Annotated in this window: 97 protein-coding genes and 3 pseudogenes (2 of these 100 cut by a window edge); 55 read left to right on the top strand and 45 right to left on the bottom strand. The window is 70.4% G+C overall.

Translation table 11 applies throughout. From position 1 onward, the window contains the following. The 3 genes from ACGFNK_RS17855 to ACGFNK_RS17845 form a co-directional block, all read left to right on the top strand. Nucleotides 1-448, top strand: the 3' portion of a protein-coding gene (locus ACGFNK_RS17855) for a DUF305 domain-containing protein (protein ID WP_393416819.1). It extends 203 nt beyond the left edge of the window; 448 of the gene's 651 nt are visible here — the last part of the coding sequence; its start codon lies off the left edge, out of view; its stop codon occupies nucleotides 446-448. A 206-nt stretch (nucleotides 449-654) separates the two neighbouring features. Continuing rightward, nucleotides 655-2,010, top strand: a complete 1,356-nt coding sequence (locus ACGFNK_RS17850) for an FAD-dependent oxidoreductase (protein ID WP_393416817.1) — start codon at nucleotides 655-657, stop codon at nucleotides 2,008-2,010. Nucleotides 2,011-2,118: 108 nt separating this feature from the next. Then, nucleotides 2,119-3,516 (top strand): nucleobase:cation symporter-2 family protein, encoded by a 1,398-nt coding sequence (locus ACGFNK_RS17845; RefSeq protein WP_393416815.1) that lies wholly within the window; start codon nucleotides 2,119-2,121, stop codon nucleotides 3,514-3,516. On the opposite strand, the gene ACGFNK_RS17840 is transcribed toward ACGFNK_RS17845, so the two are convergent. Beyond that, nucleotides 3,436-3,795, bottom strand: coding sequence for an ArsR/SmtB family transcription factor (locus tag ACGFNK_RS17840; RefSeq protein ID WP_393416813.1), 360 nt, complete (start codon nucleotides 3,793-3,795; stop codon nucleotides 3,436-3,438). The two genes, ACGFNK_RS17845 and ACGFNK_RS17840, sit on opposite strands and share 81 nt — an antisense overlap. 191 nt (nucleotides 3,796-3,986) lie before the next feature. On the opposite strand from ACGFNK_RS17840, the gene ACGFNK_RS17835 reads away from it, so the two are divergent. Continuing rightward, nucleotides 3,987-5,066, top strand: a complete 1,080-nt coding sequence (locus tag ACGFNK_RS17835; RefSeq protein ID WP_393416811.1) for an NADH:flavin oxidoreductase/NADH oxidase — start codon at nucleotides 3,987-3,989, stop codon at nucleotides 5,064-5,066. A gap of 99 nt (nucleotides 5,067-5,165) precedes the next feature. Here the strand turns inward: ACGFNK_RS17835 and ACGFNK_RS17830 are convergent, their stop codons facing one another. Then, a complete protein-coding gene (locus ACGFNK_RS17830) occupies nucleotides 5,166-5,744 on the bottom strand; it encodes a hypothetical protein (protein WP_393416809.1) in 579 nt (192 codons plus the stop codon). A 211-nt stretch (nucleotides 5,745-5,955) separates the two neighbouring features. Here ACGFNK_RS17830 and ACGFNK_RS17825 point away from each other — a divergent pair, with 211 nt between their 5' ends. From ACGFNK_RS17825 to ACGFNK_RS17810, 4 genes are all read left to right on the top strand, one after another. Then, on the top strand, nucleotides 5,956-7,041 hold the full coding sequence (locus tag ACGFNK_RS17825; RefSeq protein WP_386336505.1) for a WD40/YVTN/BNR-like repeat-containing protein: 1,086 nt from the start codon (nucleotides 5,956-5,958) through the stop codon (nucleotides 7,039-7,041). A gap of 152 nt (nucleotides 7,042-7,193) precedes the next feature. After that, a complete protein-coding gene (locus tag ACGFNK_RS17820; RefSeq protein ID WP_393416807.1) occupies nucleotides 7,194-7,871 on the top strand; it encodes a uracil-DNA glycosylase in 678 nt (225 codons plus the stop codon). A 14-nt stretch (nucleotides 7,872-7,885) separates the two neighbouring features. Next, the gene (locus ACGFNK_RS17815; RefSeq protein WP_393416999.1) at nucleotides 7,886-8,911 is read left to right on the top strand and encodes an N-acetylglucosamine kinase; all 1,026 of its coding nucleotides are present in this window, start codon (nucleotides 7,886-7,888) and stop codon (nucleotides 8,909-8,911) included. A gap of 119 nt (nucleotides 8,912-9,030) precedes the next feature. Then, on the top strand, nucleotides 9,031-9,954 hold the full coding sequence (locus ACGFNK_RS17810; RefSeq protein ID WP_344388492.1) for a hypothetical protein: 924 nt from the start codon (nucleotides 9,031-9,033) through the stop codon (nucleotides 9,952-9,954). 90 nt (nucleotides 9,955-10,044) lie between these two features. On the opposite strand, the gene ACGFNK_RS17805 is transcribed toward ACGFNK_RS17810, so the two are convergent. Continuing rightward, nucleotides 10,045-11,085, bottom strand: coding sequence for a lactonase family protein (locus ACGFNK_RS17805; RefSeq protein WP_393416805.1), 1,041 nt, complete (start codon nucleotides 11,083-11,085; stop codon nucleotides 10,045-10,047). Nucleotides 11,086-11,185: 100 nt separating this feature from the next. Next, nucleotides 11,186-12,835 carry an FUSC family protein gene (locus ACGFNK_RS17800; protein WP_393416997.1) on the bottom strand — a complete coding sequence of 550 codons (1,650 nt, stop codon included), beginning with the start codon at nucleotides 12,833-12,835 and terminating at the stop codon, nucleotides 11,186-11,188. A gap of 220 nt (nucleotides 12,836-13,055) precedes the next feature. Here ACGFNK_RS17800 and ACGFNK_RS17795 point away from each other — a divergent pair, with 220 nt between their 5' ends. Continuing rightward, entirely contained in the window at nucleotides 13,056-13,532 is a 477-nt protein-coding gene (locus ACGFNK_RS17795) for an Lrp/AsnC family transcriptional regulator (RefSeq protein WP_393416803.1), read from the top strand. Between the two features lie 74 nt (nucleotides 13,533-13,606). Further along, nucleotides 13,607-14,302 (top strand): HAD family hydrolase, encoded by a 696-nt coding sequence (locus ACGFNK_RS17790; RefSeq protein ID WP_393416801.1) that lies wholly within the window; start codon nucleotides 13,607-13,609, stop codon nucleotides 14,300-14,302. A 36-nt stretch (nucleotides 14,303-14,338) separates the two neighbouring features. On the opposite strand, the gene ACGFNK_RS17785 is transcribed toward ACGFNK_RS17790, so the two are convergent. Both ACGFNK_RS17785 and ACGFNK_RS17780 read right to left on the bottom strand, forming a co-directional pair. Next, the gene (locus tag ACGFNK_RS17785; protein ID WP_393416799.1) at nucleotides 14,339-15,529 is read right to left on the bottom strand and encodes a zinc-dependent alcohol dehydrogenase; all 1,191 of its coding nucleotides are present in this window, start codon (nucleotides 15,527-15,529) and stop codon (nucleotides 14,339-14,341) included. A 113-nt stretch (nucleotides 15,530-15,642) separates the two neighbouring features. After that, nucleotides 15,643-16,671 carry an NAD-dependent epimerase/dehydratase family protein gene (locus tag ACGFNK_RS17780; RefSeq protein ID WP_393416797.1) on the bottom strand — a complete coding sequence of 343 codons (1,029 nt, stop codon included), beginning with the start codon at nucleotides 16,669-16,671 and terminating at the stop codon, nucleotides 15,643-15,645. A gap of 199 nt (nucleotides 16,672-16,870) precedes the next feature. Here ACGFNK_RS17780 and ACGFNK_RS17775 point away from each other — a divergent pair, with 199 nt between their 5' ends. Then, the gene (locus tag ACGFNK_RS17775) at nucleotides 16,871-17,296 is read left to right on the top strand and encodes a PPOX class F420-dependent oxidoreductase (protein WP_393416795.1); all 426 of its coding nucleotides are present in this window, start codon (nucleotides 16,871-16,873) and stop codon (nucleotides 17,294-17,296) included. Between the two features lie 24 nt (nucleotides 17,297-17,320). Here the strand turns inward: ACGFNK_RS17775 and ACGFNK_RS17770 are convergent. Next, nucleotides 17,321-17,464: pseudogene (locus ACGFNK_RS17770) on the bottom strand (TetR/AcrR family transcriptional regulator); the annotation flags it as partial. Between the two features lie 240 nt (nucleotides 17,465-17,704). On the opposite strand from ACGFNK_RS17770, the gene ACGFNK_RS17765 reads away from it, so the two are divergent. The 4 genes from ACGFNK_RS17765 to ACGFNK_RS17750 are packed head-to-tail and all read left to right on the top strand — an operon-like array spanning nucleotide 17,705 to nucleotide 22,674. Then, nucleotides 17,705-18,268: a (2Fe-2S)-binding protein gene (locus ACGFNK_RS17765; protein WP_393416793.1), complete on the top strand. Its 564-nt coding sequence runs from the start codon at nucleotides 17,705-17,707 to the stop codon at nucleotides 18,266-18,268. Beyond that, nucleotides 18,265-19,257 carry an FAD binding domain-containing protein gene (locus ACGFNK_RS17760; RefSeq protein ID WP_393416791.1) on the top strand — a complete coding sequence of 331 codons (993 nt, stop codon included), beginning with the start codon at nucleotides 18,265-18,267 and terminating at the stop codon, nucleotides 19,255-19,257. Before ACGFNK_RS17765 ends, ACGFNK_RS17760 begins: the two co-directional genes overlap by 4 nt. Next, nucleotides 19,254-21,395: a xanthine dehydrogenase family protein molybdopterin-binding subunit gene (locus ACGFNK_RS17755; protein WP_393416789.1), complete on the top strand. Its 2,142-nt coding sequence runs from the start codon at nucleotides 19,254-19,256 to the stop codon at nucleotides 21,393-21,395. The genes ACGFNK_RS17760 and ACGFNK_RS17755 overlap by 4 nt, the downstream gene beginning before the upstream one ends. Further along, nucleotides 21,388-22,674: an XdhC family protein gene (locus ACGFNK_RS17750; protein WP_393416787.1), complete on the top strand. Its 1,287-nt coding sequence runs from the start codon at nucleotides 21,388-21,390 to the stop codon at nucleotides 22,672-22,674. The genes ACGFNK_RS17755 and ACGFNK_RS17750 overlap by 8 nt, the downstream gene beginning before the upstream one ends. On the opposite strand, the gene ACGFNK_RS17745 is transcribed toward ACGFNK_RS17750, so the two are convergent. Together ACGFNK_RS17745 and ACGFNK_RS17740 are read right to left on the bottom strand one after the other, a co-directional pair. Then, nucleotides 22,626-23,507, bottom strand: a complete 882-nt coding sequence (locus ACGFNK_RS17745) for a fructosamine kinase family protein (RefSeq protein ID WP_393416785.1) — start codon at nucleotides 23,505-23,507, stop codon at nucleotides 22,626-22,628. The genes ACGFNK_RS17750 and ACGFNK_RS17745 overlap by 49 nt on opposite strands. A 531-nt stretch (nucleotides 23,508-24,038) precedes the next feature. Then, entirely contained in the window at nucleotides 24,039-24,782 is a 744-nt protein-coding gene (locus ACGFNK_RS17740) for a LysR family substrate-binding domain-containing protein (RefSeq protein ID WP_393416783.1), read from the bottom strand. 174 nt (nucleotides 24,783-24,956) lie between these two features. On the opposite strand from ACGFNK_RS17740, the gene ACGFNK_RS17735 reads away from it, so the two are divergent. The 3 genes from ACGFNK_RS17735 to ACGFNK_RS17725 all read left to right on the top strand — a co-directional run bounded on the left by ACGFNK_RS17735 (nucleotide 24,957) and on the right by ACGFNK_RS17725 (nucleotide 28,160). Further along, the gene (locus tag ACGFNK_RS17735; RefSeq protein ID WP_393416781.1) at nucleotides 24,957-25,862 is read left to right on the top strand and encodes a glycoside hydrolase family 16 protein; all 906 of its coding nucleotides are present in this window, start codon (nucleotides 24,957-24,959) and stop codon (nucleotides 25,860-25,862) included. A 91-nt stretch (nucleotides 25,863-25,953) separates the two neighbouring features. Further along, entirely contained in the window at nucleotides 25,954-27,021 is a 1,068-nt protein-coding gene (locus tag ACGFNK_RS17730) for a Rieske 2Fe-2S domain-containing protein (protein ID WP_393416779.1), read from the top strand. Between the two features lie 119 nt (nucleotides 27,022-27,140). After that, a complete protein-coding gene (locus ACGFNK_RS17725; protein WP_393416777.1) occupies nucleotides 27,141-28,160 on the top strand; it encodes a glycoside hydrolase family 5 protein in 1,020 nt (339 codons plus the stop codon). A gap of 59 nt (nucleotides 28,161-28,219) precedes the next feature. On the opposite strand, the gene ACGFNK_RS17720 is transcribed toward ACGFNK_RS17725, so the two are convergent. The 3 genes and pseudogenes from ACGFNK_RS17720 to ACGFNK_RS17710 all read right to left on the bottom strand — a co-directional run bounded on the left by ACGFNK_RS17720 (nucleotide 28,220) and on the right by ACGFNK_RS17710 (nucleotide 30,066). Further along, nucleotides 28,220-28,345, bottom strand: coding sequence for a BBE domain-containing protein (locus tag ACGFNK_RS17720; protein WP_393416995.1), 126 nt, complete (start codon nucleotides 28,343-28,345; stop codon nucleotides 28,220-28,222). Nucleotides 28,346-28,645: 300 nt separating this feature from the next. Then, nucleotides 28,646-28,842: pseudogene (locus ACGFNK_RS17715) on the bottom strand (MFS transporter); the annotation flags it as partial. A gap of 78 nt (nucleotides 28,843-28,920) precedes the next feature. Then, nucleotides 28,921-30,066: a hypothetical protein gene (locus tag ACGFNK_RS17710; protein WP_393416775.1), complete on the bottom strand. Its 1,146-nt coding sequence runs from the start codon at nucleotides 30,064-30,066 to the stop codon at nucleotides 28,921-28,923. Nucleotides 30,067-30,532: 466 nt separating this feature from the next. Here ACGFNK_RS17710 and ACGFNK_RS17705 point away from each other — a divergent pair, with 466 nt between their 5' ends. Genes ACGFNK_RS17705 through ACGFNK_RS17675 form a run of 7 tightly spaced genes read left to right on the top strand, consistent with a single transcriptional unit; the run spans nucleotide 30,533 to nucleotide 38,281 of the window. Further along, nucleotides 30,533-31,642, top strand: coding sequence for an amino acid ABC transporter substrate-binding protein (locus tag ACGFNK_RS17705; protein WP_393416773.1), 1,110 nt, complete (start codon nucleotides 30,533-30,535; stop codon nucleotides 31,640-31,642). 7 nt (nucleotides 31,643-31,649) lie between these two features. Then, entirely contained in the window at nucleotides 31,650-32,537 is an 888-nt protein-coding gene (locus tag ACGFNK_RS17700) for a branched-chain amino acid ABC transporter permease (protein WP_189322697.1), read from the top strand. 22 nt (nucleotides 32,538-32,559) lie between these two features. Further along, nucleotides 32,560-33,654 (top strand): branched-chain amino acid ABC transporter permease, encoded by a 1,095-nt coding sequence (locus ACGFNK_RS17695; protein WP_393416771.1) that lies wholly within the window; start codon nucleotides 32,560-32,562, stop codon nucleotides 33,652-33,654. After that, on the top strand, nucleotides 33,629-34,396 hold the full coding sequence (locus ACGFNK_RS17690) for an ABC transporter ATP-binding protein (protein ID WP_393416769.1): 768 nt from the start codon (nucleotides 33,629-33,631) through the stop codon (nucleotides 34,394-34,396). Before ACGFNK_RS17695 ends, ACGFNK_RS17690 begins: the two co-directional genes overlap by 26 nt. Then, entirely contained in the window at nucleotides 34,386-35,165 is a 780-nt protein-coding gene (locus tag ACGFNK_RS17685; RefSeq protein ID WP_393416767.1) for an ABC transporter ATP-binding protein, read from the top strand. Before ACGFNK_RS17690 ends, ACGFNK_RS17685 begins: the two co-directional genes overlap by 11 nt. Nucleotides 35,166-35,202: 37 nt before the next feature. After that, a complete protein-coding gene (locus ACGFNK_RS17680) occupies nucleotides 35,203-36,165 on the top strand; it encodes a hypothetical protein (protein ID WP_393416765.1) in 963 nt (320 codons plus the stop codon). Between the two features lie 22 nt (nucleotides 36,166-36,187). Beyond that, complete coding sequence (locus ACGFNK_RS17675; protein WP_393416763.1) at nucleotides 36,188-38,281, top strand: PQQ-dependent sugar dehydrogenase; 2,094 nt, start codon at nucleotides 36,188-36,190, stop codon at nucleotides 38,279-38,281. A 64-nt stretch (nucleotides 38,282-38,345) separates the two neighbouring features. On the opposite strand, the gene ACGFNK_RS17670 is transcribed toward ACGFNK_RS17675, so the two are convergent. The 5 genes from ACGFNK_RS17670 to ACGFNK_RS17650 all read right to left on the bottom strand — a co-directional run bounded on the left by ACGFNK_RS17670 (nucleotide 38,346) and on the right by ACGFNK_RS17650 (nucleotide 42,142). After that, nucleotides 38,346-39,896 (bottom strand): MFS transporter, encoded by a 1,551-nt coding sequence (locus ACGFNK_RS17670; protein WP_393416761.1) that lies wholly within the window; start codon nucleotides 39,894-39,896, stop codon nucleotides 38,346-38,348. A gap of 366 nt (nucleotides 39,897-40,262) precedes the next feature. Then, entirely contained in the window at nucleotides 40,263-40,646 is a 384-nt protein-coding gene (locus ACGFNK_RS17665; protein WP_393416759.1) for a hypothetical protein, read from the bottom strand. Beyond that, the gene (locus ACGFNK_RS17660) at nucleotides 40,634-40,915 is read right to left on the bottom strand and encodes a hypothetical protein (protein ID WP_393416757.1); all 282 of its coding nucleotides are present in this window, start codon (nucleotides 40,913-40,915) and stop codon (nucleotides 40,634-40,636) included. The genes ACGFNK_RS17665 and ACGFNK_RS17660 overlap by 13 nt, the downstream gene beginning before the upstream one ends. A 111-nt stretch (nucleotides 40,916-41,026) precedes the next feature. Beyond that, the gene (locus tag ACGFNK_RS17655) at nucleotides 41,027-41,773 is read right to left on the bottom strand and encodes a PP2C family protein-serine/threonine phosphatase (RefSeq protein WP_393416755.1); all 747 of its coding nucleotides are present in this window, start codon (nucleotides 41,771-41,773) and stop codon (nucleotides 41,027-41,029) included. Nucleotides 41,774-41,821: 48 nt separating this feature from the next. Continuing rightward, nucleotides 41,822-42,142, bottom strand: coding sequence for a GYD domain-containing protein (locus ACGFNK_RS17650; RefSeq protein WP_386336451.1), 321 nt, complete (start codon nucleotides 42,140-42,142; stop codon nucleotides 41,822-41,824). Between the two features lie 172 nt (nucleotides 42,143-42,314). Between ACGFNK_RS17650 and ACGFNK_RS17645 the strand changes: the two genes are divergently transcribed. Continuing rightward, nucleotides 42,315-43,637 carry a hypothetical protein gene (locus ACGFNK_RS17645; protein ID WP_393416753.1) on the top strand — a complete coding sequence of 441 codons (1,323 nt, stop codon included), beginning with the start codon at nucleotides 42,315-42,317 and terminating at the stop codon, nucleotides 43,635-43,637. A 76-nt stretch (nucleotides 43,638-43,713) separates the two neighbouring features. On the opposite strand, the gene ACGFNK_RS17640 is transcribed toward ACGFNK_RS17645, so the two are convergent. Continuing rightward, entirely contained in the window at nucleotides 43,714-44,148 is a 435-nt protein-coding gene (locus tag ACGFNK_RS17640; protein ID WP_393416751.1) for a VOC family protein, read from the bottom strand. Nucleotides 44,149-44,532: 384 nt separating this feature from the next. On the opposite strand from ACGFNK_RS17640, the gene ACGFNK_RS17635 reads away from it, so the two are divergent. From ACGFNK_RS17635 to ACGFNK_RS17610, 6 genes are all read left to right on the top strand, one after another. Beyond that, on the top strand, nucleotides 44,533-45,696 hold the full coding sequence (locus ACGFNK_RS17635) for an alkaline phosphatase PhoX (protein WP_393416749.1): 1,164 nt from the start codon (nucleotides 44,533-44,535) through the stop codon (nucleotides 45,694-45,696). Nucleotides 45,697-46,247: 551 nt separating this feature from the next. Then, on the top strand, nucleotides 46,248-49,136 hold the full coding sequence (locus ACGFNK_RS17630) for a BTAD domain-containing putative transcriptional regulator (protein ID WP_393416748.1): 2,889 nt from the start codon (nucleotides 46,248-46,250) through the stop codon (nucleotides 49,134-49,136). Then, the gene (locus ACGFNK_RS17625) at nucleotides 49,133-51,178 is read left to right on the top strand and encodes a BTAD domain-containing putative transcriptional regulator (protein WP_393416746.1); all 2,046 of its coding nucleotides are present in this window, start codon (nucleotides 49,133-49,135) and stop codon (nucleotides 51,176-51,178) included. The genes ACGFNK_RS17630 and ACGFNK_RS17625 overlap by 4 nt, the downstream gene beginning before the upstream one ends. 136 nt (nucleotides 51,179-51,314) lie before the next feature. Then, nucleotides 51,315-52,295 (top strand): helix-turn-helix domain-containing protein, encoded by a 981-nt coding sequence (locus ACGFNK_RS17620; RefSeq protein WP_393416744.1) that lies wholly within the window; start codon nucleotides 51,315-51,317, stop codon nucleotides 52,293-52,295. A gap of 182 nt (nucleotides 52,296-52,477) precedes the next feature. Beyond that, on the top strand, nucleotides 52,478-53,449 hold the full coding sequence (locus tag ACGFNK_RS17615; RefSeq protein ID WP_393416742.1) for an alpha/beta hydrolase: 972 nt from the start codon (nucleotides 52,478-52,480) through the stop codon (nucleotides 53,447-53,449). 44 nt (nucleotides 53,450-53,493) lie between these two features. Continuing rightward, the gene (locus ACGFNK_RS17610) at nucleotides 53,494-54,213 is read left to right on the top strand and encodes an alpha/beta fold hydrolase (protein WP_393416740.1); all 720 of its coding nucleotides are present in this window, start codon (nucleotides 53,494-53,496) and stop codon (nucleotides 54,211-54,213) included. Between the two features lie 199 nt (nucleotides 54,214-54,412). Here ACGFNK_RS17610 and ACGFNK_RS17605 read toward each other — a convergent pair whose 3' ends face one another. After that, nucleotides 54,413-54,841 (bottom strand): pyridoxamine 5'-phosphate oxidase family protein, encoded by a 429-nt coding sequence (locus ACGFNK_RS17605; protein WP_393416738.1) that lies wholly within the window; start codon nucleotides 54,839-54,841, stop codon nucleotides 54,413-54,415. A 116-nt stretch (nucleotides 54,842-54,957) separates the two neighbouring features. Between ACGFNK_RS17605 and ACGFNK_RS17600 the strand changes: the two genes are divergently transcribed. Beyond that, nucleotides 54,958-56,007, top strand: coding sequence for an AraC family transcriptional regulator (locus ACGFNK_RS17600; protein WP_393416736.1), 1,050 nt, complete (start codon nucleotides 54,958-54,960; stop codon nucleotides 56,005-56,007). Between the two features lie 477 nt (nucleotides 56,008-56,484). Further along, a complete protein-coding gene (locus ACGFNK_RS17595) occupies nucleotides 56,485-57,828 on the top strand; it encodes an ABC transporter ATP-binding protein (protein WP_393416734.1) in 1,344 nt (447 codons plus the stop codon). 68 nt (nucleotides 57,829-57,896) lie between these two features. Here ACGFNK_RS17595 and ACGFNK_RS17590 read toward each other — a convergent pair whose 3' ends face one another. From ACGFNK_RS17590 to ACGFNK_RS17515, 16 genes are all read right to left on the bottom strand, one after another. Beyond that, nucleotides 57,897-58,937, bottom strand: a complete 1,041-nt coding sequence (locus ACGFNK_RS17590; RefSeq protein WP_393416732.1) for an MBL fold metallo-hydrolase — start codon at nucleotides 58,935-58,937, stop codon at nucleotides 57,897-57,899. Nucleotides 58,938-59,015: 78 nt separating this feature from the next. Next, complete coding sequence (locus ACGFNK_RS17585; RefSeq protein WP_393416730.1) at nucleotides 59,016-60,524, bottom strand: class I adenylate-forming enzyme family protein; 1,509 nt, start codon at nucleotides 60,522-60,524, stop codon at nucleotides 59,016-59,018. Between the two features lie 91 nt (nucleotides 60,525-60,615). Further along, nucleotides 60,616-60,936: an EthD domain-containing protein gene (locus tag ACGFNK_RS17580; RefSeq protein ID WP_393416728.1), complete on the bottom strand. Its 321-nt coding sequence runs from the start codon at nucleotides 60,934-60,936 to the stop codon at nucleotides 60,616-60,618. Between the two features lie 37 nt (nucleotides 60,937-60,973). Then, nucleotides 60,974-61,351, bottom strand: a complete 378-nt coding sequence (locus tag ACGFNK_RS17575) for a hypothetical protein (protein ID WP_393416726.1) — start codon at nucleotides 61,349-61,351, stop codon at nucleotides 60,974-60,976. Next, nucleotides 61,348-61,728: a nuclear transport factor 2 family protein gene (locus tag ACGFNK_RS17570; RefSeq protein ID WP_189322683.1), complete on the bottom strand. Its 381-nt coding sequence runs from the start codon at nucleotides 61,726-61,728 to the stop codon at nucleotides 61,348-61,350. The genes ACGFNK_RS17575 and ACGFNK_RS17570 overlap by 4 nt, the downstream gene beginning before the upstream one ends. A 203-nt stretch (nucleotides 61,729-61,931) precedes the next feature. After that, a complete protein-coding gene (locus tag ACGFNK_RS17565; RefSeq protein ID WP_165338442.1) occupies nucleotides 61,932-62,555 on the bottom strand; it encodes a TetR/AcrR family transcriptional regulator in 624 nt (207 codons plus the stop codon). 84 nt (nucleotides 62,556-62,639) lie between these two features. Further along, the gene (locus tag ACGFNK_RS17560; RefSeq protein WP_189322682.1) at nucleotides 62,640-63,788 is read right to left on the bottom strand and encodes an acetyl-CoA C-acetyltransferase; all 1,149 of its coding nucleotides are present in this window, start codon (nucleotides 63,786-63,788) and stop codon (nucleotides 62,640-62,642) included. Nucleotides 63,789-63,818: 30 nt separating this feature from the next. Continuing rightward, on the bottom strand, nucleotides 63,819-64,628 hold the full coding sequence (locus ACGFNK_RS17555) for an enoyl-CoA hydratase/isomerase family protein (protein WP_393416724.1): 810 nt from the start codon (nucleotides 64,626-64,628) through the stop codon (nucleotides 63,819-63,821). After that, nucleotides 64,625-65,398 carry an SDR family NAD(P)-dependent oxidoreductase gene (locus tag ACGFNK_RS17550; protein ID WP_393416722.1) on the bottom strand — a complete coding sequence of 258 codons (774 nt, stop codon included), beginning with the start codon at nucleotides 65,396-65,398 and terminating at the stop codon, nucleotides 64,625-64,627. The genes ACGFNK_RS17555 and ACGFNK_RS17550 overlap by 4 nt, the downstream gene beginning before the upstream one ends. Next, a complete protein-coding gene (locus tag ACGFNK_RS17545) occupies nucleotides 65,395-66,171 on the bottom strand; it encodes an SDR family oxidoreductase (RefSeq protein ID WP_386336429.1) in 777 nt (258 codons plus the stop codon). The genes ACGFNK_RS17550 and ACGFNK_RS17545 overlap by 4 nt, the downstream gene beginning before the upstream one ends. Then, entirely contained in the window at nucleotides 66,168-67,424 is a 1,257-nt protein-coding gene (locus ACGFNK_RS17540; protein ID WP_393416720.1) for an acyl-CoA dehydrogenase family protein, read from the bottom strand. The genes ACGFNK_RS17545 and ACGFNK_RS17540 overlap by 4 nt, the downstream gene beginning before the upstream one ends. A gap of 60 nt (nucleotides 67,425-67,484) precedes the next feature. Beyond that, nucleotides 67,485-68,465 (bottom strand): phosphotransferase family protein, encoded by a 981-nt coding sequence (locus ACGFNK_RS17535; RefSeq protein ID WP_393416718.1) that lies wholly within the window; start codon nucleotides 68,463-68,465, stop codon nucleotides 67,485-67,487. A gap of 16 nt (nucleotides 68,466-68,481) precedes the next feature. After that, nucleotides 68,482-69,702 (bottom strand): acyl-CoA dehydrogenase family protein, encoded by a 1,221-nt coding sequence (locus tag ACGFNK_RS17530; protein WP_393416716.1) that lies wholly within the window; start codon nucleotides 69,700-69,702, stop codon nucleotides 68,482-68,484. A gap of 47 nt (nucleotides 69,703-69,749) precedes the next feature. Beyond that, a complete protein-coding gene (locus ACGFNK_RS17525) occupies nucleotides 69,750-70,904 on the bottom strand; it encodes a thiolase family protein (protein ID WP_393416714.1) in 1,155 nt (384 codons plus the stop codon). Further along, entirely contained in the window at nucleotides 70,901-71,287 is a 387-nt protein-coding gene (locus tag ACGFNK_RS17520) for a Zn-ribbon domain-containing OB-fold protein (protein WP_189322675.1), read from the bottom strand. Before ACGFNK_RS17520 ends, ACGFNK_RS17525 begins: the two co-directional genes overlap by 4 nt. Nucleotides 71,288-71,292: 5 nt before the next feature. Beyond that, nucleotides 71,293-72,081: an enoyl-CoA hydratase/isomerase family protein gene (locus ACGFNK_RS17515; RefSeq protein ID WP_165338451.1), complete on the bottom strand. Its 789-nt coding sequence runs from the start codon at nucleotides 72,079-72,081 to the stop codon at nucleotides 71,293-71,295. Between the two features lie 257 nt (nucleotides 72,082-72,338). Between ACGFNK_RS17515 and ACGFNK_RS17510 the strand changes: the two genes are divergently transcribed. Continuing rightward, nucleotides 72,339-73,193 carry a 3-hydroxybutyryl-CoA dehydrogenase gene (locus ACGFNK_RS17510; protein WP_393416712.1) on the top strand — a complete coding sequence of 285 codons (855 nt, stop codon included), beginning with the start codon at nucleotides 72,339-72,341 and terminating at the stop codon, nucleotides 73,191-73,193. Nucleotides 73,194-73,386: 193 nt separating this feature from the next. Here ACGFNK_RS17510 and ACGFNK_RS17505 read toward each other — a convergent pair whose 3' ends face one another. The 5 genes from ACGFNK_RS17505 to ACGFNK_RS17485 all read right to left on the bottom strand — a co-directional run bounded on the left by ACGFNK_RS17505 (nucleotide 73,387) and on the right by ACGFNK_RS17485 (nucleotide 81,227). Beyond that, entirely contained in the window at nucleotides 73,387-74,916 is a 1,530-nt protein-coding gene (locus ACGFNK_RS17505) for a GMC family oxidoreductase (protein ID WP_393416710.1), read from the bottom strand. Between the two features lie 135 nt (nucleotides 74,917-75,051). Continuing rightward, nucleotides 75,052-76,509 (bottom strand): aldehyde dehydrogenase, encoded by a 1,458-nt coding sequence (locus ACGFNK_RS17500; protein WP_386336417.1) that lies wholly within the window; start codon nucleotides 76,507-76,509, stop codon nucleotides 75,052-75,054. A 490-nt stretch (nucleotides 76,510-76,999) separates the two neighbouring features. Further along, nucleotides 77,000-78,961, bottom strand: coding sequence for an FAD-dependent oxidoreductase (locus ACGFNK_RS17495; RefSeq protein WP_393416708.1), 1,962 nt, complete (start codon nucleotides 78,959-78,961; stop codon nucleotides 77,000-77,002). A 123-nt stretch (nucleotides 78,962-79,084) separates the two neighbouring features. Then, nucleotides 79,085-80,239 carry an acyl-CoA dehydrogenase family protein gene (locus ACGFNK_RS17490; protein WP_393416706.1) on the bottom strand — a complete coding sequence of 385 codons (1,155 nt, stop codon included), beginning with the start codon at nucleotides 80,237-80,239 and terminating at the stop codon, nucleotides 79,085-79,087. Nucleotides 80,240-80,423: 184 nt separating this feature from the next. After that, nucleotides 80,424-81,227 carry an SDR family NAD(P)-dependent oxidoreductase gene (locus ACGFNK_RS17485; protein WP_393416704.1) on the bottom strand — a complete coding sequence of 268 codons (804 nt, stop codon included), beginning with the start codon at nucleotides 81,225-81,227 and terminating at the stop codon, nucleotides 80,424-80,426. 97 nt (nucleotides 81,228-81,324) lie between these two features. On the opposite strand from ACGFNK_RS17485, the gene ACGFNK_RS17480 reads away from it, so the two are divergent. The 10 genes from ACGFNK_RS17480 to ACGFNK_RS17435 all read left to right on the top strand — a co-directional run bounded on the left by ACGFNK_RS17480 (nucleotide 81,325) and on the right by ACGFNK_RS17435 (nucleotide 93,248). After that, nucleotides 81,325-82,365, top strand: a complete 1,041-nt coding sequence (locus tag ACGFNK_RS17480; protein WP_393416702.1) for an NAD(P)-dependent alcohol dehydrogenase — start codon at nucleotides 81,325-81,327, stop codon at nucleotides 82,363-82,365. Between the two features lie 36 nt (nucleotides 82,366-82,401). Next, the gene (locus ACGFNK_RS17475) at nucleotides 82,402-83,763 is read left to right on the top strand and encodes an FAD-binding protein (RefSeq protein WP_393416700.1); all 1,362 of its coding nucleotides are present in this window, start codon (nucleotides 82,402-82,404) and stop codon (nucleotides 83,761-83,763) included. 1 nt (nucleotide 83,764) lies between these two features. Then, nucleotides 83,765-84,886 carry an NADP-dependent oxidoreductase gene (locus ACGFNK_RS17470; RefSeq protein WP_393416698.1) on the top strand — a complete coding sequence of 374 codons (1,122 nt, stop codon included), beginning with the start codon at nucleotides 83,765-83,767 and terminating at the stop codon, nucleotides 84,884-84,886. Between the two features lie 373 nt (nucleotides 84,887-85,259). Continuing rightward, nucleotides 85,260-86,324, top strand: a complete 1,065-nt coding sequence (locus tag ACGFNK_RS17465) for an ABC transporter substrate-binding protein (protein WP_393416696.1) — start codon at nucleotides 85,260-85,262, stop codon at nucleotides 86,322-86,324. Nucleotides 86,325-86,421: 97 nt separating this feature from the next. Further along, the gene (locus ACGFNK_RS17460) at nucleotides 86,422-87,597 is read left to right on the top strand and encodes an ABC transporter ATP-binding protein (RefSeq protein ID WP_393416694.1); all 1,176 of its coding nucleotides are present in this window, start codon (nucleotides 86,422-86,424) and stop codon (nucleotides 87,595-87,597) included. A 4-nt stretch (nucleotides 87,598-87,601) separates the two neighbouring features. Continuing rightward, a complete protein-coding gene (locus tag ACGFNK_RS17455) occupies nucleotides 87,602-89,341 on the top strand; it encodes an ABC transporter permease (protein ID WP_393416692.1) in 1,740 nt (579 codons plus the stop codon). A 20-nt stretch (nucleotides 89,342-89,361) separates the two neighbouring features. Continuing rightward, nucleotides 89,362-90,171: an SDR family NAD(P)-dependent oxidoreductase gene (locus ACGFNK_RS17450; protein ID WP_393416690.1), complete on the top strand. Its 810-nt coding sequence runs from the start codon at nucleotides 89,362-89,364 to the stop codon at nucleotides 90,169-90,171. 38 nt (nucleotides 90,172-90,209) lie between these two features. Then, on the top strand, nucleotides 90,210-91,412 hold the full coding sequence (locus ACGFNK_RS17445) for an acyl-CoA dehydrogenase family protein (protein WP_393416688.1): 1,203 nt from the start codon (nucleotides 90,210-90,212) through the stop codon (nucleotides 91,410-91,412). After that, entirely contained in the window at nucleotides 91,409-92,461 is a 1,053-nt protein-coding gene (locus tag ACGFNK_RS17440; protein WP_393416686.1) for a phosphotransferase family protein, read from the top strand. The genes ACGFNK_RS17445 and ACGFNK_RS17440 overlap by 4 nt, the downstream gene beginning before the upstream one ends. Nucleotides 92,462-92,495: 34 nt before the next feature. Beyond that, nucleotides 92,496-93,248, top strand: coding sequence for an SDR family NAD(P)-dependent oxidoreductase (locus ACGFNK_RS17435; protein WP_393416992.1), 753 nt, complete (start codon nucleotides 92,496-92,498; stop codon nucleotides 93,246-93,248). A gap of 100 nt (nucleotides 93,249-93,348) precedes the next feature. Here ACGFNK_RS17435 and ACGFNK_RS17430 read toward each other — a convergent pair whose 3' ends face one another. The 3 genes from ACGFNK_RS17430 to ACGFNK_RS17420 form a co-directional block, all read right to left on the bottom strand. After that, the gene (locus ACGFNK_RS17430; protein WP_393416684.1) at nucleotides 93,349-94,650 is read right to left on the bottom strand and encodes an MFS transporter; all 1,302 of its coding nucleotides are present in this window, start codon (nucleotides 94,648-94,650) and stop codon (nucleotides 93,349-93,351) included. 322 nt (nucleotides 94,651-94,972) lie between these two features. Then, nucleotides 94,973-97,036 carry a SpoIIE family protein phosphatase gene (locus ACGFNK_RS17425; protein ID WP_393416682.1) on the bottom strand — a complete coding sequence of 688 codons (2,064 nt, stop codon included), beginning with the start codon at nucleotides 97,034-97,036 and terminating at the stop codon, nucleotides 94,973-94,975. 320 nt (nucleotides 97,037-97,356) lie between these two features. Then, entirely contained in the window at nucleotides 97,357-98,160 is an 804-nt protein-coding gene (locus ACGFNK_RS17420; RefSeq protein ID WP_393416680.1) for a hypothetical protein, read from the bottom strand. A gap of 315 nt (nucleotides 98,161-98,475) precedes the next feature. Here ACGFNK_RS17420 and ACGFNK_RS17415 point away from each other — a divergent pair, with 315 nt between their 5' ends. Beyond that, the gene (locus ACGFNK_RS17415) at nucleotides 98,476-101,601 is read left to right on the top strand and encodes an amidohydrolase family protein (protein ID WP_393416678.1); all 3,126 of its coding nucleotides are present in this window, start codon (nucleotides 98,476-98,478) and stop codon (nucleotides 101,599-101,601) included. 112 nt (nucleotides 101,602-101,713) lie between these two features. On the opposite strand, the gene ACGFNK_RS17410 is transcribed toward ACGFNK_RS17415, so the two are convergent. Continuing rightward, nucleotides 101,714-102,307, bottom strand: a complete 594-nt coding sequence (locus ACGFNK_RS17410) for an NADAR family protein (RefSeq protein ID WP_393416676.1) — start codon at nucleotides 102,305-102,307, stop codon at nucleotides 101,714-101,716. A 692-nt stretch (nucleotides 102,308-102,999) separates the two neighbouring features. Here ACGFNK_RS17410 and ACGFNK_RS17405 point away from each other — a divergent pair. The 7 genes from ACGFNK_RS17405 (at nucleotide 103,000) to ACGFNK_RS17375 (ending at nucleotide 111,410) form a co-directional block, all read left to right on the top strand. Continuing rightward, on the top strand, nucleotides 103,000-103,881 hold the full coding sequence (locus ACGFNK_RS17405; protein ID WP_393416674.1) for a transketolase: 882 nt from the start codon (nucleotides 103,000-103,002) through the stop codon (nucleotides 103,879-103,881). Continuing rightward, nucleotides 103,878-104,867 (top strand): transketolase family protein, encoded by a 990-nt coding sequence (locus tag ACGFNK_RS17400; protein WP_393416672.1) that lies wholly within the window; start codon nucleotides 103,878-103,880, stop codon nucleotides 104,865-104,867. The genes ACGFNK_RS17405 and ACGFNK_RS17400 overlap by 4 nt, the downstream gene beginning before the upstream one ends. 114 nt (nucleotides 104,868-104,981) lie before the next feature. Beyond that, a complete protein-coding gene (locus tag ACGFNK_RS17395; RefSeq protein WP_393416670.1) occupies nucleotides 104,982-105,785 on the top strand; it encodes a glucose 1-dehydrogenase in 804 nt (267 codons plus the stop codon). Nucleotides 105,786-105,879: 94 nt separating this feature from the next. Continuing rightward, entirely contained in the window at nucleotides 105,880-106,893 is a 1,014-nt protein-coding gene (locus ACGFNK_RS17390) for an ABC transporter permease (RefSeq protein WP_393416668.1), read from the top strand. Nucleotides 106,894-107,083: 190 nt separating this feature from the next. Continuing rightward, a complete protein-coding gene (locus ACGFNK_RS17385) occupies nucleotides 107,084-108,049 on the top strand; it encodes a sugar ABC transporter substrate-binding protein (RefSeq protein ID WP_393416666.1) in 966 nt (321 codons plus the stop codon). A 20-nt stretch (nucleotides 108,050-108,069) separates the two neighbouring features. Continuing rightward, entirely contained in the window at nucleotides 108,070-109,575 is a 1,506-nt protein-coding gene (locus tag ACGFNK_RS17380) for a sugar ABC transporter ATP-binding protein (RefSeq protein ID WP_393416664.1), read from the top strand. 137 nt (nucleotides 109,576-109,712) lie between these two features. Beyond that, on the top strand, nucleotides 109,713-111,410 hold the full coding sequence (locus tag ACGFNK_RS17375; RefSeq protein WP_393416662.1) for an acyltransferase: 1,698 nt from the start codon (nucleotides 109,713-109,715) through the stop codon (nucleotides 111,408-111,410). 99 nt (nucleotides 111,411-111,509) lie between these two features. Here ACGFNK_RS17375 and ACGFNK_RS17370 read toward each other — a convergent pair. After that, nucleotides 111,510-111,980, bottom strand: a pseudogene (locus tag ACGFNK_RS17370) (transaldolase family protein); the annotation flags it as partial. A 240-nt stretch (nucleotides 111,981-112,220) separates the two neighbouring features. Here ACGFNK_RS17370 and ACGFNK_RS17365 point away from each other — a divergent pair. Together ACGFNK_RS17365 and ACGFNK_RS17360 are read left to right on the top strand one after the other, a co-directional pair. Further along, nucleotides 112,221-113,114: a transketolase gene (locus ACGFNK_RS17365; protein WP_393416660.1), complete on the top strand. Its 894-nt coding sequence runs from the start codon at nucleotides 112,221-112,223 to the stop codon at nucleotides 113,112-113,114. Next, nucleotides 113,111-113,890, top strand: partial view of a transketolase family protein gene (locus tag ACGFNK_RS17360; RefSeq protein ID WP_393416658.1) — the 5' portion only. 228 nt of this gene lie beyond the right edge of the window; only the first 780 of its 1,008 coding nucleotides appear in the window; the start codon lies at nucleotides 113,111-113,113; its stop codon lies off the right edge, out of view. Before ACGFNK_RS17365 ends, ACGFNK_RS17360 begins: the two co-directional genes overlap by 4 nt.

Below are 113,890 nucleotides of genomic sequence, written 5' to 3'. Positions count from 1 at the left end.
CCCCAACTCGGCGGACTTCGCCTACGCGCGGATGATGATCGAGCATCACACCCAGGCCCTGGACATGACCGAACTCGCCCCGAAACGCGCCGAGTCGACCCAGGTGAAGCGCCTCGCCGAGCGGATCGCCGCCGCGCAGGGGCCGGAGATCGAGACCATGAAGGGCTGGCAGCAGGCTCACGGCGGCGAGAAGAAGAAGAGCCAGGGGCACGACCATGAGGCGATGCCGGGCATGGCGACCGAGGCCCAGCTCAAAAAGTTGCGCGCGGCGGAGGGCAAGGCCTTCGACGAACTGCTCCTCAAGCTGATGATCACCCATCACGACGGCGCCATCACCATGGCCACGGATGTGCTCGCGCAAGGCAACAACGTCCAGATCGGCGAAATGGCCGACGACGTGATCGCCCAGCAGACGACAGAGATCAACAAGATGAGGGACATGCCCTGACCCTGACGGCTCGGCCCGGCGTGGGCGGCGCCCGGCGGGTGGCGGGCGCCGGTGGCGCGCGGCTTCGGAGTGGGTCGTGCCGACCGCGCGGTGGTGCACTCCGGTGGCGTAGTGACGCGTTCCTGGCCCTCCCGTGGGGGGCGGGTCGGTGCGATTCTGGAAGGAGCAGCGATCTCCTCGTTCTCCTGCCGGGAAGGAGTTCCGCCGTGCTGCACGTCGCCGTGATCGGTTCGGGGCCGAGTGGGGTCTACGCCGCGCAGAGTCTCGTCCAGCAGAGCCAGGTGCCCGGGGTCCGCGTGGACGTCCTGGACCGGCTGCCGTGCCCGTACGGACTGGTGCGGTACGGCGTGGCGCCAGACCACGAGAAGATCAAGTCGCTGCAGAACAATTTGCGTACGGTCCTGGAGCACGAGCAGGTGCGGTTCCTGGGCGGCATCGAGGTCGGCCCGCACGGGCTGCCGGCCGCCCGGCTGCGGGAGCTGTACCACGCGGTCGTGTACTGCGTCGGTGCCGCCGCCGACCGGCGCCTCGGAGTGCCGGGCGAGGAGCTGCCGGGCAGCTGGTCGGCGACCGAGTTCGTGTCCTGGTACAGCGCGCATCCGGATGCCATCGCCGACGGCTTTGTGCTCGGCGCGCGTGCGGCCGTCGTCATCGGCGTGGGCAACGTGGCGGTGGACGTGACCCGGATACTGGCCCGCGGCGCCGCGGAGCTGAACCCCACCGACATGCCACAGGGAGCTCTCGCTGCGCTGGCCCACAGTCAGGTGCAGGACATCCAGATGGTGGGGCGGCGCGGCCCGTCGCAGGCCCGATTCACCACCAAGGAGCTACGGGAGCTGGGCGCACTGCCCGACACCGAAGTGATCGTGGACCCCGAGGAGTTGGCGCTCGATCCGGCGTACGCAGACCCCTCCGCGCTCCCCGCCGCCCAGCGCCGCAACGTGGAGGTGCTGCGCGGCTGGGCCACACAGCCACCGCGTGGCGGTTCCCGGCGGATCCGGCTGCGCTTCTTCCTGCGCCCTGTCGAGTTGCTCCCCGATGGGGGACGCGTGGGCGCGGTGCGCTTCGAGCGGACGGCGCCGGACGGGCACGGCGGCGTGGCGGGCACAGGGCAGTACGAGGACGTCGAGGCGCAGCTGGTCCTGCGCTCGGTCGGCTATCGCGGAGTGCCGCTGGAGGGCCTGCCGTTCGACGCGGAGCACGGCACGGTGCCGCATCTCGCGGGACGGGTCCTGCGCGAGGGCTCGGTGGCGCCGGGCGAGTACGTGGCCGGGTGGATCAAGCGGGGCCCGACGGGCGTCATCGGCACCAACCGTCCCTGCGCGAAGGAGACGGTGACCTCACTGCTGGAGGACGCCCCCGAACTCGTACAGCGTGAGGTGCCGGACGATCCGCTGGCGGTACTGCGCGCGGAGGGCCTGCGGCCGGTCGAGTGGTCGGGCTGGCTGGCCATCGAGCGGGCAGAGGCGGAGCTGGGTGCCTCGCTCGGCCGGAGCGTGGTGAAGCTGCCCGACTGGCAGTCACTGATGGAAGCGGCCCGATCGGTTCAACAGAGTCACTGACTCTCTCCTGGGCATGACACCTGGTGGCAACAGGCAGGAAATCAACAAACTGTTTAAGCCCTCTACGGTCGCGAACAGTCCCCGCTCCCCGCCGCTCCTGGAGTACCCATGCCAACCTCCACCCCCGCACGCCCAGTGCACCCCGTGGACGAGGTCCCACCCGTCCGCCAACTCGCCGCCTTCGGACTGCAACACGTGCTCGCGATGTATGCCGGCGCCGTGGCCGTCCCGCTGATCGTGGGCAGTGCGATGAAGCTGTCGCCCGCGGACATGGCATACCTGATCACGGCCGACCTGCTGCTGTGCGGTGTCGCGACGCTCATCCAGTGCGTCGGCTTCTGGCGCTTCGGGGTGCGGCTGCCGATCATGCAGGGCTGCACCTTCGCGGCCGTGTCGCCGATGGTGCTGATCGGTACGGGCGGCGGCGGACTGCCCGCGATCTACGGGTCGGTGATCGTCGCCGGACTCGCGATCATTCTGCTGGCGCCCGTCTTCGGAAAACTGCTGCGATTCTTCCCGCCGCTGGTCACCGGCACGGTGATCCTGATCATCGGACTCTCACTACTGCCGGTGGCGGGCAACTGGGCGGCCGGCGGCGTGGGCGCGGAGGACTTCGGCGAGCCTAAGAACGTGGCGCTGGCGGCCTTCGTGCTCGCGGTGGTGCTCGCCGTGCAGCGGTTCGCCCCGGTGTTCCTGCGCCGCATCGCGGTACTGATCGGCATCGCCGTGGGCCTCGCCGTCGCGGTGCCCTTCGGTTTCACGGACTTCGGCGGGGTCGGGGACGCGGACTGGCTGGGAATCAGCACGCCGTTCCACTTCGGCGCCCCCACCTTCGAGGCGTCGGCGATCGCGTCGATGCTGGTCGTAGCTCTGGTGACCATGACGGAGACTACGGGTGACTTCATCGCTGTCGGCGAGATGACCGGGCGGAAGGTCGAGCCTCGCCCGCTCGCCGACGGCCTGCGCGCCGACGGCCTGTCCACGGTGCTCGGCGGTGTCTTCAACACCTTCCCGTACACGGCGTACGCGCAGAATGTCGGCCTCGTCGGCATGACGCGGGTCCGTAGCCGCTGGGTCGTGGCGGCGGCCGGCGGCATGCTCGTTCTGCTCGGCCTGCTGCCCAAGCTGGGTGCGGTGGTCGCGGCGATCCCGGCGCCGGTACTCGGCGGCGCGGGCCTGGTGATGTTCGGGACGGTCGCCGCGAGCGGGCTGCGGACGCTGGCGCAGGTGGAGTTCAAGGGCAACGACAACCTGACCGTCGTGGCCGTCTCGGTCGCCGTGGGGATGTTGCCCGTCGGGGTGCCGACGGTCTACGAGAAGTTCCCGGACTGGTTCCAGACGGTGATGAACAGCGGGATCAGCGCGGGCTGCCTGACAGCGATCGTGCTGAACCTGCTCTTCAACCACCTTCCGTCGAAGGGCGGTTCAGCTGCCCACGAGGCGGACGGCCTGACGAGCGGCGGCGGTCAGGACGCTGTCGAGAAGTCCCGGGAAGAGATCGTCTAGGTCGTCCCGGCGCAGCCCGTTCATCTTGGCGGTGCCGCGGTAGACCTGCCGGATCACTCCGCTCTCGCGCAGCACCCGGAAGTGGTGCGTGGTCGTGGACTTGGTGACGGGCAGGTCGAAATGCGAACAGGAGAGCTCGTCGCCGTCGGTGGCGAGCTCTCGTACGACCTGGAGCCGCATCGGGTCGGAGAGCGCGTGCAGCACGGGTTCCAGCCGGATCTCCTCGCGTGTGGGGTGCGGGAGTTCACGGCTGCTGCTGCTCGGGGTGGCGGTCGTCACGGCGGCTCCAGTCCTTGTACTCAGAGTGCTCAGGCCTTCTGGTCCGGAGGTTCCGGCGGTCTCCGAGGCTTCTGGGGCTCCATCGCTCCGGAGGATTCCATTGTACGAGGACTCTCGTAGTTTGACATCTCCCGTACTACGATGCCTATCGTACGAGTCGTAACCCGGCCCCGTGACGATTGGAGTCCGCCGTGAGCGCGCTCTTCGAGCCCTACACCCTGCGCGATCTGACCATCCCGAACCGGGTCTGGATGCCCCCGATGTGCCAGTACTCGGCAGCGCCCGACGGCCCGGGCATGGGCGCCCCGAACGACTGGCACTTCGCCCACTACGCGGCGCGCGCCACCGGCGGCACGGGCCTGATCGTCGTCGAGGCCACGGCCGTCAGCGCCGAGGGCCGGATCTCGCCGTACGACCTCGGCATCTGGAACGACACACAGACCGAGGCCTTCCGCCGGATCACGCGCTTCCTCAAGGGGCAGGGCACCGTTCCGGCCGTGCAGCTCGCGCACGCCGGCCGCAAGGCCTCGACCGACCGCCCCTGGAAGGGCGGTGCCCCGGTCGGTCCCGAGGCCCACGGCTGGCAGCCGCTCGGGCCCAGCCCGCTGGCCTTCGACGCGAACCACCCGGTGCCGACCGAGCTCACGGTCGAGGGGATCCAGGAGATCGTCGGCCAGTTCACGGACGCCGCACGCCGCGCTCTCGACGCCGGCTTCGAGATCGTCGAAGTCCACGGTGCGCACGGCTACTTGATCGGTGAGTTCCTCTCCCCGCACTCCAACCGGCGCACGGACGCGTACGGCGGCTCGTACGAGAACCGCACGCGCCTGGCCCTCGAAGTCGTCGACGCCGTACGGGCCGTATGGCCGGACGACAAGCCCCTGTTCTTCCGCATCTCGGCCACCGACTGGCTGGAACAGAACGGCTGGACGGCCGACGACACGGTCCGCTTCGCCGCCGAACTGACCACCCATGGCGTCGATCTCCTCGACGTCTCCAGCGGCGGCAACGCCTCCGGTGTGCGCATCCCCGTCGACCCGGGCTACCAGGTCCCCTTCGCCACCCGCGTGAAGAACGAGACGTCCATGCCCGTCGCCGCCGTCGGCCTCATCACCGATGTCGAGCAGGCCGAGAAGATCCTGGCCAATGGTGAGGCGGACGCGGTACTGCTGGGCCGGGAGCTGCTGCGCAACCCTTCATGGGCCCGGCACGCGGCGCGCGAACTCGGGAGCGAGGTGCACGTACCGGATCAGTACCACCGGTCTGTCTGACCACCGGTCTGTCTGATCACCTGCCGTACGGTCCGCAATGGCGCCGACCAACGGCCGTACGGCACCGAGCACCGAGCCGGTTCGGCGCGGCCCCTCGGCTCAGCCCGTCTTCCACCCCCACTGAGGGCCGAACTTCTCCCACTCCGCGTCCCACTGCTCCATACGCTGCCGGTCCAGACGCTTGCGCAACAGCCGTCCGCCGCCGAGGGGCACGGCGGCGGCGCTCGCCCCCACCAGCACCCCGGACAGTCCGGCCCGCAGTCCGGCCTGGTGCGCGCTGGCGGGCTTGGTGACGAGGCGGCCGTCGCGGTCCGTCCACACGACGACGGGGGTGCCGGCCGTGCTGCCGGGCTCGACTCGCGCCTGGCCGGTGTGCGGCGAACCGTCGGCCGCGGTCCAGCGCACCTCGGCCCAGATGCGTTCGTGGCTGGCCGCGGATGTGCTTGTGGCGGGCGTGTTCTCACTGGTCAGGGCGAGGACCGGATGCCACTCGGCGCGCTGCTGGGCGAGGCTGCTCTCGACCGCGTGTGTCGTCGCCAGTCCGGCGAGCAGACCGGTGACCAGCATCAGGGTCCAGGTGGCCAGCAGGAGCCAGGACTCCAGTTCGTCGCTGCGGCGCCGCAGCGGGTTGCGCCGCCATCGCCACAGCCACACCCTCTGACCACGGAATGCCGCCATCGAACGCCCCAATCTCCTCACCGACACACCAGCCCCCTCCCTCCCATACGCGAGCGATCGCCCCGGTGCTCACGAGGAGACGATCCCCACATCGCCGTTGGTCGCCGAAATGCCCTCTGAACTGCCGGGATGGCGCGTCCAGAGGTGATTGTCAGTGCCTGGGTGCAGACTGACCCGTGTCTGCTGACAACGACGTCCGGAGGTGGTCGGCATGGCCGACGTACTGCTCACCGTAGGCACGCGGAAAGGCCTGTTCATCGGGCGACGGCGCGGCGGCGCCTGGGAGTTCGACGACAGTCCGTACTTCAACGCGCAGGCCGTCTACTCGGTCGCCATCGACACCCGCGGTGATGTGCCGCGGCTTCTCGTCGGCGGGGACAGCGCGCACTGGGGCCCGTCCGTGTTCCACTCCGACGACCTGGGCCGCACCTGGACCGAGCCGGCCAAGCCCGCGGTCAAGTTCCCCGAGGACACGGGGGCTTCGCTGGAGCGGGTGTGGCAGCTGCATCCGGCGGCCGCCGAGCCGGATGTGGTGTACGCGGGCACGGAACCGGCCGCGCTGTACCGCTCCGAGGACCGCGGCGAGACCTTCGAACTCGTCCGCCCTCTATGGGAGCACCCGACGCGCTCGCAGTGGGTGCCCGGCGGCGGCGGAGAGGGCCTGCACACGGTCCTCACGGACGCGCGCGACCCGAGGGCGGTGACAGTCGCCGTCTCCACGGCCGGTGTCTTTCGTACGAAGGACGGCGGGGAGAGCTGGGCGCCCTCCAACTCCGGTGTCTCCGCGGTGTTCCTGCCTGATCCGAACCCGGAGTTCGGCCAGTGCGTCCACAAGATCGCACAGGACGCGGTGACGCCGGACCGGCTGTATCTGCAGAACCACTGGGGTGTCTACCGCAGCGACGACGCGGGCGCGCACTGGACGGACATCGGCGAGGGCCTGCCGTCCACGTTCGGCTTCGCCGCGGCCACCCACCCGCACCGCGGGGACACGGCGTACCTGTTCCCGATCAACGCCGACGCGGACCGGGTCCCGGCCGAGCGCCGATGCCGGGTCTTCCGCACGGCGGACGCGGGCAAGACCTGGGAGGCGCTCTCGGCGGGGCTGCCGCAGGAGGACCACTACGGCACGGTGCTGCGCGACGCGATGTGCACGGACGGCGAGGACCCGGCGGGCGTGTACTTCGGCAACCGCAACGGAGAGGTGTTCGCATCGGCCGACGACGGGGACAGCTGGCGGCAGTTGGCGTCGCATCTGCCGGATGTGCTGTGCGTGCGCGCGGCGGTGATCGATTGAGGCCCAGCACTCAGCAGTTAGCAGTTAGCAGTTAGCAGTTAGCAGTCACAGGGGGAGCCCTGCGCCCTCTCGCCGTCAACGGACGTATCACTCTTGGTCGTTCCTCGGCCACCGGTTGATCGCGCCCGTCCGCACGGCAGTAGGGTGACGCCGTGGCACCACGACCCTTGCATGAAATCGTCGAAGCGGGCTGGGCCAAGGCCCTGGAACCCGTGGCCGGACGGATCGCCGAGATGGGTGACTTCCTGCGCGCGGAAATCGCCGCGGGACGCACCTATCTCCCGGCCGGGCCGAATGTACTCCGCGCCTTCCAGCAGCCTTTCGACGACGTCCGCGTCCTCATCGTCGGCCAGGACCCGTATCCGACACCGGGACACGCGGTGGGGCTGTCGTTCTCGGTAGCGCCCGAAGTGCGGCCGCTGCCCGGCAGCCTCATCAACATCTACCGGGAGCTCGGCAGCGACTTGGGGCTGCCGCAGCCGTCCAACGGCGACCTGACGCCCTGGAGCGAGCAGGGCGTGCTGCTGCTCAACAGGGCGCTCACCACCGCCCCGCGCCGTCCCGCCGCGCACCGGGGCAAGGGCTGGGAAGAGGTCACGGAGCAGGCGATACGGGCGCTGGCAGGGCGCGGCCGGCCGCTGGTGTCGGTCCTGTGGGGACGCGACGCCCGTAACCTCCGGCCGCTGCTCGGTGACCTGCCGTCGGTGGAGTCGGCGCATCCCTCGCCGATGTCGGCGGACCGGGGCTTCTTCGGTTCGCGCCCGTTCAGCCGGGCCAACGACCTGCTGGTCCGTCAGGGCGGGGAACCCGTGGACTGGCGGCTGCCGTGACCGGTCCCGACGAGATGTCGGGCGTACTGGGTGTGGACTCCGGGGGTTCGGGACTGCGGGCCGTACTGGCGGTCAAGGGGGGCCAGGACGAAGACCGGGATACGGCTCCGCTGAAGTCCGGGGAGCCTGTGCGCACGGGCCCGCGCGGCATTGACGCCGGGCATCTGGTGGAGCAACTGGTGCCGATGGCCCGGCAGTTGATGGCGGACGCGGGGATCGCCGCGCTTCGCGCGGTCACCGTGGGGGCCGCGGGTTACACCTCGCTGGGTGACTCCTTGCGCGCCGATCTGCCGTCCGCGCTGGCCCGCGAACTCGGTGTGCGCAAGCTCGCGTTGGCCGCCGACGGGGTCACCGCGTATGTGGGCGCGCTGGGCCAGCGACCGGGGGCAGTGGTCGCGGCCGGCACCGGTCTGATCGCGATCGGCACGGATCTGACGAGCTGGCGCAGAGCGGACGGCTGGGGCCATCTGCTGGGCGACAACGGCAGCGGAGCGTGGATCGGGCGAGCCGGACTCGACGCGGCCCTGCGCGCGCACGACGGACGGTCCGGGGGCTCGGCCCCGCTCCTGGCGCGCGGCGAGGCGATGTTCGGCCCGGCCGGCACCTGGCCGGGGCAGCTCTACCCGCGCACCGACCGCCCCGCCATGCTGGCGTCCTTCGCACCCGAGGTGGCGGCCTGTGCCGACGGCGACCCGGTGGCCGCGGACATCCTGGCCGAGGCCGCCCGGCACATCGCCGGCGCGGCCCGCGCGGTCTGCCCCGCCGGCGGCGAGGTCTCCGGCGAGGCCCAAGTCGCCCTTACGGGTGGACTGTTCAAGATGGGCGACCCTCTGCTCGTACCCCTGCGCGCCGCGTTGGCGGACCGGCTGCCGTACGCGCGGCAGGTTCCGGCCGCGGGCGATCCGCTCGCCGGCGCCGTACGCATCGCCGTGGACCTGGCCGAGGACCGGCTGACGCTGCCGCGCGAGGAGGACATGCTGTACGTGATCGGGGAGCCCCCCGCGCTCGAGGCCAACGCGCCCGAGACCCCCGCACCTTGATCCGTACGTACGCAAAGAGATCAATCCGTACGCAACTCATCAGACAAAAGCGGACGTATACCGTTCACCTGCACCCTCCCCGAACAGGGGAGCCCAAGAAACCAGTAACATGCGGCGCCATGAGCTCCCCCACTGGGCCCGCGTCCGGCCTGCCAGTACGAATGCCGCGACCCCGCCAGCCCGGGCGGCACCGCCGTCCGGAGCCGCTGGCGGCTCCCGAGGGCGCGCCCGCGCTCGTCCTCGCGGTGCCCGGCACGCCCAGCGGTGCCGTGCGCAGCCTTGCCGACGAGGTCGTGAGCATCGCACGCTCCGAGCTGCCCGGCCTCGACGCCCGGATCGGGTACCTCGACGGTGACGACTCGGAGTTCCCCACGCTTCAGTCGGTGCTGGTGCACGCCGCCGAGGAGCGCACCGCCCGCTTCGAGCAGGCCCGCGCCGCCGGTGTCGACGTCAGGGAGCCGGAGGGCCCCGTCGCCGTCGTCGTGCCGCTGCTCGCCGGTCCGGACAACGCGCTGCTGCGCCGCATCCGCCAGGCCGTCATGGAGAGCCGTGTCGCGGCCGAGCTGACCGATGTGCTCGGCCCGCACCCGCTGCTCGCCGAGGCGCTGCATGTACGTCTGTCCGAGGCGGGTCTGGCGCGTGCCGACCGGGCCCGCCTGTTCACCGTGGCGACCGCCGCGGACGGCATCATCCTGGCGTCCGTGGGCGGCGAGGAGGCCGTGCAGGCGGCCGGGATCACCGGCATGCTGCTCGCCGCCCGCCTCGCCGTGCCGGTGATGGCGGCGGCGCTCGACGAGGAGGGCGCGATCGCCTCCACTGCCGAGCAGCTGCGTTCTTCGGGCTCCCAGCAACTGGCGCTCGCGCCGTACCTGATCGGCCCCGAGCTCGATTCGACGCTGCTCGACGCGGCCGCGAAGGAGGCGGGTTGCTCCGCCGCCGAGGGGCTGGGCGCGTACCCCGCGATCGGCAAGCTCGCGCTCTCCAAGTACACGACGGCACTGGGCATCGCCCCGCAGCAGCCGCAGGGCGCGCCGGTTCGCTGACGCCGGCACACATCCTCACGCACGAAGAAGGGCCTGCTCCTCTCACAGGAACGGGCCCTTCGTCGTGTCCGCCGTCGTATGGGCTGGTTGCTAGTCGAACACCACGCACGACGCCGCAGGCGCCTCGATCGAGCCGCCGCGGCGCGGGATGCCGGTGTCCGGGTCGAGCGCGAACCAGGTCACGTCGCCGGAGCGTTCGTTCGCCACGTACAGGAAACGCCCCGAGGGGTCGAGGGCGAGGGCGCGCGGCCAGTTGCCGCCGCAGGGCACCGTGATGACGGGGCGGAGCTCGTCCGCGTCGGCCGCGAGCACGGAGAGGACGTCCTGGCCCCGGGTGGCGGTCCACACGAAGCGTCCGTCGGGCGACACGACGATGCCCGAGGGATACGCGTCACCGTCCGGGGCGACCGGCAGCACCGGCGTCTCGCCGACCGGCCGCAGGGTGCCGTCTGCGGCGTCCCAGCGGCAGACGGTGACGGTGGGCGCGAGTTCGTTGACCACGTACGCGTGCTCGCCGTCCGGATGGAACGCGAGGTGGCGGGGCCCCGACCCGGGACGCAGCGCAATCTCGCGGTGCACCTCGAGCGTCCCGTCCCGCAGCACGCACACCCGTACGGAGTCCGTGCCCAAGTCGACGCTCACGGCCCACTGCCCGCTCGGGTCGGGCTGCACCTGGTGGGCGTGCGGGCCCTGCTGACGCTGGGTGTGCGGGCCCGAGCCGGAGTGCTGGAGCACGCCGGACGCGGCGCCCTCCAGGCTGCCGTCGGCGCGGAGGGGCACGGCACTGACGCTGCCGGAGCCGTAGTTGGCGGTCAGTACGTGTCCGGCGTGCACGCAGAGGTGGGTGGGTCCGCTGCCGTCGACCGGGACCGGCTGGCCCGCGAGTTCCGGCTTGTCACCTTTGACGCGGTACGCGGCCACCGCGCCCTCGGCCGTCTCGCTGACCGCGTAGAGCATGTCCCCGGCGGGCGACAACGCGAGGTACGAGGGGTCGGGGACGCTGTCCACGCTGCTCAGGACCGTCAGCGCGCCGCTGTCCTCGTCGCGGGCCGCGGTGAGCACACCGGGTCCTCCCGCTGCCGTGAACGAGCCGATGAACGCCCGCTGTTCCCGCCTGCCGCCGTCTGCCACTGCCGTCCCCTCTCGGTGCCGCGCTGTCGGGGCGACGGTAGCAGCAGGCGATCAAAGGTCTGGACCAAAACGGCCGCCTGTGCGACAGCGTGGTTCGTGTTCACGCCCTCGCCGTCGAGGAGTCCCCCAGTGGTGCGGCCAGCGCGGCGAGCGCCCGCTCCAGGCCATGGAGGTGGGCGAGCGCCTGCTCGGCTCCCGGGTCATGACCCGGCACACCAGTGCCCGGAGTCCCCGCGCCCGACACGCCCGCGGCCGACGGCACGGCACGCTCCGGCACCGCGCCGAGTCCGGCGAAGTCCGGTGCGGTTCGGCAGCGCCCCAAAGGGGTGCGGGGCTGTGACATACGCGGCTCAGCCGCGTGGACGCAACCAGCCACGACGGACCCGCAGGTGACGCACTGGCCATCCAGCGGAGCGCTCAGCACCTCGACAGCCGCCTCGACGCGTCCGCAGGCGGCGGTGAGGCGGGCGTCGTGCGAGGCGGCGGGGTCGGCGGCGACGGCCGCGAGACCGCGCAGCTCGCGGGCGCAGTCGTCGAGGAGCGCGAGCACCTGACGGGCCCTGGCCTTGCGAGCCCGCATCGGGTTGAGCGGGTGGACCAGCGGGGCGAGCGCGAACCGCACCCGTCCGAGCAGCGCCTCCAGCTCCGCGGCCGGCGGCGCGGGATCGGCGCCCGGGTCACCGGCAAGGCGCCGGGCCGCCGCCGACGTGCAGTCGTGTACGGCGTGCACGGCCCGGGCCACCCAGCGATCGGTCACCGCGTGCGTGGTGACCGGAAGGATCAGCGCGACGGCGAGCACGGCACCGAGCGCACCGGCAGTGGTCTCCGCGAGACGCAGTCCCAGCAGGCCCGGATGCAGCACGCCGAGGAGCCCGTACAGCAGACCCGCCATGACGGTGACGAAGAACATCATCCAGCTGTACGAGAGCGCCGCGGTGTAGAAGATGCCCCACACGCATACGGCGACGATCACTGCCGTGGGCGTCGGCGCGCCGTGCAGCGGTACGGCGATCAGCAGCCCGGCCGCGATTCCGGTGACCGTGCCGACGACGCGCCGGAAGCCGCGTACCAGCGTCTCTCCGCGCGAGGCCGTGTTGACGAAGATCCACCAGGCAGTGCCGACGGCCCAGTACCAGCGCTCGTGCGACAGGAACTGGCCCGCCGCCATCGCGAAGGCGCAGGCGGCCGTGGCCTGGAAGGCCTGCCGGGTGGTCGGCCGGCCGAGCCCGCGACCGCCGAGCGGGGCGGGAACCGCAGGCGGCGGAGTTTGTCGCTCGATGCACCACACGCCGAAGCGCACCGTCGAGGAGGCGGCCAGGGACAGCGCCACCGCGGCGTACAGCTGGGGCAGTTGACCGGGTACGGCGTGCAGGAACTGCGTGATGAAGAACGTCATGAACGCGAAGATGCCGAGCGCGTGCCCACGCGGCCCCCAGCGGCGGGCGTACACACCGCAGAACACCACGACGAGCCAGACCGCGTCACGCACGGTCGGCACCGGGTGGAGCACGGTCGCGAGGGCGAGCACGGGGAAGCCGACGACGGGCAGCAGAGCCGTGGTGGCGGCCTGGCCGCGCACGGTCGGGTCGCCGACCGTGAACAGCGCGAGAAGCGCGGCGAGCCCGCCCGTGATCGAGGCGGGCAGCGAGAGCCCGGCGAGTTCGCAGGCGGTCACCGCGAGGCTGACGCCGAGCACCGCCCGCAGCGAGACCCGCAGCCGTACCAGGCCCGGATCCGGAGCCATGAACATCTTCTTCACCGTCGGCAGCCCGCCCCCCGCTTCGCATCTGTTCACATGGGAATGGCGCCGCGGGTCCGGATCCGGCTTCCTTGCCGTCCGGCGCTTCGCGACGCCATGTATACCGTCAAGGTAAGCAGGAGGTGGGCACTGGCTCAACAGGCTCCCGATCGGCTGGGCCATTGGTACAGTCGGGAGCGACCAGCCAAGACCGCAGGGAGGCCAACGGACCATGGCCGTGGACGAACTCGACACCCGCATCCTGCGAATGCTCCTGGAGCAGCCCCGCACCAGCGTCCGCGAATACGCCCGCACCCTCGGTATCGCCCGCGGCACGCTCCAGGCCCGGCTCGACCGGATGGAACGGGACGGCGTGATCACCGGCACGGGCCCCTCGCTCTCACCCGCCGCGCTCGGCCACCCCGTGCTCGCCTTCGTGCACATCGAGGTCACGCAGGGACATCTCGACGAGGTGGGCGATGCCCTGGCCGCCGTACCGGAGATCGTCGAGGCGTTCTCGATCACCGGCGGCGGTGACCTTCTGACGCGGGTCGTCGCGCGCGACAACGCCCATCTGGAGGATCTGATCCAGGCGCTGATCAGCCTGCCGGGCGTCGTCCGCACGCGTACGGAGGTGGCGCTGCGCGAACGCGTGCCGCACCGGCTGCTGCCGCTCGTGGAGGCGGTCGGACGCGCGGCCCGGAACTGACCGGCGCAGAAAGACCGACTGACGGCCGAGAGCTGTTCAACGGCCGCTAACCGGTCCTTGGCATCCTGGAGGCCATGAGCTCTCTCGCAGGCACCGCGGTCATCTTCGATCTCGACGGCACGCTCGTGGACAGCGAGCCCAACTACTACGAGGCGGGACGGCAGACACTCGCAGGGCACGGCGTCACGGACTTCACCTGGACGGACTTCGAGCAATACGTCGGCATCAGCACCGCGGAGACGGTCGCTCACTGGAAGGAGCGGTACGCCATCGAGGCCCCGCGGGACGTGCTGCTCGCGGAGAAGAACCGGCGCTATCTGGCGCTGGCCCGCACCGCCACGCACGTCTTCCCGGAAATGCGGAAGTTCGTGGAGCTGCTGGCCGTCGAGGGCATACCCATGGCCGTGGCCTCTGGTTCCTCGCGGGAGGCCATCGAGGCGATCCTGGCGGGCACGGGCCTGGGCGCCTCGCTGCGCACCGTTGTCTCGGCCGAGGAGGTCGCCCGGGGCAAGCCCGCTCCGGACGTCTTCCTGGAGGCGGCACGCCGGCTGGGAGCGGCCCCGGCGGACTGCGTGGTCCTCGAGGACGCCGCTCCGGGCGCGGCGGCGGCGCACGCGGCCGGGATGCGCTGCATCGCCATCCCGTACCTGGCCGCGCAGGCCGACGACCCGGCGTTCGCCACGGCCGGGTTGCTGTTGCGCGACGGCCAGAGCGAGTTCACGGCGCGGGCCGCGTACGACTGGCTCGTACGCTCGGCTCCGGCGTCCTGATCCGCCGACCTGATCTGCCGACGCCGGCCCCGTGCTTCAGGGCTGGAAGAGGATCTTCACCGCTTCCTCTTGCTTGCGCTGGAAGATCTCGTATGCGTGCGGGGCCTCCTCCAGCGGGAGCCGGTGGGTGGCGAAGCCGTCGACTCCGAGGGGGTCCTCGTCGGTGAGCAGCGGCAGGATGTCGTCCACCCAGCGCCGTACGTTCGCCTGGCCCATTCGCAGCTGGATCTGCTTGTCGAACATCGTCATCAGCGGCAGCGGTGAGGCCATGCCGCCGTAGACACCGCTCAGCGAGATCGTGCCGCCACGCCGGACCAGCTCGATGGCGGTGAGGAGCGCGGCCAGCCGGTCGGTGCCCGCCCGTTCGGCGAGCCGGGCGGCCCAGGCCCGGGGCAGCATCGAGGACATCTGCTGGGCGGTCCGTCCGACGGGGCTTCCGTGGGCTTCCGTTCCCACGGCGTCGATCACGGCGTCGGGGCCACGGCCGTCGGTCCGGTCGCGGATCTCCTCGATGAGCTCCTTGCGCCCCTCGTACCGCCGCAGGTCGTACGTCTCCACGCCCCGCTCGCGCGCCCGCCGCAGCCGCTCGGACACCAGGTCGACGCCCATGACGACCTCGGCCCGCTGGAGCCGGGCGATCCTGCAGCACATGTCGCCGATCGGTCCGAGGCCGAGGACGGCGACGGATCCTCCGGGCGGGATGTCGGCGTACTGCACGGCCTGCCAAGCCGTCGGCAAGACGTCCGAGAGGTAGACGTAGCGGTCGTCCGGTGGCCCGTCCGGTACCTTGATCGGCCCGAACTGCGCCTGCGGGACCCTCAGATACTCGGCCTGGGCGCCCGGCACGCCGCCGTACAGCCTGGTGTAGCCGAACAGCGCCGCGCCCATGCCCGAGTCGTGCACCTGGGTGGTCTCACACTGCGTCGGCAGCCCGGCGCCGCACATCCAGCAGTGCCCGCACGCGATCTGGAAGGGCACGACGACCCGGTCGCCGGGCTTCAGCCCCGTCACCGCGGAGCCCACCTCCTCGACGACGCCGATGGGCTCGTGCCCGAGTATGTCCCCCGGTGTCATGAACGCGGTGAGCACTTCGTACAGATGCAGATCGGAACCGCAGAGCCCGCTGGAGGTGACGCGTACGATCGCGTCCGTCGGTTCCTCGATCTCCGGGGCGGGTACGGTCTCCACCCGCACCTCGCGCTTGCCCTGCCAGGTCACGGCCCTCATCGTGCGCTCCCTTCACCGCTGCTCGTCGCTGCCTCGGCCGTCGACTGCACGTCATCGAGGCGCTCGCCGAGTACCCGGGAGAGCGTCACTCACCCGCCGGCGGGCGGGGCTCCTCAGCCGACCTTCTGACCGGCCAGCGGGGCGGTCTCCTCGCCGGCGCCCTCGCGCATGCCCTGCAGGACTTCCTCGACCGCCTCGATCGCGGTGAACCGCGGCCGCCAGCCCAGTTCGTGGCGGGCCCGGGTGCAGTCCATGAGGGGCAGTCGCAACACCGCGTCGAACAGCTGCGGCGAAGCGGGCACCAGGTGCAGGCCCCAGGCCGCGGCAAGGGCGGAACGCGCCGCCTTGCGGGGCATCCGCACCAGCCGGGAATGGAACAGCTCGCCCAACACCTCGGCGTCCAGCGGCGGTTCGGCCGCCAGGTTGAACGCGCCACGGACGTCGCTCGTCACGGCGAGCCGGTACGCCTCCGCCGCGTCCTCGGTGTGCAGCGCCTGTACGCGCAGACCGCGGACGTCGGGCAGCACGGGAAGGAGCTCGGGCCGGGCCAGCGGGCCGGGCTTGAAGCGCCCGGCGAACAGACGGCGCTGCTGGCTCCCCGACTCCTCCTTGAAGAGAAAGGCGGGCCTCATACGGACGACCCGGGTCTCCGGCCGCTCATACTCGAAGGTGTCCAACACGCGCTCCACATAGGCCTTTTCACGGCAGTACGCCGCTTCCGGCCAGCCGTGCGTCGGCCAGGACTCGTCCACGGCACGCTCCTTCGGGCCCGGCGAGTAGGCGCCGACCGAGGAGGCGTACACCAGCGTCGGCACCTTGGCCGTGGCCGCCGCGTGGAACACCTTCACGCTGCCGAGCACGTTGGTGCGCCAGGTGACCGCCGGGTCCCGGGCGGGCTGGAGCTTCCAGGCCAGATGGACGACGGCGTCGGCTCCCTCGAAGTGCTTGGTCAGCTCGGACTCGGCCGTCAGATCCACCGCGGCCCACTCGGCCGAGGGCACCGGCGGCTCGTCGGGCAGCCTGCGCGCGATGCCGAGTACGGAGTCCACCTGCGGATCCTCGCTCAGAAGACGCATCACGCTGGTGCCCACGTTCCCGGTGGCACCGGTGACGACGACCCGCAGTCCGGTTGCGCTGCTCATGATCGGCTCCTCTCCTGAGCTCCGTCACCGTGACGCGTTCCCCCTGCGCGGGAGGCAAACGTGGGCGGCGGTCCGGGTGAGATCGAACCGGCTGCATACGGGCCGCAATGTGGCAACGTGGAGGCGCAGCCCGTGGATCAACACCACGCGACTGTGCGCCCCATGAGGAAAGCGAAGATCACGACTAGCAGGAGGACTTATGTCGAAGCCGCCGCTTCCCGAGGCCGCCGTCGTCATGCTGAAGAAGCCCAATCCGGCTGTCATCGCCACGGTGCGGTCCGACGGGCAGCCGGTGTCCACGGCCACCTGGTACCTCCGGGAAGACGACGGGCGGGTGCTGGTCAACATGGACGAGGGCCGCAAGCGGCTCGGCCACATGCGCAACGATCCCCGGATCACGCTGACGGTGCTCGACGAGGGCAACTGGTACACGCACCTCACGCTCATCGGCCGGGTGGTGGAGCTGCGCGACGACGAGGACCTGGCCGACATCGACCGGTTGTCCCGGCACTACGGCGGGCGCCCGTACCCGCAAAGGGACCGCGGCCGGGTCAGCGCCTGGATAGAGATCGACCGCTGGCACGGCTGGGGCGACCTCCGGGACAGCAGCCAGGCGGCCGGCTGAGGACTGCCCCTCGAAGGCGCCCGCTCAGCGCCCCGGAGCGCCGGCGCGCAGGCCGTCCATGACAAGGTCCATGAGTCGCCCTGCGCGCCCCTGCCAGTCGTCCCCGTGGGGATCTGTCTGCCAGAGCCAGGCGATGGCGAGCAGGAAGTCGTCGGAGGTCACCCCGGGTGCGCGTTCGAGCGCATGGGCGCGTCATTTCTGTCCTGCACTCGTCCTCCTTCCAGGAATCACGTCAGGGCCCGCCTTGTTGAGAGGCCAGCTGGCCGTTAGGCTCGCGATTATCGGACAACTGTCCGTTTAGGTCCGCATTAGCTGCGCATACTCCTGTGCGGACGGCCGGAATCGATCGCCGACCGCATTGACCCGTCCGGCTTCGACGCGCACCACCCACGCGAAGGAAGGCTGATCATGGCTCCAGCTCCCTCCACGTACAGTGCCATCACCCTCAACATCAACGGCGAGAAGTACACGCTGCCTGTCGACCACCGCACCACCCTTCTCGACGCATTGCGCGAGCATCTCGATCTGACAGGTACCAAGAAAGGCTGCGACCAAGGTCAGTGCGGTGCCTGCACGTTACTGATCGACGGACGCCGTGCCGTCTCCTGTCTCCAGCTCGCGGTGGCCGCCGAGGGGCGCGACATCACCACCATCGAAGGCGTCGCCGAAGGCGGGCAACTGCACCCCGTACAGCAGGCGTTCCTCGATCTCGACGGCTACCAGTGCGGCTACTGCACGCCAGGTCAGATCTGTTCGGCCCTCGGGGTGATCGAGGAACACGCGGCGGGCTGGCCGAGCGCCGTCACCGACGACGTACGGCCCGAAGCGGGACCCCCGCCGCTCAGCGCAGAGGAGATCCGGGAGCGGATGAGCGGCAATCTGTGTCGCTGCGGTGCGTACGTGTCCATCGTGCAGGCAGTCGCACAGGCGGCAGAGGTGCACACGGCCGAGGCCGGGGAGGCTGCCGCATGAGGGAGTTCGGCTACCAGCGTGTCCTCGACGTCTCCGGCGCGGTCGCGCTGCTCGACGCCGATCCGGACGCGCGCTTCCTGGGCGGCGGCACCAACCTCGTCGACTTGATGAAGAGCGGCGTGGAACGGCCCGCGCGGCTCGTCGACGTACGCGAACTGCCCCTCGACCGGATCGAGTCGACGACAGACGGCGGTCTGCGCATCGGCGCCACCGTCACCGACAGCGACCTGGCCGCGCACCCCGAAGTCCGGCGCCGCTACCCGGCGTTGACGCAGGCAGTGCTGGCCGGCGCCTCCGGGCAACTGCGCAACATGGCCACCGTCGGTGGGAACCTCCTCCAGCGCACCCGCTGCGGCTACTTCACCGACGTGACCAAGCCATGCAACAAGCGCGTCCCCGGCAGCGGATGCCCCGCCATCGAGGGCGAGCACCACAACCACGCCATCCTCGGCGCCACCGAACACTGCGTGGCCACCCACCCCTCGGACATGGCGGTGGCGCTCACCGCCTTCGACGCCGTCGTCACGTACGAAACGACCGACGGGCCGGGCGAGTTGCCGCTTGCCGAGTTATACCTGCCCGTGGGTGACACGCCGCATCTGGAGACGGCCCTGCCGCCCGGCGCGCTGATCACCGGCATCACCCTGCCCCCGGCCCCCGTCGCCGCCCTCTCCCGCTACCGGAAGGTGCGCGAGCGCGCGTCCTACGCGTTCGCGATCGGCTCGCTCGCCGCCGCTCTCGACATCGAGGACGGGGTCGTACACGAAGCGCGCCTCGCCTTCGGTGCGGTCGCGTCCCGGCCGTGGCGGGCCACGGCGGCAGAGCGGACCTTGGCCGGGGGCCCGGCTACGGCCGATGCCTTCGCCGCCGCCGCGGACGCCGAACTGGCGGCCGCCAGGCCGCTGCCCCACAACGCCTACAAGGTGACGCTGATGCGCAACCTGGTCGTGGCCGTGCTGACCGAACTCGCCGAGGAGGCCTCCCGATGACCACGACGACTCAGGCCACTGCGGTGACGGGTGCCGTCGGGACCGCGCACACCCGCGTGGAGGGCCGCGACAAGGTCACCGGAGCCGCCCGCTACGCCGGCGAGATCCCCTTCGACGAACTGGCCCACGGATGGCTGGTGTTGTCGACCGTCGCCCGCGGCCGCATCCGCTCGGTGGAGACTGCTGCCGTCCTGAGGATGCCGGGTGTCCTCACCGTCCTGCACCACGGGAACGCCCCGCGGGTCGACAGCGACTACGTCGGCATGCTGGGCACCCCGGACCCGACCGCCGCCGTCTTCCAGCACGAGCGGGTGCCGCACATGGGCTGGCCGGTGGCGCTGGTCGTCGCCGAGACGTCCGAGCAGGCCAGGGAGGCCGCCGAAGCGCTCGTGGTGCACTACGAGGAAGAGCCGCACGACGTCACGTTCTCGGCCGGACACCCGGACGCATACCAGGTGGACGGCTTCATGCCGGCGGTGACGGAGAAGGGGGACCTGGAGGCGGAACTCGCCGCGTCCGCCCTCGTCGTCGACGCGGAATACACCACGCCGGAAGAGCACCACAATCCGATGGAGCCCCACGCGGCGACGGCTCTCTGGGACGGCGGCCGACTGGAAGTGGTCGACTCGAACCAGGGCACCGCCTGGGTCGCGAGCGAGATCGCGAACATGTTCTCCCTCGACCCGGCCTCGGTACGGGTGCGATCCGAGCACGTCGGCGGCGGCTTCGGCAGCAAGGGCCTTCGCGCGCACCAGGTGGCCGCCGTGATGGCCGCGACCGGCCTGCAGCGTCCGGTCCGGGTCGTCATGACCCGCCGTCAGATGTTCTCGCTCGCCGGCTACCGCAGCCCCACGACGCAGCGGATCAGGCTCGGCGCCTGTGCCGACGGACGGCTGCGCGCGCTCGACCACAGCTCCCTGAGCCTCACCTCGACCGTGCACGAGTTCGTCGAGCCGAGCGCAGGGGTGGCACGGGTGATGTACGACGCCGACGCCCACCACACGGCCAACCGAGTCGTACGGCTCGACGTACCGACCCCGACGTGGATGCGCGCGCCGGGCGAGGCGCCGGGGTCGTTCGCGGTGGAGGCGGCGCTGGACGAGCTCGCCGCGAAGTGCGGTATCGACCCGATCGAGCTGCGCGTACGCAACGAGCCCGAGACGGGCCCCGTGTCCGGGCTGCCGTTCAGCAGCCGCAACCTGCTCGCCTGCTTCCGGGAGGGCGCCCGCAGGTTCGGCTGGGCGGACCGGGACCCGCGTCCGGGCCTGCGCCGGGACGGGCGCTGGCTGCTCGGCACCGGTACGGCGGCGGCCTCCTTCGGTGCCGGAGCCGGACCGTCCACGGCGGCCATGACGGCGGAGGCGGACGGCACGTTCACCGTGCGGATCAACGCGGCGGACATCGGCACCGGGGCCCGGACCGCGCTCACCCTGGTCGCCGCCGACGCGCTCGAGGTGGCACCGGACCGTGTCCAGGTCCGCATCGGCGACAGCGACTTCGGACCGGCGTGGATCGCCGGCGGTTCGATGGGCACCCGCTCCTGGGCGTGGGCGGTCACGGCCGCGGCAGGCGAACTGCGGGAGCGGCTCGCCCTGCACACCGGCATCCCACCGGAGGGCATCACGGTACGGTCGGACACCACCGCGGCCATCGGCGCCCTGGCCCGGAAGGAACGGCACTCCTTCGGGGCGCAGTTCGCCGAGGTCGCCGTGGACCCCGCCACCGGAGAGGTGCGCGTACGGCGCATGCTCGGCATCTTCGCGGCGGGCCGGATCGTCAACCCGCTGACGGCGCGCGGCCAGTTGGTCGGCGGGATGATCTGGGGCATCTCCATGGCCCTGCACGAGGAGGCGGTCCGGGACCGGGCCTCGGGCGGCCACTACGTCGCCGACCTCGCGGGCTACCACGTCGCCGCGCACACCGACGTCCCGCTCGTCGAGGCGGACTGGGTGGACGACCCGGACCCGGACGACCCGGTCGGGATCAAGGGCATCGGCGAGATCGGCATCGTGGGCGCCGCGGCGGCGATCGCCAACGCGGTCTGGCACGCGACCGGCGTACGCCACCGCCACCTCCCCATCCGGCCCGACCGGGTCCTGCTGGCGGGAGCCGAAGCGGAGGGCGAGCGGGATGCTTGACATCGCCGACGAGCTGAACCGCTGGATCGAGCAGGGCCGGGACTTCGCCGTCGCCACCGTCGTGGCCGTGGGCGGCAGTGCGCCGCGCCGGCCCGGCGCCGCCCTCGCCGTCGACAGCGAGGGCACAGCCATCGGCTCGGTCTCCGGCGGCTGCGTGGAAGGAGCCGTGTACGACCTGTGCGTCCAGGCGCTCCAGGACGGCGAGGTGGTGCGCGAGCGGTTCGGCTACAGCGATGAGGATGCCTTCGCGGTGGGACTGACCTGCGGCGGGGTCATCGAGGTCCTGGTCACGCCGATCGGTGCCGCCGCGCCGGGCAGGAAGGTGTTCGCGTCGGCGCTGTCGGCCGCCGCCGGGGGTGAGACGGCGGCCCTCGCCCGCGTGGTCCGGGGGCCGGTCGAACTGCTGGGCAGGGCGCTGCTCGTGCGCCCGAGCGAGGCGAGATGGGAGTCCCCCCGGACGGAGTCTGGGGAAGGATCGTACGAAGGCGAACTCGGCGGGCATCCCGAGCTGGACCGCACAGTGGTGCACGAGGCCCGCGCCCTGCTGAACGCCGGCCGCACGGGCACGTTCGACATCTCCGCGAGCGCAGCGCGATGGGGGTCCCCCCGGACGGAGTCTGGGGGAGGATCGCGCTGCGGGGCCGCCCTGACGGTGCTCGTCGAGTCGCGCGTGCCGCCGCCCCGCATGATCGTCTTCGGTGCGATCGACTTCGCCGCAGCGCTGGTGAGGGCGGGCAAGTTCCTCAGTTACCACGTGACCGTGTGCGACGCCCGTCCTGTCTTCGCCACGCGGGTGCGGTTCCCCGAGGCCGACGACATCGTGGTCGACTGGCCGCACCGCTACCTCCGGCGCACCGACACGGACAGCCGCACGGTCCTGTGCGTGCTCACCCACGACGCCAAGTTCGACGTACCGTTGCTGGAGGCGGCCCTGCGGCTACCGGTCGCGTACGTCGGTGCGATGGGCTCGCGTCGCACCCACGACGACCGTAACCGGCGGTTGCGTGAAGTCGGCGTCACCGAGCCGGAGTTGGCCCGCCTGCGCTCTCCGATCGGCCTCGACCTCGGCGCTCGTACACCCGAGGAGACGGCCCTGTCCATCGCGGCCGAGATCGTCGCGGTACGACACGGCGGCTCGGGCGTTCCTCTGACCGGCTCGGCGACACCGATTCACCATGACGTGCGGTCCGCGTCGATCACGCCCGGAGAGCGGGCGGTCCCGTCAGCGGGTCACCCGGCCAGCGCCGAGCGGGCCGCCGCGAGGGCCTGCTCGGCGTAGCCGCGGCCGAAAAGTACGGCGTGTACGAGCAGAGGGAAGAGCTGGTGCAGGCCTACGCGGTCCGTCCAGCCGTCGGCGAGCGGCGTCGCTTCCTGGTAGCCGTCCAGTATCCGGTCCAGGTGCGGGCAGCCGAACAGGTGAAGCATGGCCAGGTCGGTTTCCCTGTGGCCGCCGTGCGCGGCCGGGTCGATCAGCCAGGCGTGTCCGTCGGCGCCCCACAGCACGTTGCCGTTCCACAGGTCGCCGTGCAGCCGGGCAGGCGGCTCGGCGGGACCGGCCAGTTCGGGCAGGCGCTCACAGACGCGCTCGACGACGGTCGCCTCGGCCCGGCGCATCGTGCCGTCGTCGACCGCCCGGCGCAGATACGGCAGCACCCGGTGTTCGGCGTACCAGCGTGGCCAGTCGGTGCCGGGGACATTGCGCATCGGGGCGAGCCCGATGTACGCGTCCTCGGGGCCGCCGGGTGGTGAGGCCCCGAAGTGGGGCGCGCCCGTGGCGTGCAGGGCGGCCGGGTCGCGGCCGAACCGGACCGCGGCCTGGGCGCTCGGGCGCCCGGACGGGACGCGGTCGGTCACCAGCCAGCGTTCGTCATGGCCGTGCACCGCCGGGACACGAACCGTTCCGGCGTCCGCCAGCCAGTGCAGCCCCGCCGCTTCGGCCCGTACCGCTCCCGGGTCGTCACCGCGCTTGACCACCACCAACTGCCCGCCGTCGAGGGTGACTTCGGCGAGCGCGCCGGACAACCGGCGCTCGCCGGTCACCGGGCGCCCGGTGAGCCGGGCCGCCGCGGCAGCCGGGCCCTCGCCGTCTTGGGCGGGCGGACGGGCGGTCATGCGGGTTGCCTCCGGCGGTTGGGCGGGTGGGTTCGTTGTCGGCTGCGGGTTCGTTGTGGCTGGTCGCGCCCCGCGGCGGAGCCGCTGATGTCGCAGCCCCGCGCCCCTGGGTGGGTGGTGGGTCGGGGCCGTGGGGCCGGTGCGTCAGCCCGTCGCAGGGTGGGCATACGGCCCTCCGGCTCACACAGGGCGCAGGTGGCCTGAGACAGAACCTACGCGACGGGCATACGACGCACCGACCCACGTCCCCTCCCGCCGGTGGGAAGCTGCGGGCAGTGGGGGGTGCGGGCTTTCCCTGGGCGCGGGAAGGCGCAGGCTTTTGCTTTTCAGGGGCGCGGGGCTGTGACATTAGCGGCTCCGCCGCGGGGCGCGACCAGCCACGGCGGACTGGCAGCCGCGACACGACTGTCACCCCCACCCCCTGGCGGGGGCCTGGGGCGCAGCCCCAGTTTCGGGAAGGGGCGGGCCTGGGGAACTACGCGACCAGCCACGACGGACCCGCAGCCGACCATGGACGCGGTGGCCGCAGACCTACGACCGGCGGCGAGGCTTCCCCCGCTTGCCGCCCTTCGCGCCGCTTCGGGGGCTTCTGCCGGTCGATGTGGGCTTCCGGCGGGCGTCCGCCGCTTCGCGGCGCTTGCTCTTCGACTGTGCCGGAGGCGGGGTGCGCCCGCGTGTGCTGTTGGCCGTGCGGCCGCGGACGATGCCGATGAAGTCCTCGACCAAGTCGGTGGTCGCGTCCTCGGGCCACGACAGCGCGACGCTCGACTGAGGGGCGTCGACCACCGGTCGGTACGTGAGGTCCTTGCGATGGTGCAGACGGGCCAGCGACTGGGGGACGACGAGGAGGCCCACACCCGCCGCCACGAGTTCGAGGGCGTCCACCGTCGTGGCGGGGCGCTCGATGGCGGGGCGCCCCGGCAGCCGCTCCCAGTCGAGGACGTCGTCGAGCGGGTGGAACACGATGTCGTCGGCGAGATCCGCGACGGTGACCTCGTCCGCCGCCGTCACCAGGTGATCCTTCGGGACCACGACCACCGTCGACTCGGTGTAGAGGGGGATGGCGCTGAAGACCGTACGGTCGACCGGAAGCCGTACCACCCCGACGTCGGCTCCGCCGTTCCGCAACACGTCGGATGCCTCGGCAGCCGGCACGTCGACGAGGGTCAGCGGGACGCCGGGCAGTCGCTCGCTCCAGATCCGCACCCACTTGGCGGGCGTCACCCCCGGAACGTACGCGAGGCGGAACGTAGGGGATGCTTCCGAGCCTGTCACCCCGCCAGGCTACCGGGCGTGGCCGGAGGCCTCGTACGCGGTCGACAGCGGAGCCCGCCGGTCCGGTACGCGTCCCGTTACGGGGATGGCGTTGCCCCTGCCCTGCCGCGAGGATGCTCCTTCGCGCAGCAACACCCCACCGCATGCGGGCCGAGGAGCCAAAGGAGCCTTCCGATGGGTTCACACGCAGCGCCGAACCGCCGTAAGCGCGCCCTGTTGGTGCCCGTCGGGCTCATGCTCCTGGCCGTGCTCCTCGGCGTCCCCCGTGCCGACGGGGCGCCCGCGCCTGCCGAGGCCTGCCGCACCACGGGCACCGAACTGCCGCGCGGCGACTGCGGCCCGTTCTGGCAGGTCCTCGCGGAGGACTTCAACGGGGACCGGGTGCCGCTGGGCGCGTTCAGCGACTGCGATCACCATGTCGACACCTCAGCCGCGTACTGCGGCGGCCTGAGCGGTGCGTACCGGGACAACTGGTGGGCGTATCCGACCGGTTGGCCCGACACCGCGCGCGACCGTAACCGGGACGTCGTGGGTGTCTACCACCCGGAGGACACCGTGAGCGTAGGTCCCGCGGAGAACGGCGACGGCAGGATGCGCATCCGGATGTGGCGGCCCGCCGACGGAGGTCCCGTGCACGCCGCGGCAGTGGTACCGCGTGCCGTCATGCAGATGAAGTACGGCAAGTACAGCGCCCGTATCAAGGTGACGAAGCTCGCTCCGGGCTACAAGTCGGCCTGGCTTCACTACGGCGGAGGCTGCGAAATGGACCACCCCGAAGGCGAGTGGACCGGCGACCTCACCGCCTTCCATCATCCGTGCGGCGAGGGCGAGCAGGGCTACTTCCCGGGGGCCGACGACTGGACCGAGTGGCACACCGTCTCGACCGAGTGGACGCCGGGACATGTGCGCTTCTTCGTGGACGGCCGCCAGACGGGACACGACACCCGAGGCGTACCGAACCGCCCCCTGTCCTGGGTGCTCCAGAACGAAAGCGCCCTCCAGGGTCCGGGTGCGGCTCCGGGCAGCAGCGCCCAACTGGAGGTCACGTGGGTCGCCGCGTACGCGTACGGCTGGAAATGATCCCGAACGGAACGAGGAAGCTGCCGGCGGAGATCCTGCGCGACTGACGGCCCATCGGCCGGACAGGCGATCAAGTCAGTAACCTCGACACATGCCTTTACGTCGTAGCCATGACAGCCTTCCCGACCCCGCCCTGCCGCGCGATCCGCGCGCCGACGAGTACCCGATGCCGCCCGTGCCCTACGGGTGGTACGCCGTTCTCCGCAGCGCCGAGCTGCGCCCGGGCAGGGTCGTCAGCCTGCACTACTTCGGACGTGCCCTCATCGCCTTCCGCGGTGCGGACGGACAGCCGGCCGTACGGGACGCGCACTGCCCGCACTACGGGGCGCATCTGGGCGTGGGCGGGAAGGTCGTGGACGGCACCGTGGAGTGCCCGTTCCACGGTTGGCGATTCGGTGCGGACGGCCGGTGTGTGAAGGCACCGTTCGCGGTCCGGACCCCGAAGGTGTCCCTCGGCGGCTTCCCGGTCCGCGAGCACAGTGGGCTCGTCTTCGTCTACGCCGGGCCAGGAGAGCCGTCGTGGGAGGTGCCGGAGATCCCGGAGGCGGCGGCCAGGGACTTCGCCAAGCCGATCGACGACACCTGCCGGGCGCGTATCCACGTCCAGGAGATGCGCGAGAACATCGTGGACGAGTCCCACTTCCACTTCATCCACGGCCAGAGCGAACCACCCGTGCAGGACCTGCGGCCGGACGGTCCCTTCGCCGAGGTCCGCGGCCGGATCGGACGGCGCGTTCTCGGCTGGGACGTCAACAACACCTTCGATGCGTTCATGTACGGACCGGGCGTCATGGTGGTCCGCTCCCACGGGCCCGTCCTCTCGGTCACTGCGGTCGCCCTGACCACCCCCGTCGACGACCGTACGAGCGAGATGCGGATGCTGTACTACCTCCGCAAGCCGTCCCGGCTCCCGTTCCTGGTCCCCCTCCTCAAGCTCGTCTTCCGGGCGGAAGCCTTGGGCGAGGTGCGCGAGGAGGTCCGGATCTGGGACCACAAGATCCACCAGCCGCGCCCGGTCCTGCTGCCCCACGAGAAGGGCATCAGGGCGCTGCGACGCTGGTACGCCCAGTTCTATCCGTCCGAGGTCCCGGCCGAGCAGCTGAGTGACCTCAACTCGTGTTCCGAGGTGGAAACCCGGGTCGGAACGGGGAGCGACTAGGCGGCACTTTCCTCAACTGCGGCTCCTTCGCCGTCCACCGCCAGCCTCTTGACGCGTCACTGACAACAATGGCTAGATGAATTGGGAGCGCTCCCACCTCACTCAGGGAAGGGAACACCATGCGCATCACCCGCCGCTTACCCTTACGGATCGTTCCGGTTCTCGGCCTTGTGGCCGCCCTGCTCCTCCCCCTGCTCGGCCTCAGCGCCCCGGCTCATGCCGCGCCCACCGGCTTCCGCATCGAGAACGGCCGGCTGCTGGAGGCGTCCGGCAACGACTTCGTGATGCGGGGCGTCAACCACGCCCACACCTGGTATCCGGACCGGATGAGCTCCCTCGCGCACATCAAGGCGAAGGGCGCCAACACCGTACGCGTCGTCCTCTCCAGCGGTGACCGGTGGCCCCGTAACGACACCGCCGATGTGGCGAACGTGGTCACCCAGTGCAAGCAGAACCGGCTCATCTGCGTCCTGGAGGTCCACGACACGACCGGTTACGGCGAACAGAGCGGAGCCGTCACGCTCTCGCGGGCCGCGGACTACTGGATCAGTGTGCAGAGCGCCCTGAGCGGCCAAGAGGACTACGTCATCGTCAACATCGGCAACGAGCCGTACGGGAACACCAATTACGCGAACTGGACGGCCGACACCAAGGCGGCGATCCAGAAGCTCCGGGGCGCCGGTTTCGACCACACGATCATGGCCGACGCGCCCAACTGGGGTCAGGACTGGGCGTTCACCATGCGCGACAACGCCGCCTCGGTTTTCGCCGCGGATCCGGACGCCAACACGGTCTTCTCCATCCACATGTACGGCGTCTTCGACACCGCCGCCGAGATCACCGACTACCTGAACCGCTTCGTCGCCGCGAAACTCCCCATCGTGGTGGGCGAGTTCGGCCACGACCACTCGGACGGCAACCCCGACGAGGACGCCATTCTGGCCGCCGCCCAGCAGCTCGGGCTCGGCTACCTCGGCTGGTCCTGGAGCGGCAACGGAGGCGGAGTCGAGTACCTGGACATGGTCACGAGCTTCGACCCGAACCAGCTCACCATCTGGGGCCGGCGGATCTTCAACGGCGCGAATGGCATCGCCGCCACCTCCGAGGAGGCCGCCGTCTACTCCTCCGCATCATCCTGAACAGGTCCACCTGCCCATTGGCCCGACCGCGTCCTGGGAGGCCGACAGCGAACGACCTCTCAGGGAGCGATGTTGTGGTTCAGACGGAACAGGTTGCCGGGGTCGTAGCGCCGTTTGACGGACGCCAAGCGGTCATAGTTCTGCCGGTAGTTGGCTCGCACCCGGTCCTGGTCGTCGGCGTCCATGAAGTTCACGTAGCCGCCCCCCGTCGAGTACGGCTCCAGTGCCGCCGCGAAGGCGCGCGCCCAGTCGATGTTCGCCTCGCACTCGGCGCGGGTCGGCAGGGCGGGGCTGATTGCAGTCTCGGCAACGGAGGCCTCTGCTGAAGGAGCCCTTCCAGTAGTGGTTGAGGCCGGCGGGCAGCAGCTCGTCGAAGCGCGTGTTGATCATGGGGTACGGCATGCACGCGACGTGCTGTCCCACGACCGGGTCGAGGCTGGCGAGCCGGGCCAGGATCCGGTCGTCCTCGTCCTCGGGTTGTCCACGGTGAAGGTCAGCGCGCCGACGAGTCGAAGTGGCCACGGTGCCGTGCGGACTCCTTGATCCAGCGAGGGGTGGCGAGGGCGATGAGCAGCCCGATGGGGACGTTGACGAAGAGCACCCACCGCCAGTTCAGCCACTCGACGAGGACTCCGTCGGCGAGCAGGCTGATGGCTCCGCCGCCCGCCGAGACCGCGGCGTATGAGATTCGGGTCGGAGTGCCCCGCTTGTCGTGCGCTCACAGGAATCGTCCGCACGCTGTTGCCCGGCGGCGGTCCTGTCACCGTTCGATGCGCACCTGCGCAGGCGGGTAGGGCGAGGACGAGGTGGTGCCGGCCGACCAGTACCCACCGGAACCGGGCACGGCGGCAAGGGCATTGACCACCACGGGAGTCGTGGCGGACGGACCGCGCTCGCTCACCCAGGCCCCGCCGTCCCACCGCAGGTAGTGGGCTCGGGTCTGGTCCCAGAAGTCCCAGCCCGAGATGCGGTCCGGCCGTCCCTGCTCGTCGCAGACGATCTCGGTGAGCATGCCGACGGTGAACGGCGTCGTGATGCTGCGCCACGTGCTTCCGTCTCCGTGGAGGAGGGTGACTGCCGGAGGCTTGCCCGGGGGACCGCCTACTCCGTAGGCGTAGCCGGTGAGCCAGATGTCGTCGTCGGCCACAGGGAGCAGCCCGGTGACAGTGGCGCGTATGCCGCCGGGCGGAGGCAACTCGGTCCATGCGTCGCCGTCCCAGCGAGCAACCAGTCCGCTGTCGTACACCCAGACGTCGCCGCCAGGCGTGACACGGACACCCGACGCGGTGGCGGCGGTCCCGCTCGGGAGGGGCTCGCACCACGTCCAGCTGGTGCCGTCGCCGTGCAGCAGTACAGAGTTGTCGCCGTTCCGCCCGGAGATCCAGGCATGGCCGTCGGGGCCCACCGCGACACCGGTGAGAAGCGTTCCGGCCTCTCCCCGCCCGGGGAACTCGGCCTCCTGCCACGTGCGCCCGTCCCACGCCAGGAGACGAGCGGCACCGGCGGCGTCGGCGCCGACGGCCCAGGCAGAGCCGGACGTCGTGGCGGCGACGGAGTTCAGGTCGCCGCTGAATCCCAGATGGGCGAGGCTGATACGCGCCCACGCCTCGCCGTCCCACACCAGGGCCAGCGGCGTCCCGCGGGTCCTGCCGGAACGCCCTTCCTCCCCCACCGCCCAGGCGAGTGCGGGCCCCGCGGCGGCCAGGCCGGCCAGCTGGGCGGCCTCCGCGCACTCCGGCGCCGCGACGGCCTGCCACTCGTGGGCTTCCTGAACGTCCTGGCCCAAGGCACCCGTGTCCCGGACAAGGTCACCCGAGGAAGCCCCGGCAGCCCCACCGCTCGCCGAGACGAGCCCCATCCCCGCCCCGGCACCGAGCACTCCACTGATGAAACGCCGTCTTCGCACGAGGTCCCCCCTCTTCGGCGGCCTGCAGAGGCAACACCGTGAACCAGCGCGCCGGAGAACGCAACAACTCCACACGAAACTGGCTCGGTTGCGGCCGACGATCGAGATCCTGAAGCCGTACTCACGGCTCGTGCATGGTCTCTCTCCCGGGAGTGGCCGCCCCCTTCGACTCACCCGCGCACATCACGCCCGCCAACGCCACACGAAGGACAACTGATACGTGCACGACTGTTGTCCAGACCGGTGAGATACCGCTTACATAGTATGAAAGCGCCTCCGAAAGCGCTTTCATGCACCACGGAATCCGGCCGACCCATGCAGGTGTCCAGCCGATGAGGGGTGTCAAGCGATGAGACCAACACACCGTCTACAAGGGAGAATCGCCGCAGGCACGCTCACTCTGGCGCTCGCCGCCAGTGGCTGTGCCGGTGGTTCAGGTTCCGGAGATTCACCCGATGACTCCATCGTGATCGGCGTCTCCTTACCCCTCACCGGTGACTTCTCCGAACCCGGCAAGGGCGTCGAACGCGGCTACAAAGCATGGGCCAAGATCGTCAACGACAAGGGCGGACTCCTCGGCCGCAAGGTCGAGTTGAAGATCCTGGACGACCAGTCGAATGCCGACCGCGTCGTCTCCGACTACGAGCAGCTGATCGGCCGGGACGAAGTCGACCTGGTCTTCGGCCCCTTCTCCACCCGGCTCGTCGTCCCCTCCGCCCGCGTGGCCGAGGAGTACGGCATGCTCTTCGTCGAACCGGCGGGAGCCGCGCCGGAGGTCTTCGACCAGGGCTTCAAGAACCTCTTCTACGCCGCACCTGCCGTCGCCAACGACCACTACAACCACCTGGCCGAATACATCCTCGCCCTGCCGGCGGGCGAGCGTCCCAAGACCGTCGCGTACGCCGCCATGGACGACCCCTTCGCGCAGGGAACCGCGTACGGACTCAAGGAGAAGCTGGAGAAGGGCGGCATCAAGACCGTCGTCGACGAGGTCTATCCGCCCAACACCACCGATTTCGGCAGCATCGCGGCCAAGATCGCCGATTCGAAGGCGGACGTGGTGGTGGGCGGTTCGCAGTACCAGGACGGCGTCAATCTGATCGTCGCCCTCCAACAGCTCAACTACCAGCCGAAGATGGCCGCCTTCTCCACCGCGCCCACCGAACCGGAGTTCGCGAAGGCCATCGGCAACAAGACCGAGGGCATCCTCGCGCCCACCGGCTACACACAGAAGGCCGACTACCCGAGCAACAAGGAGTTCGTCGAGAAGTACACGAAGCAGTTCGGCAAGGCACCGGAGGAGGACGAGGCCAACGCGTACACCACGGGCCAGGTGGTCGCGGCCGCCGTCGAGGCCGCCGACTGCGCCTCCCAGGACCCCGACTGCCAGAGCAAGTTGGTCGACTGGCTGCGCGGCAACGAAGTGGAGACCGTCGTCGGACCGCTGAAGTGGGACGACAAGGGCCGCCCGCAGAGCGCGCACATGATCCAGCAATGGATCGACGGGGAGATCCAGATCGTGCTCCCCAAGGCGCAGAAGGAAGCGGATCTGGTCCACCCCAAGCCGGCGTGGTGAGGCCGGCGTGCCCTCCGCGAGCCTCGTCTTCCAGAGCGTCGTCCTGGGCGTGCTGCTGGGAGGGCTCTACGCCCTCCTCGCGGCAGGCCTGACCCTCTACTTCGGCGTCATGCGCGTCGTGATGATCGCCCACTCCGCCTTCCTGATCCTCGCCGCCTACCTCGCCTGGTACGCCCACCGGGAGACCGGCATCGACCCGCTGCTCACCCTGGTCGTCACCGTGCCGCTGTTCTTCGCGGCGGGTGTCGCCATGCAGCGGCTGCTGCTCACCCGGCTCCGCCCCGCGACCCTCACCATGATGTCGGTGCTGCTCACCTTCTCCGTCGCCCTGACCATCGAAGGCCTCCTCGGGTACGCCTTCAGCGGCACCCAGCGCCGGATCCGGCTCGGCTACAGCTCGGCCGGCTTCGAGTTCCTGGGAGCGAGGATCGCGGCAGTCAAGCTGATCGCCTTCGGTATGGCCGCACTCGCCCTGCTGGGCCTCTATGTGCTGATGAAGCACAGCCGGTTCGGCCAGGCGCTGCGCGCCACCATCCAGCACCGGGAGGCCGCCCAGCTGCTCGGCATCGACACCGACCGGATCGCCGGCTACGGCTTCGGCCTCGGCCTCGCCACGGCGGCCGTCGGCGGCACGGCGCTCGCCCTCGACACCACCATCTACCCGTCACTGCACTGGCATTGGATCGGCCCACTGATGGCGATCATCGTCGTCGGCGGACTCGGCAGCGTGCCGGGAGCCGCCATCGCCGCCATGACGCTGGGCATGCTGCAGAGCCTGCTGCAACTGGAGCTCTCCACCACCTGGGCGCAGACCGTCTTCTACGTCGCGCTCTTCGCCACCCTGGCCTTCCGGCCCCAGGGATTCTTCGGGGGGCGGCTTGCGCAGAGGTTCTGAAACCCCGTTCCGGGCAGGCTGGTTGCGTACGGGCACACTGCTGCACGTCGGCGCCCTGCTGGCCGCGGTCGCGGTCGCCCTGTCCTTCCCGTCCATGGCCCCGAGTCCGTACGAGATCACCGTGGGCATCGCCATCCTCAACTACGCGGTGCTGTCCACCTCCTGGAACTTCGTCGGCGGCTTCACCGGCTACATCTCGCTCGGGCACGGTGCCTTCGCCGGACTCGGCGCCTACGGAACGGGACTGCTGGTCACCAAGGCCGAACTCCCGCCGTTCGCCGCGCTGTTCGTGGCAGCCGCACTGGTGGGCGCGCTCGCCGTGCCGGTCGGCTATGCCGCCCTGCGCGTGCGCGGCGCCTCCTTCGTCATCGTCTCCATCGCCCTCGTCCTCATCCTGCTGCTGGTCTTCCAGAGCTGGGCCTCCTTCACCGGCGGCTCCCGGGGACTGGTCGTACCGCGGCCGTTCCCGGGCATGCTGCGCTCCGAGCACCACCGGACCTTCTACTTCCTGTTCGCCGCGCTGCTCGCGGTGGCCCTGCTGACCTGGTGGATCATCGACCGCTCGCGGTTCGGCATGGGCCTGAAGGCGATCCGTGAGGACGAGGACAAGGCCCAGTCCCTGGGCACGCCCACCTTCGCCTACAAGCTCATCGTCTTCGTGGTCTCCGCCGCCTTCACCTCGCTGGCCGGCGGGCTCTACGCGCTCTGGTTCGGTGACCTCGACCCCGTGTTCCAGTTCTCCATCCTCAGCGGGGCGTACATGGTGCTGATGGCGCTGCTGGGCGGCGTACGCCATCTGTACGGGCCACTGCTCGGCGCCGTGATCGTCGGGTACGCCCTGGAGTACTCCAAGGTCGAGTACGGCGACACCCCCCTGCATCTGGTCGTGGCGGGGCTGCTGCTGGGCGTCGTCGTGATGTTCATGCCGGACGGGGTCATCCCGGCCGCCACCGCGCTGCTTGGCCGCTTCCGCAAGTCCGACGAGACCTCCATTCGCGAGGTGACCGCCGCCGAACTGAAGCAGCGGCACGGACAGCGCGACGGACAGCGCGACGGAAACGACGGAACGGAGGGTTCGGAGGTGAGAGACAGTGAGCGAAGCGGAAGCGGCGGCTGAGCCCGGGACTCGGCCGAGTCTGGCAACCGTAGGCCTCAGCAAGGCTTTCGGCGGTGTCACCGCGCTCGACTCGGCCACCGTGACCTTCCACCACGGCAAGGTCAACGCCCTGATCGGTCCCAACGGCTCCGGCAAAACCACCTTCTTCAACTGCGTCACCGGGATGATCCGCGCGGATGCGGGCCGTACCACCTACCGCGGGCGCGACATCACGGGAAAGCCCCCGCACCGGATCGCCCGCGCCGGCATCGGGCGTTCCTTCCAGCTGTGCCGTGTCTTCCCGCGGATGACCGTGCTCGACAACCTCCTCGCCGCCGTACAGCCGTCCACCCTCGCGGGGCAGCTCGCCCGCGCGGGCCGGAGGGAGGAGACCGAGCGGGCTCGTGGCTGGCTGTCGCGGATGGGCATCGAGCATCTGGAGCGGGCCGAGGCACGCCAACTGTCCTGGGGACAGCAGAAGTTGCTGGAACTCGCGGGTGTGCTGATGAGCGAGCCCGAACTGATCCTGCTGGACGAGCCGGCCGGCGGAGTCAACCCGGCGCTCATCGACCGCATCTGCGACCTGGTGCGCGAACTCAACTCCGAGGGACGCACCTTCCTGATCGTCGAGCACAACATGGACCTGGTCATGAGTCTGAGCGACCACGTCGTCGTGTTCGACCGCGGCAGTCCGATAGCCGAGGGCCCGCCCTCCGTGATCCAGTCCGACGAACGAGTCCTCGGGGCATACCTTGGCGTCTGACACCGACTCTGCGATCCCTGAATCCGCATTCCCCGACTCTGATTTCCTTCTTGAACTCGACGACATACAGGCCGGATACGGCCGGGCGGCCCTCGTGCTGCGCGGGCTGACCGTCCAGGTCCCCGCCGGGGCGATCGTCTGCCTGGTCGGGCCGAACGGAGCAGGAAAGTCCACCGTTCTGAAGGTCGCCAGCGGACTCCTCGCCCCTCGCTCGGGCCGGGTCCTCGTCGACGGCAAAAACCTCACCGGCCATGGGCCTCAGCGGATGCTGACCGCCGGAGTCGCCCATGTCCTCCAAGGGCACAGCGTTTTCCGGGAGATGACGGTCGCCGAGAACGTTCTGCTCGGCGGCTACACCCTCCGGGACAAGCAACTCATCGCCGAGCGGGTGAGGTTCGTACGGGACCTCTTCCCCGTCGTCGGGGAACGGTGGACGAGCTTGGCCGGGCTGCTCTCCGGAGGCCAGCAGAAGCAGGTGGAGTTCGCGCGTTCGCTGATGGTCAAGCCCCGGGTGGTGCTGCTCGACGAGCCGTCGATGGGGCTCGACCCCAAGGCGACCGGCGTCGTCTTCGAGCAGATCGTACGGATGCGGGACGCGGGCACCGCTGTCCTGCTGGTGGAACAGAACGCGCGGCGCGCCCTTGAGGCCGCCGACACCGGCTGCGTACTCGACCTCGGCCGGGTCCATGTCTCGGGCCCTGCACGGGAGTTGCTCGCCGATCCGCAGTTGGGTGAGCTCTATCTCGGAGGCCGGCCCGCACGTCGCTGACACGCCTCGTAGACACGCCTCGCAAAGGAGCGAGTGGATGTTCACGCAACGCAGGCGGAACACGGCGGTGGCTCTCGCCGCCTTCCTGACGACCCTGACCGCTCTGGCCGCGGCACCTGCCGAAGCCCAGGTGGACCGCGGTGCCGTACACCCTTCTCTGCGCCCGCACTTGGCGGCGTACTACGACTTCGAGCACCCGGTGCGCGGCAACCCGGCGAAGGAGCGGGACCAGGGTTTCTCGCGCACGGACATCGACCTGGTGGGCGGCGGTGCGGCGATGCGCACGCGGGACGGGGCGCACCGGGGCAGCCGGATCTCGCTCCAGGTGCGGCAGGTGAACCCGGATGCGGCCGGCAACGACGACTGGAAGGCGGGCGTGTACGGGGCCTCGGGTGTGCCGAGCCTGCGGGCCTTCAACGCCGCCAAGGGGATCACCGTCATGGGCTGGTTCAAGTCGACCGGTCCGAACCCGGGCCGGAACAGCAACACGGCCGCCCCGGACGACCACTACAGCGCCGTCGGCCTGGCAGGCGTGCTGTCCGGGGACTCCGACGGTCACGCGGTCCGCGGCCTGCTGGAGATCATCGAGGTGAACGGCGAACTGCGGCTGGTCGCCCTCGGCCGGCGCATCGACGGGGCGAGCTCCCAGACCTTCGCCGCGTCCGGGGACTGGCGGACCCTGCTGCCGGACGGTGAGTGGGTGTTCCTCGCCGCGACCTTCGACTTCGACACCGGAGCCATGGCGCTCTACCGCAACGGGCAGCGGCTGGACGGTTTCTACACCGTCCCCGGCGACCCCTGGGACCTCTCGGGACCCGGGCCGCACCGTGCCTCACCGACCGATCCCCGCGGCATCAAGATCGGCGGCAGCTTTCCGCAGAACACCGGCGAACGCAATCCCTGCGACTGCCGCATGGACAGCTTGATGTTCCTCGACCGTGCCGTGGACGGCGACCGGATACGGGCTCAGTACCACCTGTCGAACTCCGGCCGGCGCTGAGCGCACCAAAGGAGTGATACCGATGACCACATCCACCGGCGTCAGACCGAGACCTCTCGTACTGGCCCCTCTCCTCGTCCTCTCCCTACTGCTGTCGGCCCTCGTCATCCTGCCCGGCACGGCGCACGCCGCGGCCGAGCCCATCACCGACCCCATCCCCGAGCGGCCCGCCACTTCCGGCATCGGGCTGACCGTCGAGGAGTACGCCTCCTTCCCGAAGACCGAGCCGCCGCCCGGCCCGGTCACCGATCCACGGCTGGTACGGCAGGCCCGCATCAACTACTTGAGCGAACTCCCCGACGGTTCGGGCCGGATGGCCGTCCCCGACCTCAACGGCAAGCTGTATCTCGTCGAGGACGGCGGCAGCCCGCAGGTCTATCTCGACATCGCGGCCACCTTCGGCCCCGCGTTCTTCGCCAGCCGTGGCCTCGGCCAGGGCTTCGGGTTCGTGACCTTCGACCCCGGCTTCAAGCGCAACGGCCGCTTCTACACCGTCCACACCGAACTGGCCTCCGCCACCACCGCCGTACCCGACTTCCGGCAGCAGGCGGCGACCAACTACCACGGCATCATCACCGAGTGGACCGCAGACGACCCCTCGGCCGACACCTTCCAGGGCAGCCGTCGCGAAATCCTGCGCATCGGCTTCGCGGGCACGATCCACGGCATCCAGCAGATCGACTTCAATCCCAACGTCCGGCCCCACAACCCCGATTACGGACTCCTCCATGTCGCCGTCGGCGACGGCGGCCAAGGCGTCAGGAACACCGAGCCGCAGGACCTCTCCCTCCCCCACGGCAAGATCCTGCGCATCGACCCACGCGGCACGAACAGCGCCAACGGCAAGTACGGCATCCCGGCGCGGAACCCGTTCACCCGCACCCCCGGCGCACTGGGCGAGATCTACGCGTACGGCATGCGCGACCCGCACCGCTTCAGCTGGGACACCGGTGGCAGCCGGCGCATGTATCTCGGTCACATCGGACAGCACGCCGTCGAATCCGTCTACGAGGTGCGCGCGGGCGACAACTTGGGCTGGAGCGAACGCGAAGGCGCGTTCGTCTTCGACAAGACGGCCGCCGACCCCTGCGACCAGATGCTTCCGCTCCCCGAGGACGACGAGAAGTACGGCTACACCTATCCCGTCGCCGCCTACGACCACGACCCGCCCGCCGACTGGAACTGCACCTCCGACGTGGGCCGCGCCATCGTGGGCGGCTTCGTCTACCGCGGCCACGACCTGCCCGAGCTGCGCGGCAAGTACGTCTTCGGGGACATCGTCGACGGCCGTCTGCTCTTCGCCGACGCCTTGGACATGCGGCGCGGGGAGAAGGAACTGGCCCAGCTCTACGACCTGATGCTGTACGACGCGAGCGGCAAGCGCGTCACCATGCGGGACCTGGCCGGGGACACCCGGGTGGACCTGCGCTTCGGACAGGACGCGGACGGTGAGCTGTATCTGCTCTCCAAGGCCAACGGCAAGATCTGGAAGGTCACCGGGACCCGGATGTTCGCCTCCTGCGACACGGGCGGCTCCTCGCTTCGCCATGTCATGGCCGGACGGAACTGGGCTCCTGTCACCCCGTCGAAGTGGCGGTTCCCGGGCCACGAGGCCGTCCTCGCCGAGCCCGGGGTCCAGCGGCCCGGCCCGCGCCGCCCCTTCGAGTACGCCGTACTGACCGCGGGCCCGGCGGCTCTGGGCTCCGTACGGATCGACGCCGAGGTGCGGATCGACACCCCCGTCGAGGTCACCAACCGGGACGTGATCATCGTCTTCGACTACCAGTCGGACACGAAGTTCGCCTACGCCCATCTGTCGACGGACAACACCATCTATCCGCACAACGGCATCTTCGTGGTCAACGACACCGACCGGCTCCGGATCGAGGACCAGTGGAACGGCAGGACGGGCGCCCCACCGGCCATCACCGACAGCGACTGGCACAAGGTGCGGGTGGTGCGCTGCGCGAGCAGCGGTGAGATCGCGGTATACGTCGACGGCTCGAAACGTCCGCTGATGACCGCCGTCGACTCCACGCTCGCCTCCGGCAGGGTGGGCTTCGGATCGTTCGACAACATCGGGAGGCTTCGCGACCTGAAGGTCTCGTACCGCTGACCCTCGTACCGCTGAGTCTCGTACCGCTGAGTCTCCTGCCGTTGAGGGATGAGGGGCCTCGGTCTCAGACCGGGCCGAGGCCCTTCCCGCCCAGGCGTTCCAGGTCGGAGGGGCGGACCTGGATGACCACGACGGCGATCAGTGCGGCGAGCACGGCGAAGATCGCCGCCATGATGAAGGCGGCCGAGACGCCGGCGGTGAGGACCTCGTCGGCCCAGGGCGGCGGGAGGTCCCCGGTGCGCTCGAACCGCAGGCGCTCGGCCGGGGTCGCCTGCTCCAGGAAGCGCGGAACCTGCTTGTCCGCCTCGTTGCGGCTGGCCGTCCCGAACATCGTGACCAGGATGGACAGGCCCAGCGAGCCGCCGACCTGCTGGGTGGCGTTGAGGAGTCCGGAGGCGGCGCCGGTCTCGTGCGTGGCGACGTTGGAGAGCGCCATGAGGGTGAGCGAGACGAACTCCATGCCCATCCCCAGGCTGAAGACCAGGATCGGGCCGAGGACGCTGCCCGCGTAGGTGGAGTGGACGTCGGTCAGAGTCAGCCACGCAAGGCCCGCCGCCGCCAGGATCCCGCCCACGACCATGAAGGGCTTGGGGCCGTATCTGGGCAGGAACCGCGAGGCCAGCCCGGCGCCGATCGCGATGACCGCGCTGACCGGCAGGAAGGCGAGACCGGTCTGCAGCGGGCTGAAGCCCAGCACGTTCTGCGTGAAGAGCGTGAGGAAGAAGAACATGCCGAAGATCGCGGCGGCCAGGCACAGCATCATTCCGTAGGTGCCCGCGCGGTTACGGTCGGCGAACATGTGCAGGGGCGTGATCGGCTGTCTGGATTGCCTCTCGATCAGGATGAACACCGTGAGGATGACGACGGCCGCCGCGAACGAGGCCACCGTGAGCCCGTCCCGCCAGCCGTCCTGTGCGGCCCTGATGAATCCGTAGACCAGCAGCACCATGCCCACGGTGGAGGTCAGCGCGCCGGCGATGTCGAAGTGGCCGGGGTGGCGTTCGGACTCCCTGATCCAGCGGGGTATGGCGAGGGCGATGAGCAGCCCGATCGGGACGTTGACGAAGAGCACCCACCGCCAGTTCAGCCACTCGACGAGAAGTCCGCCCGCGAGCAGGCCGATGGCTCCGCCGCCCGCCGAGACCGCGGCGAACACCCCGAATGCCCGGTTGCGTTCGGGGCCTTCGCGGAAGGTCGTACTGACCAGGGAGAGGGCGGTCGGGGACGCGATGGCACCACCGACGCCCTGGAGGGCGCGCGCGGCGAGGAGTTGGCCGGCGTTCTGCGCGAGCCCGCCGAGCAGCGAGGCGAGCACGAAGAGCAGCACGCCGAAGATGAAGACGCGCCGCCTGCCGAGGATGTCACCGGTCCGGCCGCCGAGCAGCAGCAGCCCGCCGAAGGTGAGCGTGTACGCGTTGACCACCCAGGACAGGCTGGTGGTGGAGAACTCCAGAGAGCGCTGAATGTGTGGCAGCGCGATGTTCACGATGGTGATGTCCAGGACCACCATCAGCTGACACGAGGCGATGACCAGCAGAGCCATCGCGTTTCCGCCACCGCCGGGTTCCTTGGTGGTGGCCTGCGCTGAAGAGGCCGGCTGCGGGCTGCTGGTCATGGCGTGTCGCACCCCCGGAGGTCGAACCCTCGCGAGGGATCAGCGAGCGGTTCCGTCCACTCCTGCTTCCACCGTTCGACGGTACGCCCGTGGCGGGGGCGTCACCACTCGATCAACGTCATGGCCGCACGGCCGCCCACGTGATTCTCAAGTGAGTCCGTTTGTCAGGGACCGTTGGCTGTCGTCCCTGGCCATGGGTTTCAGGTCGGCTGCCGTCTCGCCCTTCACCCAACTCAGGTTGCGCTCCGAAGACTTGAGGCCACTGGACCGGCTCAGGTCGCACGCGCCCTTCACGGCCGGCGGCCGGGCCGACGCCGACCTGTGAATCCAAACCGTCCGGCTCGCTGCCGCGGGACAGCGGTTCCGTCACGGTGCCGAGCATTCCGGGTCGTCGACGATCACCGCGTTCGCCGGAATGATCACGACGTCTTCGCTGTCCTCCGCCTGCTCGAACCTTGTGGTGGCGTAGCCCCGCTTGCCGTCCCCGACACACTTCGTGGCGAGGTTTCCGAAACCGTCCGGGAAGTTGTAGACCTCCGCCGCGGTGTCCTCGCCCGCCTTTCCCTTCACCGGGGCGTCGCCCTTGCCACGCTTGTCGTCGTACTCCTGGGAGCAGCCGGTGAGCAGGACGGCAAGCAGCAGCGCACCGCAGGTGGCGACCCCCGCTTGCGTTGGCCGCAGGCGGCGCTGCACAGGCCGCAGGCGGCGCTTCCCCGACTGCGGCCCTGCCGTCATGCTCAGCCCGCGCATGTTTTGTCCTCGACGATCTGGACGTTGGACGGAGCGCCGGCGTTCGTCGTGACATACGCGCGGAAGCCGTGCCCCACGCACTTGGTGGCGAGATTCCCGAAGCCGTCCGGCATGTTGTACACCTCGGCAGGGCTGTCGTCACCCTTGCGGCCCTGCACCGGGGCGTCGCCCATGCCACGCTTGTCGTCGTCCTGAGAACAGCCCACAAGAAGGCTTCCCGCAGTCAGCGCCAGGGCCGCGGCCCAGACCGATGCTCGTACACGCCTCATCAGAAGTCCCCCGTACCGGCAAGTCGGATGGTGTCTCTGAAGACAGCGCGTGGCCTGGTCCGGTTCCCCTGTTGGTCTGGTGGGTCTCCGCGAGCGTGATGCGTGGAACGGCTAATCGTCCGAGACGCGTACGAGGGCGAGCGTGATGTTGTCGGGGCCGCCTGCCTCGATGGCGGCCTTCCACAGCTCGAAGACGGCCCGGACGTCGTCGTACTCCCGCAGCAGGCCGTCGAGGACGTTGTCCGGCAGTGGGTCGGTCAGTCCGTCGGTGCAGATGAGATACCGGTCGCCTGGCGCCAGGCGCGAGGTCGTCAGGTGAGGGGTGACTTCGCGGTACCTCAGGGCGCCGCCGAGCGACTGTGTCAGCCGGGAGGTGGTGCGCTGCCCCGGTTCGAGCGGCGGGTTGTCGTCCACGCTCACCTGGCGCAGTCCGTCCTGCGGGGCGGCGAAGACCCGGCTGTCGCCCACGTTGAACGCCAGCAGCGATTCGGGCATCACGACCACACCTGCGACGGTTGTGCCCATGGTGGCGAGATCGTCGCCGTGGACGCCTGCCGCTTCGTAGATCTCACGATTGCACGTGCGCAGCTCATCACGGACGGCGTCCTCGCTGTTCAGGACAGAGCCTGTCACCGCGAGTCGGTGGGTGACGAGAGCACTCGCCACCTCGCCCCCGGGATGCCCGCCCATGCCGTCGGCGACCGCTACGACCAGTGGTGTACCCAGCGCGAACACCAGCGTCTGCGGATTTTCCGTCACGGTGCAGGGCAGCGTCCACGGGCCGACGACAAGGCTGTCCTCGTTCCGGTCGCGGATCAGCCCGGGATGGCTCAACGCGCTCACAACGACGTGCGGCACCGCATGCCACCGCCTTCATTGGCCATGGTCGCTTCGAGGAACGGTGCGTCACGCACCAGGCGCGCGGTACTCGACTTTCTGACGGACCGCCTCGTCGATCTCGTCGGGCGACAGCAGGACGACCGTGCTCGTGCGTACGCCACCGGCCGCCGACGCGACCAGACCCATGGCCGCGGCAGAGACGTTGCTGGGCAGGTCCACGGTGAGGTAGACGTCTTCGTCGCCGAAGGCCCAGTACATCGACTCGATCCGGCCCCCGAGGCTCTGAACCATGCGATCGACGACCTCGCGACGCGCAGTACCGCCCTCCTTGAGCAGGCCCTGCAGTCCATCGACGGCCAACTTGACCTTGAAGAGGTATTTCGACATCGGATCGGCCTTTCACTTACGTCCGGTACATCCTGTTGATTATGTTTCCTCCACATCCTCCTTGCGTGGTGCGCCCTCCGTCGCCGGAAGGGCCGCCATACGGCTTACTGCCGCCCGACCGAGGCTCCTGCTGCCGTGGCCCAGGTCACGCCGATGGACTTAGGGTTCTTGTGTGAAGGCCTTCCCGCGGGCGGAGCTGCGGCGCGATCTGGCCGGTGTCGTGTACGTGCCTGCCGCGCAGGACCCCGACCGGCTCGGAGCGGCGCTGCACGCCGAGGGCGCGCTCGTCGCGCTGAAGGTGCGGTACGGCGGATCCGATCCGGAGCGGGCTCCCTGGCTCGTTGCCGCGCGCCCCTTTCCGCTCGGGCCGGATCTGACACGGCAACTCGAGCGGCTGGGGGCGGCCGTCTTCGCGCTGTGCGACACGGCGCAGGACCTGTACGCGGAGGGGGATCCACACGTCCGGGCCGCTCTGGACATCGGTGTGCCCGAGGATCTGCGCGGTCGCGACCTGGACCGTCGCATCGAGTTGTTCCGGCTCGATGTCGTCGTGAGCCGGAGCGTGCCGCGGGTGACGGAGATCGAGGAGGCCTTCGGCAACGTCGGAAAGATGCACGCCCTCGAGCGGGCGTACGGCGTAGGTGCCGGCGAGCTGTTCCGGGCCTTCCACCGGCGCGGAATCGAGCGGATCTGGATGGACGACCAGTACCCGACGTACCGGGCGGAGAACGAACTCGCCGCCCGCCGCATGCGGGAGCAGTTCGGCCGCCCGGTGGATGTGGAGTTCTTCTCCCGCTTCCGTGACGACGGGCGCAGGGGCTGGCGTTTCTGCTACGTCAAGGAGCTGCGGCAGTACGGGGAGCGACTCCGCCGGGAGATCTTCGCGGCGGCGGAGCGGCTGATCAACCCGCTGTTCCACGGCTTCGGCACCAAGGCCCTGCTCTCACTGGTCTGGGACCCTGCCCTGGAGTCCGCGATCGCCGGGCGGCTCGGTGCACAGACCATGACCGTGCTCCGCACATGCGTCCCGCGGTCGCAGGTGCTGCCGGCCAGGCCCGATCCGGCGCTTGTCGAGCAGTTCAAGGCGTGCGGCCGCGAGAAAGTGCTGAAGGTGATCGACTCCGACGCCTCGGAGTTCACCTGGGGAAGCCGGGGGGTCTTCTTCGGCGACCACTCGGCCGGCCGCTGGCGCAGCGCGCTGGACGCAGCCGCTGCCGGCCAGATCCCGGGTCGCCCCGATGCCACCGGCTCCCGTTTCGTGCTCGGTGACCTGGTCGAAAGCGACCGGTTCGATGTCGAGTTCCTCCACCCCCACAGCAGGCAGCTGTGCCTACTGCCGAGGGCGCGTATTCGCCTGACCCCGATCTACGCCCGAGAGGGGCACGGCAGCGAACTCCTGGGCGGCCACACCACGTTCGTCAACACCAGCCGCAAGGTGCACCTGGGCCACCATGCCGTCTGCACGCCTTTCGTCCCCTCCTTCACGCAGGCCTGACGCCGCCGACACCGCGTCGTGCGGGCACGGTCCGGCACGGACCGCGCCCGCACGATGTCATCCAGCCGCGCGGCGGTCAGCCGCCGACGGCTCCCGGCACCTCTTCCGTGACGCCGTTCAGTTCAGAGGACGGATCACTGCCGTACGGGCGGGTGATGACCTCCAGGCCGTGTCCGGCCGGATCCGGGAAGTACACGCCCCGCCCGCCGTCGTTGCGGTTGATCCGGCGCGGGTGCTTGCCTTGCGGGTCGCCCTGGATCGGAACCTCCGCCGCCACGAGGCGCCCGAGCACCTGGTCGAACTCCTCCTCGGAGACGAGGAACGCGTAGTGCTGCATGGGGATGTCGATGTCGACTGTCGCGAAGTCCAGCGTGACGCCGTTGGCGGTCGTCACCGGCAGGAACATCCCGGCCGGCTCACCGACCTCAAGGCCCAGGATCTCGGCCAGGAAATGAGCGGACTTCTCCCGGTCACGGGTGAGAACGATGGTGTGGTTGAACTCGACTGACACTGGTCAATGCCTCCACGGGCATCTCGCGGCACCTCCATGCCTCACCCGGCCGGTGACCGACACGCGATGCCGCGCCAGAGATCGTAGGCACCCTTCTCCGGCCGCGTCGAGCGGTTTTCGGTCGGCTGACACCGCTCTTCGGACGGCCGACGGCTCCCTGGGCACTTCCCCGAAAAGATCTCCATCAGTTGGTCCGGGAGGATTCCCTGCTCGTTCATTTGGTGGCGGACTGATCGTTTCTGCGCGGCATCTGCCCACCAGTTGGCCAGGAAGAGTTGGTCCAAAGGATCCTTACCGTCCCCCGCCAGGGGCCCTACTGTCCCGGTGACCAGTCGGCGGCGCTCAACGAACCATCGTTCGCTCTTCTTTGACGAAGGAGTAGCTGTGGAACGTCGCAACTTCCTGCGCGGTGCCGTGATCGGCACCTCGGCCGCCGTCTTCGGCGGCACCCTCATGCGCGGCGCCGCTTACGCGGCCCCCGCCCAGAACGGCACCAGCCCGTACGGCGGTCTGCTGGCCGCCAACGCCAACGGGATCATGCTGCCGGCGGGCTTCACCAGCAGAGTCATCGCCCGCTCCAGCCAGACCGTCCCCGGCACTTCGTACACCTGGCACAACGCCCCCGATGGCGGCGCCTGCTTCGCCGACGGCACGGGCTGGATCTACGTCTCCAACTCGGAGGTCACCCCCGGTGGCGCCGGCTCGATCTCCTTCAACTCCTCGGGCGCCATCACCGGAGCCCGACGCATCCTGTCGAACACCCGCAACAACTGCGCGGGCGGCGCCACCCCGTGGGGCACCTGGCTGTCCTGCGAGGAGGTGTCCCTCGGCTTCGTCTACGAGACCGACCCGAAGGGCGTGAATGCCGCGGTCCGCCGCGACGCGATGGGCAAGTTCAAGCACGAGGCCGCCGCAGCCGACCCGGTCCGCAAGGTCATCTACCTGACCGAGGACGAGTCCAACGGCTGCTTCTACCGGTTCATCCCGAGCACCTGGGGCAACCTGTCCTCCGGCACCCTCCAGGTGCTGAAGGCCGGCACCGGCACCTCCGGCTCCTTCACCTGGGCGAACGTGCCCGACCGGGACGGCTCGCCGACCGTGACGCGCGACCAGGTCTCCGGCGCCAAGCGGTTCAACGGCGGCGAAGGCTGCCACTACGCGAGCGACACCGTCTGGTTCACCACCAAGGGCGACAACCGCGTCTGGCAGCTCAACCTGCTCAACAGCACCTACGAACTGGCCTACGACGACAGCCTGGTCACCAACGGCACCGCGCCGCTGACGGGCGTGGACAACGTCACCGGCAGTTCCTCGGGCGACCTGTTCGTCGCCGAGGACGGCGGCAACATGGAGATCTGCATCATCACCCCCGACGACATCGTGGCCCCCTTCCTGCGGATCACCGGCCAGTCCAGCTCGGAGATCTGCGGCCCGGCCTTCTCGCCCGACGGAAAGCGGCTGTACTTCTCCAGCCAGCGCGGTACGAGCGGCAGCTCCTCCGGCGGTATCACCTACGAGGTGACCGGCCCGTTCCGTACCACCGCCTGACAGCGCCTTTAGCGGTTGGGGCGGCGTGCAGAAGGCACCGCCCCAACCGTCACCGGCCTGCCCCTGAGGCACCAAGGAGAGATCCGGTACGCGCTGCCGGACACCTAGCACCCAAGATCCACCTGTGACCCTGGGTTACCGTTCCTGGGGACTGAGCAAGAGTGAGCCCGACTCAGCCGCACGCCCCGAACGGTCTTGGGCGCACTGGTCCCCGGCGTACTCAGCCCCGGGGCGGCGACACGCATCCTGTGCGTGGTCCGGACCCGGGAGGCCGGTTCCCTGTGCGACCTGGCCAGGTGGGTACGGCCAGTGGCGACGGGGAGGCCCCGAACCATCTCTCTGGTGGAGCGGGGGCCCTGCACGCTGGCGCCGTATCCGGCGTCCCAGATCGCGCGATCACGTTAACCCGGATGGCCCAGGGCGCCGCAAGCCGGGCCGATCATCACCCAATCGAGCTAAACCGACCTTGTGTGCGCTCCTCGACGAGCAGTTGCCAGCCCCTCACGTCACGTAAAGTCATAGCCAGGGGTACGAGATCAGAGGGGGTCGAATTGGCGCTGGAGCCGGTGCGGTTCGCGGTTCTGGGGCCGGTCCGGGTTCGGCAGGCGGGGGTGGAGCTGACGCTGGGGCGTCCCCAGGAACGGGCGCTGCTGGCACTGCTGTTGGTGCGGGCCGACCGACCGGTCTCCGTGAACGAGATCGTCGATGTGGTGTGGGGCCGACGCCCGCCGGACCATGCGGTCAATGTGATTCGCCGTCATGTCGGCTCGCTGCGGCGACTGTTGGAGCCGGGGTTGCCCACCCGTGTGGTCGGCCGCTGGCTGATGCGGGAGGCGGGCGGCTATCGGCTGGCGACCGACGGAGACTCGCTGGATCTCCTGCGCTTCCGCGGGCTCCGGGACGCGGCTCGGCAAGCCGTGGCGGACGAGTCGCCCATGCGAGCCGTCGAACTCCTCACCGAGGCGCTGGCCTTGTGGCAGGGGCCGGTCGCCGCCGGGATCCCGGCGGAGGTCCGTGAGCGGGCGGGGTTCGGTTCGGTCGACCGCGAGCGTGTGGCCGCCGTGCGGGAGGCGGCCGGCGCGGCGCTGCGCGCCGGTGTGCCGGACGCGGTCCTGGCCGAACTCCAGGAAGCCGCCGAAGGCCACCCGTTGGACGAGCCGCTGCAGGCCAGGCTGATCCTCGCCCTGGCGGCCACCGGGCGGCGGCCCGAGGCGCTGACCACGTATCAGACCACCTGCACCCTGCTCGCCGACGAGTTGGGCATCGACCCGGGGCCCGAACTGCGTGACGCCCACCGCGTGGTACTGCTCGAGACACCCCCCACAGCCACCGCCCCGGACACCCCCGCTCCTGCTCCCGCTACGGCCTCCTTACCGGCGCCCGCCCAACTCCCCCACGACCTCCTGACGTTCACCGGCCGCCGTACCGAACTGGACGAGGTACTGGCGCTTCCGGTGAGCGACCACGACGAGCAACGGAAACAGCGATCCGCCGGCACCGTCGTCATCACCGCCCTCGGCGGCATGGCCGGCATCGGCAAGACCACGCTCGCCGTGCACTGGGCCCATCGCGTCGCCGACCGGTTCCCCGACGGGCAGCTCTATGTCAATCTCCGGGGCTTCGACTCGTCGGGCGCGGTCACGAGCGCGGGCGAGGCCGTCCGCGCCTTCCTGGACGCGCTGGGCGTGCCGCCCGAGCGCGTCCCGCACGGGGTGGACGCGCAGGCGGCGCTCTACCGGAGTCTGCTGGCCGGACGGCGGTTCCTCGTGCTGCTGGACAACGCGCGCGACACCGATCAGGTACGGCCGCTGCTGCCCGGCACGCCCGGCTGCCTCACCATCGTCACCAGTCGCCATCAGCTGTCCGGGCTGGTGTCCGCGCACGGGGCCCATTCGCTGACCCTGCGTCCGCTCGACGCCGAGGAGGCGTGGGCATTCCTCGCCCGCCGGCTGGGCGCCGAGCGGCTCGCCGGAGAGTCCCTTGCTGTGGCCGAGATCACCGCCCTGTGCGGCGGGCTGCCCCTGGCCCTGGCCTGTGTCGCGGTCCGCTCGGCCGCCCATCCGCACTTCCCGCTCTCGGCCATCGCGGCCGAACTGCGCGAGGCGCACGGCAGCCTCGACGCCTTCAGCCGGACCGACACCTCCGCGAACGTCGGCGCGGTCATCTCCTGGTCCCTGGGCGCCGTCTCGCCCGGGGCGGCCCGCCTCTTCCGGCTGCTCGCCCTGCACCCCGGCCCGGACATCTCCGTACCGGCCACGGCGGCCCTCGCCGAACTCCCCGTACGGGAAGCGCGGTTGCTCCTGGCCGAACTCGCCGACGTCCACCTCGTGGGCGAGCACGCGCCCGGGCGGTACGCGTTTCACGACCTGCTGCGCGCCCATGCCGCCGAACTCGTACGCGCCCACCACCCGGAGACCGAACGCCGGGCGGCCACCGACCGCCTGTACGCGCACTACCTGCACACCGCCCACACCGCCGGCCTGCTGATCGCGCCGCAGGCCGACCCGCTGCCGCCGGGGCCGGCCCCGGCGGGAGTCACCGCCGAACGGCTCTCCGACGACGCGCAGGCGCTGACCTGGCTCACCGCGGAGTACCCGGTGCTGCTCGCCGTGATCAACGCGGTCGCACAGCACGTCAGCCCCGTCCCGCACGCCGCTCACGACCAACTCGCCTGCCTCCTGGCCTGGTCCTTGGAACCCTTCTTCGACCGGCGCGGCCACTGGCACGACTGGGCCGCCGCCCAGCGCACCGCGCTCGACGCCGCGCTGCGCCTTGCCGATCCCGTCTGGGAGGCGCGAGGCCTGCGCGGACTGGCCCGGGCGGAGGGGCGGCTTGGCCTGCACGACCGGTCCCGGCCCCGACTCGACCGCGCCCTGGAGCTGTTCACCGAGTTGGGGGACGGCATCGGGCGGGCCAACACCCACCGCAGCCTCGGCTGGGAGTGCGACCAGCGGGGCGACCTCGCCGGTGCCCTGCGCCACAACCAGCTGGCCCTGGAGCTGTTCCGGGACAGCGGCCACCGGGCCGCGCAGGCAGGCGTCCTCAACTCCGTCGGCTGGTACCACGCGTTGCTCGGCGAGTACCGGCAGGCCCTGAGCCACTGCTTCCAGGCCCTGTCCCTGCTCCAGGAACTCGGCGACCGGTACGGGCAGGCCGGTACCTGGGACAGCATCGCCTACGCCCATCATCACCTCGGCCGCCACCCGCACGCACTCCTCGGCTACCGCAACGCGCTCACCCTCTACGAGGAGTTGGACGTGCCGTATCTGAAGGCCTTCACTCTCGTCCACATCGGCGACACCCATCACGCGATGGGCGACGAGGACAGGGCCCGTGGGGCCTGGCAGCGAGCTCTGGCCGTCTTCACCTCCCTCGGCCACTCCGACGCCGACGACGTACGGGCCCGGCTGCGGGGTCAAAGTGAGAGGCGCAGCTCATGACGGCGCTGCCCCGGGTTGGAGTGATGCGGTTCGAGGTACTGGGGCCCCTGCGAGTGTGCCGGGAGGAGAGTGAGCTTGATCTCGGGTTTCCTCAGCAGCGGGCCCTGCTGGGCCTGCTCGTGGTGCAGGCGGGCCGGCCCGTGCCGGTGAGCGAGATCGTCGACGTGCTGTGGGCCGAGCGGCCGCCCGCCAGCGCGATGAACGTGGTACGCCGTTACGCCGGTTCGCTGCGGCGGCTGCTCGAACCCGGGCTGCCGCCCCGGGCGCCAGGCCGCCGGCTGCTGCGCCGTGCCGCCGGCTATCTGCTGGAGGCGGACGAGGACGAGGTGGATCTGCTGCGGTTCCGCGCCCGTACCCGAGAGGGCAAAAGGGCCGCGGCCACCGGGCGGCCCGAGGTGGCGCTGCTGCACTTCACCCAGGCACTGAGCGGCTGGCGCGGTCCGGTGGCGATGGGGATCCCCGCGCCGGTGCGGCGGCATGCCCTGTTCGCCGCGGTGGAACGCGAACTCGTCGACACGACCCGGATGTCGGCCGACGCGGCACTGCTGTGCGGCCGCAGCGAACAGGTCCTGCCAGGGCTTCGCCGGGCCGCCGAACTCGACCCCATGGACGAGTCGTTGCACGCCCGGCTCGTCATGGCGCTGGCCGCCTCCGGACTGCAGGCGGAGGCGCTGGCCGCGTACGAGGACGTACGACGGCTGCTGGCCGAGGAGTTGGGAGTCCCACCCGGCGCCGAACTGGCCGCGGCGCACACCCGGGTGCTCCGCCAGGAGCTGCGGCCGGTGACCTCCGACCGGGCGAAGGAGTCGACGCCGCCCGAACCGCCGGCGCCCTTCGACGCTGCGCTCGCCGACGGGCCGGGCCTCTTCGCCGGCCCCGCCACGCCGGTCCGCCACGTCCCGCCCACGCATCAGCCGCCCGACCCACCCGACCCGTTCGCCCGACCCGCCCAGCTCCCGCCCGGCCTGGCGGTCTTCACCGGCAGGCGGGACGAGCTGAGCACCCTGCGGGGCATCACCGGCGCCGCGTCGGCTGACGGCAGGGCGCCGGCGACCGTACTGATCAGCGGAATGGCGGGCATGGGAAAGACCACGCTCGCGGTCTACTGGGCGCATCGGGTCGCCGACCGGTTCCCGGACGGTCAGCTCTACGTCGAGCTGCGGGGGTTCGACCCCGCCAGGGCGCCCCTGGACCCCGCTCAGGCGCTGCGCGGGATGCTCGCAGCGCTCGGTGTGCCGCCCGGCCGCATGCCGGGGAGCACGGACGCGCTCGCCGGCCTGTACCGCAGTCTGCTGACCGGCCGACGGCTGCTCGTCCTGCTCGACGACGCGGCCGGCACCGAGCAGGTAAGGCCGCTGCTGCCCGCCTCGCCGGGCTGTCTGACACTGGTCACCAGCCGCAACGGGCTGCCCAGCCTGATCGCTTCGGGTGCCCTTCCGCTGCGCCTCGATCTGCCGTCGGCCGCGGACGCGCGGGCCTCGCTGGCCCTGCGCACCGGATCCGAACGCCTGGCCGCCGAGCCCGCGGCGGCCGACGAGATCATCGCGCGCTGCGGGCGGCTGCCGCTGGCGCTGGCCATCGTGGCCGCCCGCGCGGTCAGCCGCCCGGACTTTCCGCTGGCGGCCATCGCCACCGAACTGCGGCACTCCCGGGCGAGTCTCGACGCCTTCGCCGGGCCGGGCGGGGCCGCCGACGCCCGCGCCGCCTTCACCGCCTCCTACCGGTGTCTGCCGCCCGAGAGCGCACGGCTGTTCCGTCTGCTGTCCCTTCACCCCGGCCCGGATCTCGCCGTGGAGGGGGCCGCCGCCCTCGCCGGCCTGCCCGCCCGCCGCACCCGGCGGATCCTCGACGAACTCGCCGACGCCCACCTGCTCACCGAGCACACGCCGGGCCGCTACGCCCCGCACGACCTGCTGCGCGCCTTCGCCGCCGAACTCACCCGGGCGCACGACTCCACGGCGGAGCGCCGGGCCGCACGGCAGCGGCTGCTCGACCACTCGTCGTACGTCGGCGGCGGCGGCGTCGGCGACCTCGAGGCCTGAGGCGAGGCACCCGCACAGACTCCGGGGAAGGCCCGAAAGCGCTGTCACTTCGTCGTCACACTTTTTACACATCCTCCTTCCTACGCTCCGAGCGCAGTGAATGACGGTTGTTGGCAAGCCTCGGAGGCAGCGACAGATGACGTCCGACATCAGCACCATCGGAGTCGAGGGCGGCGAGCGGCGGGTGTGCCGGATGCTCATGGGCCTCGACATCGTCGTCTCCGACGAGACGCCCGCCCGGCTGCCCGGTGAGGGGCTGCCCAGGCCCGCAGCGCACCGGCTGCTCGCCCGGGACAGCGGCGAGTACCTCTTCGTGGGCATACGAGGCGGCTCCGCGGATCCCGCCGTACGGCGGCCCCCGGACGTCCTCCTCGCACCTGGAGACATCTGCTTCTACGACGCCCGCCGGCCTCCCACGCCGGATTTCCCGGAGCAGGTCCGCCTCAAGGTCTTCCTCGTGCCGCGCGAGTCGCTGGGGCTGGAGGAGTGCGACGTACAGCAGGTCGTGACGGCTCCGGTGGCCCGGACCTCCCGGCTGGGCACGCTGCTGTCGCCGTTCCTGTCGGAACTCGCCGACACGGCCGCCTCGTCCCCGCCCCAGGTCGGCGAGATGCTCGCCTGGAACGCCGTGAACCTGCTGGCCACACTCGCCACCGAGCAGCTGGGCAGGGACGCGACGGGTACGCCCGACGCCCCGTCACCGCTGATGTCACGGATCCTGCGCCACATCGATCTGCATCTGGCCGACGCGGGCCTGTCGCCCGAGGCGATCGCCGGTGCCCATCACATCTCGGTGCGGTACCTGCACAAGCTCTTCCAGGACGAGGGCACGACGGTCGGCCGGTGGATCCAGCGCCGCCGGCTCGAGGAGTGCCGGCGCGACCTGTTACTCGGCATCCGGGGCCGGCGGACCATCGCGGCGGTCGCCGGCCGCTGGGGCTTCATGAGCGCCACGCACTTCAGCCGGGTGTTCCGGGCCGCGTACGGCATGTCTCCGAGCGAGTGGCGGGACACCGCGGGGCCGGGGGGCGCGGCCGCTGAACGCGGTGGACGCGGTGGACGCGGAGACGCGGTGAGCGTCAGACCGATACGGCCGAGTGTCCCGGCAGCGCACTGAATTCACGCCGACAGTGCACCACCGGTGCACTGCCTCCTGCGGCACCCCTTTTCCGTGCGCTGTGGGATCACTTCCGGTGCGCTCCTGGGCCATTTGCGTCGGCCTCGCGGTTTTAGCGTGCTGATCGACGCCCCCCGGCACATCACCCACGAACACCACCCACGAAACATCAGGAGAACCACATGTCCGATGCCGTCGAGCCGGTTCAGCCGGTGCTGGAGCCGGCGGCAGCCGCCTTCGTGGAGGCGACCGCCAATCCGCCGTACCTCTTCGAGCTGCCGCCGGCCGAGGGCCGCAAGGCGGTCGACGAGGTGCAGTCCGGCGAGATCGAGAAGCCCGCCGTCGACGAGGAGTGGATCACCGTCCCGGGCGGCCCGACGGGCGGCATCCGGGCCCGTATCGTCAAACCCGCCGGCGCCGAGGGGACGCTCCCGGTGATCCTCTACATCCACGGCGCGGGCTGGGTGTTCGGCAACGCTCACACCCACGACCGCCTGGTGCGCGAACTCGCCGTGGGCGCGAACGCGGCCGTGGTCTTCCCCGAGTACGACCTCTCCCCCGAGGCCCGCTACCCGGTCGCCATCGAGCAGAACTACGCGGTCGCCCGCTGGATCGTCGAGCAGGGCGCCGCCAAGAACCTCGACGGTTCCCGGCTGGCGGTGGCCGGTGACTCGGTGGGCGGCAACATGAGCGCCGCGCTGACCCTGATGGCCAAGCAGCGCGGTGACGTGCCCCTGGTCCAGCAGGTGTTGTTCTACCCGGTCACCGACGCGAGCTTCGACACGGGCTCGTACCACCAGTTCGCCACGGGTTACTTCCTGCGCCGCGACGGCATGCAGTGGTTCTGGGACCAGTACACGACCGACGAGGCCGAGCGCGCCGAGATCACCGCGTCGCCGCTGCGGGCGACCACCGAGCAGCTCACCGGTCTGCCCCCGGCACTGGTCATCACGGGCGAGGCGGACGTCCTGCGCGACGAGGGCGAGGCGTACGCCAACAAGCTGCGCCAGGCCGGTGTGCCGGTCACGGCCGTCCGTTTCCAGGCGATCATCCACGACTTCGTGATGCTCAACGCCCTGCGCGAGACCCACGCCGCCCAGGCCGCCATCACGCTGGCCACCGGCACGCTGCGCTCCGCGCTGCACGGCCACTGACCCGGCGCCCCGTACTCACACAACCGAGGGAGAAGAACCCACCGATGCCCACCACCCCCACCGCCGTTCTCGTGCACGGCGCGTTCGCGGACGCCGCCAGCTGGTCCGGCGTCGTCGCGGAGCTGCAGAACTACGGCATCCCCGTGGTGGCGCCGCCCAACCCGCTGCGCGGCCTGGCGTCGGACGCCGCGTACATCGCGTCCGTGGCGTCTCAGATCGACGGCCCGGTCGTGCTGGTCGGCCACTCCTACGGCGGCGCCCTCATCACCGTGGCCGGCACCACGGAGAACGTGGTCGGTCTGGTCTACGTCGCCGCCTACGTCCTCGAAGAGGGTGAGAGCCTCGGTGAGCTGCAGGGCCGCTTCCCGCTCTCGCCGCTGGTCAGCAACCTCAAGGAGTGGACGTACCCGGTCGAGGGCGCGGAGCCCTCGGTCGAGGTCGCCATCAAGGCCGAGGCGTTCCCGGAGATCTTCGCCGCGGACGTTCCGACCGCCGTCACCAAGGTCCTCGCGGCGGCCCAACGCCCGCTCGCCGCCGCGGCGTTCGAGGAGACCGCCGCCGCGGCCGCGTGGCAGACCAAGCCCTCCTGGGCGCTGGTGGCCGGCGCGGATCAGGCGATCAACCCCGAGGTGGAGCGCTTCGGCGCGAAGCGGGCCGGGGCGACGGTCGTCGAACTCGAGGGCGCCTCGCACGCGGTGGCGGTGTCCCAGCCGAAGGAGGTCGCCGACCTGATCCGCGACGCGGTTCGCGCGACGACTGGCTGACGAGGCGGCAGTCGGCGCGGACGGACTCCGGTATGGCGTCCGTCCGCGCCGCCTGCCTTCTTCAACGGCGCGACATCGCGACCACTCCGACCAGCGCCGCCGGCGCACACCGGCGGCAAGAGCGGCGCCGGGAACAGGCGGCCACCAGAACCACTGCCGCGTCGGTCAGCAAGTTGCCACGAAGGTCAGTACACGAAGGTCAGTACATGTAGCGACTTACGGTCTCCGGGTGGATGACGAGACGAACCTGGTCTGCGGCCAGGATCCCGGCGAGGTCGTCGGCGCGGGCCGGGTCGTCGAGGTCCCAGTAGCGAGCGGCCAGGCGGGCGCACAGGTCGTGTGCTCCGTCGGGTTCCACCGTGGTGCGGCCGGCGACCGACAGCCAGCGCTCGCGTTCCCCGACTGGGGCGGCGACAACGATCGAGGCGCGGGGGTCGCGGCGTAGGCGCCGCACTTTGAGCGAGTCCGGGTCCGTGAACAGTTGGATCGTGCCCGCGGCAGTGGCCTCGAACCACACCGGCCGGGGCTGTGGCGGGAGCGGCCCTCCGGCCACGGACAGGAACCCGTGCAGGGGACGTCGGAGAAACTCGAGGTCCTGGGTGGTCAGCGAACTGGCGTCGGCGCTCATCACAGCCCTTCCGATAGGCGAGGGGGAATGGTTCCGAGGTCATTGAAAAGCGTCAACTCGGACGAGCCCATAGGCAAGAAGCCGGATTGCCTGTGTATTCGTCTAACCTCGCTGAGGTGGACGTGTTCAGTGACCTGATCCGCGGGGTGCGAGCCCACGGCTCGTTGTTCGGCAGCTCGACCCTGACTTCGCCCTGGGCGCTGCACTTCGTGGACGGCGCGCCGCTGACCCTGTGCACCGTCCTCACCGGGGCGGGCTGGATCGTGCCGGAGCACGGCCCGCCCGAGCCGCTTCGCGCCCGCGAGACGATCGTCGTGCGCGGCCCGTCGACGTTCACCTTCGTCGACGAGGTCGACACCTCGGCCGAACCGATCGCGTGCGGCGAGCACTGCGCGACGCCCGAGCAGGGCGGGACCCGGCACCGGCGCGGCTGGTGCGACCGCGGCGGGGACGCCGGTGACGGCCGCGGTGCGACGACCCTGATCGTCGGCGCCTATCCAGTGCGGGGCGAGATCAGCCGCCGACTGCTGGACGCGCTGCCCGTCGTGCTGCGCGTGGGCGCCGGGGGCACGGCTGACGCCGTGCTGGACCACGTCGCCGCCGAGGTCGCCGTCGACACTCCGGGCCAGCAGGTAGTACTCGACCGGCTGCTGGACTGGATGCTGGTGTGCACGCTGCGCGAGTGGTTCGACCGGCCCGGCGGCGAGCCGCGGGCCTGGTGGGCCGCCCAGCAGGACCCGGTGGTCGGCGATGCGCTGCGCCTGCTGCACGCCGAACCGGCGGCGCCCTGGACGGTCGCCGCGCTGGCCGAGCACACCGGTGTCTCGCGTTCCACGCTGGCCAAGCGGTTCGCCGACCTGGTTGGCGAACCGCCGCTGACCTACCTCACCCGCTGGCGCATGACGCTCGCCGCAGACCTACTGGTCGAGCAGGAGGAGGCAACCGTCGCGGACATTGCCCGGACCGTGGGTTACTCCGACCCGTTCGGGTTCAGCGCAGCGTTCAAACGGGTCCGAGGCACCAACCCAAGCGAGTTCCGGCGCACCGCGAACACTGCCTCCCGGGCGGCCGAGCGGCACGTTCCAGCCCGCACCGGCCCGGCCGGCTCGAACCCTGAACCAGGCGTGAGCCGACCCTTGAAGCCCGAGGCCGCCGCCACCAGTTGATCGGAACTCCGATCGGCGATGGAGACGCGCGGCCGAGCATGACCCCACCGCACTCCGCACACCGCACACCGCACACCGCACACGGGATCTTTGCTTTTGCCGCTTGCCGACGATGACGATGACGATGACGATGACGATGACGATTGGCGAACTGGCGTCGGGGCTCTGGCGTTTCGGTGGTGGATGCCGACCGTGGACGCCCAGGCGTGGTCGTGCCCGCGACTCCTGCGGCCCCACACGACCGCGGCCCATGCCCCGGGGCTCCCGGACTGCCGACTGAATCAGTCAGTCCGCTTTCTCATCTGCCGGGACGGGACCATTCGATCCCGGCAGGGTCTTCCCCCGGACGTGTGCGGTCCGTTAATTTCCGTGACTCAAGTCGCGTGTAATTCCCGTGACTCAAAAGTCCCGTGCGACCCGCCCGGGACCTCCGACAGCGAAGCATCAGCGCTCAGCAAGCCCTCGGGGGCATCTGCCATGACACGCGCCATCTCTCTGCACCACGTGAGCAAGGCCTATACGCGGGGCGTCCGCGTGGTGGACCGGCTCTCGCTCGACATCGCACCCGGCGAGTTCCTCGTGCTGCTCGGGCCGTCCGGCTGCGGCAAGTCCACCGTGCTCAGGATGATCGCCGGCCTCGAAGAGATCACCGAGGGCGATCTGCTGCTCGACGGCGAGCACGCCAACGCTCTGCAGCCATCGGAGCGGGAGATGGCGATGGTGTTCCAGAACTTCGCCCTCTACCCGAACATGACCAGCCGCGGCAACATCGGCTTCCCGCTGCGCATCGAGAGTCCCGGTGAGGACAGCGGCCCCCGCGTGGACGCGACGGCCCGCATGCTCGGCATCGAGGACCTCCTCGACCGCTACCCCCGCCAGCTCTCCGGCGGCGAGCGCCAGCGCGTGGCCATGGGCCGGGCCATCGTGCGCCAGCCCAGCGCCTTCCTCATGGACGAACCGCTGTCCAACCTCGACGCCAAGCTCCGCAACCACCTGCGGGCCGAGATCTCCACGCTCACCCGGCAGCTCGGCGTCACGACGGTGTACGTCACTCACGACCAGGCCGAGGCCATGTCGCTCGGCGATCGGGTCGCCGTACTGCGCGGCGGAGTGCTCCAGCAGGTGGGCTCCCCGCGCTCGGTGTACGCGCTGCCCCGGAACGTCTTCGTCGCCGCCTTCATCGGCACGCCGCGCATCAACCTGCTGCGCGGCCTGGTCCGCGCCCCGATCGACGGCGCGATGTCCATCAACCTGGGGCGCCAGTACCTACGCCTGCCCGAACCCCTGTCCCTGGACCACCAGTTGCTGCGGGTCCAGCAGGGCCGGGAGGTCATCGTCGGGCTGCGCTCGGAGGCGATCCGCATCGCCAAGCCCGCCTCCGCACGTCCCGGAGAGGTGCCGATCAGCGGCCTGGTCGAGCACCTTGAGTTCCAGGGGCACGAGGTCCTCGTCCACTTCAACACCGGCTCCCAGCCCGCCCTCGTGCCGGATCTCGAGGCCCCGTACCCCGCCCGCGCCATCCGTCGCCGCCGCCGTGAGGGTACGGTCCTGGGCCGCATCCGGGAGCGCGCGGGCGCCCTGCGCGCCGGCCCGGTCGTGGTCCTGGACGACCCGCACGACGCGCAGCCCGAACAGCCGGCACCGACAACGCAGGAGAGCCGCCTCCCCGGTGACCTGGTTGTCCGCACCACCCCCGACATCGAACTCCGCCTCGGCATGCAGATCCCCCTGCTCGTCGACCTCGCCCACCTGTTCGTCTTCGACCAGCACGGCGACCGCATCAGCCCGGCCGCGGCGCGGCTGCCGGATCTGGAGGAGTGATCTTCCTGGGTGATCTCCCGGGCGTGGCACGCCGGCCCTTGGTGCCGGAACCGCACAGGCCCGTGGTGTCACCGCACGCGCGTGTACTGGTTCACGCCGCCCACGAACGCCACCGTCGCCCGACCTCGGAGCACGAGGACATCCAGGTGCGCCGCCGTCTCGTTGACCGCGAGCATCTGGTTGAAGGCGCTGAGCTCGCCGAACGGCACTGCCCGGCGCGTCCATCCGAGCTTGCGCGCCACCGCGTGGGCGTCGAGCGTGTCCTCGCCCAGCGCCGTCAGGCTCTTGGCCAGCCGGTCGTCGTGGTGGGCGAGCAGTTCGGCGACCCGGGTGTGCGCGCTGTCGGAGACCGGCCCGTGCGCGGGCAGCAAGCGGGCGTCGGCGTAACGGTTCATCAGCCGCAGCGAGTCCAGGTAGTCGGCGAGCGGACGGCCGCCGGGCTCGGCCAGCTCGAAGCCGATGGACGGGGTGATGTGCGGCAGGACGTGGTCCCCGGAGAAGAGCAGCCCCCGCTGCTCGTCCAGGAAGACGACATGTCCCTTGGTGTGTCCCGGAGTTGGTACGACGTGCAGTTCGCGCTCGCCGAAGCGGAGCGTCTCGGCGGCGAGCCAGCGGTCGGGGGCCTCCCACACGCTCGGGTCGTAGCCGCCGTGGTCCATCGCCGCGATGCGGTCGGCGAGTTCGCCGGCTCCTCCCCTGCGCAGCGTCTCCAGTGAGCCGGCGGGTAGGTCGCTGCGCAGTCGGTCGAGCATCTCCAGGCCCGGGCGTTCGCCCGAGCCGAGGTAGACGCGCGAGCCCAGCAGCCGGCGCAGTTCCACCGCATGCGTGTAGTGGTCACGGTGGATGTGGGTGACCAGGATGTGGCTGATGTCGGCGAGGTCGCGGTCGATGGCGGCCAGGGCCTCCTCGAGCGCCTTGCGCGCCTCGGGGATCGCCCAGCCGCCGTCGATCATGACGAGGCCCCCGTCGTCGGCCAGGTCCTCCAACAGATAGACATTGACGGCGTGCAGGCCGTCGTTGGGGAGTGGCAGAGGAACGCGATGCACCCCGGGCTGTACGGTCTGGACCCCGGCGGCGGCCCACGGGCCCTGGTCGAACCGCGCTGTCATGTTCCTCCTCCTTGATGTACCGCCGTGGATCATGCACGATGGCACGCGCGACGGCACATTTCGCAGTGTGTTGCCTCGTCAGGTCCGGTCGACCATAGGGGAATTCAGTCTGACGGCCAGGTCCCGGGCCCCCCTCCGGTCGAGCTTGCCGACCTTGGTCTGGGGCAGTTCGTCGACGCCGAAAACGAATTCGGGCCACTTGGTCTTGGACAGGCCGACGCTCTCCAGGTGACCGGTCACCTCGGCCAGGTCGATGCCGCCGCCGTCCTCGGTGACGACGAGCAGCGCCACGCGTTCGCCGAGGACGTCGTCGGGAACCGCCGCGACACAGGCCCTGGCCACCCGCGGGTAACTGGCGACCGCGCGCTCTATCTCCGTGATGTCGATGTTGCGGCCGCCGCGGATGATGATGTCCTTCTCGCGGCCCATGATGCTGATGCTGCCGTCCTCGTGGGTCATCAGCAGGTCGCCGGTGGGCAGGTAGCCGTCCTCTGTCAGCGCCGGCGGATCGACCTTGCCGTCGCGGGCGTAGCCGAGGAAGAGGGAAGGGCCGCGCACCTGCGCCCGGCCGGTCACGCCCGGTCCGGCTATCTGCCCGTCAGGGGTGAGGGCGCGCACGTCCGTGCCCGGGAAGGGCCGGCCGTCCCTGCCGAGCCGGATCTCCTCGGGTTCGTCGGGGCTCGGCGAGGTGTGGCCGAGGCACTCGGACATACCGAAGACGCGGAGGATCCTCGTGCCCAGGGACTGCTCGGCCCGCGCCAGGGCGCCGCGGTCCATGGGTCCGCCGCCGACGGTGATCGACCGGACCCCGCGGAGGATGCCGGAGCCGGCCGCCTCGGCACCCATCTGCAGCGCCATGGTCGGTACGCACATGGTCCAGCGGACGTCGGCGTCGGCCATCCGCCGCAGTGCGACGGCCCTGTCCCACTTCCCCGTCATGACGAGCGGCCCGCGCAGCAGGAGGGAGAGGTAGACGCCGAAGCAGTACGCCGCCGTCGACGACAGCGGCACGATCGCGGCGACGGCGTCGCCGGGCGACAGGCCGTTGACGGTCATGGTGCTCGTGGCGGCATAGCGCAGGGCCTGCTCGGACTGTACGACGCCTTTGGGCCGCCCGGTCGACCCGGAGGTGAGGCCGATCAGGACGCCGCCGGACCAGCGCGACACCTCGCGCTTCTGGGGTGCGGACAGGCACGTCCAGCCGTCGAGCACCGTCTGTGCCGGTCCCGGCAGCCGTTCGGTCACCGCCCACTCCTCCATCGCCGAGGGCTCGGCGACGACGGCGTCCGGGCGGATGTCCTCCCAGGCCGCGGTGAACTCGGCGTGTGTGGTGTGCCGATTGACCACCGCGATCACCCCGCCGCTCAGGCCCACGGCGATGGTGGCGGCGACAGTACGCCATGAGTTGTCCGCCTGGACCAGGACCGTGCCGCCCGCTCCGCCGGCCGTGCCGGTGGACAGGGCCCCGGCCAGCCGTGTGGCCTCGTCGAGCAGTTGCCGGGCCGTATGGCTGCCCGTGTCATCGATGACGGCAACGAAGTCGGCCTCGTCCGCCTTCTCTTGGAACTCCCGCACTACCTGTCGCATCTCGTCCCTCGCTGCGCTGTGCCGAACTCCGTCTACTGAACGCTGCGGTGCCTGCTGTGCTGGTGGACCGGGACCTGTTGGTCCAGGCGCCTCAGGCGGCGAACATCTCCGCCTCGTGCCCCATCACCGCGATGCGGCGGCCCTTCATGTCACCGACCTGTGCGACGGCCTCCGCCCACTCGGCGCTCGCGAGGGCCTTCTTCAGGTCCTCCGGGGAGTCGAAGCTGAGCACGGAGATCCCGTCCCAGCCTTCGGAGCGCGGCTCCAGCGCGGCGTCGATCCCGGTGTGCCGCCAGGCACGCAGTCCGGGCAGGCGGTAGGTCAGTTCCGCGTGGTCGCCGCGCCACCACTCGATGAACTGCTCGTGCGTCCACTCCGGAGGCCGAGCTGCCAGCAGGACGAGGTTGTACATGACGGTCCTCCGTACGCGGTCGGGTGAAGATGTGCGGTCAGTCGAAGCGGATCTCGGACGAGCGGCCGATCAGCAGGCGCTGCAGCCGGCCCTCTGCGTTCACCCGCCCGGCGGCGACAAAGCTCGCCTCAGGGACACCTGCGCGTCGTACCTCTCCCAGGAAGAGCTCGTCCTGGCCGAGCGTGGTCGCCGACAGCCGATGGTGGGTGCGGGTGCCCCTCTCGCGCTGTTCGAGGTAGCCCACGAGGGCGGCGCGGTCCCCGGCGAAGTCGGTGGCGTTGCCGTCGCCGGTGGAGAACAGGATGGACAGCGAGAAGTCGTCACTGATCAGATCGAGGATCCGCGACGGCTCGTCCCCGTCGAGGATCTCGAACCATGCGGTGAGGAAGGGGGCCGCGGTCGAGGTGTCGGTCATGTCCGGCTCCTTTCGTTCGCGGCCTGCCCGGACCAGTCGACGAGCTCGAAGGAAGTGGTGAAGAAGGACTGGTAGCGGGCCAGGAGTCCGTCGGGCGACACGACCGCGGCTGAGAGGAAGGAGCCGCAGTACCGCCCGCCCTCCGTCACCACTCCGTAGACGGTTTCGACGTCGCCGTCCCTGCTGTAGCGCAGGATCTCGTGCGCCCGGTCCACGGGATTGCGGCCCGCGATGTACGCGGCGAAGTCCTCCCTGGACTTGCCGATGACCTCCTTGCCCGGCAGGGCGATGAGGAAGCGGAAATCGGGTTCGAGCAGGTCCAGCGTCCGCTCCGGATGCCGGCTGTCCATGCTGGCCATGTAGTCACGCAACGCCATAGGAACCCTCTTCAGATCAACCTGAGCCAAGTTCAATTCAGTTTGGATGGTAATCCCGCGGAAACAGGCCTGGCAATAGTGCGTCACGAAGCTTCCGCGGCGGTAGCGCGGCGCCGGAAACGGGCACGACAAAGCCCCCTGACGAAATGTCCGCCAGGGGGCAGGAAAACTTACCGGGAAGCCGACAGCGGCCGCTCAGGGCATCACGTGGCGACCATCCGCACGCAGGCACCCTCGATCAGTTCGCTGACCTCCGACAGCGGCGTCGGCCCCGACGGCCGGTACCACCGCCAGACGCTCACGATCAGGCCGAGCACACTCGATCCCAGCAGTTGCGCGTCCCGCAACGGGAACGCGCCCTGGGACATGCCCCGCACCAGCAGGTTCGTCCAGTCCCGCTCTACGAGCTGGACCAGCTGACGGGCCGCGACGCGCTCGGCCTCCTCCCGCTTGGACTTGCGCGGGCCGGAGAGCAGGTCCATGTGGTTCTGCAGGATGCGCATCTGCAGAACCTCCTGGTCGGAGACGTCGTACGCCGCACGTACGGCAGCCCGGAGCGCCTCCACCGGCTCCGCGGCGTCCGCGGTGGCCTCCGTGAACTTGTCGTGGGAACGCTGCAACTCGAGCCGCATGATGGTGAGCAGACAGTGGGTCTTGGACTCGAAGTAGTGGTACAGCGCGGTCTGCCCGATACCGACCCGCTCCGCCACGGTGGACCACTTGGTGGCCTCGAAGCCGGTCTCGCCGAAGCAGTCGACGGCGGCCGCCAGGATGGCGGCGCGCTTGGACCTGGGTCCCGCTTCCGGTTCAACGATCTTTGTCCCCATGATCCGCCTGTCTCCTGGCTGCCGCCCATCTGGTCCTACCCGAGAGTAGCCCCAAGCTGAACTCAGTTGCCAATCGACTTCAGGTCACACACGCTCGAGCACGGTCGCGTTGGCCATGCCACCGCCCTCGCACATCGTCTGCAGACCATGGCGTCCGCCGGTCCTGCGCAGCTGATGGACGAGCGTGGTCATGAGCCGGGCACCGGTGGCGCCGAGCGGATGCCCGAGCGCGATGGCCCCGCCGAAGGCGTTGACCCGCTCCGGGGCGGCGCCGAGTTCCTTCTGCCAGGCGAGGACGACGGAGGCGAAGGCCTCGTTGATCTCGACCAGGTCAATCTCGCCGATCGACAGCCCGGCCTTGTCCAGGACCTTCTCGGTGGCGGGAATCGGACCCGTGAGCATGTGGATCGGATCGGAGCCGACCACGGCCATGGTGTGCACGCGCGCGAGCGGGGTCAGACCGTGACGGCGCACCGCCTCCTCGGAGGCGATCAGCAGGGCGGCTGCGCCGTCGGAGATCTGGCTGGAGACGGCGGCGGTCAGCCGGCCGTCCTCGGTGAGGGTCTTAAGGCCGGCCATTTTCTCGAGGGTGGTGTCGGCGCGCGGGCCCTCGTCGGCGGTGAGCCCGAAGGCCGGGGTGATCTCGTCGTCGAAGGCGCCGTCGGCCTGGGCGGCGAGGGCCCGCTGGTGGCTGGTGAGCGCGAACCGCTCCATGTCCGTACGGGAGATGCCCCACTTCTCGGCGATCAGCTCAGCCCCGCGGAACTGCGAGACCTCCTGGTCACCGAAGCGCTCGCGCCAGCCGTCCCCCGCGAACGGGCTGCCCATGCCGGCCTGCTCGCCGACGAACATCGGGCTGGCGATGGGCACCAGGCTCATCACCTCCACACCACCGGCCACCACCAGGTCGGCGGCGCCGGAGCCGACCGCCTGGGCGGCGAAGTGCACGGCCTGCTGGGAGGAACCGCACTGGCGGTCGATGGTGGTGCCGGGGACGTGCTGCGGCAGCCCCGCCGACAGCCAGGCCGTGCGGGCGATGTTCCCGGTCTGTGCGCCGAGCTGGCTGACGCACCCGAAGTACACGTCGTCGACGGCGCCCGGGTCGGCCCCGGTGCGCTCCAGCAGGGCGCGCAGCACATGGGCGCCGAGGTCGGCGGGGTGCACGCCGCTGAGCGTGCCCTTGCGGCGGCCGACGGGGGTGCGGACGGCTCCGACGATGAATGCTTCCGACACGGTGGGCTCCAGGGGGTTTCGGGTACGGGTTCAGCTGCTGGGCGGGACGCGCGTGAAGTCGGGCGCCCGCTTGCCCAGGAAGGCGGCTACGCCCTCACGGCCCGCGTCGGAGGCGGCAGCGGCGGCGAGCGCACGGGCCTCGCGGTCCAGGTGGGGACCGAGGTCCGCGGTCAGCCCGGCGGCGACGAGGCGACGGGTGGCCCCGAAGGCGGCGGTGGGTCCACCGCGCAGGGTCTCTGCCGTGCGCGCGGCCTCGGCGGCCAGTCGGTCTTGGGCGACGACGCGGCTCACCAGTCCGATGTCCGCGGCTTCCGCCGCCGGTATCCGGCGGTTCGTCAGCAGCAGGTCCAGGGCTCGCTTGTGCCCGACCAGGCGGGGAAGGAACCAGCTGACTCCGGCGTCCGGTGAGTAACCGATACCGGTGTACGCGGCGGTGAACGAGGCGTTGTCGGCGGCGAGGGTGACATCGGCGGCCGCGGCCAGACCGATGCCCGCGCCCGCGACGGCTCCCTGCACGGCGGCCACCACGGGCGCGTCGCCCGCGGCGAACGTACGCAGGGCGTCGTGCAGCGCGTCGGTCACCGCGGTGAGGTGCTTCTCCAGCGCCTCGCCGGACAGGCGCGAGAACTCCCTGAGGTCACCGCCGACGCAGAAGGACTTCCCCTCGCCGGTGAGCAGCACGGCCCGTACGGCCTCACGTGCGCAGATCCGTGCCGCGTCCAGCAGTCCGCGCGCCATGTCCAGGTCGATGGCGTTGCCCGCCTCGCCCCGGCGCAGGGTGATGCGGGCAAGGCCGTCGTCGTCGATCTCGATGCCGACACTCATCGCTCCGGCCGTCATCGCGCCGTCCATCCGCCGTCTACGGTCAGCACCTGTCCGGTGCAGTACGAGGAGGCGTCCGAGGCGAGGAACAGCAGCGCGCCGTCGAGTTCGTGGCCCTCGCCGCCCCGCCCCAGCAGGGTGTTGCGCTCGACCCAGCGGCTGGAGCGCTCGTCGCCGAAGAGGTCGGCGGTCATCTCGGTGCGGAACCAGCCCGGGGCGAGCGCGTTGACACGTATGCCGCTGCGACCCCATTGTCCGGCCAACTCCCGGGTCAGGCCGATCAGTCCGGCCTTGGACGCCGAGTAACTCGCGCCGCCGAGGGGGGCGGCGGTCACCAGACCGAGGATGGAGGAGACGTTGATGATGCTCCTGCCGCCCGTGTCACCGGGTGCCTCGGCGGTGAGGCGGGCCAGGTGGTAGGGCGCGGTGAGGTTGACGCCGAGGACGTCGGCGAAGGCATCCGGCGATTCGTCCTCGGCGCGGGTCTCGCCGGAGGTGGCCGCGTTGTTGACCAGGATGTCGAGACGGCCGGTGGCGGCCAGCGCGGTCTCGGCCAGCCGCGTACGGTCGGCCGCGAGCGAGACGTCGCAGGCGACGGGGTGGATGCGGGCGTCGGAGTCGGCGAGTTCCTTCAGCCGGTCGATGCGGCGGGCCGCGGCGAACACGGTGGCGCCGGCCTGCGCGAGGACGGCGGCGAAGCGTGCGCCGAGCCCGGCGGAGGCGCCGGTGACGAGGGCTGTCCGGCCCTGGAGCGAGAACAGCTCGGCGGTCGACTGCGGCGCGCTCACTCGTCCACTCCGATCGGCAGGGCGGTCGCTCCGCCGTCGAGCACGAGGGTCTGGCCGGTCATCCAGGAGGAGGCGTCACAGGCCAGGAACAGCGCCGCGTTCGCCACGTCCTCCACCGTGCCGAGGCGCCGCAGCGGCAGCTTGGCGGTGAGGATCGGCTCACGCACCTCCCACACCGCCCGCGCCAGTTCGGTCTTGATCAGACCGGGGGCGATGGCGTTCACCCGCGCCCGCGGGCCGAGTTCGTAGGCGAGCTGCCGGGTCATGTGCAGCATGGCGGCCTTGGTGGCGTTGTAGTAGCCGATGTGCGGGTCGACGATCAGCCCGCCCACGGAGGCGATGTTGACCACCGCTCCCCCGTGCTCGGCCATCCAGGCCCGCCACGCGCAGCGGGTCCAGGCGATCATGCCGTACTGGTTGACGCGTACGGTCTTCTCCGCGCGGGGCAGGTCCAGGTCGAGCAGGTCGCCGTGGTACGGGTTGGTCGCCGCGTTGTTGACGAGGACGTCGACCCGGCCGAAGCGGGACATGGTCTCGTCGACGCATGCCTCCGCCTGCTCGGGTTCGCCGGCGTTGGCCACCACCGTGTGCACGTCGCCGTCGCCCTTGACGCGGAGCAACTCCTCGCGTGCCTCGGCGAGTCCGGCCGCCTTGCGGGCCGCGATCACCACGTGCGCGCCGGCCGCCCGGTAGGCGGTCGCGATGCCGAGGCCGATGCCGCGGGATCCACCGGTGATGACGGCGACCTTGCCGTCGAGGGTGTTGGCACTCACGCTGCTCCTGCCTTCGTGTCGGTCGTCCGGTGTTCGCTCTTCGGGCCGGTCTTGCGGTACTTGGCGAGTTCCTGGCGGGCCACCGTCCGCAGATGCACCTCGTCGGGGCCGTCGGCGATGCGCAGCGCACGCGTGATCGCGTACAGCCGCGCCAGTACGGTGTCGTCGCTGACCCCCGCCGCGCCGTGCGCCTGCACCGCGCGGTCGACCACCTTGTGGGCGACCTCCAGCGCCGCGACCTTGATCGCGGCTACCTCCATGCGTGCGGCGGCGTTTCCGACCGTGTCCATCAGCCAAGCGGACTTGAGGACGAGGAGGCGCAGTTGCTCGATCTCGATGCGGCTGCGGGCGATCCACTCACGCACCACGCCCTGGTCGGCGAGCGGCCCGCCGAAGGCGGTGCGTTCGGTGACGCGCTCGCACATCAGCTGCAGGGCGCGTTCGGCGAAGCCCACGGCGCGCATCGCGTAGTGCATCCGCCCCGGACCGAGCCGTCCCTGGGCGAGCGCGAAGCCCTCCCCCTCGCCCCTGAGGATGTTCTCCACCGGCACGCGGACGTCCTCGAAGAGCACGTCACCATGTCCCAACCGGTCGGTGTAGCCGAACATCGGCAGGTCGCGCAGCACCGTGACGCCCGGCGTGTCCCGGGGAATCAGCAGCATGCTCTGCTGCCGGTACGTGGGCGCGTCCGGATCGGTCTTGCCCATCAGGATGATCAGCTTGCAGTCGGGGTCGAGGATCCCGGAGGTGTACCACTTGCGGCCGTTGACGACGTAGCTGTCGCCGTCGCGGGTGATACGGGTCCGGATGTTGCGGGCGTCGGAACTGGCGACCTCCGGCTCGGTCATGGCGAAGCAGGAGCGGATCTCCGCGTCCAGCAGGGGCCGCAGCCAGCGTTCCTGCTGCTCGGGCGTGCCGAACAGCGCGAGCAGTTCCATGTTGCCGGTGTCGGGCGCCGAGCAGTTGAACACCTCGGGGCCGATGACGGAGCGGCCCGCCAGCTCGGCGAGCGGCGCGTATTCGAGGTTGGTGAGCCCCGCGCCCCAGTCGCCGTGCGCCATGAAGAGGTTCCACAGCCCCTCGGCGCGCGCCTTCTCCTTCAGCTCGGTCATCACGGGCGGCAGCGCGTGCGGGTCGTCCCCTTCGGCGAGCTGCCGGTCGTAGACCGCTTCGGCGGGGAAGACATGCTGCTCCATGAACGACCGCATGCGGTCCTGGAGTTCACTCGCCCGTGGCGAGAATCCGAAATCCACGATTGCTCCTGTCCGGGGTGCCGGGGTGCGGGGTGCCGGGGTTCGTGTGGTCGGTCCGGATCAGCCGAGGATGTCGCGTGCCGTGCGGATCATCGCGGCGATGGTCGGCGGCAGTCGCTCCTGGTCCGGGTCGTGGTGCTTGCCCTCGCGGTGCCGGCGCAGGTTGTGGCCCATGATCGCGGCCATCTTCATGCGGCCGAGCGCCCGGAACCAGTCCATCGCGGGCAGCGCGGGCCGGCCGCCGAGGTAGGCGTCCAGCAGTTCGGCCTCGCTGGGCAGACCGGGCACGGCGTGCCCCAGCTGGGGAAAGTTGCGGTGGTCGGCGAAGAGCAGGAACCAGCCGAGGTCGATGCGCGGGTCGCCGACGCTCCAGATCTCCCAGTCGACGACCGCCACCGCGCGCTCACCGTCACACAGCACGTTGCCGAGCCGGAAGTCCCCGTGCAGCAGAACCGGTGGCATGCCGCCGGGCACGTCGGCGGCGAGGCGAGCCAGCAACTCCTCGCCGCCCGGCCGGAGTTCCGGTGGTACGGCGTGCAGGGTGCGGCTCCACCGCTCCAACTCACCGGCCGCGTCGAGCGGTTCCGGTGCGTCGAGCCCGGGCGTACGGGTGTCGGTGGCGTGCAGCCGCCGCAGGACGGAGGCGATCTCCAGCATGCGGGCGCGGGCCGTGGCGGCGGGCACCTCGGGCTCGTCGAGTACGGGCTCGACGGCCTCGCCGACCGCGAAGTTCATGGCGAACCAGGCCGGCTGGGTCTCGTCGACGGCCACGACCCCCGGCACCGGGACCTGCTCCACGGACCCGGCCAGCGCCCCCAGCACGCGCGCCTGACGCAGCACGTCGTTGCGTCCGACGGGCCGCTGCCCCGGAGGCACTGCCTTGACGACGTACCTGTGATCCCCGGCCGTGACGGAGTACGTGAGCCCCGAGTGGCCGCCCGGCAGCACCGTCAACTCGCCGATCGAGGCGCCCGGGTGGCGGCGGGCGAGCCGGTCGCGAACGCGGACGGACAGCTCCGGCACCTGGGTGGCCGTGCTCATCGGACGTGCTCCTTACTCATCGGACCGGCTCCCTGGGCAGGCCGAGCACGCGTTCGGCGAGGATGTTGTGCTGGATCTCGTCGGTGCCGCCCGCGATGCTGTAGCCGGGGGCGCCGAGCAGGTGCTCCGTCCAGGCGTAGGTGCCCCACTCCCCCGTGTCCGCGACCAGGCTGGCCCCCAGCAGCTCGGAGACCAGATCGCTGGTGCGCCGCATGGTCTCGGTGGCGTAGAGCTTGCCGACCGAGGCTTCCGCGCCGGGCGCGCGTCCGGCGACTAGGGCGGCGGTCACCCGCAGTCCCATGAGCCGCTGGACGAGGGTGCGGATGTGGAGGTCGGCGGCCCGCTGCTGTTCGCTGCCGGTGAGCGGACGGGGCAGGTTCCCGGCCAGTTCCAGCGCCCGGTCGGCGTTGTCAAGGCCGAGGTTGCCGGAGTCGAGCCGCTCGGCGGCCAGCACACTGAGCGTGACACGCCAGCCCTCGCCGACCGGACCGAGCCGGTCGGTGTCGGGCACCACTACACCGTCGAGGTAGACCTCGTTGAAGCTGGTGCCGCCGGTCATCTGCTGGATGGGCCGTACGGTCACGCCCGGCGCGTCCATGCGCACCAGGAAGACGGTGATGCCGGCGTGCTTGCGTACGTCCGGATCGGTGCGGCACACCGCGACGCCCCAGGTCGCGACGCGGGCCCCGGAGGTCCACACCTTGTGCCCGGTCAGCACCCAGTTGTCGCCGTCGCGCACGGCCCTGGTCCGCACCGCGGCGAGGTCGGATCCTGCCTCGGTCTCCGAGAACAGCTGACAGGCCAGCTCGTCGGTGCGCAGCATGGGCCGCAGCCAGCGCTCCTTCTGCTCCTCGGTGCCCCAGATGCCGATCGCGGGGGCGACGAGCTGCTGCGTCACCGGGAAGACCTCGGTGCGGTGCGGCACGTCGAAGGCCGCCTCTTCGGTGCGGTAGAGCTGCTCGTAGTACGCGGGCAGTCCACGTCCCCCGTACGCTTCCTGCCAGTTGAGCGCGCCCCACCCCTGGTCGTAGCGGGTGCGTTCCCACTCCTGGATGCGGGCGGTGTGCTCGCGCTCCTGCTCCTCGGTCCAGTTCTCGAACACGGCGACGGAGTCGGAGCCGCTGCCCCATTCCTCGTCGGCGGCGCGGGGCCTGGCGACCGTGGCGAGCCACTGCCGGGCCTGGGCGCGGAACTCCTCGGGCTCCGGGACAGCGCCGGCTTCCGGGATATCGCTCATGTCTTCTTCCACCTCTGATCGGCGGGACGTTCAACGGGGACGTTCGTTCAGCGGGACAGCACCGTGCAGGCGCTCACGCCGGGGGCGCCGTACACATGGGTGAAGCCGACCCTGGGCTCGCCCGGGACCTGGCGTTCACCGGCCCGACCGCGCAGCTGCTGGACGATCTCGTAGACCTGGCGCAGCCCCGAGGCGCCGATGGGTTCGCCGTTGGCGATGCAGCCGCCGTCGGTGTTGACCGGCAGCGTTCCGCCGATCTCGGTGACACCGGAGGCGATCAGCCGCTCCTGCTCGCCGTCCTCGCAGAACCCGCACTCGGCCATGTGCATGACCTCGGCGCCGCTCTCGGTGTCCTGCAGCTGGCAGACATCGACGTCGCCGGGGCCGATCCCGGCTTCCTCGAAGGCGGCGGCCGAGGCATCACGGCTGACGCTGGTCAGCTGACCACCGGGGATCCAGGGGCTGAAGACCTCGAACGAGCCGAAACGCCGGGTGCGTACGGCCGCCGAGCGCAAGGCGACCGGCGGGCCGTCCAGGGTGTCCAGGCTGCGCGCGGCTTCGGGCGAGCAGAGCACCAGCGCGGCCGCGCCGGCCCCTGGTGAGCAGAACATGTAGCGGGTCAGCGGATCGCTGACCATGCCGGATTCGAGGACCTCTTCGGCCGACACCGGCTTGCGCCGCCATGCCTCCGGGGTCAGACCGCCGTTGCGGTACGCCTTCTCGGCGACCATGGCCAGGGTGCGCGGGGTGATTCCGTGGTCGTACATATAGCGCTGGATCTTCATGCCGAAGAACTGGGTCGTCACCATCAGCCCGTCGCTGCCGTACTCCGCTCCCAGCCCCCAGTCCTCGGGCCGAGGGTCGAAGGCGCCGCGTGGGTGTTTGTCGAAGCCGACGGCGAGGACGACGTCCGCCATGCCGGAGCGGATCGCGTTCACGGCGGAGATCAGCGCGCTGCCGCCGGTGGCGCAGCCGTTCTTGACGTTGATGAACGGCACCCCGGTCAGGCCGAGTTGGGCCACCAGCGTGTCGGCGAGGCCGGCGCTGTCACTGCCGCCGAACGCGGCCCGCACCCGCGACCACTCGATCCCGGCGTCCGCCAGCGCGGCGTTCACCGCACCGACGGCCAGTTGCCGGCCGCTCGCCTCCGACCGGCCGAACGGGGTGCGCCCGGCGCCGCAGATCAGTACGTCGGTACTCATGAGCCCTCCTCGCCGGGAGTCGTGGGCCTGGCCCGCGGGACGCCGTGGCCCGCGGTCACGGTGAGGGGCATGCCGATGCGGACGTCGTCGAGGTCGTCGACCTCGAGTACGGCGGCCACCCGCACGCCTTCCACCAGCTCGACGTAACCGAGCGCGAACGGCACGAAGCCGCCGGGCGGGGCCTGGTAGGGCGGGGACTTGGGGGCGTACCGCTGCACCGTCCAGGTCCACAGCCTGCCCGTGCCCTGGAGGACCGCCGGCTCGGCCGGTCCCCCGCAGCGCGGGCACGCGTCCTCCGCGGGGTAGGCCGTCACCGCGCAGCCGGAGCAGCACGAGCCCTGGAGCCCGACGGCGACGGTCGGACTCCGCGGATCCGTGGCCATCCGGATCAGCGCCCCGTCCACTTGGGTTCACGCTTCTCCAGGAACGCCGACACACCTTCGTTCGCGTCCTCGGAGTTGAGGGCCACGCCCACGGCGAGGTGCTCCATCACCATCAGCGACTGGGTGTCGGCGTCCAGGCTGCGGTCGATCGTCATCTTCGTCAGCCACATCATGAAGGGGCTCTTGTCGACGAGGTCCCCGATGAAGTCGTCGACCGTCTCGTCCAGCTTGTCGGCCGGGGCGGACTTGTTGATCAGTCCGAACTCGACGGCCTCGATGCCGGAGAGGAGCTTGCCGGTGAGCATCAGCTCCTTGGTCTTGCGGATGCCGATCATGCGCGGCACCCGGTAGATCGGGCCGGCCCCGCCGAACAGCGCGCGGCGGATGTGGAAGTCGCCGATCTTGGCGTCGTCCGCGGAGATGGCGAAGTCGCAGGAGATCATGATCTCGAAGCCGCCGGCGGTGACGTGGCCCTCCAGGACCGCGACCGAGGGGGTCTTCATCGAGTAGAGGCGGTCGCACACCTTCGCGGACTTCACGGCCACATCGATCGCGTTCGACTTGCCGACGTACTCCGCCTTCAGGCTGTCGAGGTCGAAGCCCGAGCAGAAGGTGCCGCCGCGACCGCGGACCACCAGGACTCGCAGCTCGGGGTCCTCGTCGACCTCGGTGATGATCTCGTCGAGCCGGTTCAGGATCGGCACCGTGACGCAGTTCTTCTTCCACGGGCGGTTGAGCCACACACGGGCCACGTGGCCGTCACGCTCGAACTGGATCTCGTCTTCCACTGCCATCTCAGCCTCCAAATTGAACTGAATTCACTACGAGTCTGCGAGGATGAAGGTGCGCTGTCAACCCTTTGATCGAGACAGGTTCCGAAGGTAAAGACAGCTCGAGACATAACCCGCAGACTTCCGCCATGTGATCGAACCGAACCTGATTCAAACCGACGGACGTGGAGCATACCTACTTCGGTTCACTACGGCCGAGGGCTTCACCCCCCGCCGTTCCCTCGTCCACCCCTCAACGACCGCACCCAAGAAAGACCTTTATGTCCGGCATCTCCCGTCTCGGCATCGTTGGCTGCGGCCTCATGGGCTCCGGCATCGCCGAGGTCGCCGCACTGCGCGGCCTCGATGTGACTGTGGCCGAATCGACTCCCGAGCTGGCCGCCGCCGGCCGCGGCCGCGTCACCGCCTCCCTCGATCGCGGCCGGCGGGGGAAGCTCACCGAGACCGACCGCGACCAGGCCCTGGCCCGGCTCTCCTTCACCCACGACGTGGACGAACTGGCCGACCGGCAGTTCGTCGTCGAGGCCCTCGCCGAGAACCGGGAGGGGAAACTTGAGGTCTTCCGTCAGCTGGACAAGGTGGTCACCGACCCTGAGGCCGTCCTCGCCACCAACACCTCCTCGATCCCCGTCGTCGACCTCGCCGTGGCCACCGGCCGGGCCTCCCATGTCGTGGGCCTCCACTTCTTCAATCCCGTACCGGTACAGAAGCTGGTCGAGGTGGTCCCCGCGCTCACCACCGGCGCCGACGCCCTGGCCCGCGGCTTCGCCGGCGAGCAGCTGGGCAGGACGGTTGTCCGGGCGCCCGACCGCTCGGGCTTCGTGGTCAACGCGCTGCTGGTGCCGTACCTGCTCTCCGCGGTCCGCATGGTCGAGTCCGGAACGGCTCGCGCGGAGGACATCGACAGCGGCATGGAACTCGGCTGCGCCCACCCGATGGGTCCGCTGCGGCTGCTCGACCTGATCGGCCTGGACACAGCTCAGGCTGTCGCCGACTCGATGTACGAGGAGTTCAAGGAGCCGCTGTACGCCGCTCCCCCGCTGCTGCGGCGCATGGTCGCCGTGGGCCACCTGGGCCGCAAGAGCGGCCGCGGCTTATACGTCTACGGCGCCTGACCGCGTCTCCTCTCATGGGACCGCTTCCTCTCATGCCGGTGAGTCGGCCGCCGGACATCCGGCGGCCGACTCCCTCATACGGTGCGGTCGTACGGGCGTGGCCGCGCCGTACGGGCGTGCGGGCCGGCCACGCCCTGCGGTCGTGCGGGCGTGGCCGCACCATGCGGCCGTACGGGCGTGGGGATGTCGGCGGTCAGTCGCCGCAGCCCAGTTGGTCCGCCCAGCGCTCTGCCATCATCATGACCGTGGTGTTCGTCGGCACGGCCGGGATGTCCGGCATGGTGGAGGCGTCGACGACGTACAGTGCGTCGACCCCGTGCACCTTGCCGGCCTGGTCGACCACCGCGGCCGGGGTGCCCTCCCCGCCCATCGCACAGGTGCCCACCGCGTGGCAGTAGGTGTTCTTGCCCTGGAGGACGGCTCGTGCGAGATCGGCGTCCGTGGTCGCCTCGGGCCCGGGCCACGTCTCGGCACGGACGTACTTCTCCAGTGGTCCCGAGCCCATGATCTCCCGGATCTGCCGGATGCCGGCCACCATGCGCCCCAGATCGTCGGGGTGGTCGAACAGACCCAACCGGATCCTCGGGTCGGCCTCAGGAGCGCGTGAGGTGATCTCCACGCTGCCCAACGAGTACGGGCGGACCACGGCGAGAGGCACCAGCATCACCCCGGGCTCCATGGTGAACGGCAGCGCGTGCAGGTCGACTTCGCCCTGTCCGGCTGCCCCTGCCGAGGAGAACGCCAGGGCGGTCTGCAACGGCGGCATGAGTTCACCGACCGCCTCCTCGTCCACGGCGTAGGTGAGGTAGACCATGGGGTGGTCACGGAGGTTGCTGCCCACGCCTTCCAGGCACTGGACCGTGGGGATGGACAGCCTGTCGAGCAGCCGCCGCGGGCCGATGCCCGAGCGCATCAGGATCGCCGGGCTGCCGATGGCTCCGGCGGACAGGACTACCAGGTCGGCTTCGAGAACGGTGCCGTCAGCGAGGATCACCGCTCGGGCCGTCCCGTCCTCGGTGAACTCCACGCGGTCAACGGTCTGTTCGCCTAATACGGTCAGGTTCTCTCGGTGGCGGGCCGGGCCGAGGTAGGCGATGGCCGAGCTCTGCCGGATGCCGTTCTTGCGGTTGAAGGGGATCGGGCCCGCGCCACGCCTGCGGACGCCGTTGATGTCCTCGTGGACGGGGTGGCCGGCCTGCGCGCAGGCCTCCAGGAACGCGGACATGACCGGGCGCAGCCCGTTGCCTTCGGTGAAGCGCTCGATGTGTACGGGTCCACCGGTGCCGTGCAGTTCTCCGCCGACCGGATCGTCCTCCAGCTTCTTCAGATACGGGAGCACGTGGTCCCAGGACCAGCGGTCATTGCCCAGTCCGGTCCAGCGGGCGAAGTCCTCGGGCGTGGGCCGCAGGGCGTTGGAGCCGTTGACGGACGAGGAGCCGCCGATGACCTTGCCACGCAGAACGGGCAGGATGCCCTGCTCGACGATCCCGAACATCGGAATGCTGTCGGCATCGGCAACGTGGTCGGCCGACTCATAGCCCCAGTCATGGGTGGTGAACCCGAACTGGTTGGCGTCGAGCAACTCGGGGGCGGTCTCCTCCGGGGTGCGGTAGTCGGGGCCGGCCTCGACGAGCGTGACGGTGTTCGCGGGGTCCTCGCTGAGCCGGGCGGCCAGGACACCACCGGCGGAACCTCCGCCGCACACCACTATGCGACGCGCCATGCTTACCTCTTTCTCTTCTTTGAGACCAAGGATTGGACGAAGGGGACGTACGAGACGTGAGACGTGGCGAGACAGGAGATGCACGAGATCCAGGACGTGACCGAGACCGAGGGATCGACAGGCGGGCGCCGCGGCTCAGTCGGTCAGCGGCGCGCCCGACAGGGCGATCGCCTTGGGCTCGAGGTAGTCGTCGAGGCCTTCGTGGCCGTTCTCGCGGCCGATGCCGGACTTCTTGCTGCCGCCGAAGGGGGCATTGATGTCGAGGGTGTAGCTGTTGATGCTGAAGGTTCCGGTGCGCACGCGGCGAGCAATGCGGAGGGCGGCTTCCTCGTCCTGGGTCCAGACGGTTCCGGAGAGCCCGTACGGGGAGTCGTTGGCCAGCTCGACGGCATGGTCGGGGCCGTCGTGCGGGATGGCGACGACGACCGGGCCGAAGATCTCCTCCTGCGCGATCCGCATGTCGTTGGTGACGTCGGTGAACAGGGTGGGTTCCAGGTACCAGCCGGTGGCCAGGCCCGCAGGGCGGCCGCCGCCGCAGGCGACGGTGGCGCCTTCCTTCCGGCCGAGGGCGATGTACTCCTCGACACGCGCCCGGTGCGCTTCGGTGATCATCGGTCCGATCACGGTCGCGGGGTCGGCCGGATCACCGATGGGCAGGGAGCTCATGTGACGGGCCAAGGCCTCGGTGAACTCTGCGTAGCGGGAGCGCGGCAGCAGGATGCGGGTCTGAGCGGTGCAGATCTCGCCCTGCATGAAGGCGGCGCCGCAGCCCACGAGAGCCGGGACGACGGCGTCGATGTCGGCGTCGTCCAGCACGATCGCCGCCGATTTCCCGCCCAGTTCCAAGGTCACACGGCGGATGTCGCGGCCGCAGGCCTCGGCGATACGGGAGCCGACGGCAGTGCTTCCCGTGAAGCTGACCTTGTCCACACCCGGGTGGGCGACCACGTACTCGCTCTCCACGGCATCGGCGGCGAACACGCTGATGACGCCCTCGGGAACGGCTGATTCGGCCACGGCCTCGGCGAAGACATGGCAGGCGAGGGGGTCCTGCACCGGCACCTTGACGATGACCGTGCAGCCGGCCATGAGGGCGGCGGCGATCTTCTGGGTGGTCAGCGGGAGCGGGCCGTTCCAGGCGGGAATGGCCACGACGACGCCGACGGGTTCGCGGACGACCAGGGTGCGGGTCGGTCCGTTGACCCGCTCCTCCTCGAAGACGTATCCCTCGGCCAACTCCGCGTAGAAGCGCAGGTAGTTGGAGGGGGCGATGGCGAAGTACCCCTCGGCGAAGCCGCGCGGGCAGCCGGTCTCGGCCATGGCCAGACCGGCGAGTTCGGCCGCGCGCGTGTCGAGGCGGTCGGCCAGGTCGCGCAGGGCCGCGGCGCGCTGCTGAACGCTCCACCTCGGCCAGGGGCCGGCGTCGAACGCCTGCCGGGCCGCGGCAACGGCGGCGTCGATGTCCGCCGTCGAGGCCAGGGGGACGTGGCCGATGACCTCCTCGGTGCTGGGTGAGACGACCTGCGCGACGCGGTCGGTGGAGGGGGCCGTGAGCCGGCCTCCGATGAGGATGCGGTCGTATTGGTGTGCCATGCGGGGACTGCCTCTCTGGGGAAGCGCGGAAGTACCGCGGAGGAGAAGGTGTGCTCGGCTCAGACGGCACGCGAGGGCACAGGCATCGCCCGGAGCTCATGCGGTGCGGTCAGAAGTGCGGGACATCAGTCGACCGGCCCGAGAGATGACGTCCGTCTCCGGTGAACGACGTCCGGGCTCCGGCAGCCGACGTCCGGACTCCAACGCGCGAAGTCCGGCCTCCCGCGGCCAACGTCCGGGCGCAAACATGCGACGTCCGGCCTCCCGCGGTCGCCGTCCGGTCTCCGTCGACGGCTCACTCTCGGGTGCGCCCCTTCGAGGCCGCGGCCGTCGACGCCGTTGATGCCCTTGATGCGATCGAGGCGATCGAGGCGATCGATGTCATCGAGGCGCATCACGCCGGCCTGGCCGACGCCGCAGGCGCAGACCTCGGGCGGGAGCGCCAACGGCCGCCCGGCCCACTGACGGATCGCCGCCCACGCGCGGATCGTCACAGCGGCCTCGCGGCGACGGCCTCCGCCGCCGCGCGCCCTTCCGCGACGGCGTGCGCGACACGGCGCGGCACGACGCAATCGCCGATCGCGCGAACGGTCTGGTGGGCGGCAGGGGCGAAGTCGGGACGGCGGGGCCGGCGTTCGCCGACGGTGACCAGGACGTCGGCGGCGAGGTGCGTCTCCTGACCGTCCAGGACATGGCGCAGGCGCACACCGTCAGTGGTCGTCGAGGTCACGGTGCTCATCGCGACCACGCGCAGGGGCGCACCGGTGAGCCGGTTCATCAACTGGGTGCGGTTCTCCGGAGACAGGCCCGTCGCGAAACCGGTGCCGGGGGTGATGACGGTGACCTCGCGGGCGCCGGCCGCCAGCGCGCTCTCCACGGCACTGATGCCCTGCCACCACCCGAAGCCGTCGTCGAGGACGGCGACGCCGGACGCCTCCGGTACGACGTCCGGGTACCGGCTCAGGAAGTCCGTACTGGTGAGTGTCCGAAGCTCGCCCGGCACGTGGACGGACGCTTCCGCCGCGCCGGTGGCGAGCACGATCTGGGCGTACGCCGCCAGGTCGTCCGGCGCCGGGGAGGTCCCCAGCCGCACCCGCACGCCGAGGTCGGCGAGCTGATCGCGCTGGTAGTCGACGAACTTCTGCCAGCCGGAGCGGTGCGGGGCGAGGGAGGCGAGGCGTGCCTGGCCGCCGGCTCGCCGAGCCGTGTCGAAGAGCGTCACCTCGGCGCCGGAGCGGGCAAGCGCCATCGCGCACTCCATGCCGGCGGGGCCCGCTCCGAGCACGGCGACAGGGCCGCCGCGGGAGCCCCGCCGGGTAAGCAGCAGCGGGACGGCCGGGCGGGCGGCTGCTCCCGGCGGGCCGAGTTCGGGGTTCACCGAGCACGATCCGGTGGGCTCGAAGGTACGGCAGCCCTCGTTGCAGCCCGTGCAGGGGCGTACGGATCGCTCGTCGCCCGCGATGACCTTGCGGGCGAAGTCGGGGTCGGCCATGAACGGCCGGGCCATCCCGACCAGATCGGCCCCCGAGTCCAGCGCCCGCTCGATGTCCGCGACCGACCGGAAGCCCTGACTGACCAGGAGCGGCACCGCGACTGCCGAGCGGATACGGGCCACGGACTCCAGCAGCGGCGGGCGGGTGGTGGCCATGCCGGGAACGTAGGTGTTGCGGACGCCGGTGGTGACGTTGACGTACGCGATGGGCGCGGCGGCGCACAGGCGGGGCAGCAGCTCGATCAGGTCGTCCAGGCCGAGTCCGGATTCCTCGCCGGGCTCCACCGACACCCGTAAGCCGATGGGGAGTTGACCGATCTCGGTACGGATGGCGTCGATCACCTGGGCCGGCAGGGCGATGCGGTCGCCATACTCGTCGTCCCGGGTGTTGTTGACCCTGGAGAGAAACTGGGCGAGCAGATAGCCGTGGCCGGCGTGCAGTTCCACGCCGTGAAAACCGGCCTGCACACTGTTCGCCGCGGAGATACGGAAGGCGTCGACGACACCTCGTACCTCTTCGGTGCTCAGCGGGTGCGGCGTGGTCGCCTCGCGGGGCGAGCGGACGGCCGCGGCCGAGACCGGCGCGTAGAACGTGCCGGCGCCGAGAGTCTCCCGGCCGAGGTGGACGAGCTGCGCGACGGCCACGGAGCCCCCGTCGGTGATGGCCTCTGCGCGGCGACGTACCGCGTCCTTGATCTCGGGGCGCCACGCTTCGGTCAGGTAGCGCTGCGGCAGCGTCGACTCGGGGGCCACGGCGGTGCCTCCGGTGATCACCATGCCGGCGCCGCCCTCGGCCAGCCGCCGCCAGTAGGCCGCGTCGGTTTCGGTGGGGGCGCCGTCGGTGACGGCGGCGGTGGCGTGTGCGGTGGCGACAAGGCGGTTGCGGAGGGTGAGACCGCCGAGCGTGAACGTTGTGGCCAGGGATGGTGCGGCGAGGGCGCGTGGGGTGCGTGGCGTCATGCGGCTCTCTTCGTCTGTGCTCTTCGCCGGTCTTCGTCTGTCCTCTTCGCTGGTCGCTGTTTGTCCTCCTCGCCGGTCTCTGTCTGTCCTCTTCGCCGGTATGTGTTCATCCTCTTCGCCTGGTCAGGCGGCCGAACGGGTGGCGAGACCGATGAGTTCGGCGAGCCGGACCCGGTGCCGGTCCGTCGTGCCGAACAGGACCTCGCCGCTGCGTGCGCGGCGCACGTACAGATGAGCCGGGTGCTCCCAGGTGAAGCCGATGCCGCCGTGCAGTTGGACGTATTCGGCCGTAGCCAGGCGAAAGGTCTCGGAGCAGACCACGGCGGCGGCGCAGGCGGCCACCGGCAGCTGCGGCGAGGCGGCGGCGGTGCAGGCAGTCGCGTACGCGGACGCCGAGCGGGCCGCCTCCAGCGCGACCAGCACGTCGGCCAGCCGGTGCTTGACGGCCTGGAAGGAACCGATGGGCCGCCCGAACTGGTGGCGCTGCGCGGCGAATTCGACCGTGGCGTCCAACGCGTGCCCGCTGCCGCCGACCTGTTCGGCCGCCAGCGCGGCCAGCCCGGTGTCGAGCGTCGCCGAGATGGTGGCTTCGGTGCCCTCCGCCGTACCCACGGTGGTGGCCGGGGCCCCTCGGAACTCCACCAGCGCCTGACGGCGCGTCTCGTCCAGGACACGTCGCGGAGTCCGATGGCAGGAGTCCGGTGCGGGCTCACAGGCGAACAGCGTGGGTCCGGCGGGAGTTTGAGCTCGTACCAGGATCAGGTCCGCGCCGGCCCCGTCGAGTACGAAGTCCTCCCGGCCGCGCAGCACCCAGCCCGAACCTGCCTGCTCCGCGGTGACGTTCATGCTGTCGGGGCCGTCGGCGTCGAACCCGGCCACCGTCGCCGTGAGTGTGCCGTCGGCGATCCGCGGCAGATAGCGCTCGCATGCCGCGCGGTCGCCGCTGTGCAGCAGGGCGGGGGCGGCGAGGGCCACCGTGGGCAGCAGCGGCGCGCAGTACAGGGCGCGCCCTGATTCCTCCAGGGCCACGGCCAGTTCGGCGAACGTGAAACCCGCGCCGCCGTACTCCTCGGGAACGGCCAGCCCGTGGACGCCGATCTCGCCCGCGAGACGCGTCCAGAGCACTTCGTCGTATCCGCGCGGAGTGACCAGATGCTTGCGGACGTCCTCGGGGCCGCTCGCCTCGGTGTAGAAGTCCCGCAGAACGGTGCGCAGTTGCCGCTGTTCTTCGGTTTCGGACAGCAGCTGGGGGTCGATCTCGGGGTGGCGACGGTGCATGGGGTCCCCCTCGTGCTCGTGTGCCGGAGAGCTGAGAGCCGAGAACTCAGAGCCGTGAAAACAGATCTATAAACTGAACTCAATTCGAGAACCTAGGCATAGACCTGCGAGACAGGCAAGACCCCTGCACGAGTTGATTGGGGCGCCTTCGGCTCCCGACAAGGCCGCGCGGACCGGACCCCACTCAGGCGGTGAACCGGCCGCCGTTGGCGAGCAGCACCGCGCCGACCAGGTTCGCCGCCGCATCGCTCGCGAGGAAGAGAGCGATGTCGGCGATCTCCTCGGGCGTCGCATACGGACGCACCCGCGGGTCGGCGAAACCGGCGCGCAGCGCCTCGGGCGTGCGAGCCGCCATCCCCGTCTCCGTCGGCCCCGGAGCCACCACGTTCACGCGGATCCCGGACGCGATGACCTCCTTGGCCACGGCCTGAGCCAGTGCGTGCACACCCGCTTTGGAGGCGGCGTAGTGGGGATAGCCGACCGGGGTGTCGAAGGCCGAGGACGAGCCGATCACCACGATCGCCCCTGCCCCGAAAGGCCGCATGACCCGCACCGCCGCGCGCAGCACATGGAACGTACCGTCCAGGTTCACCCGCATGACGCGCCGCCAGGAGGCATCGTCGAGGGAATCGGTCAGCTCGACCGGCCGCCCTTCGACCAGCGCCTCCGCGATGCGCTGCTTGGCCTCGGGGTCGTCGACCCCGGCCGCGTGCACCAGGATGTCGAGCCGTCCGTGCCGCTGCAGCACCTCCCGAACGGCGGCGTCGACGCCCGCCGCGTCCGCCACGTCGCATGCGACCGCCTCGGCGGCGGGCAGTTCCTTGGCGACGGCCGCGGCACCCTCGCCGTTCACGTCGGCCAGTACGACGGCCCGCACCCCTTCCGCCGCCAGCTGCCGGGCGACCGCCGCACCCATGCCCGAGCCGGCGCCCGTCACCATCGCGACCTTGCCCGCGAACCTCTCTGCCTGGACATCCCTTTGCGTCAAGCCAATCCCTCCTTCACTGCCTTCCCCGTTCTATTGAACTGACTTCACCTCTGTTACCGTGACGGCCGCGGGGCTGACAAGACCTGGGACGGTGAAGATGAGGGCACTGCGGCTGACGGCGTGGGGCGAACCCCCGACACAGACCGAGGTCGAGCAACCCGTCCCCCACGGCGCCGAGGTGCTGGTACGCGTCGAGGCCACCGGGCTGTGCCACTCCGACCTGCACGTCATCGACGCGGCTCGGGGAGCACTCCCCTACCGGCTGCCCTTCACTCTCGGCCACGAGGTCGCCGGGCGGACCTTGGCCCTGGGTCCCGACGCCGACGGGGTGGCGGTCGGTGACCGCGTGGTGCTGTACGGACCGTGGGGTTGCGGCGACTGCGACCGCTGTGCCGCCGGCCGGGACAACTACTGCGACCGGCGCGACACCCTCGCCTGGCACGGCGCGGGACTGGGCCGGGACGGCGGAATGGCCGAGTGCGTACTCGTCCCGTCCGCCCGCCATCTGGTGCCGATCGGCGATTTGCCGGCCGATCAGGCGGCTCCGCTCTCCGACGCGGGCCTGACGTCCTATCACGCCGTGGCCGGTCTCCGGCACGCGCTCGAAAAGGGCACCACCACCGTCGTCATCGGTGTCGGCGGGCTGGGTCACCTGGCTGTACAGATCCTTCGGGCGACCACCCCGAGCCGTGTACTGGCGGTCGACGTCCGGGAGGAGGCGCTGGCTCTGGCGGACCGCTCCGGCGCGGACTTCGGCACCCTGGTGCGGGCGGACACCGCGGGTGTCCTGCGGAAGCGGAGTGGTGGCGCGGGAGCAGATGCCGTGCTCGACTTCGTCGGCACCACGCAGACGCTGGAACTCGCGGCCGGCATCCTGCGTCCGGGTGGTGAACTCGCCGTCGTCGGCAGCGGAGGCGGCCGGCTGACGGTCTCCAAGCCGGGCGTTCTCCCGCCGGGCTTCAGGCTCTCACTCCCCTTCTGGGGAACCCGCCCCGAGCTCGCCGAGGTCGTCGCGCTGGCCCAGGCGGGGGCGATCCACGTCGAGACGGAGCAGTTCCCGCTGTCCGCCGCACCGGAGGCAATCGGCCGGCTTCGCCGGGGCCGGGTGCGGGGGCGGGCCGTGCTCGTCCCCGACTGACCACGCAGCGCACGTCAAGAAAGGGGTTGAATGCGCATGCCGGACCACCAGACGGTCGACCTGCTCGTCATCGGGGCGGGAATGGCCGGGCTGACCGCGGGGGCGCGAGCCGTACGCAACGGGTTGTCCGTCGTGGTCGTCGAGATCGGCGATGACGTCGGGGGGTCCGCGCGCTACGCCGGTTACGCCTGGACCGCCCCGGGCCACGAGGAGATGGAGCGGCACAACCCGGGTGGAGACGCGTCGCTCAAGCGCGCCCTCGTGGACCGCTTCCAGGACGGCATCACCTGGATTCGGAGCACGGGGGTCGAGGCCAAGGACGCTCAGCCCATCCTCAGCTTCGGCCAGGGGCACCAGTTCGACACCAATCACTACGTCGACACCTGCCGCCGCATCATCGTCGAGGCGGGTGGCGAGCTGCTGCTGACCACCGACACCGAGCGGCTCCTCGTGGAGAACGGCGCCGTGGCCGGAGCGGAACTCGTCACGAGCGACGGCACGCGACGGCAGGTGCGCGCCACCTCGACACTCCTGGCCACGGGAGGCTTCCAGGGGGACGTGGACCTCCGCAACGAACTCGTCCACCCCCACGCCGACCGCCTGGAACTGCGCTCCAACCCCCACAGCCGCGGGTCCGGCTACCGCCTGGCGACCGCCGCCGGGGCATCGACCGGGCTGCCCGGGGCCGGCTTCTACGGACATCTGATCCCGAGCGGCATCCCGTTCGCGGACCCGTCGGACTTCGTCGACCTGTCGCTGTACTACAGCGAGCACGCCCTGCTGTTCAACCTGCTGGGCGAGCGGTTCACCGACGAAACGCTGGGCGATCACCTGACGACGATGGCACTGATGGAACAGCCCGAGAACCGCGGGCTCCTCATCGCCGACGCCCGCGTGTTCCGCGACTGGGTGGTGGGTTCGTACGTGGAAGGGGCGGTCGCCGTCGACAAGTTCTGGCTGGCCGGCAAACGGGGCGGTCGGGTCGGTTTCGCCGAGGAGCTCGACGAACTCAACTACCTTCCAGAGGAGTGGGGATACGACGGGTCCGCCGTCCGCGCGGCCGTCGAGCGGTTCAACGCCCGGACGGCGGCGGGTGAGGATCCGGCGCCGGGCCGCCGGCTGGACCGCCTGCCGCTCGACGAACCGCCCTACTACGTCGTCGAGGCGGTGCCGGCCATCACCTTCCCGTTCCATGGAGTCCGCATCGACGACCGGGCACGGGTTCGGGGAGAGGACGGCGAGCCCGTCGAAGGGCTCCTCGCGGCCGGTTCGGACACCGGAGGCCTGTGGTACCGGGCCTACGCCGGCGGCATCGCGTCAGCCCTCGTCTTCGGCCTCACGGCGGCCGGCACCGCGACGCTTCGCGCCGCGTCCCGTGGACAGGAGGGCCGCGGCTGACATGGACGACCAGATGCACACCCCGGCCGAGTCGGGTCAAGCGCCCCGGGAAGACACGGCAATGATCGGCCGTGAGGTCTGGCCGGTCACCTATCCCCGCGGCGAGGTCCGCTCGTCGGACTTTCGCGTCGTCGAGGTCGAGGTGCGGCAACCACGGCCGGGCGAGGTGCTGGTCAGGAACACATGGACATCCGTCGACGCCGCCCTCCGGCTGCGGCTCAGGGAGACGGCGCCACCGGGATACTTTCCGGCTTTCCCCCTCGGAGAGCCGATGGACGGGATCATGACCGTCGGGGAGGTCGTCGCGTCCCGCACCGACGGGTTCTCCCCCGGCGACATGGTGTGGCACGCCTCCGGCTGGCGCGACTACGCCGTCGTCGAGGCGGGGAGGCAGGCCCTCGGCGGCGTCGGCACGCTCACGAAGCTCGACGTGGACGCTGCACCTCCCCAGGCGCACCTCGGCGCGCTCGGCGCCAATGGACTCACCGCCTACGCCGGCCTCTTCCACGCCGCGGGCCTGCGCGACGGCGACGTCGTCTGGGTCTCCGCCGCGGCCGGCGCGGTAGGCAGCCTCGCCGCACAGATGGCGAAGATCCGCGGGCACCGCGTCATCGGCAGCGCCGGTTCCGACGAGAAGGTGCGCTACCTCCTGGAGGAGCTCGGCCTGGACGCCGCGTTCAACTACAAGCGCGGCCCTCTCCCCGACCTCCTGCGTGAGGCGGCCCCGGACGGCATAGACGTGTACTTCGACAACGTCGGCGGCGACCATCTCGAGGCCGCCCTGGGGGCGCTGCGGAGGTCGGGCCGCGTCGCGATCTGCGGCATGATCTCGGAGTATGCGGCGAAGGAGCCGCCGCACGGCCCCGGAAACCTCATGCTGGCGGTCACGAAGGGCCTGACGATTCGCGGCTTCCGGGCCAGCGGCCACACCCACTTACTGCCCGAGATGAGACGGCAAGTGGGCGCATGGGTCCGTGAGGGCCGCCTCCACTGCCGCGAAACGATCGTCGACGGGCTGCCACAGGCGCCGTTGGCACTGGCGGGACTACTGCGAGGCGACAACACCGGCAAGACGCTTGTGCGGATCGATGGCGGCACGCATCGTGAGAACACCGTCGGCTGAGGCCTGCCCCGTGGGGCGCCCGGCATACCGAGCCCAGCACCCTGCCGCCTGCCAAACTGAACTGAAGTAAGCCCAACAGCTGCCACCATGGGGCGGCCCGGTCGAACGCCCCAGTCGCCCCCGCCCGACCCCGCGCGCAGACCGGCCGACACCCACCCACTCCTGCGGCAACCGATGCCACGAAAGCCGCGGCACGCGACTCCTTCGAACCTTCCAACAATCCTTCCGTCGCGCGGCTGCGCATACTATTGCCTAACCGAGTTCAGTTTGGTAACTTCCACGAAATCTTGGCCATCCGGCCACCGTTCAGCGCAAAGTCCGCTCGGTTCTGCGCCGGTTCGGCCGGGGGCCGGTTCACCTAAGGGAGCCGAGAATGAGATCAGATCCGCGACGGCGCGGGGCTTTGCTCATCGTGCTGTCGATCACCACACTGCTGGCCGCCGCGTGCGGCGGCGGCACCGCCAACAACGCCGAGTCCAAGGTCGTGCCCGCCTCGGCGGGTATCGACGAGCTGGTCGCCGCAGCGAAGAAAGAAGGACAGCTCACTGTCTACTCGGCCCAGGATCTGACCGCCCTCAACAACCTCGCAAAGGCCTTCGAGGCCAAATATCCGGGCATCGACGTCAAGACCGTCCGGGGCGTCGACGGTGACCTCGGGGTGAAGGTCGAGACGGAGTTCAACACCGGCAAGGGCATCGCCGACATGTACGTCAGCGCGAGCCTGTCCTGGGTGAAGCCGCAGGCCGAGGCCAAGCGGTTCCTGGCGCCGACCGGCCCCGAACTCACCGGCAAGGGCGACTACGACGCCAAGCAGTACGTCCACGACGGCAATTACTTCGAGACCAACTCCGCCGTGCTCACGTTCGGCTGGAACACCAAGCTCCACTCCCAAGGGCTGACCGACTACCCGGACCTGCTCGACCCGTCCCTCGCGGGCGGAAAGATCGGTGTCATCGAGCCGACCGCGCCCTCGATCGTCGACTTCTACCTGTGGCTGGAGGAGACGTACGGCGCCGACTTCGTGAAGAAGCTGGCCGCCCAGAAGCCCCGCATCTACCCCAGCGCCCTGCCCATGGGTGAGGCGATGCAGTCCGGCGAGATCGCCGCCGGCAGCTTCGTAGCACCTATCACGCTTGATCCCGCCAAGAAAAAGGGCGCACCCGTCGACTACCGCATGCCGCCGAACGGCGTGTGGGGTGCCCGGTACTACGGCATGGTGCTGTCGACCGGCCCGCACCCCAACGCCGGCCAGTTGTTCGCCAACTTCATGGTGACCGCCGAGGGACAGAAGCTGATCACGCCGTCCGCCGGCTCGGTGCTGCCCAAGGTTCCCGGCACAGTGATCACCAACGACAAGGTACGGGTGCAGGATCCGGCCAAGCTCACGCCGGAGGCCGTGGCCGCGTACCAGAAGAAGTGGAAGTCCCTCTTCCAGTAGGGGCGGTGGGTGCATCGGCCGGTGCCGATGCACAGCAGTGTGGGCACCCATGCCGACGGTGCCCACTCACTCGATCTTTGGATGTGAGGAGTCCCCCGTGTCCCACGTGCGCATCGAGGGTCTGACGAAAAGGTTCGCCGGCAAGCCGCCGGCTGTCGCGGTGGACGACTTGTCGCTGGAGATCGAACCGGGCGAGTTCATCGTTCTGCTCGGCCCGAGCGGCTGCGGAAAAACCACGACTCTGCGCTGTCTGGCCGGTCTGGAGACGCCCGACGAGGGAGGTATCTCGCTGGGCGACCAGACAGTGCTGGATGTACGAGGGAAGGTCAACCTCCCTCCGAACAAGCGCCGGATCGGGATGGTGTTCCAGTCGTACGCGCTGTGGCCGCACATGACAGTGCGCCGCAACATCGGATATCCCCTGAGAACCAGACGGGTGCCTCGTGAGCAGGCGCGCACGCGGATCGAGGAGGCGGCGGAGCTCGTCGAGTGCGCCGCCCTGCTCGACCGCTATCCGGCGCAGCTCAGCGGCGGCCAGCAGCAGCGGGTCGCCCTGGCCCGCGGTCTGGCCGCCCAACCCGACCTGGTGCTCTTCGACGAGCCGCTGAGCAACCTCGACGCCCGGCTGCGCGACCAGGTACGCGCCCAGCTGCACGAGCTGCACGCACGACTGGGCTTCACCGCCGTGTTCGTCACCCACGACCAGAGCGAGGCGCTGGCACTCGGCGACCGTCTGGCGATCATGAAGGCGGGGCGAATCGAGCAACTGGACACGCCGGAGCGGGTCTTCGAGGAGCCGGCCACCGAGTACGTCGCCGGCTTCATCGGTATGTCGAACCGGCTTCCACTCCTGCGTCAGGGCGAGGGATGGGCCCTCGCCTCCGCATCGGGCGCCGACGGCCAAGCGGGGGCGGCGAGCCAGACCGTGGTGGACGAGCTCCCGGTGCCCCGCTCGCACAGCGAGGTCGCCGCGCGGCTGCGCCCCGACGACCTTCAGCTCTGTCCCGCCGAGGAGAAACCGCCGGCCCACGGCGTCGGCCTCCCGGCTGAGGTCGTCGACGCGCAGTTCGGCGGGCGTCACATGGACGTGGTCGTCACCATCGCGGGCAGCCGCCTGCACGCGCAGGCACCGCTGACCGGCAAGCCATGGGCCCGAAGTCTGTCGCGCGGGCAGCGGGTGACCGCCTGGTTCGCCAAGGACGTGGCCATCTACTACGACGCCGACGGGGTACGGACAGCCGGGCACACCCCCACCGCGGCAGTGGGAGCGTGACGTCGTGGCCGCACCCGCCGTACCCGCCCCCTCCCCCACGACGACACCACCGCACCCGGCCCCGCCGCATCCGACGGCACTGACCCGTGCGCGGCGCCACCTGCCACGGCTGGGCGCGCTCGCCTTCCTGGCTGCCATCGGCTACCTGGTGATCGCTCCGCTGGTGGGCCTGCAACGGCTGGCCTTCGAGGACGACGCCCGTGGCTACAGCGCCGCCTTCGACAGCCCGGACATGGCCGAGACGCTGCGCACGACGGCCGGTATGGCGCTGGGTTCGCTGGTCATCGCACTCGTCCTCGGCACGTTCCTGGCCTGGGCGGCGACCCGCCTGCCACCCCGCCTGCGGCTGCTTCGCGTCCTGCCCGTCCTGCCCATCGTGGTCCCGGCCGTGGCCGCGGTGACCGGCTGGGCGTTCCTGTTCTCGCCGCGCCCCGGCTACCTCAACGCGGCGCTGCGCAACCTGCCCTGGTGGGACCATCTCGACGAAGGCCCCGTCGACATCTACACGCTGCCGTGGATCGTCCTCATCACCGGCTTCGGCCTGACCGCCTTCGTCTACCTCTTCGTCAGCGCCGGCTTCGGCAACATCAACGCGGAGCTGATCGAGGCGGCACAGGTCAGCGGATCGTCACCGGCCGGTGTGTTCTTCCGGGTGACACTGCCGCTGCTGCGCCCGGTCCTGGTGTACGGGGGCTTCGTTGCTCTGCTCCTTGGACTCGGCCAGTTCACGGGACCACTGCTGCTCGGCAGGAACAACGGCGTCAACGTGCTCACCACGGACATGTACGTCGCCGTGTCCCAGAGCCCGGTCGACTACGGCAGGGCCGCCGCGATCGGCTCACCCCTGCTGCTCTTCGGCATCGCCGTCGTGCTCTTCCAGAAGGTGATCCTCGGCGACCACAGCCGCTTCGTCACACACGGCGGCAAGGCGTTCCGGTCCGGCGGACGGCCGTCGTGGGTGGCGGTCACCGGCATCGTTCTCTACGGCCTGGTGGCGCTGGCGCTGCCGCTGGGCGCACTCGTCGTCGTATCGCTCTCCGCCTTCTGGAGCGGCAGGATCCAACCGAGCGGGTTCACGCTCGACAACTTCAGGCGCGTGTTCCAGGAGTCGGGGATCACCGACGCGATCGTCAACAGCCTCGTCACCTCGGTCATCTCCGTCGCCATCGCGCTGCCGCTCGGCTTCATCGCCGCCTCACTGCTGCTCAAGGGGCGCCGGTTCCGCATCATCCGGGCCGCGGTCGACTTCATCGTGGCGATGCCCCTCGGAATCCCCGCAGTGGTCTTCGGCGCCGGCTTCCTGCTGACGTACAGCCGCGAGCCGTTCATCCTGTACGGCACCCGAACGGTGATCGTCCTCGTCTACGTGACCCTGATGCTGCCCTTCGCCACCAGGATGCAGCTGTCCGGAATGGTGGCACTCGGCGACACGTACCTGGAGGCCTCGCGTACCAGCGGCGCGGGCGCGCTGCGGACCAACACCGAGATCGTGCTGCCGCTGCTGCGCCCGACACTCGCGGGTGCCGGAGCCCTGATGTTCGTGCTGCTCACCCACGAGTTCACCGCGTCGCTGCTGGTACGGGCACCCACGACGCAGGTCATGGGCACCATCCTGTTCGACTACTGGGCCAACGGTTCCTATCCGCTGGTAGCCGCGATCGCGCTCGTCATGACGCTGGTGACATCCGTGGGCGTCTTCATCGCCATGTCCGTCGCGGGCTCCGACATCTTCGAGAAGCTGTGAGCAGGGGCAGGGATATGGGCATGGGCTCGCTCGACGGCAAGACGGTCCTCGTGACGGGCGCGGGACAGGGCATCGGACAGTCGATCGCCGTGCAGATGGCGCGCCAGGGCGCGGCGGCGGTCGCGGTCGCCGACCGGAACGAGGCAACCGCGGCCGAGACGGCCGACCTCGTACGCGCCGCCGGGGCCGAGGCGGAGGCGGAGGCAATCGTCTGCGACCTGCGCGACCGCGACCACATCGAGGCGATGGTGGCCCGCACGGCGGAACGGTTCGGCGGGCTCGACGTCCTCGTCAACAACGCCGGCGTGATCGAGGCCGCGCTCGTGGACCGGCCGGAGGACCGCGCGGTCGACACGCTCCCCGAAGAGGTCTGGGACGCGGTCTACGAAGTCAACCTCAAGGCCGTCTGGCTCACGACGAAGTTCGCCGCGCCCCACCTGCGGCGCTCCACCCGCGGCCCCGCGATCGTCAACACGGCCTCGGTGTCCGGGCTCACCGGTTTCCCCCTGGCCCCGGCGTACGGCACCACCAAGGCGGGTGTCATCCACCTCACCAAGGTCACCGCTGTCGACCTGGCGCCGGTGCGCTGCAACTGCTTCTGCCCCGGCGTCATCGAGACGCCCTTGGCGCGGGACTTCTTCGAGGCGGCCGACGACCGCGACGCCATGGAGCGGGAGTTGACCGCGCCGCAGCTCGTGCGGCGGCTCGGGCGGCCGGAGGAGGTGGCGAAGCTGGCCTGCTTCCTGGCCTCCGACGACGCGGCGTTCATCACCGGCACCTCGTACGTCATCGACGGCGGGGCGCTCGCGTGGCGTGGGGTCAGGGAGTGACCTCGTACACCACCAAGTAAAGGATCGAGAGGGGCCGTATGGCCATCGAGTTCGACATCGACCGGGACGTCTCCGACATCGCGCGGCGGACCGCCGACTTCGTCCGGGACACCGTTCTGCCTGCGGAGGAGGACTGCCACGGGGACGTACACGCGGGCCCCGAACCCCTGCGGCGCGGCCTACAGAAGGCGGCCCGCGCAGCGGGGGTGTTCGCTCCCCATGTCCCGCAGCGGTGGGGAGGGCTCGGTCTGGATCTGCGCGGTCAGGCGGTCGTCTTCGAGGCCGCCGGATACTCGCTGCTGGGCCCTCTGGCCCTCAACTGCGCGGCGCCCGACGAGGGCAACATGCATCTGCTCGAAGCGGTCGCCACCGAGGAACAGAAAGCTCATTTTCTCGCTCCCCTGGCGGCCGGTGAGACGCGGTCGTGCTTCGCGATGACCGAGCCCTCCCCCGGCGCCGGCTCCGACCCGCGGGCGCTGGCCACCACGGCGGTCCGCATCCCGGGCGGATGGCGGATCAACGGCCGCAAGTGGTTCATCAGCGGGGCGGACGGGGCGGCGTTCGCCATCTGTATGGCGCGCACCAGCGGTGAGCCCGGTGATCCGGGCGGGGCGACGATGTTTCTGGTCGGCGCCGACAACCCGGGCATGAAAATGGTCAGGAACATCGGCACGCTGGACCGGGGCCTGTTCGCCGGTCACAGCGAACTCGCCTTCGACGACTGCGAGGTGACCGACGACGCGGTGCTCGGCGAGGCCGACAAGGGATTCGAGTACGCACAGGTGCGTCTCGGGCCCGCCCGGCTGACGCACTGCATGCGGTGGCTCGGGGTGGCCCGCCGGGCGCAGGACATCGCCCTGGACCGGGCGGCCACGCGTACCGCCTTCGGCGGTCCACTGGCCGAACTCGGAATGGTGCAGCAGCAGTTGGCCGACTCGGAGATCGACATCGAGACGAGCCGGGCGGTGCTCTGGCGTGCCTGCTGGGAACTCGACCAGGGCAGGCCCGGCGCCCAGCACACCTCCATCGCGAAGACCTTCGTGTCCGAGGCCGTGGGCCGGGTCGTGGACCGCGCGGTCCAGATCTGCGGGGCGCTCGGCATCTCGGAGGACACGCCGCTGGCCGCCCTCTACCGGGAGGTCCGGCCGTTCCGCGTCTATGACGGGCCGTCGGAGACCCACCGCTGGGCCATCGCCAAGCGCGCGGTCCGGGCCGCACGGGAGCGAGGGGGTGTGCGGTGACGGCGACCGGCGACGCCACCGTGGCCGGGGTGGACCTGCCCGCACTGCAGCGCTTCTTGGAGCGCGAGGTCCCGCAGTGCGCCGGCCCTCTGGACGTCCGCCTGCTGCTCGGTGGGCGCTCCAATCTCACGTACCTCGTGACCGACGGCACACACCGCTGGGTGCTGCGCAGGCCACCGCTGGGCACGCTCACGCCCACCGCGCACGACATGGACCGCGAGTACCGCGTCATGGCCGCGCTCGCCGCCACGGAGGTCCCGGTGCCGCGGACCGTGCTCTCCTGCGCCGACGAGTCCGTGATCGGCGCGCCGTTCACCGTCGTCTCCTTCGTCGACGGCGAAGTGCTGAGGGACGTCGAACGGGCGGCCGGACTGTCCGCCGAAGATGCGCGGCGGTGCTCCGAGGCGCTGGTCGATCAACTGGCCACGCTGCACGCGGTCGATCCGTACGAGGTCGGGCTGGGCGGATTCGGGCGCCCTGCCGGATATGTGGAGCGGCAGGTGCGGCGATGGCGCGGCCAGTGGGACCGGGTCGCCACCCGTGAACTGCCCGAACTGGACGCGCTGCACCGAAAGTTGGAACGGGGACTGCCCGTGGTCCAGGACGACGGTGCCGCGACGGCGGTCCTGCACGGGGACTACCGGCTGGACAACGTCATCCTCAGCGCCGATGACCCGGGGCGGATCGCCGCGATCGTCGACTGGGAGATGGCGGCCCTGGGCGATCCGCTCGCCGACCTCGGCCTGCTCCTCGTCTACTGGGACCCGGCGTGCGAGCCGGTCCTCGGCGACGGGCATGTCCCGACGGCCAACCCGGGCTTTCTCTCCGCACCCGAGCTGGCGGAACGGTACGCGGCGCGATCCGGCCGCGATGTGTCCGCGCTGCCCTTCCACCACGCCCTCGGGTACTTCAAGCTGGCGGTCATCGCGGAGGGCATCCACGCACGCCATCTCGCCGGGCAGACCGTCGGCCCGGGCTTCGACCGGGTCGGCTCTGCGGTGCCCGCGCTGCTGCGCTCCGGTCTGTCGATCGATGTACCGCGCAACTGATGTGCCGCGTACCTGAGAAGGGGTGTGAGCAGTGGTGAGGGAAGACCGGCTCTCGGGAAAGGTGGCGCTGGTGACCGGTGCCACCGGAGGCATCGGCGAAGCGATCGCGCGACGGCTGGCCGCCGAGGGCGCGACCGTCGTGGTCACCGATCTCGACGAGGACCAGTGCGAGAAGCTCGCAGGGGAACTGCCGGGCGGCGCCCTGGGGTTGCGCCTGGACGTCACCGACGAGACGGCCTGGGAAACGGTCGTCGCCCGGGTGACCGACCGTCTGGGAAGCCTGTCGGTGCTGGTCAACAACGCGGGGATCGCCGCGATGGGCACGGTGGAGACCGAGACCCGGGAGACCTGGGACCGAGTGATCGGGGTGACGCAGACCGGGGTGTGGCTCGGCATGAAGCACGGCGGTCCGGCCATCGAGCGCTCCGGCGGCGGCTCCATCGTCAACATCGCCTCGATCTTCGGTACCGTCGGCGGCTTCGGCGCCCAGTTCTCGTACCACGCGGCCAAGGGCGCCGTACGGCTGATGACCAAGAACGCCGCACTGCACTGGGGCGGGCGCGGTGTGCGGGTCAACTCGCTGCATCCCGGTTTCATCGAGACGCCCCTGTCGCGGGAACTGTGGCAGGGCACGCCACGGCTGACCGCGATGATCGAGGGCACCCCGCTCGGGCGGCTGGGCACGACCGAGGAGGTGGCGGGCGCCGTGGCGTTCCTCGCCTCGGACGACGCGGGCTTCATGACCGGCTCGGAGCTCTACGTCGACGGAGGCTGGACCGCCCGCTGAACCGCTGAAACCACGCCGACGTCGGCGCCGGGACCGATACGCGGTCGCCGGCGTCGACGTCAGCATGGGTGTCAAGGGTGAGGCGCCAGGACGGTCGGCGTCACACGTCCTCGCGGACGGTGAGCAGGGCACCGATTCCGATCAGGCAGACCAGCATGACGAAGAACGCCGGGGAGAGCAGGTTCCCGGTCCGCTGGACCAGGAAGGTCGCGATGTACGGAGCCGTACCGCCCGCGAGGACGGTGCCGATGTTGTACCCGATCGCCATCCCGGTGTAGCGGACCCGGCGTTCGAACAGATGCGGCCACAGACTGGCCGCGGGAACCTGCACGAACGCGCTGCTCAGCATGAAAAGCGTGTAAGCCAGGCCGGCCAGGACCAGGTTGTTCCGGCCCATGAGCATCATCGCGGGGTAGGCGGTCACCAGGAATCCCAGCAGCCCGAACAGCAGGATGCGACGGGAGCCGAACCGGGCGGCGAGCCAGCCGGCCGGCACCATGAGCAGCACGGTGACGAGGACGACGCCCGCACTCAGCCAGAGCACCTGCGTGGAGTCGTATCCCAGGTTGTTCGAGAGATGGATGCCGATGTACGTCAGGCCGAGGAAGATGGCGCCGCCCTGCGCCATGGACAGGCCGATGGACTGCAGCAGCGCCGCGCGGTGGGTGGACAAGACCTCCCGGATCGGAGCCGCGGGGATGTCGGCGCGCCGTGCGGCCTCCTCGAACTCCGGAGTGTCCTCGATCCTCAGCCGGGCCCACAGGCAGAACAACGTGAGCGGCACGGCCATCAGGAAGGGCAGCCGCCAGCCCCAGTCGGCCATCTGGTCCTTGGTGGCGAGCGCGGAGATCACCCCGGCCGTGGCAGCAGCGAACATGAACCCGAGGTTGGACCCGATGGGCGTGACGGCACCGAGGAAGGCCCTGCGCCGGGGCGGCGCCGACTCGTAGATGTAGGTGTAGGCACCGACCGACTCCCCACCCGTGGAGATGCCCTGCACCAGCCGGGTGAGGAGGAGCAGCACAGCTGCGGCCACACCGATCTGACTGTAGGTCGGCAGCAGTCCCGTGATGCTGCTGGCCACTCCCATGCACACCACCGAGGACACCAGCGCCTTGCGACGGCCCCATCGGTCGCCCAGCCACCCGAAGAACACGCCGCCGACCGGCCGTACCACGAGGCCGGTGGCGAACACCGCGAGCGCCGCCAGGAGCGAGGCCGCCGGATCGTCGCTCGGGAAGAACTGCGGAGCGATCACTACGGCGAGATAGCCATAGACGCTGAAGTCGTAGTACTCGATCAGGGTGCCCAGGCTCCCGGCGAGCATCGCGCGGCGCACCGTGCGCGGATCGTACGCCTCTGACTCCGCCCCTGATTTGGCGGGCTGCTGAGTGGCACTCATCCTCCGACTCTCCTTCCCACGGCACGGTCCCTTACCCTGCCGACGCCCGGACGGTACAGAACTGAACTCAGTACAGCTACCCCTGGTACACGGGTTTTCTTTGAGAAATGGGGACAGAAAGCCGAAGTGGAGACCATGCACGTGGGCAGGGATTGCGAGAATTGCCTCCTGAACAGGCCGTTACCTCGGGCGGCATCACCGAGGTGCCGGGACATGGTCACCACATCTGCACGGTACGACTACCGAGCATTTGAATTGGATTCAGTTTGCCGCGATGGCGCCACGGCGACGCGCGCAGTGCCACCACCGCCGCCGCTGTGAATCAACTCCTGCGCCGGGCGAGGAGCAGCGCCACATCGTCATCCGGCTCTCGGCTCAGCGCGCCGAGCAGCATGTCGCAGGTTTCTTCCAGGGGGAGGTGCGTGCCGTCCAGCAGGCGTAGCAGGGTCTGCAGTCCTGCGTCGATGGGCGTTGCGTGGCTTTCCACCAGGCCGTCCGTGAACAGTGCGAGCAGTGTGCCTTCGGCGAGTTCCCACTCGTCGGCGCTGAACGGCACTCCACCCACCCCGAGTGGCACGCCTCCGGCGATGTCGAGGAATGCGGCTTTCCCGTCCGGGTCCACCAATACTGGCGGCAGGTGACCCGCGCGGGAGACTTCGCATCGGCCGTGCCACGGGTCGCAGACGACATAGAGGCAGGTGGCCAGCGTGTCGGAGTCGCCGAGGGAGGCGGCGATGTCGTCGAGGTGGTGCAGCAACTCGGCCGGAGGGAGGTCGAGTCGGGCGAGGGCGCGGGTGGCCGTGCGGAGCTGTCCCATGATTGCTGCGGCGTGCACGCCCTTGCCCATCACGTCGCCGACGACCAGGCCGACCTTGCCGTCTTTGAGGGGCAGCACGTCGAACCAGTCCCCGCCCACTTCGCTGACCGCAGGCAGATAGCGGGAGGCGACCTCGATGCCGCCGTGGGGCACCGGCTCCTGGGAGAGCAGGCTGCGCTGAAGGGTCAGCGCGGTGGCCCGTTCGCGCCCGTACATCCGGGCGTTGTCGATACAGATGGCGGCGCGTACGGCCAGCTCGGTGGCGAGTGTGAGGTCCTGGTCGTCGAACGGCCGGGGGTTCACTGTGCGGCACAGGCTGAGCGTGCCCAGTACCTCGCCGCGGGCCATCAGCGGAGTGGCCAGACAGGAGTGGACGCCGGCCTGCCGCAGGGCCTCGGCGGCGGAGTCGTCCCTGGCGATACGCCGTAGCGCCGTGTTGTTCACGTGTTGCAGCAGGATCGGCCGCGCCTCTCGTACGCACTGGGTGATCACCCGTGACGAGCTGTACGACGCCGGCTCGCCGACTGGACCCGCGGCCTCGATCGCATCGGTGGGATGGCCGGCCTTGAAGGCGAGCGTCCGGAAGTCGAGGGAGTGGTCCGCCCGCACTGCGGCCGCGCCGCCAGGGTGGACCACCGAGTCGAGTACGTCGACGGTCGCGAGGTCGGCAAGCTCCGGAACAGCCACGTCCGCGAGTTCGGATGCCGTCCGGCGAAGGTCCAGCGTGGTGCCGATGCGGACGCTGGCGTCGGCTATGACCGCCAGGCGCTCCCGCGCTTTGGCAACCTCGGCCGCCGCCCGCTGTCGCTCGGAGACATCGAGTATCGCCATCGCCAGGCCCAGCACATGCCCGTTCGGGTCCTCGATCCGGCGATAGGACTCGGAGTAGGCGTGGTCGTCACTGTCCGCGACCGTGCGGCCGATCGTCTGCTGATCCAGCAGTGGCTCACCGGTCTCAAGGACCTGCCGCATCCGCGACTCGATGGCCTGAACGTCGAGTGCCGGCAGCACCTCGCCGACGCGGCGGCCCAGCACGGCCTCCTCGGGGACGCCGTTGATGCGTTCCAGTGACGGATTGACACGCACCCACCTCAGATCGGTGTCGAACACCGCTATACCCACCGGCGACTGGTCGACCAGAATGTGGGACAGGGCCAGGTTCCGCTCCACGTTCCGTACGGTCTCGGCGTCGGTGCCCAGGCCCAGGGCATGAATGTCACCGCGTGCGTCGCGCAGCTGCATGGTGCGGAACTCCACCCACCGCGACGAGCCGTCCTTGTGCCGCATCGGAAAGACTCCCGCCCAGCGCGCCCCGGTGCGCACGCGCTCGAACAGCTCGCGCGCCCGGGACCGGTTCTCCGGGGCCACCAGCAGCGCGCCCGCGTCCCGGCCCAGTGCTTCTGCGGCGGAGAAGCCGAGCAACGACTCGGCCTCGGGACTCCACAGCGCGATCCGGCCGTCGCTCCCCAGGACGAGGGCTGCCACTCGCAGCAGATCGAGCAGCCCACCAGGCGCAGCACTGACGCCGTCCTGCCAGCCGTTCCCGGTCCGGGTCTCTCGCTCAGGCATACCGGACGCTCCTTCCGGCGGCAGCGCGATCCCTGGGCCCGTTCCGCCGGGCTCCCTGTCAGTCATACCTCTACCCCCGGGACACCGCACGCTAGGGCTCGGCGGCGACATGGCGCGCGTGCTCGCCCGTCTCCGCTGCGACTGTCCACATCACGGCCCTGACAACGTGATCACGGCTGATAGTTCGGGCTATTGCTGTGCCACTAGGGCGTTCGCCACCTTCTCGGCTCATGCCGCATCGCCACCCCGAGCCGAACTCCGGCCGGCTCGCGAGAGGCGCCGCCAACCAGGCTGCGGATGCCTTGGCGGCGGAGCTTTGGTCAGCCGCTTTCCCGGTAGATCATGAACCAGTGGGTGTCGAAATAGCGGGCCATCGTGAACGGGTGGTGCGGGTCGACGAGGATGCGGCAGACGAACTCCGCGGCCTGGCAGTCGAAGGAGACGTCCTCACCGTCGAAGGACCGGACCACGACGGGCCAACGGTCGGGGTCGTCGCCGTCGGCCCTCCAGCAGTACAGGTCCTCGTGCTCCGTGCCCGCCCAGATGAGCAGACCGTCCTTCCTGAGATTCGTCCACGGCTCCTGGTTCAGGCCCAGATATCCGTCAAAGGCGCCCTCGCCGAACGTCTCGACCATGCGCTTGTAGTCGCTCGGCAGTGCGGTGCCCAGGCGCGACTCCACCTCCGACCAGTCCACGTCCGGCCGCTGGGCAGGCTGTGTCCAGCCGGTGATCCGCCTGAGCCGCTCCATCCAGTCGACGTCCTCGTCCTCGTCCGGAGCGGCCGTCAAGGGTTCTGGCACTTCCCTGTGAGCGACCACCAACACCGGCCGCTCGGCCCCCTCGGCGTCCCGCGCCGTGCCCGTGCCGACCCACTGATCCCCGTACGCCCACGCCCGTATCTTCACGGCCCGGTCCTCGAAGGGGACGAGGAGAGCCGCGCCCCTGGACTCGTCGACCGTCGGATCGGTGAAGCCGTCGAGGACGAGGGTGCGCGGAGCGCCGTACCTGCTGTCGAGCAGGTCGGTCAGGTCGTGCGGGTCCAGGTCGCTGGGCAGGTACATGTAGCCGGCCCCCGGCCCGAGCTGGGCCAGCAGGTCGTTGACAGTCGCTTGCCTGAGTTCCATGTCGGACAGTGAAGCGCACCGCACCGACAATGGACGTGCTGGAGGCCGGCGGACGGACTTCATTCAACAGCGCCGCAAGGCTCACAGCTCCTCGCGGCACCGTTAGCAAGGAATCAGGCAACGTCCCCCTTTCAGGGGAGCGCCGTTCGCGCCCCGCGAGAGTAGCCGACGCGGTGATCCGTGCGCGTCGGCCGCAGGCGCCAACTCCCTTGTGTAAACGGGAGTTTGCGTGTCGTGAACAGAACGGAATGGGTTGTTCCATGAACCTGCCCTTATCTGTAGGGTGCATCCAAACCTGCGGAGAGGTGTGGACCAATGGGACTGACGCGTCGTGCGCTCATCAAGCGTGGAGCCGGACTCGCGGCGGGGGCAGGGGCGTTGGGCGGTCACGGGAGTCCGGCGTGGGCCTCCCCTGCCGCGGACGGTGGGGCGGGCGCGCGTGCTGTGAGCGTGGCCGTCACGGAGGCGACCAACGCCTCCGTCGCGTTTGCTCCGGACGGCCGGACCGTCGTCCTGGATCTGCTGAACCTGTTGTGGACGCTGCCCGCCGAGGGCGGTGACGCCGTGCCGCTCACCGGTGTCGAGGAGGAGGCGAGCGAGCCGGACTTCTCGCCGGACGGCCGCCGGATCGTCTACCAGGCTTACACCGACGGCGTGTTCCACCTGTGGCTGATGAACGCCGACGGCACCGGGCGGAAGCAGCTCACCTCCGGTGACGCCGACCACCGCGAGCCGCGCTTCTCGCCCGACGGCACCCGGATCGCCTGCGCCGCCGAGAGCGACGGCCGGTACGCGGTCCACGTCATCGATGTCGACAGCGGCGAGGCCGCCGCCTGGACCACCGGCACCGCCCAGGAGGGCCAGCCCTGCTGGACGCCGGACGGCACGGCGATCGCCTTCACCACGGGAACAGGTGACGCCCCGCAGAGCATCGAACAGGTCAGCACCGACGGCACCCGCACCACCCTCGCCAAGGTCACCGGCGGCCGCCTCGCCGGACCCTCCTTCTCGCCCGACGGCAGCCGCCTCGCCTACGTCCACCTCACCACCACCGGCACCGCGCTCGTCGTCGATGGCGAGACCGTGTCCGACGACGGCGAGGACGTGTTCCCCTTCGCCGCCCGCTGGGCCGGCCCGGACGAACTCCTCTACACCGCCGACGGCCGCCTTCGCCGCCGTACGATCCAAGGCACGGTCGAGGACGTCCCGTTCAGCGCCCGCGTCACCGTGCCCAGGGTCACCGAACGGCCCGCCGCCGCCCGGGACTTCGACGGCACCGGCGGCCGCCAGGTCAAGGGCATCGTCGGTCCCGCGCTCTCCCCGGACGGCCGCAGTGTCGCCTTCGGCGCCCTCGGCGACCTGTGGGTCGTGCGCCGCGGCCTGGCCCCCGAGGCGGTCGTCGCCGACGGCCATCGCAACACCGACCCGGCCTGGACGCCGAACGGCCGCGGCCTCGTATACGTCAGCGACCGCGACGACGGCATCGCGCTGTGGCGGTACGACCTCGCCACCGGCGCCCGGCGCCGCCTCACCGACACGGGCCTGTCCGCCGCCGCGCCCGCCGTCAGCCCGGACGGCACCACCGTCGCCTTCGTCTCCGAGGGCGCCACCCTCTGCACCCTGGAACTCGCCACCGGCGCCGTCCGCAAGGTCGTCGGCCCGCTCAACTCCCCTGGCCGCCCCACCTTCACCGCCGACGGCACACGCCTGGCCGCCGCAGTCCTCGTCCCCGTCACCCCGCGCTACCGCGAGGGCCACAACCGGATCCTCACCGTCGACCTCGCCTCCGGCGAGGCCCATTACAGCGAGCCCCTCCCCGGCGGCTCCCTCGCCAACCGCATCGACGCGGGCCCCGTCCACTCCCCCGACGGCACCAGGACGGTGTACATCGCGAACGGCACTCTGCACATCAGCGACCTCGACGCCGAGGGCCGCACCACCGGCACCGCCCGCCGGGTCGGCGCGGAGACCGCCGACGCACCCAGCTGGAGCGGCGACTCCGCCTCCCTGCTCTACCTCTCCGAAGGCCGCCTGCGCCTCACCACGCCCGCCGGCAAGACCTCCGCCGTCCCGCTCCGGCTCACCTGGCGCCCGGCGCTGCCCACCGGTCGTACGGTCGTCCGGGCCGGCGCCCTCTGGGACGGCACCGGCCCCGGCCTGCGGCGCGACGTCGACATCATCCTCGAGGGCCACCGCATCACCGCCGTCGCCCCGCGCGGCAGCCGTCCCGTCCGGCCCGGCGACGAGGTCGTCGACGCCCGCGGCCTGACGGTGCTGCCCGGTTTCGTCGCCGTCCACGAGCACGGCCCTTGGGAGCGCAACGAACTCATGCGCCTGTGGCTCTCCTTCGGCGTCACGGCCCTGCGCTCACCCGGCACCGCACACTACGCGGCTGTCGAGGCCAAGGAGGCCCTCACTGCCGGCCGCCGCACCGGCCCCCGCTTCTTCACCGCCGGCGACATGGTCGACGGCTCCCGCATCTACTACTCCTCAGCCCGCCCGGTCACCGACGCCGGGCAGCTGCGCCGCGAGATCAGCAAGGCCCGCGCTCTCGGCCACGACATGGTCAAGACGTACGTCCGGCTGCCCTACGCCCTCCAGCGCACAGCCGTCCGGGCCGCCCACCGGATCGGCCTGCGCACGACGTCCCACTACCTGTTCGGCCCGCTCGGTCTGGGCGCCGACGGCGTCGAGCACATCGGCGGCACCAGTCGCTACGGCCGCCGCCAGAAGGAGACCCACCTCGGCCACAGCTACCAGGACGTCACCGCCCCACTGGCCGCGAGCGGCATGGCGTTCACGCCCACTTTCGGGCTGTCCGGTCTCGGCCTGTCCGCCGTCCGGGCCGCCCTCTACCGCCACGCGGAGTGGGCCCTTGACGACCCGCGACTGACCTCCCTGCTCACCGCCGCCGAGTACGCGGAGCTGCGCGAGGGCATCGAGGCGGCGCTGGCCGACGAGCCGACCGCCGAACTCGCCTTCGTCGCCCGGCACGGCGAGACCGTCCGCCGCCTGGTCGAACAGGGCGCCCACGTCGCCGTCGGCACCGACAGCCCGCTTGTCCCGCCCGGCGTCTACTACCACCTCAACCTGCAGACCATGGTCCGCCACGGCGTCAGCCCCTACGAGGCGCTGCGCTCCGCCACCGTCCAAGGCGCCCGCACCCTGGGCCTGTCCGACCAGCTCGGCACCGTCGAGCCGGGCAAGCTCGCCGACCTCGTCCTGGTCGAGGGCGACCCGACGACGGACATCGCGGCCGCGGCCGCCGTACGGCAGGTCGTCGTCGGCGGCATCCCGCACGCCGTCGCGGACCTGACGGCCACGACGAAGCAGAGTCGGACGGCCGTCCACAACGCCGCCCTGCCCGACCTGCCCCAACAGCCGGCCCGCGAGCGTTTCTGGTGGCACCGGGAGGAACACATCCCCCACTCCTGCTGCTGATTGCCGGCCTCGCCGACGAGCCCCTCCGCGGCAGGCAGGCCGTCGCGATGACGTCGGGGCAGTTGCTGTGACCGGTCGCTCCACGCATGGCGGGCGGTCTCATGGGCATCGACTACTCGTCGCAGCGAGCGGCAGCCAAACGGGCCCGCGCCTCCATCAGGGCGAAGCCGAGCAGGTTCTGGCCAGGCCACCTGGAGGGATCGGTGGCACGGTCATCGGACGCGCCGAGCCCGATGCCCCACACCCGGTCGCGCGGGCTGGCCTCGACCAGCACCCGGTTACCCGTGCCGAGCAGGTACGCGCGCAGAGCGGGGTCCTGTCCGAACTTGGCGACGTTACCCGCAACGACCAGCTCGAACCGGGCGGCGACCCAGCGCGCCTCGTCGAAGGCGCGGACCAGCCGCCCGAGGTTCTTGGCCTCGGCGGGAGAGCGCGCCGCGAGGATCGCCGAGAGCGACGCGTCGTCACCGAACAGACGGGCCTTGCCCGCCATCATCCAATGCTCGGCGCTTGCATACGTCACGCCATCCACGGTGAACGAGGAAGGCCACCACTGGCTGAGCGCTCCCGGACCGATCGAACCATCCCGCTGTGGCTGATGCCCCCAGAACATCAGCCACTTCGGCCGCGCTCCGGCAGCGACGAACGCCGCGAGCTCTTCTCTGGTGCGGGCCTGGACCAGGCTCTTCGTGTCGATCGTCTCCATGACAGGGATCTTCCCAGCCACCACCGACAACAGACGAAGGGATTCCCGCCACGCAACCGGCGCGGCGCAAGCCCGCGTGTCGCACGGGCCTTGGCGGACTCGTGGTGCAGTGGATGTACGCCTCAGCCTGCCCCATGGGGCCCGCAAGGGAGCACACTCGCCCACAGGCGGCGGAAGTCGATTAGCGGCACCTGTCGGCGTAGCTGCACGACCCTGGGCGCCAAAGTCGGTAAGAGCCTGGAGACACGAGATGGCCGCCTGACCGAAGGCGGTCGCTGCCTGGTTCAGGACGAGGGCCCGGCGAGACGCCGTAGTCGGGGGCTGGAGTTGACCTGCAACCGATGCCGACCGAGCGCCGACGGCACATGACGCCCTCGCAGGCTCCCGCCGCCTGAGCCTCGGCGCCGATCACTTCCTCGCGTGACCCCAGAACACGGCCGCACTCACTCACCCCGCCGCTGCCGCACGTCGGCAGCTGCAAAGGCATCGATTCACCCTATTGACACGTGGCCGAAACGCGCACAGCATGATGGCGTTCGCGATTCAGTAGTGAATAGCTATTCAATCTGATCCGGCGGCCAGTCTCCAGCCCCACCCCGCACTCACGCCTCTCTGTTCCGCTCGCCGAGCCCCTCCGGCCGACACCGCGAGACCCGTCGGACCCCAAGATCCAGCGATCAAGGACGATCCAGATGCTCACCACAGACCCAGCCGGGACCGTGCAGTTCCGGGAACGGCGTCGGCGTATCGCCGATGAAGATCTGGCCGGCCAGCTCCAGGAGTTGGGGCAGCTGTCCACCGACGTGCGCCGCAGTGTCGTGCGGATGATCGACGGCGCCCAGCTCGGTCACATCGGCGGCGATCTGTCGGTGACGGACATCCTCGCCACCCTGTTCGGCGGGGTGCTGGCCGTGGATCCCGAGAGCCCACGCGATCCCGATCGTGACCGCTTCATCCTCAGCAAGGGGCACTGTGCGGCCGCCTTGTACGCGACGCTCGCCCACAGCGGCTTCTTCCCACTGTCCGAGTTGTCCACGTTCATGGCACCGCTCTCCCCGCTCAACGGCCACCCGAACCGCAGGAAGGTGCCGGGCGTCGAGACGAACACCGGGCCCCTCGGGCACGGCTTCCCCGTCGCGGTCGGCTGTGCCCTGGCGGCCAAGCTGTCGGGCCGCTCGTACCGCACTTTCGTCGTCCTGGGCGATGGCGAACTGCAGGAGGGGAGCAACTGGGAGGCGGCGATGACCGCCGCACACCACGACCTCGCCTCCCTCACGGCGATCGTCGACCGCAACCGTCTCCAGCAGGGCGCTCGCACCGAGGACACCAAACGGCTGGAGCCACTCGCCGACAAGTGGACCAGCTTCGGCTGGGAGGTCCGGGACGTCGACGGACACGACCACGAACAGCTGCTGTCCGCACTGCGCCCGAGTACGACCGGCAGGCCGGTCGCCGTCGTGGCCCGCACCGTCAAGGGCAAGGGCGTGTCGTTCATCGAGGACCGCGTCGAGTGGCACCACAAAGTGCCGGATTCCGCACAGGTTCAGGCCGCCCTGGAGGAGCTCAGCCGATGACTGCCGACGTCGTGCCCGAAGCCGCGCAGACCTACGACTGCCGCCAGGCGTTCGCGGACGAACTGATCGCGCTGGCCGCCGAGGACGAGCGGATCGTCGCCGTCTGCAACGACTCCGTGGGGTCGAGCAACCTCGTCCGGTTCAAAGAGCTGCATCCCGACCGCCTCATCAATGTCGGCATCGCCGAGCAGGACCTCGTCGGCGTCGGCGCCGGGCTGGCGATCGGCGGGTTCGTCCCGTTCGTCAGCGCGGCGGGCCCCTTCCTGACCGGCCGTGCCACCGAGCAGATCAAGACCGACGCCGCCTACAACGGACTTCCGGTGGTGCTCTGCGGCCAGAGCCCCGGTCTGGCCTACGGGGAGCTGGGTCCGACCCACCATTCCATAGAGGACCTGTCCTGGATGCGCGCGATCGCCGACCTGGCCATCGCCGTGCCCGCGGACCCGGCGCAGACCCGCGCCGCCGTCCGCTGGGCCGCCGCGCACGATGGCCCCACCTATCTGCGCATCCCGCGGTTCAAGGTCCCGTCGGTCACGCCGCAGGACGCGCCGTTCGAACCCGGCCGCAGCATCCAGCTCACCAACGGCGACGACATCACCGTCATGACCGTCGGCACCATGGTCTCCCGTGCCCTGGCCGCCGCCGAGACACTGCGGGCCGAGGGCATCGGCCTCCGAGTGCTGAACATGACCTTCGTCGAGCCGCTGGACGTGGAAGCCGTCCTGCGGGCCGCTCGCGAAACCCGGGGCATCGTCACCGCCGAGGAGGCGACCACCACGGGCGGCCTCGGCGCAGCAGTGGCCAGCGTCGTCGCGCAGAACCATCCCGTGCCCATGCGGATCCTCGGCGTGCAGCGCGAGTTCGCGCCGACCGGGAGCGCCGCCTTCCTGCTGGAGCACTTCGGGCTGACGGCCGACGGCATCGTCTCCGCCGTGCGGGATCTGCTGGCCGGAGGCCATGAAGGCGGTGCACATGACCATGCTTGAGCCCGCCCGCGTCGCCGCCCACGCCAAGTCGACCGGCTCCAGAACGGTCCGTAGGTCGATCTCGCCCATGGACTCGCCGCCCGCCCCTCGGCCCTGTGCCGCTGGAGAAAAATCATGGCTCTGACACCTTTCCGTCGGTTCGAGGGCAAGAGCGTCGTCGTCACCGGTGCTGCACAGGGCATCGGACGCGGGATAGCCGCGCGGTTCGCCGACGAAGGCGCGGACGTCCTGATGCTCGACCGGTCCGAGGCCGTCGAGGAGGCGGCCGAGAAGGTCGCCACCCAGCACCCCGGCGGCAGCGCACTCGGCGTCCGTACGGATGTCACCTCGGCGGACGACGTGGCCCGCGCCTTCGACCTCGCCGACCGCACCTGGGGCGGTGTGGACGTCCTGGTCAACAACGCCGGCGTCATCACCATCAGCCCGCTGGAGGACCTGAGCCTCGACGACTGGCAGAAGGTCCTCACCGTCAACACCACCGGGACTTTCCTCTGCGCCCAGGCAGCCGCCGCCAGCATGCGGCGACACGGACACGGAGGGCGCATCCTCAACGCCGCCTCGGGACAGGCCCGTCAGGGCTTCATCTACACGCCGCACTACGCGGCCAGCAAGTTCGGAGTGGTGGGGCTCACGCAGAGCCTGGCGAAGGAACTCGCCAAGGACCGGATCACCGTGAACGCCTATTGCCCCGGCATCGTCGGCAGCGACATGTGGGACTACAACGACCGCGCATGGGGCCGACTGCTCGGCGACTACGAGCCGGGCGAGCTCATGGCCGAGTGGGTCGCGAACATCCCGCTGGGACGGGCCGGCACCGACGACGACGTGGCCAACCTCGTTCTCTTCCTCGCCTCCGAGGAGGCCGCGTACATCACGGGCCAGACGATCAACGTCGACGGGGGGATGTTCATGAACTAGCACGTCACGCGCGTGACGACAGCGCAAGTGACCGAAGGCGGTCCATGCCACCACTCCCTACCTGGATGCACTTCTTCACTATCCGGAGACCTTCATGAGTACGACCAGCAACGCGGCGAAGCCCGTGGACGCACCGCCGGCCGAACGACGGCTGAAGGCGCCGTCCTGGGCGACCGGACTGCTCACTGGATCCCGCGGTCCGGCACTGGGCCTGATCGCCATGTGCGTCGTCTTCTACATAGCGACGCCGTATTTCCTGACCCAGAACAACCTGCTGAACATCGTCGACCAGGCGGTGATCCTGGGTCTTCTCGCCCTGGGCATGACCGCCGTCATCATCACGGGCGGCATCGACCTCTCGGTCGGCGCCGTGCTGGCGCTGGCGACCATGGTGCTCGGATGGCTCTCCCACGACATGGGCTGGCCTCTGTGGCTGAGCGCTCTTGTCGCGATCGGCGTCGCGGGAGCATGCGGCCTGGCCAACGGGCTGGGCATCACCTTCACCAAACTCCCGCCCTTCATCGCCACTTTGGCGATGATGTCGATCGCCCGTGGCCTGGCCAACGTCATCACCGACGGTCAGCAGATCGTCGGGTACCCGGAGTGGTTCGGCAACCTCTCCACCATCCGGTACCTCGGCATCTTCACCGTCGTCACCTTCGTGCTCGTCGTGCTGTACGCAGCTGGGTGGGCCTACATGCGCTACCGGACCGGCGGGCGTGAGCTCTACGCCATCGGCGGTAGCTCGGAGGTCGCCAGGCTCGCCGGCATCAGCGTGCGGAAGCGGACGGTGCTCGTCTACACCGTGACCGGCGTGCTCGTCGGCCTGGCCGGTGTCTTCCTCTCGATGCGTCTCGACTCCTCGCAGCCGAGCGCCGGAACGGGCTACGAACTCGACGCGATCGCTGCCGTGGTGATCGGCGGCGCCAGCCTCAGTGGCGGCGTCGGCTCCGTCACCGGAACCCTGTTCGGCGTCCTGATCATCGGCGTCCTGCACAACGGGCTCAACCTGCTCGGAGTCTCCCCGTTCGTCCAGCAGATCGTCATCGGCGTGGTGATCGCTCTGGCCGTCATGGTCGATGTGCTTCGCCGACGCGAGACTCGCTGACCACTTCAGCCCTCACCGGCTCTCAGCTCGATTCGGTCGCAGGTCCCCCACCGCTGAACTACCGCCGCACGGTCGTCTCGTCCCCCACCCGCTCCACCCCGATCTCAAGAGATCGGCTCCTCCCTGCTCACCACTGAACCGCCTCTCTCCCCGAGTCGCCGGGTCCGCTTCCCGAAGGAGCACCATCGTCATGAAGTCCCAGTACCGCTGGATAGCCACCGGCATCGTCGTCACCTTCGCCCTCAGCACCACCGCCTGCAACAGAGACAGCGCCGGCACGACCACCGCTGACGGCAAGCAGGTGACGATCGGCCTGGCCGTCGCCAACCTCCAGGCCGACTTCTTCAACCAGATCAAGCAGTCCGTGGAAGCCGAAGCCAAGAAGAAGGGCGTCAAGGTCGTCGTGGCGGACGCCCGCGGTGACGCCGCGACCCAGGTCAACCAGATCCAGGACTTCATCAGCCAGCAGGTCAGCGCGATCATCTACATCCCGGCCGGCGCCACGGCCGCCGGCGTGCCGGTGAAGGCAGCGGAACGCGCGAAGATCCCCGTCATCACGGTGGACCGCAACCCCGAGGACGCACCGGGCAAGTCGTTCATCGCCACCGACAGCGTCGCGGCCGCCAAGACGCTCGGCGAATGGGCGATCAAGGAGAAGAGCGGCAAGGGCCAACTGGCCATCCTTCAGGGCCAGATCGGCACCACCCCGCAGGTCGACCGGCAGAAGGGCTTCGGCCAGGCCCTCGCCGAGACGCCCGGCATCAAGGTGGTCTCGCAGCAGACCGCCGACTGGGCGCAGGACAAGGCGTACTCCGTGGCCCAGGACATGCTCCAGGCCCACCCGAGCATCGACATCTTCTGGGGCCAGGCCGACGCGATGGCCCTCGGTGCCGCGCAGGCCGTCAAGAGCGCCGACGGCAAAAAGCGTCTGATCGTCGGCTTCGACGGCGACGTCGCGGGTCTGAAGGCCGTCCGCAACGGCACCATCGACGCCACCATGGTGCAGCAGACCCAGAAGATGGGGCGGATGTCGGTGAACACCGCGCTGGACGTCATCAACGGCAAGGACGTCCCGGCGACGCAGTTGCAGCCCGCCTACCTCCTGACCAAGAACGACACGGCGAAGGCCGACCAGTACATCAAGACCCACCCCTGAGCCCGGGAAGCAACGTCATCATGACGAACGTCAGCCAAGTCCCGAGGGACCAGACACACGAGGGCCTGATCGTCCGAGGCGTGTCCAAGCGCTTCGGCGCGACACAGGCCCTGGACCGGGTCGACCTCGACGTACGCCCCGGCGAGGTAGTGGCGCTGCTCGGCGAGAACGGCGCCGGAAAGTCCACCATCGGCAACATCATCGCCGGCACGTTCCCCTCCGAGACCGGCCACATGACCTGGCAGGGACGGCCCTACGAGCCGAAGTCGCCAGGGGACGCGATCACCCACGGCATCGGGCTCATCCATCAGGAGACGCGCCTGCTGCCGGACCTGTCGATCGCCGAGAACGTCTTCCTCGGCCGGCTCCTCACCCGCGGCGGACGCATCGACCGTACGGAGATGAACCGCCGCGCCGAGGAACAGCTGCACCGTCTCGGGCTGGACATCTCCCCCACCCGGTTGGTCGGCACGCTCCGTGTAGCCGCGCAACAACAGGTCGAGATCGCCAAAGCCCTCACCCTCAACGCCAAGCTGCTGATCCTCGACGAGCCGACAGCCGCCCTGGGAGGCGACGAAACCGATCACCTCTTCGAGCGGATCGACGCGCTGCGGAAGGAAGGCGTGTCCTTCATCTACGTCAGCCACCGCCTGGAGGAGATCGCCCGCATCTGCGACCGCATCGTGGTGATGCGGGACGGGCAGAAGGTCGCCACCCATGCGACCGCTCAGGTGCCTGTCTCACAGCTGGTCGAGGAGATGGTGGGGCGCAGCGTCGAACGGATCTTCCCCGATACGGGAGAACCGGCGGAGCGAGAGGTTCTGCGCGTCGAGGGTCTGTCCAACCCCTCCTTCCGGGACGTCTCCTTCAGCGTGCACGCGGGCGAGGTGTTCGGCATCGCCGGGATCGTCGGCGCCGGACGCACCGAACTCGTGAGGGCGATAGCAGGAGTCGACCCGGTGACCGAGGGAAAGGTGTCCGTCGACGGCCGGGTACTGCGGCTGCGCGGGCCCCGGGATGCCATCGAGGCGGGAATGGCGCTGGTACCCGAGGACCGCAAGGGCCAGGGTGCCGTGCTCGACCTCTCGATCGGCGACAACGTGGTCCTGCCCAACCTCGACCGGGTCGCCCGGCAAGGCTGGCTGACCCCACGACGCGTCACCGAAGTCGCCACCGACGCCATCAAGCTGATGACCGTCAAGGGACGGGCCGCGCAGCCGGTGCGGACCCTGTCCGGCGGCAACCAGCAGAAGGTCGTCATCGCCAAGTGGCTGGAGGGCAAGCCCAAGGTCATCATCCTCGACGAGCCCACCCGCGGCATCGACGTCGGCGCCCGGGCCGCCATCTACGAGGTGATCTCCGACTTGGCCCGGTCGGGCATGGCGGTCGTGGTGGTCAGTTCCGACCTCGACGAGGTCCTGGGGCTGTCCCACCGCGTGCTGGTCCTCAGCCGAGGTCGGCAGCAGGGCATCCTGTCGGCGGCGGAGGCGACGAACTCTGCCGTCATGCACCTCGCCACGGCCTGACGACTGTGCCGCGACGTGCCGTACCAACCCCGCTGGAACGCTGGTTGGAGGCGATGGGGAGCGGGGTGCGCCGCGACTGAGCGCCGCACTCCGCTCCCCTGCCACGGGTGTTTCCGGCCCGCCTAGTGTTCCGTCCCATGGATCACGAACAAGAGCAATCTGTACGCCACTTCGACCACTGCCCCTGGCTTTTCGCCAAGGAGGCGACCGCAGAAGAGCGGGCCGCCCAGCGGGAGCGGCAGCAGGCGCTCGCCGGGGACAGCGAGGTCGGTGAGCGGTGCTACGTGGCTGAGTCCGCCGCGGTGTTCCCGGACCGCCTGCGACTGGGAGACAACTCCTACATCGCCGCTCACGCCTATGTCACAGGGGAGTTGGCCACCGGCTCGGACTGTTCACTGAACCCGTTCACCACAGTGCGGGGCAGCGTCACCCTGGGCGACGGCGTGCGCATCGGCGCGCACACCTCGCTGCTCGGCTTCAACCACTCCATGGCGCCGGACCGGCCGGTCTTCCAACAGCCGCTCACCAGCAGGGGGATCGCCGTCGGGGACGATGTGTGGATCGGCTCGCACGTGGTCGTCGTGGACGGGGTGACCATCGGCGACCACTGCGTGATCGGAGCCGGCGCGGTGGTCATCAGAGATCTCCCGGCCTGGACGGTGGCCGCCGGCAACCCGGCACGGCCGCTGCGCGATCGACGGGAGTACAAAGCCGTCACCGTGGCCCGCCCGGGGCACGGCGGAGACGACCTGATCCGGTTCGCCGACACCGCCCGCGCCCAAGCCTCCGATCTCCTCGCCCGGTGCTGGAACGGCGACCGGTACGTCGACCGCCCCGGTGCGGCGCCCACCGTGCGCGCGCACTGCGATGCCGTGGAGATCGCCGACCTGCTGCTGGGAACCGTCCCGGACCAACTGACCGCCGACGAGCATGTCGAGCGGCTGGCTGCCATGCAGGACCCCCGCACCGGGCTGGTACCGGAGTTCGGCGAACCACTGCCTGCCATCGACGCCGACGGCTTCATCGGCGAAGGGCCCGGCCTCTACCACGTCCTGTCCGTCGGCTACGCCCTCGACTTGCTGGGCGGATCCTTTCCCCATCCGGTGCACGGCGTACGGCAGATGACACCGGGACAGCTCGTCGCGCGGCTGGAACACCTGCCGTGGCAGGAGGGTGCATGGGGTGCCGGTGCCTGGATCGACTCATGGGCCACGGCCGTGCACTGGAACCTCCGCCAAGCGGACGACGGAGTCACGCCGGGGACCGTAGAAGCTCTGTTCGGCTGGCTGCTGACCCACGCCGACCCGTGGACCGGCATGTGGGGCACACCCTCACCGTCTGCCGGTCGGCTTCAGGTGGTCAACGGCTACTACCGGCTCACGCGCGGCTCGTTCGCCCAGTTCGGGCTGCCGGTGCCACACCCGGAGAGGGTCGTGGACGCGGTCCTGGACCACGCCCGTGACGCTCGCTACTTCGGCTCCGGGCAGGAGAACGCCTGCAACGTGCTGGATGTGGTGCACCCGTTGTGGCTGTGCACCCGGCAACTCGGAGCCGGCACCGACGGCGACGGCTACCGGTCTGCCGAGATACGCGCCTGGGCCGAACGCCAACTGGCCGCGGCCCTTCTGCGCTGGCAGGACGGCCGGGGCTTCGGCTTCGGCTTCGGCCCGGGCGCCACCGGCCCCGGCCCGGAACCGGGACTACAGGGCACCGAAATGTGGCTGGCCATCGTCTGGCTCCTCGCCGACCTGCTGAGCTGCTCCGACGCCCTCGGTTACCGCCCCCGCGGCGTCCACCGCCCGGAGCCGGCGGACCGGCGTGATCCCGCGGCTTGAGCTCCGCCTGGAAACACGCCTGCGTATCCGGAGTCGGTATGGCGACCGCGTGGCCGCGCCACAGAATTGCCGGGGGAGAGATCTACGGCAGCCTCGCTGTCACGCCGCAACTCCGCAGTGGCGCACGGCATCGAGAAGGTAGCTCCATGAGGCGATGAACTTCTCCACGCCTTCCCTCTCGAGCTGGGTGACGACCTCGGCGTAAGAGATGCCGAGCGCGGTGAATTCGTCAAGGTGAGCCTGCGAGGCGTCGTAGGTGTCGCGGACGGTGTCACCGTGCGGCCGGCTGTGTTCCGCCTCGGCGTTGAGCGTGGCCTCGGGCATGGTGTTGACCACGCCGTGGGTCACCAACTCGTCGACGTAGAGAGTGTCGGGGAGGGCCGGGTCCTTGACGCCGGTCGAGGCCCACAGCGGGCGCTGCCGGTTGGCCCGGCGGACTTCAGCGCCGTCCAGCGCTGCGAGCCGAGGGGCCTCGTCGGTGCCGATCGCGTCCAGCCACCTGTCGTACTCGGTGTCGACACGGGAGACGAAGAACGACGCCACGGAGTGGATACAGCACACCTCCAGGCCCACGGGCGGTGTCCTGCACATCGGCATCTCGCACTCAACGGCCCGGAACTCACGTGCAGCGGCACGCCCGGTGGCTTGATCCCAGCGCTTCCAGCCACGCGTCGGGGCACTGAATCGCCGTTTTCACCGGTGTTCCGGCTCCCTCTGGGGGTTGTTGGGGGCTCGGCCCCCTTGACTCATTCGGATTCGCGGGCTTCACTTCGGGTGAATCGTAACGCAGCTCTGAATGGATATTCACCCATGGTTCTCGCACCAGTCCCCAGCGCCACGGCGCAGCTCGCCGACACCAGGCGCGAGCTGCGCGCGGCGCCCCCGGCAGAGCGCACCGCGCGCCTGAGGGAGCTGGCCTACTCGATCCGCCGCAGCGATCTGGAGATGATCAGCCGGGCCGGTCAGGGGCACATCGGCGGTGACTACTCCGCCGCCGACATCGTCACCGTGCTGTACTTCGCGGTCCTCGATGTCCGGCCCGAGGAACCGGAGTGGGCCGAGCGCGACCGGTTCGTCCTCAGCAAGGGCCACGCCGCGGGCATCCTGTACTCGACCCTGGCGCACGCCGGCTTCTTCCCCGAGATCGAGCTGACGACGTTCATGGAGCCGCTGTCGCCGCTCAACGGCCACCCCAACCGCCGCAAGGTGCCCGGGGTGGAGACCAACACCGGTCCGCTCGGACACGGCTTCCCGGTCGCCGTGGGGATGGCGGTCGCCGCCAAGCTGGACGGCTCCAACCGGCGCACCTTCGTACTCACGGGTGATGGTGAGTTGCAGGAAGGAAGCAACTGGGAGGCGGCGATGAGCGCGTCGCAGCAGCGCCTCGGCCGGCTGACCGTGATCGTCGACCGCAACCGCTTCCAGCAGGGCGCCGCCACCGAGGAGACGTCGGGTCTGGACCCGCTGGACGCCAAGTGGGCCTCCTTCGGCTTCGACGTCCGCGCCGTCGACGGCCACGACTACGAGGCCCTCTACCAGGCCCTGAGCGAGGATCGCTCCCTCGACGACCGCCCCCTGTGCCTGATCGCCGACACGGTCAAGGGCAAGGGCGTGTCCTTCATCGAAGACCGCGTCGAGTGGCATCACAAGGTGCCGACCGCTGAACAGACCGCCGCCGCCTTCGAGGAGCTGACCGCCCGATGAGCACCACCACTGCCGCAGCCGCGAGCACCGCCACCGCCACCGCCACCGCCGTAGCCGCCGAGTTGCACGACTGCCGCAAGGCGTTCGCCGAGACGCTGATCGAGCTCGCGGAGGCCGACCCGCGCACGGTGGCCGTCTGCAACGACTCCGTCGGCTCCTCCAACCTCAAGGAGTTCCAGCAGCGCTTCCCGGACCGCCTGGTCAACGTCGGCATCGCCGAGCAGCTGATGGTCGGCGCGGGCGCCGGCCTCGCGAACGGCGGCCGTATCCCGTTCGTGTGTGCCGCGGCTCCCTTCCTCACCGGCCGCGCCCTGGAGCAGATCAAGGCGGACGTCGCGTACTCGCGCACCAACGTCAAGCTGTGCGCCATGAGCCCCGGCTTTGCCTACGGCCAGCTCGGCCCGACCCACCACGGAGTCGAGGACTTCGCCTGGATGCGCACCCTGCCCGAGATGGTCGTCCTGGCACCGGCCGATCCGGCCGAGACACGTGAGGCGCTGCGCTGGGCCCATCAGTACGAGGGACCCGTCTACCTGCGTATCGGCCGCACCAAGGTGCCGGACCTGGCCCCCCACGTACCCTTCGAGGCCGGCCGCGCCGCGTGTCTGCGCGACGGCGGCGACATTACGCTGATCGGTGTGGGCACGACGGTCTCTGCCGCGTTGGCCGCCTCCGCAAAGCTGGCCGCCGAGGGGATCGACGCGCGCGTCCTCAACTTCTCCACCGTCAAGCCGCTGGATGAGGAGGCGCTGCTCGCGGCGGCCGCCGAGACCGGC

This window comes from Streptomyces sp. NPDC048825 (assembly GCF_043198355.1).
In the GTDB taxonomy this organism is placed as follows: Bacteria; Actinomycetota; Actinomycetes; order Streptomycetales; family Streptomycetaceae; genus Streptomyces; species Streptomyces xiangluensis.
Note: the sequence above shows the minus strand (reverse complement) of the source record. Positions and strands in the feature narration are given on the sequence as shown.

Excerpts from the sequence above, each read along its gene's own strand:
- ACGFNK_RS17845 (WP_393416815.1), top strand. The coding sequence starts at position 2,119 with ATGCCAACCTCCACCCCCGCACGCCCAGTGCACCCCGTGGACGAGGTC.
- ACGFNK_RS17830 (WP_393416809.1), bottom strand. The coding sequence starts at position 5,744 with ATGGCGGCATTCCGTGGTCAGAGGGTGTGGCTGTGGCGATGGCGGCGC.
- ACGFNK_RS17825 (WP_386336505.1), top strand. The coding sequence starts at position 5,956 with ATGGCCGACGTACTGCTCACCGTAGGCACGCGGAAAGGCCTGTTCATC.
- ACGFNK_RS17815 (WP_393416999.1), top strand. The coding sequence starts at position 7,886 with ATGTCGGGCGTACTGGGTGTGGACTCCGGGGGTTCGGGACTGCGGGCC.
- ACGFNK_RS17810 (WP_344388492.1), top strand. The coding sequence starts at position 9,031 with ATGAGCTCCCCCACTGGGCCCGCGTCCGGCCTGCCAGTACGAATGCCG.
- ACGFNK_RS17800 (WP_393416997.1), bottom strand. The coding sequence starts at position 12,835 with ATGTTCATGGCTCCGGATCCGGGCCTGGTACGGCTGCGGGTCTCGCTG.
- ACGFNK_RS17795 (WP_393416803.1), top strand. The coding sequence starts at position 13,056 with ATGGCCGTGGACGAACTCGACACCCGCATCCTGCGAATGCTCCTGGAG.
- ACGFNK_RS17790 (WP_393416801.1), top strand. The coding sequence starts at position 13,607 with ATGAGCTCTCTCGCAGGCACCGCGGTCATCTTCGATCTCGACGGCACG.
- ACGFNK_RS17785 (WP_393416799.1), bottom strand. The coding sequence starts at position 15,529 with ATGAGGGCCGTGACCTGGCAGGGCAAGCGCGAGGTGCGGGTGGAGACC.
- ACGFNK_RS17780 (WP_393416797.1), bottom strand. The coding sequence starts at position 16,671 with ATGAGCAGCGCAACCGGACTGCGGGTCGTCGTCACCGGTGCCACCGGG.
- ACGFNK_RS17775 (WP_393416795.1), top strand. The coding sequence starts at position 16,871 with ATGTCGAAGCCGCCGCTTCCCGAGGCCGCCGTCGTCATGCTGAAGAAG.
- ACGFNK_RS17765 (WP_393416793.1), top strand. The coding sequence starts at position 17,705 with ATGGCTCCAGCTCCCTCCACGTACAGTGCCATCACCCTCAACATCAAC.
- ACGFNK_RS17760 (WP_393416791.1), top strand. The coding sequence starts at position 18,265 with ATGAGGGAGTTCGGCTACCAGCGTGTCCTCGACGTCTCCGGCGCGGTC.
- ACGFNK_RS17755 (WP_393416789.1), top strand. The coding sequence starts at position 19,254 with ATGACCACGACGACTCAGGCCACTGCGGTGACGGGTGCCGTCGGGACC.
- ACGFNK_RS17750 (WP_393416787.1), top strand. The coding sequence starts at position 21,388 with ATGCTTGACATCGCCGACGAGCTGAACCGCTGGATCGAGCAGGGCCGG.
- ACGFNK_RS17745 (WP_393416785.1), bottom strand. The coding sequence starts at position 23,507 with ATGACCGCCCGTCCGCCCGCCCAAGACGGCGAGGGCCCGGCTGCCGCG.
- ACGFNK_RS17735 (WP_393416781.1), top strand. The coding sequence starts at position 24,957 with ATGGGTTCACACGCAGCGCCGAACCGCCGTAAGCGCGCCCTGTTGGTG.
- ACGFNK_RS17730 (WP_393416779.1), top strand. The coding sequence starts at position 25,954 with ATGCCTTTACGTCGTAGCCATGACAGCCTTCCCGACCCCGCCCTGCCG.
- ACGFNK_RS17725 (WP_393416777.1), top strand. The coding sequence starts at position 27,141 with ATGCGCATCACCCGCCGCTTACCCTTACGGATCGTTCCGGTTCTCGGC.
- ACGFNK_RS17720 (WP_393416995.1), bottom strand. The coding sequence starts at position 28,345 with ATGGACGCCGACGACCAGGACCGGGTGCGAGCCAACTACCGGCAGAAC.
- ACGFNK_RS17680 (WP_393416765.1), top strand. The coding sequence starts at position 35,203 with ATGTTCACGCAACGCAGGCGGAACACGGCGGTGGCTCTCGCCGCCTTC.
- ACGFNK_RS17675 (WP_393416763.1), top strand. The coding sequence starts at position 36,188 with ATGACCACATCCACCGGCGTCAGACCGAGACCTCTCGTACTGGCCCCT.
- ACGFNK_RS17670 (WP_393416761.1), bottom strand. The coding sequence starts at position 39,896 with ATGACCAGCAGCCCGCAGCCGGCCTCTTCAGCGCAGGCCACCACCAAG.
- ACGFNK_RS17665 (WP_393416759.1), bottom strand. The coding sequence starts at position 40,646 with ATGCGCGGGCTGAGCATGACGGCAGGGCCGCAGTCGGGGAAGCGCCGC.
- ACGFNK_RS17660 (WP_393416757.1), bottom strand. The coding sequence starts at position 40,915 with ATGAGGCGTGTACGAGCATCGGTCTGGGCCGCGGCCCTGGCGCTGACT.
- ACGFNK_RS17650 (WP_386336451.1), bottom strand. The coding sequence starts at position 42,142 with ATGTCGAAATACCTCTTCAAGGTCAAGTTGGCCGTCGATGGACTGCAG.
- ACGFNK_RS17625 (WP_393416746.1), top strand. The coding sequence starts at position 49,133 with ATGACGGCGCTGCCCCGGGTTGGAGTGATGCGGTTCGAGGTACTGGGG.
- ACGFNK_RS17620 (WP_393416744.1), top strand. The coding sequence starts at position 51,315 with ATGACGTCCGACATCAGCACCATCGGAGTCGAGGGCGGCGAGCGGCGG.
- ACGFNK_RS17615 (WP_393416742.1), top strand. The coding sequence starts at position 52,478 with ATGTCCGATGCCGTCGAGCCGGTTCAGCCGGTGCTGGAGCCGGCGGCA.
- ACGFNK_RS17610 (WP_393416740.1), top strand. The coding sequence starts at position 53,494 with ATGCCCACCACCCCCACCGCCGTTCTCGTGCACGGCGCGTTCGCGGAC.
- ACGFNK_RS17605 (WP_393416738.1), bottom strand. The coding sequence starts at position 54,841 with ATGAGCGCCGACGCCAGTTCGCTGACCACCCAGGACCTCGAGTTTCTC.
- ACGFNK_RS17595 (WP_393416734.1), top strand. The coding sequence starts at position 56,485 with ATGACACGCGCCATCTCTCTGCACCACGTGAGCAAGGCCTATACGCGG.
- ACGFNK_RS17590 (WP_393416732.1), bottom strand. The coding sequence starts at position 58,937 with ATGACAGCGCGGTTCGACCAGGGCCCGTGGGCCGCCGCCGGGGTCCAG.
- ACGFNK_RS17585 (WP_393416730.1), bottom strand. The coding sequence starts at position 60,524 with ATGCGACAGGTAGTGCGGGAGTTCCAAGAGAAGGCGGACGAGGCCGAC.
- ACGFNK_RS17580 (WP_393416728.1), bottom strand. The coding sequence starts at position 60,936 with ATGTACAACCTCGTCCTGCTGGCAGCTCGGCCTCCGGAGTGGACGCAC.
- ACGFNK_RS17575 (WP_393416726.1), bottom strand. The coding sequence starts at position 61,351 with ATGACCGACACCTCGACCGCGGCCCCCTTCCTCACCGCATGGTTCGAG.
- ACGFNK_RS17570 (WP_189322683.1), bottom strand. The coding sequence starts at position 61,728 with ATGGCGTTGCGTGACTACATGGCCAGCATGGACAGCCGGCATCCGGAG.
- ACGFNK_RS17565 (WP_165338442.1), bottom strand. The coding sequence starts at position 62,555 with ATGGGGACAAAGATCGTTGAACCGGAAGCGGGACCCAGGTCCAAGCGC.
- ACGFNK_RS17555 (WP_393416724.1), bottom strand. The coding sequence starts at position 64,628 with ATGACGGCCGGAGCGATGAGTGTCGGCATCGAGATCGACGACGACGGC.
- ACGFNK_RS17535 (WP_393416718.1), bottom strand. The coding sequence starts at position 68,465 with ATGAGCACGGCCACCCAGGTGCCGGAGCTGTCCGTCCGCGTTCGCGAC.
- ACGFNK_RS17530 (WP_393416716.1), bottom strand. The coding sequence starts at position 69,702 with ATGAGCGATATCCCGGAAGCCGGCGCTGTCCCGGAGCCCGAGGAGTTC.
- ACGFNK_RS17525 (WP_393416714.1), bottom strand. The coding sequence starts at position 70,904 with ATGAGTACCGACGTACTGATCTGCGGCGCCGGGCGCACCCCGTTCGGC.
- ACGFNK_RS17520 (WP_189322675.1), bottom strand. The coding sequence starts at position 71,287 with ATGGCCACGGATCCGCGGAGTCCGACCGTCGCCGTCGGGCTCCAGGGC.
- ACGFNK_RS17515 (WP_165338451.1), bottom strand. The coding sequence starts at position 72,081 with ATGGCAGTGGAAGACGAGATCCAGTTCGAGCGTGACGGCCACGTGGCC.
- ACGFNK_RS17510 (WP_393416712.1), top strand. The coding sequence starts at position 72,339 with ATGTCCGGCATCTCCCGTCTCGGCATCGTTGGCTGCGGCCTCATGGGC.
- ACGFNK_RS17505 (WP_393416710.1), bottom strand. The coding sequence starts at position 74,916 with ATGGCGCGTCGCATAGTGGTGTGCGGCGGAGGTTCCGCCGGTGGTGTC.
- ACGFNK_RS17500 (WP_386336417.1), bottom strand. The coding sequence starts at position 76,509 with ATGGCACACCAATACGACCGCATCCTCATCGGAGGCCGGCTCACGGCC.
- ACGFNK_RS17495 (WP_393416708.1), bottom strand. The coding sequence starts at position 78,961 with ATGACGCCACGCACCCCACGCGCCCTCGCCGCACCATCCCTGGCCACA.
- ACGFNK_RS17490 (WP_393416706.1), bottom strand. The coding sequence starts at position 80,239 with ATGCACCGTCGCCACCCCGAGATCGACCCCCAGCTGCTGTCCGAAACC.
- ACGFNK_RS17480 (WP_393416702.1), top strand. The coding sequence starts at position 81,325 with ATGAGGGCACTGCGGCTGACGGCGTGGGGCGAACCCCCGACACAGACC.
- ACGFNK_RS17475 (WP_393416700.1), top strand. The coding sequence starts at position 82,402 with ATGCCGGACCACCAGACGGTCGACCTGCTCGTCATCGGGGCGGGAATG.
- ACGFNK_RS17470 (WP_393416698.1), top strand. The coding sequence starts at position 83,765 with ATGGACGACCAGATGCACACCCCGGCCGAGTCGGGTCAAGCGCCCCGG.
- ACGFNK_RS17465 (WP_393416696.1), top strand. The coding sequence starts at position 85,260 with ATGAGATCAGATCCGCGACGGCGCGGGGCTTTGCTCATCGTGCTGTCG.
- ACGFNK_RS17450 (WP_393416690.1), top strand. The coding sequence starts at position 89,362 with ATGGGCTCGCTCGACGGCAAGACGGTCCTCGTGACGGGCGCGGGACAG.
- ACGFNK_RS17445 (WP_393416688.1), top strand. The coding sequence starts at position 90,210 with ATGGCCATCGAGTTCGACATCGACCGGGACGTCTCCGACATCGCGCGG.
- ACGFNK_RS17430 (WP_393416684.1), bottom strand. The coding sequence starts at position 94,650 with ATGAGTGCCACTCAGCAGCCCGCCAAATCAGGGGCGGAGTCAGAGGCG.
- ACGFNK_RS17425 (WP_393416682.1), bottom strand. The coding sequence starts at position 97,036 with ATGCCTGAGCGAGAGACCCGGACCGGGAACGGCTGGCAGGACGGCGTC.
- ACGFNK_RS17420 (WP_393416680.1), bottom strand. The coding sequence starts at position 98,160 with ATGGAACTCAGGCAAGCGACTGTCAACGACCTGCTGGCCCAGCTCGGG.
- ACGFNK_RS17415 (WP_393416678.1), top strand. The coding sequence starts at position 98,476 with ATGGGACTGACGCGTCGTGCGCTCATCAAGCGTGGAGCCGGACTCGCG.
- ACGFNK_RS17410 (WP_393416676.1), bottom strand. The coding sequence starts at position 102,307 with ATGGAGACGATCGACACGAAGAGCCTGGTCCAGGCCCGCACCAGAGAA.
- ACGFNK_RS17405 (WP_393416674.1), top strand. The coding sequence starts at position 103,000 with ATGCTCACCACAGACCCAGCCGGGACCGTGCAGTTCCGGGAACGGCGT.
- ACGFNK_RS17400 (WP_393416672.1), top strand. The coding sequence starts at position 103,878 with ATGACTGCCGACGTCGTGCCCGAAGCCGCGCAGACCTACGACTGCCGC.
- ACGFNK_RS17395 (WP_393416670.1), top strand. The coding sequence starts at position 104,982 with ATGGCTCTGACACCTTTCCGTCGGTTCGAGGGCAAGAGCGTCGTCGTC.
- ACGFNK_RS17390 (WP_393416668.1), top strand. The coding sequence starts at position 105,880 with ATGAGTACGACCAGCAACGCGGCGAAGCCCGTGGACGCACCGCCGGCC.
- ACGFNK_RS17385 (WP_393416666.1), top strand. The coding sequence starts at position 107,084 with ATGAAGTCCCAGTACCGCTGGATAGCCACCGGCATCGTCGTCACCTTC.
- ACGFNK_RS17380 (WP_393416664.1), top strand. The coding sequence starts at position 108,070 with ATGACGAACGTCAGCCAAGTCCCGAGGGACCAGACACACGAGGGCCTG.
- ACGFNK_RS17375 (WP_393416662.1), top strand. The coding sequence starts at position 109,713 with ATGGATCACGAACAAGAGCAATCTGTACGCCACTTCGACCACTGCCCC.
- ACGFNK_RS17365 (WP_393416660.1), top strand. The coding sequence starts at position 112,221 with ATGGTTCTCGCACCAGTCCCCAGCGCCACGGCGCAGCTCGCCGACACC.